The following is a 113,318-nucleotide window of genomic DNA, read 5'->3' as shown; positions in this document are numbered from 1 at the left end:
CTGCGACATAACCGGCGCGACGGGCAATTTCCGTATGACAGGCTTGTGGTCCGTCCCGCCTCGCCATCACCGGGAAGCCGAACCGAGACGTCCACGGTCATGCCCCCGATGGCGGGCACGACACCGGATTGCAGGCTCAAACCTTGCCGCGGCCGATAGGCCGGCGAACGACAACGCGGGTCGATGGTCAGCTCATGCGCCTTCGAACTTGAACGACACGTTGAGCTTGGCCCGATAGGCTTCGACTTTCCCCTTCGCATCGAGTTGCATGTCGAGCTTGACGACTTCTGCAACGCGCAGGTCCCGGAGTGTTTTCGCCGCCTGCTCGACGGCGTTGGTGGCTGCCCTTTCCCAAGATTCGCTGCTGGTACCGATCAGCTCGATGACTTTGTAGACGCTGTCAGACATGTCGGTCTCCTGTTCGGTATGGAGCAGGAAGCAGGTGCTCCCTGCTACAACTGAACGTAGCATCACAGCGCGGCGCCTGAAAGGACGCAGCCTGCCCATGGCAGCCGCAGGTCCGAAGCTACCACGAATGGCGCTAACGCCTTGCGCGTCTCACAAGCCCTTGCGCCCTACACGCCGCCCAGCTTGCAGATGTGCTTCCATTCCGCAGGCGTGACCGGCTGCACCGACAGCCGGGACTGCTTCACCAGCGCCATCTCGCTCAGCGTCTTGTCGGCCTTGATCGCGGCGAGCGTCACCGGGGTCTTGAACGCCTTGTGCGCCTTGATGTCGACGCAGACGAACTTGCCGGTCTTGTCGGTCGGATCGGGATAGGCTTCCTTGATGATCTCGGCGATGCCGATGATCTCCTTGCCCTCGTTGGAATGGTAGTAGAAGGCGAGGTCGCCCTTCTTCATCGCCACCAGATTCTGCCGCGCCGTGAAGTTGCGCACGCCGGTCCAGGCTTCGCCCTTGGCCCCCTTCGCCACCTGCTGGTCCCACGACCACACCGAGGGTTCGGATTTCACCAGCCAGTAGTTCATATGTGCAAGATCCTCAGATCACGTCGCGCCAGTCTCGAGCGGAATACGGCCTCGCTCGGCGGCCGGATCAAAGAAGACGACAACGGCCGGGTCAACACCTTAGAGCCGGGGCGCTGCGCTTTTGCCCAGCGATGACGCGGCGCCGGTCTCTGCGCTCAACCCTCATGCTGAGGAGCGCCGCAGGCGCGTTCAGGCGATGCTCTCGCATCGCCCCGAGAACCATGAGGCCGGATCAGGGCCTCCCCCTTCGAGACGCCCGCCTGCGGCGGGCTCCTCAGGGTGAGGGGTGAATGTGGTGCGCAGCCAGAACGCTCACTCCTCCGCCTTGAACGGGCGCATCATCAGCGCCTCGATCGCGGCGTCGATCGTCACCGCGCCCGCGAGGATCGCGGCAACGGCCTGCGCCACCGGCATCTCGACGCCGCGGGAGGCTGCGAGCTCGACCAGGACCGGCGCGGTGTATTGCCCCTCGGCAAGCTTGCCCGCGGGCAGCGGCTCGCCGCGGCCGAGCGCGAGGCCGGCGGCGAAGTTGCGCGATTGCGGGCCGGCGCAGGTCAGGATGAGGTCGCCGAGGCCGGACAGGCCGGTGAGCGTTTCGCTGCGGGCGCCATAGGCGCGGCCGAGCCGCACCAGCTCGGCGAAGCCGCGCGTGGTCAGCGCCGCCAGCGCCGAGGCGCCGAGCTTGCGGCCGGAAACGATGCCGGCAGCGATCGCCAGCACATTCTTGGCGGCGCCGCCGATTTCGACGCCACGCACGTCGGTGGAGTGATAGGGCCGGAAGGTCGGCGAGCCCAGCGCATGGACGAGATCGGCCGCAAGCGCCTCGTCGGGCGCGGCGAGCGTCACCGCGGTCGGCAGGCCGCGCGCGACGTCGTCGGCGAAGCTCGGACCCGAGAGGATCGCGGGGATGCCGTTGGGCGCGGCTTCGGCGATCACTTCCGTCATGAATTTATGGGTGCCGTGCTCGATGCCCTTGGCGCAGGCGACCAGCGGCGTGGCGGGTGCAAGCAGCGGGGCGAGATGCATGACGGCGCCGCGCAGATGCTGCGCGGGGACGACGATGAGGATGGCATCGGCACGCGCGGCCTCGGCGAGATCGGCGGTGACGGCGATGCGCGACGCGAGGGGAATGCCGGGAAGGCGCGGGTTCTCGCGGGCAGCAGAGATGCGCGCGGCGTGGTCGGCATCGCGGGCATAGAGCGTGACGTCACGCCCGGCGCGCGCCGCGACAGCGGCGAGCGCGGTGCCCCAAGCACCGGCGCCGATGACGGAGATCGTTTGGAAGCGAGTCATTCGCCGCGGATTCGGCTGCGCTCCCTCCCACCTTGCGGGGGAGGGTTGGGGAGGGGGGTGCCACGAGCGAGAATTTTTATGGAGCCACCCCCACCCCCGACCCCTCCCCGCAAGGGGGAGGGGAGCGCACCGCGTGTGGTGCAGGAGCTTGCCACATCACAGCCAAGGGCGATCCAGCCGCTTCGTGCGGAATGAAAAAGCAATTCCATCACCTTCAAAACCCCGCGCGCGTATTCGCGAACTTGCCGGGCACGCTGGCATTCGCATCCAGCAGCCAGCGCGCCCGCGGGGCGGCGTCCATGCCATCGACGAGGCCGAGCGCGAGCCGCTCCAGTCCGGCCCAGGCGATCATGGCGCCATTGTCGGTGCAGAGCTCGGGCGGCGGCATGATCAGCCGGGTGCCGGCCTGCTGCGCGACGTCGTCGAGCGCGCCACGAATGGCCTGGTTGGCGGCAACGCCGCCGGCGGCCACCAGCGCGGTCGGCGCGCCAAAACGCTGCTTGAACAGGTCGAGGCCGACGCGCAGGCGATCGGCCGTCGAGTCCAGCACCGCCGCCTGGAAGCTGGCGCAGAGGTCGGCGATGTCCTGCTCGCTCACCTTGTCGAACCGGCCGATCTCGTTGCGCACGGCCGTCTTCAGCCCGGACAGCGAGAAATTGGCATCGCTGCGGCCCAGCATCGGGCGCGGGAAGGCAAAGCGCGCGGGGTCGCCATTGCGCGCGGCCTGCTCGACCTGCGGTCCGCCCGGATAGGGCAGGCCCAGCATCTTCGCGACCTTGTCGAACGCCTCGCCCATCGCGTCGTCGACGGTGGTGCCGAGCCGGACGTAGTCGCCGACGCCGGCGACCGCGACGATCTGGGTATGGCCGCCGGAGGCCAGGAACAGGCAATAGGGGAAGTCGATTGCATCGGTGAGGCGCGGCGTCAGCGCATGCGCCTCGAGATGGTTGACCGCGATCAGCGGCGTGTCGTGCACCATCGCGATCGCCTTGGCGGTGGTGAGGCCGACGATGACGCCGCCGATCAGGCCCGGCCCGGCCGCCGCGGCGACGCCGCCGAGCGCAGCATAGTCGATGCCGGCTTCGCGCATCGCCGCGTCGATGAGATGATCGAGCATGTCGACATGGGCGCGCGCCGCGATCTCTGGAACCACACCGCCATAGATGGCGTGCTCGTCGGTCTGCGAGCGCACCACGTTGGAGAGGATCTGCCCCTTGCCGTCCGAATCACGCGCCACCACGGCCGCGGCGGTCTCGTCGCAGGTGGTCTCGATGCCGAGCACGAGCGTTTGCGATTCGTTACCCAATCTCAACCCTTTTGGTCATTATGAGTGCGCAGAACCGCCTAACACCACGAGGTCGCCAGGTGCAATCGTCCGTCCGTTGCAGCCCGGCCGATCCGTGTTCGACGGGAGCATAGCACATGGCCGTGCTGGTGACCCGTCCCGCCCCGGACAATGAACGCACCGCGAGCGCCCTGCGCGCGCGCGGCTTCGAGGTGCTGCTGGCGCCGATGCTGCGCTTCGAGCCGGTCGCGCTGCCGCCGGACGCGGGCCGCGACGCCGCCGGCGTCATCGTGACGTCATCGAACGCGCTGCGCGCGGCGGCGCCGCAGCTCAGAGGGTCCGCATTGCTTCGCCTGCCGCTGTTCGCGGTCGGCGACCGGACCGCCGCAGCCGCACGCGAGGCCGGCTTCATGCAGGTGATCTCGGCCGCGGCCGATGCGACGGCGTTGCGCGACCTGATCGCAGACAGCGGCGTCATCGACGCCAAGGCCACCCTGCTCTATCTCGCCGGCGCCGACATCTCGCGCGACCTCGCTTCCGAGCTCGCCGAGCGCGGCTTCGATGTGGTCACCCAGACCGTCTATCGGATGGCGCCGGTCGCGGCGCTGCCGCGCGACGTCTGCGCGGCCTTCGCAGCCAACCGGATCGAGGCGGTGCTGCATTATTCGCGGCGGAGTGCCGCGGCATTCGTGGCCGCCATCCGGGCCGATGGCGTCGAAATCTCGGCGCTGGCGGTGCCCCATGGCTGCCTGTCGGCCAATGTCGCCGAGGTGCTGCGCGAGGCCGGCGCCACCCAGGTCACAATCGCGGCGCATCCGGATGAAAACGACATGCTGGAGGGCCTGACCCGTGCGCTACGGTCGTGAATGGCGTAAGAGGGCCTGCTCAATCTTGCCTCAGCCAGGGAACTTCCACCATGGTCGATGAACCCGACACCGCTGCACCGGCCTCCGACACCGGGCGGCCGAAACGGCCACCGCCGACCATCGACCTGGAGCCGACCTCACGCGAGGAGCGCCCGTCGGCCAGCGAGAGCGCGGCCGAGCGGCCGACCGCCTCGCCATGGTCCGCTCCGGCGGCGGCGATGGCCGAAGGATCGTCGGAGACCGCCGCCGAATCGCACCCGCATATGGCGCCGGACGCCGAAGCGGCTGCTGCCGCCGATGACAGGGCCGAGGAGACCATTGCTGCGGCCGAGCCGCCGCGCATGACGCCGCCACCCCGCCCGATCTCGCCCTGGATCATCGCGCCGTTCTCCGGCGCGGCCGCGGCCGCGCTGGTCATCGGCGTCGGCTGGATGCTGGGCTGGCCGCAGGTCTCACCGCCCTCGGCGATCTCGCCGCAGGCCACGGCGGTCGACGAGCTCACCTCCCGCGTCGCCGGGCTGGAGCAGCGCATCGGCAAGCCGGATGGCGCCGTGACCGGCCGGCTCGATGCCGCCGACAAGGCGATGGCAGCGCTGCGTAACGACATCGCCGGCCTGCGCGCGCAGGCCGACAAGACCGTGGCCGCCCTCAACGACGTCCGGGCGCAGCCGCGCGACGGCTCCGCGCCGGCGCCCGCACCCGAGCCGGTCGATCTCTCCGGCCTGACCGCACGCATCGACGCGCTGGAGCGGGCGAGCAAGAGCCAGAGCGCGGCGCTGGCACAGGAGCGCGCCAGGATCTCCGAGGCGGCCAAGCCGGCCGACGACGCGCCGTTGCGCCGCGTGGTCGCCGCGACCCTGCTCGACGTCGCCGTCCGTCACGGCGATCCCTATGGAGCGGCGCTGACCACCGCCAAATCTCTGGCGCCCGACGCGGCCGCGCTGAAGCCGCTGGAGGCGTTCGCCACGACCGGCGTGCCGAGCCCCGCGGCACTGAGCCGCGAGCTGCTCACCATCGTGCCGAAGCTCTCGCCGCCGGCGCCCGAGAGCACCACGGGGACCTCGATCCTCAGCAAGCTCTCGGCCGGCGCCTCGAGCCTGGTCAAGGTCGAGCGCACCGACGGCGCCGGCACCGATCGCGGCGCGGTCGTGGCACGGATCACCGCGGCGGCGCTGCGGAACGATTTCGCCGAGGCCCGCCGCGAGCTGAGGGGTCTCTCGCCTGGTGATCGCGCCCCCGCCAATGACTGGCTCGCCCGCGCCGATGCCCGCGACGCCGCGCTGTCGACCGCCCGCAAATTCGCCGACGACGCGATGAACGCGCTCGCCAAACCCGCGCAATAGGACGCCCATGTTCCGGATCGTCATTTTCCTCATCCTGGTCGGGCTCGCCGCTGCGGGCTCGGCCTGGGTCGCCGAGCAGACGGGCGACGTCGTCTTGAATTGGGGCCCGTGGCGGATCGCCATGACCTTGCCGGTGTTCGTGCTGGCGCTCGGCCTCACCATCGCCGCCTGCGTCGCGCTGTGGAACCTGATCAGCGCGCTGCTGCGGGCACCCGGCCGTATCCGCAAGGCGCACCGCGCCCGCCGGCATCAGCGCGGCCGCCACGCCATCACCCACGGCCTGCTGGCGATTGGCCACGGCGATTCGACTGCGGCGCGGCAGCACGCCGACACCGCCAGGCGGCTGGCCGGCGACGATCCGCTGACGCTGCTCCTGCACGCCCAGGCGGCGCAGCTCGAAGGCGACCGCGACGGCGCCCGGCGTGCCTTCCGCGCCATGGCCGAGCGCCAGGACACCCGCCTGCTCGGCCTGCGCGGCCTGTTCATCGAGGCGCAGCGCGCCGACGACGCCTATGCCGCGGTGATGATTGCCGACGAGGCGCTCAGGCTGGCGCCCAACGCCACCTGGGCCTCGCATGCGGTGCTCGGCTTCCGCTGCGCCGAGGCCGACTGGGACGGTGCGCTTTCGATCCTCGACGGCAACTACACCGCCGGCATGATCGACAAGCCGACCTACCGCCGTCAGCGCGGCGTGCTGCTGACGGCGCGCGCGCTGGCGCTGGAGACCGGCGACCGCGACCAGTCGCGCTCGAGCGCGATGGACGCGGTGAAGCTGGCGCCGACCCTGGTGCCGGCCGCGGTGCTCGCGGCGAAGTTCGAGAGCGAGGCGCACCAGGTGCGGCGCGCGATGAAGATCATCGAGGCGGCCTGGGCGGCGTGTCCGCATCCGGATCTCGCCGACGCCTACGCCCATGTGCGGCTCGGCGATTCGGCCACGCAGCGGCTCGCGCGGGTGGAGAACCTGGCCGCGCGGACGCCCGGCCAGGTCGAGGGCGCGCTGGCGGTGGCGCGCGCGGCGATCGACGCCGCCGAATTCGGCCGCGCCCGCGAGGCGCTGGCGCCGTTCACGGAGGATCCGACCCAGCGCGTGGCGATGCTGATGGCCGAGCTGGAGCGCACCGAGCATGGCGACGCCGGCAAGGCGCGGGAATGGGCGCTGCGCGCGGTGCGCGCCCGCCACGACCCGGCCTGGACCGCGGACGGCTATGTCAGCGACCGCTGGCAGCCAATCTCGCCGGTCACCGGCCGGCTCGACGCCTTCCAATGGCAGACGCCGGTGGCGAGCCTGCCCTCGGAGCGCAGCAGCGTGATCGAAAGCTCGGCCTTCGCCGAAGCCGTGCTGGCCCCGCCGGCCCGGCCCGCCGTGGCCGAAGCCGCAGTCGCGCCGCCGCGCGAGCCCGCACCCGAGCCCGTGGTGATCACGCCGGCCGTGCAGGACAACGAGCCGCCGCGGCCGGCGGCGGCCGCCGAGCCCGAGCAGGCCGAAAAGCTGGTCGAGGCCGTGGACAAGCCTATCGACAAGCCGGTGGATATCCCTGTGGACACGGCTGAGGACGGCAGGCTGATCGAGGCTACCGCCATCGCCGCCGAGCCGGCGCCGCCGTTGCAGGCCGCAGGCCCCGCCGAGGCCGAATCGGAGCCGGAGACCGAGGCCGAGCCGGATGCCGTGGCCGCCAAGCCGGCCGAGACGGCGGCAGCCGCCCCCACGCCGCTGTTCCGCACCCGCAACGACCTCGCCCGGCCGGCGGAGACGCCGATCCAGGCGATCGTCCCGATCATGCGGCCGCCGGACGATCCCGGTGTCGATGACGACGACCAGCCCCGCGACGAGTTCGCCGAGCAGCTCGCACCCAAGGCCCAGGCCGGCGGCTGGCGCGGGTTCTGGTCACGGTTCGGCGGCTGAGGGCAACCAGCCCCGCCGTTCCGGGTCACACCGGTTCGTTTCCGCGCCGCGGCGGCGCGCGTTGTCCTTGCCAACGGGCCGTTCGCCCGATATCAGGAGCGCGATCGCGTCGTCCGTCCCCGTGCCGGGCGCTCGCCGCTATGGTTCGCCGCAATAGCTCAGCTGGTAGAGCACGTCATTCGTAATGACGGGGTCGGGGGTTCGAGTCCCTCTTGCGGCACCACGCTTCGCCCTTCGGGCTATGCGTGGCGCAGCCGCGCAGGTGCCCGAAGGGCGAGGCGTGCCCGGCGTAGCTTCTTGGCGAAGCCGGGCGTTTGAGCCCCCCGGTGCTCCGGCTAAAGCCCCGCGTTATGATCCGATCAACCCTGTCAAACAGCCCACCGCTCGTCGCAGCCTTGCTCGCGCCATGCCACCGCAACCTCGCGGCCGGTTCGGCCCGAGCTCTGCTGCAATCTGGCGTCCTCTTGAATGAGAGGGCGCAGGGAAGGCCGAGTGCCGACTGGCACCCGCGGCCCCCGTGCGAAAGAAGTGCACGGGGAAGGAACCACAGGCTCAGCCGGAAACAACCCGGCCTTCCCTGCGCAATGGTTTGAACGGCTGCTCCGTGCTCTCCCAGGGGACCGGGCTTGCTTGCCCCCGTCATCGACATCGTCGTCGACCAAGACACCAGCGTCGGGGTGTCGGGACCACACGGCTTGACCGTCCGCGCGGCGACGTTCGTCCGCACCTCCAAGGAGATGCTGCGTCGCCCCGCGGCCACCGCTCCCCGCCGCAACGTCCCGTGACGATCGCGATGCGCCCCTCTCAGTGCGGGCGGGATGGCCGGATCAAACCACTGATTTGGGGTCGGCGTCAACAGTATTTCTGGTATTCGGAATTATCGCCCTGCACTGCTCCAGTGCTGCGCACACCGTCAATCGTCCCGTGTTGGCCGCCATCAAACTCGATGCCGAGGCCGATCCGGCTCGCGAGCAGGACGACGAGAAACGTGCAGCGCACCGTAACCCCGGCGATCAGGTTGCTGGTCTGTGGTAGCATTCCGGTGGCGCCGCAATCGTGGAATTGAAGCATGTCAAGCGCAAAGCGGAGGAAGGTGGCGAAGAACAAGACGTGGACACCCGCGAGCCCGGAGGACGTCCAGAAGATGAAGGCACAATGGGAAGAACGCGAGAAAGCTCACACGAACTTCCTCGATAAAAACCCCGAAGTCATCGACCGTCTGCACGGGCGTTGCGATGACAGCTTCGACCCGCTGGAGCATGCGGTCTGGGAAAGACACGAACGCATTGCAGCCGCCTGCGCCATCGTTGAGCAGCTTCGAATTCTGCCGGTCGAGGAAGCGGCGCTAAAGCTGCTCGGCATGTTCGACGCCCTCCGTCCGCTGGGGAACGAAGAGCCCCAGAAAGCCGGACGTCCCAAACGCAGCATGTGGGACGATATCGATAAAGAAATCGGGCCCGCGGATAAGAGGGGGAGTCATTATCAGGCAGCTGACGAGAGGGCGGATCAGCGGCGCCGGAAAAAACTCGGACTGGAGCGTCCACCCGGCCGTCCGAAAACCCGACAAAAATAGCTCGCGCGAATAAGTCGCTAATAGCCGAATTTCGGACGCGGTAAAGGTTCGGTGAGGGCACACACAGCCGTTTACGCCCCTCAGCTCAACTACACGGAGATAATATGAGAAAGAAAGCAACAAGCGCTCGCCTTAGCAGTGAGTTGCTGCGGCGCGTGCGCGAGATCACGCCTGAGGCGGCTTCTATCACGGAAGCAATCGAACTTCTTTTGGAAGAGGCGGTTGATCACCGCGCGGCAGAGCTTGAAGCCCGCGGCCTGCCAAACCCGAGCGGGCCGGTAAGCGAGATGCCGGCAGCACTGCATATCGGTGCGTTGGGACCCGGGGCGCGGGCTCGCGCGCTGGCTGGCTGGCGCGACCGCTATCCGATGCAAACAGCGATAATGCTTTTCCAGCCCGGGGGCGATTGGCGCGGCATAGACCCGGCCGCGACCGAGCTCCATGACATGCTTGCGGCTTTGCCGGAGTGATAAGTTGGACTGCCGAATGGATGCACGCCGGGAGTTTTGAGAGCCGTCGCGCTGAGAGGTGCGCCGGCTCTTTCTTTCGGCTAACCGGTGCGGACCGCCTCGCTCAGGGCTCAAGAGGATAGGAAAGGAGACTGAGACGTGAAGAAGGCAACTTATTTCGCGCTCGATATCATCTGCGTTGCGGCCTGCTACTACTTCGCTGGCTGGCACGGGCTCATCGCCTACGCGGCTGTTTGGTTAGCGGGCTTTGCCGCGTTCGCGTGGTTCGCCGCAATGAGGTTCCGATACAGAGCCTCATTCAGCAAAATAGTTCTGTGGGGTGAGATGGCTGACGTGCTCGCCGCGGTCGGTGATTTCACCGCGGCGCGGCACAACGAGGAAATCTCAAGACTGCCGGACGACACCTTGGCGTTGGCTACGGCGTACTATGGCTCTATGCGCGACCCAGACAGATTCTCGCGGCCACTGCAAGACGTTGGGGACGCTAATTACGCTCTTGCTCTTGATGAGGTGCAACGGCGCGGCATAGATGCAAAGTTAAAAAGCGCTGCCGTCTCGGTCGCGACGGCGCGCCTGGAGGCAGATGAGCGGGCACAAGGATTCGTTCTTATCATCACCACATTCAAGCTACTGGCGGCTGTCGCAATCGCTTACTTGGTCTAGGAGCAGAGACTTTAGCCGTCTCCGTACAATATCCGGCGACCGCGAACGACAAAATGCAGGGCGTGCGGACACCGGCGGACGGGGCGCCGCAGCCGAACGCGTGGCATGAGCAAGGTCCGGGGGTCTCAACTAAGACACTATCTTATTGGCGGGGGCGGCGAGGGACGCGCTGGTCTAGACGGTGCTCGCCGCCCACTGAGAACGAGCGATGTCGCTTTCGGTCCCGCCACGCGCGCGCGCGTAGTCGCGCGTAGTGTCTGGAAAGTCTTCGCGGCGTTCGGGATCGTTCGCCCAAGGCCGCGAAAAATGTTGGCCTTTTCGTTGGCCTTCGCCGAAGTCGCGCAGAAATTCGCAAGGTAAGTCAATAAAGTGCGACTATAGTGAGGTGCCCTCTAGTGCACCAGCCTCTCTCCGTTGCTCCGCCTTCCTGTCTCTCTCGTCGCGTCCGCTCGCCGCGCACCATTGGCCGGTTAAGAATTGCTTAACCCAAATCGCGCCATCGTCCGGTGCGAGCGGCGGGATGAATGCCCGCACTGGCGGCTGGCGGCGATCCGGACGAGCGCGTCGTCGCGTTCGAATCCCGCAGGTGTCGGTTGCGCTCGGGCGTACGCCAGCGGCAGGGCCGGTGGCGATCAGTATCCAGAGGTCATGGTCGGGACGTCTCTCGCGGGGCCGCAGCGCCCGTGCGCGTGATCAGTCGGCCGCCGCTGGCGATGCACCGGCCGCTGGCAGCAGCGCCGGACCGACGGCCGAAGACGCAACGCGAGACAAAGGCGAACCCGCGACATGAGCACGACTGCCCTCGACAACCACACCCAGTTTCAATCCATCGTCGGCCAGATCCGGACGCTCGCCTACAAATACATCGAGGACAAGGACTTCGTCAGCGCCCAGCTCGCGTTCCAGAAGCTGCTCGAGCTCGACCCCAAGGACATCAACGCGCGCTTCATCTATGCGCAGCTGATCGACGACGGCTCGCACAAGAAGCGCGCCGAGGCGCGCGACATGATGCTGGCGATCCTCGACGAGCATCCGGAGATCTTCGACGAGCCGAGCGAGGGCAACCTGCACCTGATCCGCAGCGCGGCCGTGCGCTGCAGCCATGTCGGGCCGTTCACCCGCTCGATGGAGCTGTTCCGCAAGCTCGCCCACGCCTCCAACCAGGCGGCCGATTATTTCTCGCTCAGCGAGATCCTGACCCAGGGCAACGAATTCGAGGAAGCGGTCGCCGCGCTGGAGAAGGCGATCAAGCTCAACCCGGCCTATGACAACCCGATCAACCGCGAGACGCTGGAGCTCGCGCGGTCGAACGCCAAGAAGGGCAAGGCCAAGGAGGCCAAGGGCCGCGCCAAGGTCGGACGCTACCCGGAGACCAAGGACTTCCTCGGCGACCTGCAGACGCTGATCACCAACCACATCGCGGTGAACCTCGCCGCCGCGCCGAAATTCCTCGACAAGAGCACGCGCTTCTTCACCATGGGCTCGTGCTTCGCGCGCAACCTCTCCAAGAGCCTCACCGACAGCGGCTATTCCAGCCACCACATGGAGATCTCGGAGTACATCAACACGACCTTCGCCAACCGCGTGTTCGTCGACTGGCTGCGCGACGCCGAGATCGATCCGGAGATCCGCGAGCGCATCGTCGAGCTGCTGCCGCCGGGATCGAGCAAGGAGAACACGCTGGCCGTCATCAAGCAGGCCGATGTCTTCATCCTGACGCTCGGCGTCGCCGCGGCGTTCTTCGACCGCGAGACCGGCGCCTTCGTGCTGCCGCGGCCGACCGCGCTGAACTCGCGGGCGCTGGCGGAGAAGTACAAGTTCCGCACCGCCAGCGTGCAGGAGAACGTCGACAACGTGCTCTATCTGATCGAGTTCATCCGCAGCATCCGGCCAGGCATCAAGGTGATCGTCACCGTGTCGCCGGTGCCGCTGCTGACCTCGTTCGAATATGAATCGGTGGTGCAGGCCGACTGCCTGTCGAAGAGCACGATGCGGCTGGTCGCGCACGAGGTCGTCAACAACTCGAACCTCGAGGACATCTGGTACTGGCCGTCGTTCGAGGTGTTCCGCTGGGCCGGCTCCAACGCCTCCAGCTTCTTCGCCGCCGACGACGGCGCCGCCTGGCACGTCTCGGAGGACAAGGTGTCCGCGGCGGTGCGCGCCTTCGTGCAGACCTTCTCGCCGGCCTGAGCGCGCGAACGGCGGCCTCAGGGCAGCCGCTTCTTCCAGAGTCGGATGACCAGGATGCCGGCCTGGGCATAGCCCGGCGGCGAACTCTCAGGTCCGAACGGCGTCTTCGAATACAGCGAGCTCGAGACCAGGAAGCCGCCGACATAGGGCTCAGGCAGGCCCGACAGCGCCAGGAAGCAGCGGTGCGTGAGCAGGCCGTCCTCCGGCAGATTGCCGCGCACCAGCCGGCAATCGCCGATGCCGGTGAATGCGATGCCGTTGAGCTGGCCCTCGGCGTAGGTGCCGAGCAGGGTCGGATCCATCGCCTGACCGATGCAGACCCGCATCTCGCCGATGCTCTTGTCGCCGGTGTCGGTCATGCGGCCGTCAGCCGGCCGGACCCCGACGGAACGGATCGAGAGCTGATCCTCCAGCGCCGGCGCGAAGCCGGTCTTGGTCGGCGCGCAGAAATCCGACGGCACGACGCGGCCCTGGCGCACGCTCCGCGCGATATAGATCTCCTCGACGCTGTTGTCGCCGGACTGCGCCCGGCCCTGCCCGCTGGCGGCCAGCAACGTCACGGCCGCCATGAACATCGCAACGATCACCCGGCCCATGCGCGCATCCTTCCTCCGAATCGATCGCCCTGACTATCGGATTCGGCGAATCTTCTGAACCAGCACCAATGAACAGGACATATACATACAATCATACCTCAATCTTGAGATCGCCCTGGCCCCCATGAAGCACCGCGTCGTGACGGTCATTTGGTAGCAAAAGTCAGGTAAGCAGGACTGCCGCGGGCGCCACCGCGCAAATGCTGCAGTCGGTCGCTTGTCCGGCTGGGCTCGTCCCGAGTTCCCGCGTCCTGAACGGAAGTCGCCGCGGCGGCGAAAAGGGTTCGAGAAAAATGGTGCGCCGGTCCGCAATGACATGTGCCGAGATCCCGGCTCCATTCGCGCTTGCAGGGCCGAGCGTGACCGCGGTCACATCGGACGGTCGCGCCGGCGTCTAAACCTCCTCTCAGTCAACGAGGGGAGCCTTCACGATGCGCAAGATAATCCTGATCGGAGCCATGATGCTCGCGTCCGCCGCGGCCGCACAGGCCGAGGGAACGCGCAGCCTGTCGATGACGTCGAGCGATGCCGCCGCTCCGGCACCGCGCCCGAGCTATGTCCAGCAGGCCGGCGAGGTCACCGTCACGCCGGCGCCGGTGCCAGCAGCCGCGGTCCAGGTCCAGCCGATTGCGCAACCGGTTGCGCCTGCGGCTCCCGCGGCTCCGGTCGCCGCAACAACTCCACCACAGCCCGCCGTCGCCGCTGCGACGCCGGCGCCCGAGCCGACCCGCTCGGTGCAGAAATCATCGCGGCGGTCGAAATCGGCGCGCTCCGACCGGACGCGCCGCGAGAGCTGGACTGAAGCCCGGATCGTCCGCGAGCTGCATCGCCACGGCATCTATTGGTGAGCGGCCGGCGACAGGCGACAAACGAAGAAGGCCGGGCGAATGCCCGGCCTTTCGCGCGAGGAGACCCTGCAGCGGAGCATCACTGCGAGATGGTCTGGATCACGCTCGAGATCGGCCGCGCATTGGTCATTGTCGTCGGCAGCTTCGGATCCTGGCCGATCATCGCGTCATATTCCGGCAGCGTGTCGAGCGTGCCCTTCGGCTTCATCGCAACCACCTTGTAGCCGCCGGCCTTGAGCCGCCGCAGCAGGGTCGGCAGCGCCAGCGCAGTGTTCTTCTGGAAGTCGTGCATCAGGATGATGCCCTTGCCCTTCTTGTCGAGCCCGGTCATCACGGTGTTGACGACCTGGTCGGCATCCTTGGAGCGGAAGTCGAAGCTGTCGACGTCGCAGGAGAACATCGCGACATTGCGGCTTCCGAGATAGGCCACGGCAGAGGGCCGGTGCTGCAGTTGCGGGAAGCGGAAGAACGGCGCCGGGTTGGTGCCGAGCGCGAACTTGACCGCGCTGAAGCCCTTCTCGAGCTCCTCCTTCGCCGTCTCGTCGGTCATCTTCTTGCCGTTCAGATTGGCGTGCGACCAGGTATGAACGCCGACGACATGCCCGGCGGCCAGCACCTGGCGCAGGATCTCCGGATGATAGGTCGCATGCTTGCCGATCGTGAAGAAGATGCCGGTGGTGCATTCGTCGGCCAGCGCCTTCAGCACCGCCGGCGTGTTGACCGGCCACGGGCCGTCGTCGAAGGTCAGCACCACCTCGTGGTCGGCGAGGAAGTCGAACTGCTTGAAATGGTCGAGGCCGAAACCGGGGCCGCCGGTGGTGTCGACCATGACGGTGCGGGAGATGCCGAGCGCGTCCGGATTGGCGCAGGTCGATTTGGGCTGCACGGGCGCCGGCGCGCTTGCCGCCATGCGCGTGGAAATCGTGCCGGTCATCTCGACATCGTCCTTGGCGCCGGCCTTGGCGGCGACTCGCGCCGGAGGCGGCGGCGACGGCTCGGACGGCCTCGCCGCTGCGCTCTGCGCGGCGGCCTTGGCGGCGCTGGGCTTCGATACGTAGTACCAGACACCGGTGATCGCCAACGCCGCGACGACGGTGGCCAGCAGCAAGCCTAACGCATTACGCATGGTTACTCTTCCCGAAAGCGCGAGACACTCGATGGCGGACGCAACGCTGTCCGCCTCCTTCAATTAGCTTCCATTAGTGCCAACGATTCCTTAACGCGGTGCCAACACGACCAGGATCGGGCAAGATTTCCAGAATGATGCCGGCGCCGAAGCGGCAGTTCACCGGAGCGACGTGTCGCCGCGGCCATCGGCCTGCCGGAACTGCCGACCAGGTTTGGATCTGGCGTGACCCGCATCACGGTTGCTAGAGAGCGATCAGGCCATGATGGGCGCATTGAAACACGCGGCTCCGCAAACATGCGGCGCCAATGGGAGCCAGCCATGACGACGTCCACCAATGTTCTGCGAAAGGCCGTTCTGACCGCCATCAGCGTCGCCGCCGTCTCGGCCTTCACCTCGACTGCGAGCTTCGCCTTCAGCGCCGAAGCGCAGCAGATGTGCACCGGCGACGCCTTCCGCCTGTGCAGCAGCGAGATCCCGAACATCCCGGCGATCACCGCCTGCATGATCAAGAACCGCTCGTCGCTCAGCTCCGGCTGCCGCGCCGTGCTCGACAAGGAGGTCTCCCGGCGCAGCGGCAAGGTCGCCGAGGTCAACGACGCCAATTGAGGAACCGCTCTTGGCTCCCCTGCGCGCCCCGGCTGCGACCGCGGCGCTTGCGACGGCCGGTTGTGACCACTAAAAGCGCCGCCAACCTTTCAATGCCGGGAGCGAGGCGCCAGTCATGAACAAAATCCTAACGATCATTCCTCTGGTTCTGATGGCGGCGGCGGCCTCAGCCCAGCAGCAGCCCGGCCAGGATGCCTGCGCGCGCGACGTCTCGCGGCATTGCCGGGCGGTGATGAACAACGGCGATCAGGCGGTGCTGGCCTGTCTCAAGGAGCATCGGGCCAAGCTGTCGAAGGCTTGCGAAAAGGTGCTGACCGAGCACGGGCAGTAAGGTCCGTCCCGCAGCACGGACAGCAATTTTCGCGAACTGGTGCGGCCCGCCCGAAGGCGGTCGGAAGCGTCTGACTACGCGAGCCGGAACTGCTTGCGCAGGGTCTTGTCGAATAGTCCGGCGGTTGCGAATCGGCGCAGCAGACTGACCATGCGCGCCGCATTGCCTGCGGTGTAGCGCCGGCGCGGGACCCGATCGCTCGCCGCCTTGATGATCACCTTCACGACGACATCCGGCAGGTCGGCCTTGGGCATGACATCCCGCAGCAGCGCCGCGACAGCCATGCGCGCCTGATCGTATTCGGCTTTCTGCTGGTCGGGCTCCATGCCGTTCTGATCGAAAACGGTGCGGACATAGGCCGGTTCGATGACGGAAACGCGGACATTGAAGGCCCGGACCTCGTGGTCGAGCGATTCCGAATAGCCCTCGATCGCATGCTTGGCGGCCGAGTAATGCGCCGAGTACGGCGCCGGGATGACCCCGAGGATGGAGCCGATGTTGAGAATGCGGCCGCCGCCCTGGCGTTTCATCACCGGCAGCACCGCATTCGTCATCCGCATCACGCCGAAGACATTGACGTCGAAGAGCGCCTGCGATTGCGGGATCGAGGATTCCTCGGCGCCGCCGAACATGCCGATGCCGGCGTTGTTGACGAGGAGGTCGATCTTCCCCTCCCTCAAGACGACGTCTGCGATCAGCGCAGAAACCGACGCCTCGTCGGTGACGTCGCAGGCCAGCATCGTGACGCCCTGGGGGCCGTCATTGGCGATCTTCCGGCTTGTTCCGAACACCGTGAAACCCGCGCGGGCTAGACCTTCGGCGGCAGCGTAGCCGATGCCGGAGGATGCCCCGGTCACGATTGCAGTTCTTACGGCGGCCATGTGTTTTCCTCACGTAATCTCGGACTTCGCGTCAGAGACGGGTTGCATTATGATCGTTTAGTGATATTATGATCATAATGCAATAGAGATGCGGACGAAGGCGTCATGCGATACGAAAAGGGCCGAAAGGACACGTCGCGCCGCAGGATCATGGACGTCGCTGTCGAGCGCTTCCGCACGGATGGAATTGCGGGCTCAGGTCTGGCGACGATCATGAAGGATGCCGGCCTGACGAACGGCGCCTTCTATCCGCACTTCCCTTCGAAGGCCGATCTCGTCCGCGAGACGATCTCCGACTCCCTCGGCAGGCAGGCCGTATGGCTGCGCGAGGTGCTGGACGAAGGGGGACTCGATCGCTTGATCGACATCTATCTTTCCCCCGAACACCGGGACCATCCGGGGCAGGGCTGCGCCTCCGCGGCACTGTTACCGGAGCTTGCGCGGCAGCCGGAAGAGACGCGCGGCATGTATGCCCAACAGTCTCGCGCCCTTGTGCTGCTTCTCGCGGAAGCACTTCCGGCCCATGTCGAAGCGAGGGAAGATGTGGCATGCGCGATCTTTGCGACCCTGATCGGGACGCTCCAACTGGCACGCGCAGTCGACGAAGAGGCGTCGAGTGGCATCCTGCGGAGCGGAAAACTCGCGATCCGCACCTTGGCTGGCCTTCGCGCGCATCAGCTTCCTAAGCCTGAATGAACCCCCGATGCGCGCGTCGTGTGCGTTCGGATGACGTCACGCGCGGCGCCATCAGCCTCGACCACACCTGAATTTGTGCAGATCGCACGGCGGAAGCGACACATTGCCAGGCAAGGACCACAGACAGGAGAGTCCCAGTGAAAGCCTACGCCGTCGAGAAGTACCAGAAGAAGGGCCCGCTACGCCTCGTCGAGCGGCCCGATCCGCAGGTCCAGAGCGCCGACGTCCTCATTCGCGTTCATGCCTCGGCCGTGAACCTGATCGACTCGAAGGTCAGGGACGGCGAGTTCAAGATCTTCCTGCCCTACCGTCCGCCCTTCGTGCTCGGTCACGACGTCGCCGGGACCGTCGTCAAGGTCGGCGATGGGGTCAGCCGCTTCAGGGTCGGCGACGAGATCTATGCCCGGCCAAGAGATCACCGCATTGGCACCTTCGCGGAATTCATCGCCATCCACCAAGACGATGTCGCACTCAAGCCCCGCACACTGACGATGGAAGAGGCGTCGTCCGTGCCGCTGGTCGCGCTGACGGCGTGGCAGGCTCTGGTCGATGTCGCGAAGGTGAAGCCGGGCGAGAAGGTCTTCATCCAGGCTGGCTCCGGCGGCGTCGGTACGATCGCGATCCAGCTTGCCAAACATCTGGGGGCGACGGTCGCGACGACGACGAGTGCGAAGAACGCCGCCCTCGTCAACAGCCTCGGCGCCGATGTCGTGATCGACTACACGACCCAGGACTTCGAAAAAGTTCTCTCGGGCTACGACGTCGTGCTGCACAGCCAGGATCCGAAGACGCTTGCGAAATCGCTGAACGTCCTGAAGCAGGGCGGCCGCCTCGTCTCGATTTCGGGGCCGCCCGATCCGGCCTTTGCCACGGCTCTCGGGCTGAACGCCGTTCTGAAGCTTGTTATCCGGCTGTTGAGCCGCAGCGTGCGCAAGAGGGCAAAGAGCCTCGGCGTTGACTATTCCTTCCTGTTCATGCGCGCCGATGGCCGGCAACTCGCGCAGATCGCCGGGTTGATCGATGGCGGCGCGATTCGCCCCGTCGTCGACAAGATATTCCCCTTCACCCAGACGCCCGAGGCGCTCGCCTATGTCGAGACCGGCCGTGCAAAGGGCAAGGTCGTGATCAAGGTGCAGTAGCGGGTTTCTTGATTGCAGCTGACAGCGATCCTGAAGCGGACATAGCTCGCGAAGGCTACGCTTGCCCCCGCCGTTCTAGGGCCCGCTGCGGGCCGCTGACGCAACGGCCGGTGCCTGCTCGGCGGTGCGGTCGATATCCTCCTTGGCCCGGACCGAGCCGAACGGGCGTTCCAGCATGCGGCGGATGCGCACCGGGTCGGTGCCGATGTGGAAGTCGATCGCGCGCTTGTGCAGCTCGCGCTCGGCGCGGGTCGAGCGGTTGCGCTGACGCAGATAGTCGATCCAGGTCGGGCAGTGATAGCGCTCTGTCCATAATTCGGGATCGGCGATGTCGCGGGCGATCGACCAGCCATAGGCGCCGTTGCGCTGGCGGCTGAGCTGCACGTCCTGCATCAGGTCGTGGAAGGCGCGGGCATTGTCCTCGGCGACGCGGTACTCGATCTCGACCACCAGCGGCCCCGAGCGCGGCGTCAGCTCGAGCTGCACCTCCGGATCGGCCAAGGTCTCGCCGTCCTCGTTGCGGGCCCCGATCGGCGGCATCCGCAGCCACAGGCCGAGCAGCGGCGACACCATCATCAGCGCTCCCGACACCAGCAGCGCGACCTCGACGCCGGCGGCGTCGGTCAGGCGGCCCCAGCCCCAGCTGCCGATCGCGATGCCGCCGGAGATCGCCGCCTGAAAGGCCGCCAGCGCGCGGCCCGCGACCCAGCGGGGCGCCGAAAGCTGCACGCCGATGTTGAACAGCGCCACCGCCAGCATCCACACCGCACCGGCGATGACGAGCGCCGCCGCCGTCAGCACCGGCGTGGTGCTGAGTGCGACGGCGGCGGTGGCCGCACCCAAGGTCAGCGCGCAGGTGCGGATCGCGGCCTCACCGGACAGCCGTTTCCTGATCTCTCCGATGTTGAGCGCGCCGACCACCGCGCCCATGCCGAAGGCGCCGAGCATGATGCCGTAGGTCTGCGCGCCGCCATGCAGCAGGTCGCGCGCCACCAGCGGCATCAGCGCCGAGATCGAGCCGCCGATGATGCCGGTGACCAGCGTGCGGATCAGCACGATCCGGATCGACGGCGAATGCACGATGTAGCGGACGCCAGAGACGATGGCGCGGTTGAGCGGCTCGCGCGGCAGGCGGCTCGGTTCGACCACGCGCCGCCACAGGAACAGCGCGGCCAGCAGCGGCAGATACAGCAGCGCATTCGCCGCAAAGGCTGCGACCGCGCCGGCAGCGGCGACCACCACGCCGCCGATGGCCGGGCCGAAGCTGCGGGCGATGTTGTAGCTGATGCCGTTCAGCGCGACCGCCGCCGGCAGCGTCTCTGGCGGCACCTGCTCGCTGACCGAGGATTGCCACGCCGGCCCCATCAGCGCCATGCCGCTGCCGATCACGAAGCACAGCGCCAGCAGCCGCTCTGGGGTCTCACGAGGCCGAGCCAGGCCAGCACGGTCAGGGTGGCGGCGCCGCCCAGGGCCACCGCAAGCGCAACCAGCGCGACGATGCGCCGATCATACATGTCGGCGATGGCACCGGCCGGCATCGAGATGAACATGACCGGCAGCATCAAGGCGGTCTGCACCAGCGCCACCTTGTCGGCCGACGACGTCATCTGCGTCATCGCCCAGGCGGCGCCCACGGCCTGGATCAGGAGGCCCAGATTCGACAGCAGGCTCGCCAGCCAGATGCGGCGGAACACCGCGTGCCGGAGCGGCGCGGCGATGCCCTCGGCCGCAAACAGCTCACGTTTCTGCGGCGCATTCATGCTGTTCCGTCCACGTCGTCCGTCCGCATTGAACTATCGCTTGATTCCGCCCGGACGTATGTGATGCCTGCGAATGTCCGCCGCTGTCCAGTGCTCGCTATCCAGGCTCGCATCATGGACCGCGGCCAACGAACACAAAATGAATGAGACGAAAGGGAGACCGCCGATGAAGCTGACGCGCCGCACCATTCTGCAGACCATGGGAACCCTGCCCCTGCTCACCAGCGGTCTGACCTTACCTGCACATACGCAAACGGCGGCGGCGACCACATCGGCAGGCGAGATTCCCCCGATCCTGTTCGTGCATGGCAATGGCGACCACGCGGCGCTCTGGCTGACGACGCTGTGGCGGATGGAATCCAACGGCGTGCCGCGAACGCGCCTTGCCGCGCTCAACTTCACCGACCCGCTGGCGCGCAATGACGACGCCGTGGCGCAGCCGGGTCGCTCGTCGACCGACGACCAGCGGCGCGAACTTGCCGAAGCGATCAAGGCGCTCAAGGAGCGCACCGGTGCAGCACGGATCGCGCTAGTCGGCAGCTCGCGCGGCGGCAACGCGATCCGCAATGTGGTGAAGAACGGCGGCGGCGGCGATATCAGCCATGCCGTACTGTGCGGCACGCCCAATCATGGCGTGTTCGACTGGGAGGACAGTCCCGGCAGCGAGTTCAACGGCCGCGGCCCGTTCCTGCGCGGACTGAATGCCGGTGACAGCGAGGTGACCGAGGGCACCGCCTTCCTCACGCTGCGCAGCGACGGCCTCGACAAATATGCGCAGGCCGATGGCCGCCTGGTCGGCAAGCCTGGTGTGCCGACCGGGATCACGGCCGAAGGGCCGGCGTTGAAGGGCGCGACCAATCTCGTGATCGGCGCGCTCGACCATCGCGAGGTCGCATTCCACCCGCGCGCGTTCCGCGAGATCTACAAATTCATCGCCGGCCGTGAGCCGACGCAGATCGCGATCCAGCCCGAGCAGCAGGTGCGGATCAGCGGCCTGGTGACGGGAACGCCGGGCGGCGCGCCGACCAATCGCCCAGTCGCGGGCGCAAGCGTGGAGGTCTATCGCGTCTCGAGCGAGACCGGCGCACGCAACGGCGAGCCTGTCTATCGCGGCCAGACCGGCGCCGACGGACGCTGGGGTCCCGCGGAGGTCGATCCGACATCCTATCTCGAGATCGTGCTGACCTCGCCGGGCGCGCCGATCACGCACTTCTACCGTTCGCCGTTCCCGCGTTCGTCCGACGTCGTGCATCTGCGCGCGGCGCGGCCGCTCGGCCAGGCCGATGCCGGCGCCGGAGCGATTCTCATCATGATCAGGCCGCGCGGCTATTTCGGCCTGCCCCGCGACATCGTGCTGCTCGACGGCAAGGAACCCGGGGACGTACAGAAGGGAATACCGACCGATGCAGCGACGACATTGCGGCTGCCAGCGGGCGACGTCGGGCGCAGCGTCATCGGACTGTTCAACGAGGAACGCATCGCCGCCCGTCTTTGGCCAGCATCGGAGAGCAGGATTGCGATGATCGAGCTGACTAATTAGTTGCTGGAGTATGATGGTACATCACAGCCTCGGAGAGCGCTGAATCGCGCTCTCCCACGCATGTTGCAAGCGAGGTGACCGAATTACCTCTGGCAGGAAACCGCCGTTCCGCGGCCGGCCGGTTCGTCCTACAGCAGCCGGCGCTCGGCATGCCGCCGTGCAGCCGGTCCGCCGTCCCCCGCTCACGACAGCGTCGAGAGGCAGTGAATGAGTACCGCCGAAGTCCACTACCTGCCGCAGGCACGCCTGCCACTGGTTCCTCCAACGCCGCCGCGGGCGCCGGACAGCATGGGCGCGCTGCGCCGCGTGCTGATGATGGGCGACAACGCGATCGCGACCTGGAGCCAGCGCGCCTATGAGGACGACATCATCCGCGGCCGCTTCTTCGGCAGCTCCAGCTACATTCTCAATACGCCTGATACCATCAAGCATGTGCTGGTCGACAATTGGGAGAACTACGTCCGCACCGTCGGCGCCATCCGCGTGCTGCGTCCAGTGCTCGGCGAGGGGCTGCTGATCGCCGAAGGCAAGGCGTGGAAGCACCAGCGCCGCACCTTGGCGCCGGCTTTCACGCCGCGCGCCGTTTCCGGCCTCGTTCCGCACATGGTCGCGGTGACCGACGAGACCGTTGTCCGGCTGAGAGAGCAATGCGGTCAGCCGCTCGACCTGCGCGAGATCATGCAGCGCATGACGCTCGACATCGCCGGCCGCACGATGTTCTCGTTCGAGATGGGCCGGCACGGCGCCACCCTGCGCGATTTCGTCTACGAGTATGGCGCGCGGCTGGCCAGCCCGCATCTGCTCGACATCGTGTTGCCGCTGTCCTGGCCGACGCCGCGCGACTTCGCGCGCCGACGCTTCCGCAAGCGCTGGACCGCCTTCGTCGCCATGCTGATGGCCGAGCGGCGCGCGGCCGGCAAGCTGGAGGATGCGCCGCCGCGCGACCTGTTCGACCTGATGGGCGCGGCACGCGATCCGGAAACGGGCGCTGCGTTCACCGATGCGCAGCTCGCCGACGAGGTCGCGACCATGATCCTCGCCGGGCACGAGACGACCGCGACGGCGCTGTTCTGGGCGCTGTATCTCATCGCGCTCGACCCAGCCAATCAGGACAGGCTGGCGCAGGAGGCGCGCGCCGCGACGGATCTGAGCAATCCGGATCAGTTGCCATTCACACGCGCGGTGATCGACGAAACGCTGCGGCTTTATCCGCCCGCCTTCCTGATTGCGCGCGCCGCAAGCGGGCCGGACCGTATCGCCGAGTTCCAGGTGAAGCGCGGCGACGTCGTGCTGATCTCGCCCTGGCTGCTGCACCGGCACGAGAGGCTGTGGCAAACGCCCAACGCCTTCATACCGGATCGCTTCATGCCGGGCGCGCCGCCGCCGGAGCGCTTTGCCTATCTGCCGTTCGGAGCGGGCGCGCGGGTCTGCATCGGGGCTCATTTCGCCCTGACCGAGGCGGTGCTGGCGCTGGCACGGCTGGTGGCGGCCTTCGACATCGAAATGCTCGACGCCGCACCCGTGATGCCGGTCGGCGTGGTCACGACCCAGCCGGATCGCTCGCCGCTGTTCAAGCTCACGCCCAGGGCGGGCGTCTGATCCCGGCGGCGGCCGGGCCATCGCTTCGTCTCTTGCTTGTGGGTTTGCTAGGCACCATCTTAACACGCCATGAGCGACATCCAGGCCCAGCTTTCGGTTCTGAAGCAGACCGCCGATCCGGCCGTTGCGGACGCGATCACACGGTTGATTGAGGCGGGTGAAGATCACGAACTCAACCGTATCAATGCCCTGGAGTTCTCGGCGCGCGCCGGTCTCGATGAGGAACGGGTTATTTCCGGGTTCCTGCATGCTGCACGGATCGGCTTGTTCGATCTGACCTGGAACGTGCTCTGTCCTGGCTGCAGCGGCGTGCTGGATGCGCACGCCACGCTGAAATCTCTCCGCCATGACGATTACCATTGCGGACTATGCGCTTGCGGCTACGAGCCTTCCATCGACGAGCAGGTCGAAGTTGCTTTCACCGTGAGCTCCAAGGTCAGGAGCATCGCCGCTCACGATCCGAACACGCTGCCGCTCTGGGAGTATTACAAGCAGGTCTTCTGGAGTTCCGGGATCGACCTCGACCGGGAGTCTTTTGCCTCGCTCAGCGAAGAAGTGACGCTTGATGCGCTCGAGCTGCCAGCCGGTGAGAAGGCCGTGCTCTCACTGCAGCTCCCATCCGATTTCATCATCATCTTCGAACCGGTGACGCATTCTGCGCATTTCATCGACGTTCAGGGCGAGCCCACCAGGGAGCGCCAGCAGCTCGGACTGCTATTCAACAGGGCGCATCCTCCGACCGGATCGATCACGTTGCGTCCAGGCCCGCTGCGACTGGCGCTCGACAATCAGGCCGGCGTACGGACGCTGCCGACCGTCTTCGTTGCCGGCGATGCGCTCCACCGTCTCCTCGGCAAGCGCCGGCCTTTCCTGACCGCCAAGCGCATATTGTCCAACCAGACCTTTCGCGACGTGTTCAAGGCGGACAATCTCAACATCGACCAGCGGCTGAAGATCACCTCTCTCACCTTCCTGTTCACCGACCTCAAAAGCTCGACGGCGCTGTATGAGCGCGTCGGCGATCTCGCGGCCTTCGACCTGGTGCGCGCGCATTTCCGCGCGCTGCTGGAGATCATCAATGCCGAGAAGGGCGCGGTGGTGAAGACCATCGGCGATGCCGTGATGGCGACCTTCATCCAGCCCGAGCATGCGCTGTCCGCGGGCCTGCGCATGCGCGCGGCGATGCAGCGGCTCAATGCCGAGCGCGGAACCGAGGATCTCGTGGTCAAGATCGGCATCCACGAGGGGCCGTGCCTCGCGGTGATGTTGAACGACCGCCAGGACTATTTCGGCCAGACCGTCAACATCGCGTCGCGCGTGCAGAGCCTGTCGACCGCGCAGGAGATCCATCTCACCGCGCCCGTGATCGAGAGCCCCGGCGTTGCCGACATCCTGCGGAGCGCGAAGATCGCGCCCATCCAGAAGCACGCCGCGCTGCGCGGCATCGCCGACCGCATGATGGTGTACGAAATACCCTGAGGCTTACCGAAATGTCATGCAGTCCAAAGGTCGCAGCGGATTGTCGGCGCAGCGTGGCATTTGCATATAATGAGCATTCGCCGGCCGGTTTGCGATCCGCTACGTATCTTACAGCGAAGGATTCCATGCTCGAAGGACTGCGCCAATTCATCGCTGACGTCGTTTCGCCGCAGCAGACCCCGGCGTTCGACGACAATGGCTATCAGCTCGCGGCGACGGCCCTGCTGATCCACGTCATCTCGCTGGACGGCGAGCCGAGCCAGATCGAGCGTCGCAAGCTGCACGGCCTGATCGAGCGGCGCTTCGGGCTCGATCCCGGCAGCGCCGACCGGCTGATCGCGCAAGCCATGCTGGCGGAGGGCGACGCGGTCGATCTCTATCGCTTCACCAGCGTCATCATGCGCGAGGTCGACGAAGCCGGCCGCCTGCGCATCGTCGAGATGATGTGGGAGCTGGTCTACGCCGACGGCAAGGTGACCGAATTCGAGGACAATGTGGTCTGGCGCGCCTCGGAGCTGCTCGGCGTCTCCACGCATGACCGCCTCGACCTCAAGCACCGGGTGGCGGCGCGCAAGTCCGGCGCCCCGGCTTGAACCGCGTCGCTCCGGGTGGAACCGACTTCATGCGGAGATGAACAAACTTTAATTTTGTTCCGGACACCCCCGTTCATGTAAATCCATGTGAATCTGAGGCTATTGCCGCAATCCAGCGCAAGGCCATGCATCGCGGTGTCTTGCATGTTCCCGTCCCACTATGCTCTCGTCCGCCGCAATTGGATGATGTGCAAATTGTGATCGAAGAGCAGGGATCGTGGGTGAACGTGTCACGCTCGTAACGGGTGCCTCTGCCGGAATCGGCAGCGAATTGGCGCGCGTGTTTGCCGCGAACGGGCACCGGCTCGTATTGACGGCCCGGCGCGAAGACCGGCTCGAGGCGCTGGCGCAGGAGATCGCCGCCAAGGGCGGCCCGGCGCCGCTGGTGATCCCCTGTGACCTCACCTCCCCCGACGCCGGCGCGACCATCGAGGCTGCGCTGTCGGCTGCCGGCCTGGAGCTGCAATATCTCGTCAACAACGCCGGCTTCGGCCTGTTCGGCAAGGCGGTGCAGCTCGACCGCACCGAGCAGCTCGACATGATCTCGGTGAACGTCCGCGCCCTGACCGAGCTGTCGCTGCGCTTTTCCGACCAGTTGATCCGCAACAAGGGCGGCATCCTCAATCTGGGATCGGTGGCCGGGTTCCTGCCGGGGCCTGGCATGGCGGTCTATTACGCCTCGAAGGCCTATGTGATCTCGTTCACCGAGGCGCTGCGCAAGGAGCTGGCGCCGCATGGCGTCCGGGTCACGGTGCTGTGTCCCGGTCCGGTGCCGTCGGAATTCCAAGACCGCGCCGGCTTCAAGCCGGGCGTGGATTCGGTGATCCTCAACGTCTCGCCCAAGGCCGTGGCGGAAGCCGGCTATCGCGGCCTGATGGCCGACAAGCGCGTGGTGCTGCCCGGGCTCGGCATCAAGATCGTGCCGTTCATGCTGCGCTGGTTCCCGCGCGGCTTCATCCTCGCCGCGGTCGGCCGGCTGCAGCTGAAGCGGACCTGATCGCGCTGGCCCGGCGCTTGCTTTGCAATGTGCGCTCGCTCACGCGCCGTTAACCTTTGCTTAGCTATGATCGCCAGGTGATGCTCAGGCAAGACCCTTCGCTCCATCCGAACGGGACCCAGGCGGACGTTCGGCATCTCTACTCGAAGCTGGCCCCGGCGGCTGCGCCGCAGCGGCCCGTCCTCATCATCCTGCATCAGGAAACATCGAGCCCTGGCCGCGTGGGCAACGCCCTGCGCGCCCGCGGCTATCCGCTCGACCTCCGCCGGCCGCGGTTCGGTGATCCGCTGCCGGAGACGCTCGATGGGCATGCGGGTGCCGTTATTTTCGGCGGTCCGATGAGCGCGAACGATCCGGACGACTTCGTCCGCCGCGAGATCGACTGGATCGAGGTGCCGCTGCGGGAGCAGCGTCCCTTTCTCGGGATCTGCCTGGGCGCGCAGATGCTGGCGATCCAGCTCGGCGCGCCGGTTACGCCGCATCCAGAGGGGCGCGCCGAGATCGGCTATTATCCGATCCGCCCGACCCGGGCCGGGCGCAGGCTTTGCCCGCATTGGCCTGATCACGTCTATCACTGGCACCGCGAGGGCTTCGATCTGCCTGATGGCGCCGATCTGCTCGCCGAGGGCGGCGACTTTCCGGTGCAGGCCTATCAATACCAGAACGCCACCGGGCTGCAGTTCCACCCCGACGTGACCTACGCGATGATGTGCCGCTGGACCACCCGCGGTCATGCCCGGCTGGACACCCCCGGCGCCCGTCTGCGCCACCATCATTTCGAGGGTCGCGCCGTGCATGATGCCGCCGAGCGGGCCTGGCTGGCACATTTTCTGGATGGCTGGCTGGCGCGCGAGCCGGTGGCGGCGATGGCCGAGGCGGCGGAGTAGGACGGGCGTCCTGATCAATCGATTGGCTTGGAATGTTCAGACTTCAGCCCGGCTTCGCCAAGAGGCTACGCCGGGCACCACGCTTCGCCTTTCAGGCATTGCGTGGCTGCGCCACGCGTAGCCTGAAAGGCGAAGCGTGGTGGAGCCAGGCGGGATCGAACCGCCGACCTCGTCATTGCGAACGACGCGCTCTCCCAGCTGAGCTATGGCCCCGTAACACGACCGCTTTGATGTTGGGAACAGGCGGCCGGCAGATCGGGCGCCATTTACAGTCGGTGCCCTGGTCAAGTCAAGAACGGTCACATCGCCTGTTAGCCTTGACGGGCACCTTCCCTTGTTTGCGCGGGAGGGAACAGATATCTAACCGGGTGATATCTCGTTCCAGGAACCCCGGATGATACGCCTCTTAGACTTCGTTGACTGGCTTCTCGGCCTCTACGTGTTCATCCTGGTCGTTGCGGCAATCATGTCCTGGCTGGTCGCGTTCAGCGTCATCAACGTCCGGAACGACTTGGTCCGACAGGTGCTTTACACGCTTGATGCTCTGACAGAGCCCGCGCTCCGACAGATTCGGCGCTTCGTGCCTCCTGCCGGAGCGTTGGACCTTTCGTTTCTCGTTCTCTTCATCCTCATCCAGTTCATCCGGTTCGTGATCATCCCGGCGCTTCAGGGTCTGTTTGTCTAGCGCCTGCACGCACTGACGTAGACGCGCGGGATTCAAGGGTGCTGCTTGCGTCAACTCAGGTCTGCTGCTGATTCGGATCGAGGGTCCCTATCGATGGTCCCTTGGCGATGTTCGAAGGGCGGCGTCACCCTCGCATTGCGGGTGACCCCACGCGGCGGCCGGGACGCCGTCGATGGGGTCGAGACGCTGTCCGACGGCCGCAATGTGCTGAAGGTCCGGGTGCGCGCGATCGCCGATGGCGGCGAGGCGAATCGCGCCGTGACCGAGCTGCTGGCCAAGGCGATCGGCGTCACCAAGGCCTCGGTGCGAATCACCTCTGGCGCGACGTCACGGCTGAAACAGGTCGCCATCGACGGCGATCCGTCGGCGCTCGATCAGGCCTTGCGCGACCTCACCGCAGCCCATAAGCCGACCCGGAAACAACGAGAATAGACGCAAGAAGCGCGAGCCGAGGCCTTTCGGCTTCGCAAGCGGCGATCTTCACCCTCCCCTGGAGGGGGAGGGTCGCCTCACGGTGAGCGAAGCGAGCGTGAGGCGGGGTGGGGTGATCTCTCCACCGGCACCGGCATCCGTGGCTTCACCCCACCCCGCTCGCCCGCTTCGCGTGCGATCGACCCTCCCCCTCCAGGGGAGGGTGGGTGCACGCGGCCAGCATCTTGCTCGATGAACAGCCTTTGAACCGAGGATAGAGCAAAATGACCGCGCGCATCATCGACGGAAAGATCATTGCAGCCGACCTGCGCGCGCAGGTCGCCCGTGAGGTCGAGCGGGTCAAGCGCGACCATGGCCTGACACCCGGCCTCGCCGTCGTGCTGGTCGGCAACGATCCGGCGTCCGAGGTCTATGTCCGCAGCAAGCACACCCAGACCCAGGCCGCCGGCATGGCCTCGTTCGAGCACAAGCTGCCGGCCGACGTTTCGCAGGACGAGCTGCTGGCCTTGATCGGCAAGCTCAACCGCGATCCCGCCGTGCACGGCATCCTGGTGCAACTGCCGCTGCCGAAGGGGCTGGAGACCGAGGCCGTCATCAACGCCATCGATCCGGCCAAGGACGTCGACGGTCTGCATCCGCACAATGCCGGCCGTCTCGCCGGCGGCCAGCCGGCGCTGGCGCCGTGCACGCCGCTCGGCTGCATCATCCTCAGCAAGACCGTGCACGGCTCGCTGGAGGGCATGAACGCGATCGTGATCGGCCGCTCCAACCTGGTCGGCCGTCCGCTGGTGCAGCTGCTCCTCAACGAGAACGCCACGGTGACGATCGCGCATTCGCGCTCGCGCGACCTGCCGGCGCTCACTGCGCGCGCCGATCTGGTCTATGCCGCCGTCGGGCGCCCGGAGATGGTGAAACGCGACTGGATCAAGCCCGGCGCGACCGTGATCGACGTCGGCATCAACCGTATCCCAACAGCTGACGGCAAGACGAAGCTGGTCGGCGACGTCGCCTATGCAGAAGTGGCGGAGGTCGCCGGCGCGATCACGCCGGTGCCCGGCGGCGTCGGCCAGATGACGGTCGCGTGCCTCTTGGTCAACACACTGCGCGCCGCCTGCGCCATTGCCGGGCTGCCGAAGCCGGCGGTGTAACCACCTGCGTCATTCCGGGTTCAGCCGCTGCGCGGCTGCCCCGGAATGACGTCAATTGTTTTCACTTCTTCGCGGCCTTGGCGCGCGCGATGCCCTCGGCGATCAGCTGGTGGGCGTCGTCGGCATTGCCCCAACGTAGCACCTTCACCCACTTGCCGGGCTCGAGATCCTTGTAGTGCTCGTAGAAGTGCTGGATCTGCTGCAGCGTAATGTCCGGCAGGTCCGAATAGGTGCGGACCTTGTCGTAGCGCTGGGTCAGCTTCGAGGACGGCACCGCGATGATCTTCTCATCGCCGCCAGCCTCGTCCTCCATCAGCAGCACGCCGACCGGGCGCACGCTCATGACCGCGCCGGGCACGATCGCGCGGGTGTTGGCCACCAGCACGTCGCAGGGATCGCCGTCGTTGGACAGCGTGTGCGGGATGAAGCCGTAATTGCCGGGGTAGCGCATCGCCGTATAGAGGAAGCGGTCGACGAACAGCGTGCCGGCTTCCTTGTCGAGCTCGTACTTGATCGGCTCGCCGCCGACCGGCACTTCGATGACGACGTTGACCTCGCGCGGCGGATCTTTCCCGATCGGGATGGCGTCGATGCGCATGGATGCTCCGTAGAACTTGAACGTTTCAGGGTCGGACGCCCGTGGAATGAGCGCGGGCATTCGCAGTCGCAAAAAAATCGCGGCTGCGCAACAGCTACCTCAGGCCAACACTTTCAGTTCAATTCGAGGGCGCGTTAACGCCTAACGCGCACAGAGCACAGCCGGTCCAGGCTCAGTTGGTCCAGGCAAAGGCGACCTTGTCGAGCGACTTCGGCCCGAAGCGCTCCGACGACCGCGCGACCATGCGGCCGCCCAATGCGCGGTAGAACTCGGTGGCGGGATCGTTGTCGGACAACGCCCACACCACCATGCTCTTCAGGCCGCTCTGCGCGAGGTCGCGCTTGGCGGACTGAAAGAGCCGGCGACCGAACCCCAGCCCCTGAAATTCCGGTCGCAGATAAAGCTCGTAGACTTCTCCGTCAAAATGCAGGCTGCGGGCGCGATTGCGGCCGTAATTCGCATAGCCTGCGACCTTGTCGTTGAACACCAGCACGCTGACGCGGCTGCCTTTGCGGATCGCGCTGTCCCACCATTGGGGGCCGCGCCGGTTGATCAGCTTCTCCAGCTCTGCGCCAGGGATGATCCCCTGGTAGGCGGAACGCCAGGCTTCATCATGGGCTGACGCCACCGCAGCCGCATCTGCAGCCTTGGCCGGACGGACTTCGATCAGGGTTGTGCTCATGACGAGATCAAAGCAAGTCGGCGGTCCGCCTTCAAGGTGCCACGTTAAAGATCGGTTAACCTGTGGACTTTCGGCATCACCGTGGCGGAAAGCTGTGCCGAAAAGGGACAATTTCGCAACATTGTCGGGCGCCGGTGGTGTCCTGTCACCGCTGTTTCATACGTCGCGGGAAAAACTGCATCTGACCGGCCGCGGCGTGGGCTAGTGTGGCGCAAGCTCAACATCTTCTCGTTCGGCTGAATGGTGCTGCTTCGCTGCGTCTCATGGTTGCTCGCACTGCTCGTCCTGTCGGCAGCCGACGCAACGGCACAGCCGTTCGGTCCCGCGTCGCCCGAAGCCGAGCCGGCGCGCCGGCAGCAATGGCTGATACCGTCCATCAAGACCGAAATTCCCGCGCATGCGATCCTCTATCGGCCTGCCGGCCACGGGCCGTTTCCGCTGGCCGTGATCGCGCATGCCTCGACGCAGAATCCGCTGTGGCGGGCACAGCTGCCGCAGCCCACCTACACGGCGCTGGCGCGTCTCCTGGTGGGGCGGGGCTATGCCGTGCTGGTCCCGGAGCGGCTCGGGCACGGCCGCACGGGCGGTCCCTACGTCGAAGACCAGGGCGGCTGCGCCGACGCGGACTACGAGAGAGCAGGACGCGCGACGGCGGCGCAGATTTTGCGCGCGCTCGCGGACATGCGCGAGCAGCCGTTCGCCGCGAAGGGCGGCGCCGTCATCATCGGCCATTCGGCCGGCGGCTGGGGCGCGCTGGCACTCGCCGATCAGCCGCCGCAGATCGTCTCAGCAATCGTCGTGTTCGCGCCCGGCCGTGGCGGGCATGCCGACGACGTGCCCGGGCGTGTCTGTGCAGAGGCGCGCCTGCTTGATACGGCCCGCGCATTCGGACGCGGCGCGCGCGCGCCGGTCACGTGGCTGGTTGCGGCCAATGACAGCTACTTTCCACCACCGCTTTCGCGTCGGCTTGCGGATGCCTTCACGTCGGCTGGAGGCCAGGCGGGCTTCAACCTGTTGCCACCTTCCGGCGAGGAGGGGCATTGGATGATCGAGCACGACGACGGCGTGGCACTGGCGGCGGATTTGCTGTCGAGGGCGCTGACAACGACACGTCGATCGACGCATCCGGTGCCGCCGAACTAGCAGGACACGATGACGCTGTATTTCCTGGTCAAATATCTGCACGTGCTCGGCGCCATCGTCATTCTCGGCACCGGCACGGGGATCGCATTCTTCATGCTGATGGCGCATCTGAGTGGCGAGGCCGCGTTCATCGCTCGCACCGCCGGCGTGGTCGTGATCGCCGACATGCTCTTCACATTGTCCGCGGTGTTGCTGCAGCCGGTCACGGGCGGCACGCTGATGTGGCTGTCGTCGACCGCTGTGACTGACGGCTGGCTGCTCACCTCGCTCGCGCTCTACGCGGTCGCCGGGCTGTTCTGGGTGCCGGTGATCTTCATGCAGATCGAGCTGCGCGACCTGGCGCGCCTCGCGGACGTCGGCGCCGAGGAGCTGCCGCCGCGCTACTTCATCGTCTTCCGCCGCTGGTTCCTGTGTGGCATCCCCGGTTTCGGCGCGGTCATGGCCATTCTCTGGCTGATGATCGCAAAGCCGTTCTGACGAGACGCGCATGATCACGTCGACCAACCCCCGCATCCTTGTGCTTGGCGCTTCCGGCCTGATCGGGCGCTTCATCACCGACGATCTGCGCCAGCGTGGCTGTGCGACGGTCGGTGTGGCGCGCGCGTTCTCGCCATCACAACGCGTGTCACCGTTCGACATCGAGCTGCCGATCATGGCGCTCGATGCGCCGGCTCTGGCGAGTCTGATCCGCGCTCACGAGATCGATGTCGTCGTCAACTGCCTCGGCGTGCTGCAGGATGGCCCGGGCAGCGACACTACGGCCGTGCATCGTGAGTTCGTCGCGCGCGTGCTCGCAGCGATCACGGCCTGCGGCCGTCGCATGCGCTTCATCCACATCTCGATCCCCGGCACGGCCGATGAGGATCGCACCGCCTTCGCGACCACCAAGCGTGAGGCGGAGCAGTTGATTGCATCCTCAGACATTCCCTACGCCATCCTGCGCCCGGGCTTCGTGATCGCGCCATCGGCCTATGGCGGCAGCGCGATGGTCCGCGCGCTGGCAGCGCTTCCGGTCGACCTGCCGGCGAAGGTTGCGGCGACACCGTTCCAGCCGGTGGCGGTCGCGGACATCGCCGCGACCATCGCCTGGCTCGCGATGCGGCCGATCGATGACGAGGCGACGCGCGCGGTGAGCTGGGACCTGATGCAGCCCGAGGCGGCGACGCTTGGCGACGTGCTCGGTGCGTTTCGGCGCAGTTTCGGCACAATGGATTGGCCACGCGTTGCCGTGCCCGCGCCGCTGATCAATCTCGGCGCTTTCGCCGGTGACCTCTGCAGCCGGCTCGGCTGGATGCCGCCGATGCGCACCACGGCGATCGCCGAATTGCGCAGGGGCGTACGTGGCGATCCGGACCCGTGGATCGCGGCAACCGTCATTACCCCGACGACGCTGGACGACGCCGTGGGCACGCATGGCGCCACCATTCAGGACAAATGGTTCGCACGCCTGTTCCTGATCAAGGCGCTGATCATTGCCGGCTTGGTGTTGTTCTGGGTCGCGTCCGGCAGCATCGCACTGTTGGTCTCGTTCCCCGCGACCACGGCGATCCTGACCACGCGCGGCTGGCCCGACTGGTTCGCCGTCCCGTTTGCGGCGATCACCAGCATGGTGGACATCTCGGTCGGCGTATTGATCGCGTTCCGCAGAACCGCAGCATTCGGGCTCGCCGCCGGCATCCTCGTCTCGCTCGGCTACATGCTCGGCTGCGCGATCCTCACGCCCGACCTCTGGCTCGAGCCGCTCGGAGCGCTGGTGAAGACGGGACCAGCGATCGTGCTGATGCTGGTCGCGCTGCTCATGATGGACAATCGATGATGACCCACTGGCCCGACGACGACGTGATCCTCTACGACGGCGTCTGCGTGTTCTGCTCCCGCTGGGTGCAGTTCGTGATCGCGCGCGACACCGCAAAGCGCTTCCGCTTCACGCCGATCCAGTCGCCTTACGGCACCCGGTTGGCGCAGGCCTTCGGCATCGATCCCCAGGAGCCCGACACCAATGCGGTGGTGCATGGCGGCAAGGCGCATCTGAAATCCGATGCTGCGCTGACCGTATTGTCGAGCCTGCCGGGCTGGGGCTGGACGCGCGCGCTGCGCGCCATCCCGAAGCCGCTGCGCGATGCGGTCTACAGCCTGGTCGCGCGCAACCGCTACCGCATCTTCGGCAAATACGAATCCTGCTTCGTGCCCGATGCCGAGCTCCGGAGGCGGGTGCTGGAGTCGTGATCCGATCCGCGGGTGAGACGCGGGAGCGAGCCAGGAATTGATCGATTTGATCGAATGATATATACGATATAATCTGTTGGATCGATTGATAGCAGCATGAAATTCTCCTCTCCAGACCCTGTTTGGGAGAGTTTTCCATGGCTGCCCCGTCGCATGATCTGATCGCCGATGCGCCCGTTGCCATTCATCATCGACCTGCCCACGCGCCTGCGACGCCGGGGGCACCGACGCTGCTGCCCGGGCTCGCGCTGTCCGCGGCGCTCGCGGCCGGCGCCTTCGGGCTGCGCCTGGTGCCGGGCCTCGGCCTGTTCAGCCCGATGATCCTCGCGATCGTGGCAGGGATGGCACTGCATAACGTCATCGGCACGCCGGCGCGAGCCAAGCCCGGCGTCGCCTTCTCGATGCGCCGCGCGCTGCGGCTGGCGATCATCCTGCTCGGCCTGCAACTGACGGCCGCCCAGATCATCGAGGTCGGCGCGCGTGGTCTCGCCGTGATCGCGCTGAGCCTCACCGGCACCTTCGTGTTCACGGTGTGGATGGGACGGCTGCTCGGCATCGATCGCAAGCTGGCGGAGCTGATCGCCGCGGGCACCTCGATCTGCGGCGCATCGGCCGTGATCGCGACCAACACGGTCACGCGCGCCCATGACGAGGACGTCGCCTATGCGGTGGCCTGCGTCACGGTGTTCGGCTCGATCGCAATGTTCATCTATCCGCTGCTTCCGGCGCTGCTGCATCTCGACGCGCACGCCTTCGGCCTGTGGAGCGGCGCCTCCATTCACGAGATCGCCCAGGTGGTCGCGGCCGCGTTTCAGCAGGGCCAGCAGGCCGGCGAGTTCGGCACCATCGCCAAGCTGGCCCGCGTGATGCTGCTGGCGCCGGTCGTGCTCACGCTCGGCCTGCTGGCAACGCGGCGTGCGCGCCATGGCGGCGAGACCCGGAGCAATGCGCAGCCGCCGCTACCCTGGTTCGTATTCGGCTTCATTGCGCTGGTCGGCCTCAACAGCGTGATCAGCATACCCGCCGAGATGAAGACGGTGATCGTGACGGCGACCACGTTCCTGCTGTCGATGGCGCTGGCCGCGATGGGACTGGAAACGGATTTCGCCAAGCTCAAGGCAAAGGGCCTGCGGCCGCTGGCGCTGGGCCTGCTCGCCTTCCTGTTCATCGCAGGCTTGAGCCTGGCCCTGGTGAAGCTGACCACATAGGACGCACGTGACGCTCGAACAGCTCAGGATCTTCGTGGCGGTCGCGACCCGCGAGCACGTCACGCAGGCGGCCCACGACCTCAATTTGACCCAGTCGGCGACATCGGCGGCTGTGGCCGCGCTCGAAGCCCGCTACGAGACCAAGCTGTTCGATCGCGTCGGACGCCGCATCGTGCTCACGGCGACCGGGAAGGCGTTTCTCGTCGAAGCAAAGGCGGTGCTGGCGCGCGCGGCCGCCGCCGAGACCGTGCTGAACGATCTCGCCGGCCTGAAACGGGGGCAGCTGGCGCTGGCGGCCAGCCAGACCATCGCGGGCTATTGGCTGCCGGCCTTCATTCACCGCTTCAATGCCGCGCATCCAGCGATCAAGCTGCAGCTATCGATCGGCAATACCGAGCAGGTTGCGACCCAGGTCCGCGAGGGCTCTGCCGATCTCGGCTTCGTCGAGGGCGATGTCGACGATCCCGTGCTCACGGCCCAGCCGGTCGCGGAGGACGACATGGTGCTGGTCGGCCCGATCGATCATCCGCTGTGCCGCGGCAGGTCGGTGACAACCAGCGACCTGAGGACGGCACGCTGGGTGTTGCGCGAGCAGGGCTCCGGCACGCGCGCCGCGCTCGAAACAGCGCTGGGCCGCTTCGGAATCACCCCGGCCGAGCTCGATGTGGTGTTCGACCTGCCGTCCAACGAGGCCGTGCGCGGCGCCGTTGAAGCCGGCGCCGGCGTCACGGTGCTGTCGCGCCTGGTGGCAATGCGCGCCGTCAAGGCGGGGCTGCTCGCCGTCGCCAACATCGAGCTGCCCAAGCGGCACTTCTACAGCCTGCGCCACAAAGAGCATCATCAGACGCAGGCCGCACGGGAGTTTCTGCGGATGGTGGGGGAGACGCATTGATTGGGGCAGGTCATCCCGAGCGCAGCGAAAGCGATCCAGAAATCCCACCGCGGTGACAGTCTGGAGTGCCTCGCTGTGCTCGCAACGACGGTGGATGTGCTAGCGCCTGGTTACTGACGCCAGAGCTTCCCGCGCCGCGCGCTCGCCGCTGTCGCGCGCGCCATGGGCGGTCGAGAAGAAATCCACGGGCGTCGCCTCGCCGGCGAAGAACAGCCGATCATCAACCGGCGCGGCCAGCACGGCGCGCTTGTCGGCATGTCCGGGCAGTGCATGCGAATAGGCGCCGCGCGCGAACGGGTCGGCGCCCCAGCGGGACTCGGCGAGCGGACGGAGGCTCTTGCGGATGTCGTTGCCGAGCAGGGCCGCGATGTCGTCGATCGCCTGCGCCGCCAAGGCCCCCTCGCCCGCCACTTCGATCTCGCGAGCGAAGCTGCCGCCATAAAAACCTTCGATGCAGGGCTGGCCGAACGGGCGCAGCTGGAAGCTGCCGACCCGCGCGGTGTGGCTTCGGCCGCGCATGCCCGAATCCCTCGGCAGGTGCTCCCAGCCGTCGAGCGCCAGCGTCACCTTGTTGTCGAGACCGAGCGGCAGGCCAGCGGCGGCTTCGACCTTGCTCGGCAGGGCCGGCGAAAAGCGGAGCGCTTCGTCGACGATGAGACTGGTCGGCACGGTCACGATGACCTTGTCGGCCGTCACCGTGCCCCGCGAGGTCGTCAAGCGAATGCGCCTGTCGCCGTGATCGATCAGGGTCACGTTGCAGTTCAAGGCGATCGGCAGGCCCCCGCCATAGGCGGCGACCAGCGCGCCATAGCCGTGGCGAACGCGCCAGTTCAGCTCGGTGTCCTCATAGGCTTCGAAGTCGAGCAGCGACATCTGGTCGAGCTCGCAGCCGTTGAGATAGGTGCAGATCGCATCGATCATGCCGTTCCAGCGATTGCCGGGCTCCAGGCAGATGCTCGCCGGGGCATCGCGGCCACTCTTGGCGGCCTCTGCGGTGCGCGTGAAGAACGCCTCCAGCGCCCGCAAGAACTCCTCGCGCTCGTGGCGCGGAAATGCCGCGTCATAGGCCTGGTCGCGCCAGGGCGGCCGGCTGGTGTCGATCGTGAAAGCAAGCCGCTCGGCGATGCCGACGAAGGAGTTGCGATCAGCCGAATGCAGCCAGCCGCAGCCGAGATCGAAGGTGACATCAGGCGAAGCCATGATGGTGTGAGCACGGCCGCCGATGCGGTCGAGGGCCTCCAGGACGATGAACGAGACGCCCTTGTCCTGCAGCGCATGTGCGGCGCCGAGGCCCGCGGCACCCGCGCCGATGATGGCGATGTCGATGGAGGATGGGAAAGACATTGGCTCATCCAACTCCGTCGTCATGCCCGGCCTTGTGCCGGGCATCCACGTCGTCCTCGCAAGCCGCAAAACGTGGATGGCCGGGACAAGCCCGGCCATGACGCATTTGAGGATGGAGGGCGGAAATTACGCCACCGCTTCCTTCTGTTTCTCGGCGCGCTTGCGCTCGTTCGGATCGAGATGCTTCTTGCGCAGGCGGATCGACTTCGGCGTAACCTCGACCAGCTCGTCGTCCTCGATATAGGCCAGCGCCTTCTCCAGCGTCATCCGGATCGGCGGCGTCAAACGGACCGCCTCGTCCTTCGACGTGGTGCGGATGTTGGTGAGCTGCTTGCCCTTCAGCACGTTGATCTCGAGATCGTTGTCGCGGGTGTGCTCGCCGACGATCATGCCGCGATAGACCTTCCAGCCCGGCTCGATCATCATCGGGCCGCGGTCCTCCAGCTTGAACATCGCGTAGGCCACCGCCTCGCCCTGGTCGTTGGAGATCAGGACGCCGTTGCGGCGGCCGGCGATCTCGCCCTTGAACGGGGCATAACCGTGGAACAGGCGGTTCATGATCGCGGTACCGCGGGTGTCCGTCAGCAGCTCGCCCTGATAGCCGATCAGGCCGCGGGTCGGCGCGTAGAACACCAGCCGCAGGCGGTTGCCGCCGGACGGGCGCATCTCGATCATCTCGGACTTGCGCTCGCTCATCTTCTGCACGACGACGCCGGAATGCTCCTCGTCGACGTCGATCACGACCTCCTCGATCGGCTCCAGCCACGCGCCGGTGGCCTCGTCCTTCTGCAGCACCACGCGCGGACGCGACACCGACAGCTCGAAGCCTTCGCGGCGCATGGTCTCGATCAGGATCGCGAGCTGCAATTCGCCACGGCCCGACACTTCCATGGCGTCCTTGTCGGCGGATTCGACCACGCGCAGCGCGACATTGCCCTCGGCCTCGCGCAGCAGGCGGTCGCGAATCATGCGGCTCGTGACCTTGTCGCCTTCGGTGCCCGCCAGCGGCGAGTTGTTGACGATGAAGGACATCGACACGGTTGGCGGGTCTATCGGCTGCGCCGGGAGCGGAGTCTCGACCGAGGGATCGCAGAACGTGTCGGCGACGGTGCCCTTGGTCAGGCCTGCGATGGCGACGATGTCACCGGCCTCGGCCTCGTCGAGCGGCACGCGCTCGATGCCGCGGAACGCGAGAATTTTGGAAATACGGCCCTGCTCGACGACCTTGCCCTCGGCGTTCAGCACCTTCACGGCCTGGTTGGGCTTGATGCTGCCCGAGGTGATGCGGCCGGTGATGATGCGCCCCAGGAAGTTGTTGGCCTCCAAGATGGTGCCGATCATGCGGAACGGCCCCTCTTCGACCGACGGCGCCGGCACATGGCGCAGCACCAGGTCGAACAGCGGCTGCATCCCGGCGTCCTTCGGACCTTCCGGGCTCTCGGCCATCCAACCCTGCTTGGCCGACCCGTACAGGATCGGGAAGTCGAGCTGCTCCTCGGACGCGTCGAGTGCGGCGAACAGGTCGAACACCTCGTTGATGACCTCGGTCGGACGGGCGTCGGGACGGTCGACCTTGTTGATGACGACGATCGGCTTGAGGCCGACCTTGAGCGCCTTGGAGACCACGAACTTGGTCTGCGGCAGCGGGCCCTCGGCGGCGTCGACCAGCACCAGGGCGCCGTCCACCATGTTCAGGATGCGCTCGACCTCGCCGCCGAAATCGGCGTGGCCGGGGGTGTCGACGATGTTGATGCGGGTGTCCTTCCACTGCACCGAGGCGGCCTTGGCCAGGATGGTGATGCCGCGCTCGCGCTCCAGGTCATTCGAGTCCATGGCGCGCTCGGCAACCTTCTGGTTCTCGCGGAAGGTACCCGACTGCTGCAGGAGACGGTCAACCAGGGTGGTTTTGCCGTGGTCGACGTGGGCGATGATGGCGATGTTGCGAAGATTCATGGTCGGTGTCTTCTAAGCTTTCTCAAGAGCCCGTGCTCTGTCCCCGGCGGGGCGCGCGCTTTGTTATAGTCGAATCAAGCTGTTAGCTTTACGACGCGCGCTCGCGAAACTCGTTCGGCGGCAGGGGCCGGCAGCCCCAAATAGGAAGCCCGGCCAATCGACCGGGCAGACCTCACGCGTTGCGGCGCAATATAGGCAGAAAATGCCAAAAAACAATGACTGCTTTCAGGAACGAGGAGCGGTTTCCGAGCGGCTGGCTAACGCCTCCGCGACCGCACGCTTCCGGGCGGCGCGGTAGAAGACGAGACCAACCACTCCGACCGGCGATCCCACGAGGACCAGCGCTGACAGCCGTCGGCTGCGTCTATGCGCGGAAAGTAAAAAACGCCTGCGGGCTCAGCCCGTCGCGGCCTGCTCGGTCGGATAGACGCCGCGCAGGACCTCCTCGAAATGGGTCTTCACGGCTTCGTTGCACAGGCAGGAGCGGCGCTTCAGCGCGTCGAAGTCGCGCACCATGAAGGCGCCGCGGCGGGTTTCGAGAATGCCCTCGGCTCGGAAGGTCTGGACGACCCGGCTGACATAGCTGCGGCCGACGCCGAGCAGCGTCGCCAGCTGCTCATGCGTCAGCGGCACGATCGGCTCGCCGTCGGTGCGGTCCATCGCGGCCACGATCCACTTCGCCGTCCGCTGCTCGATCGAATGAATCGCGTTGCAGGCGGTCGACTGGAACATCTGTGCCAGCATGCAATCGGCGTAGCGCGCGAACACGTTGCGGAGCGTCTTGGATTGCAGCTTGGCGGCCGCTAGGCGGGACAGTGGCAGCCGTGCAAACGGGCCGCCGAACTTGACGACGATCCGCGTATAGGCCGGCAGGAAGCCCTCGCTGACGATGCCGCCGACGGCGCCCTCGCGGCCGACCAGGATGGTCTCGACGTCGCGGCCGTCCTCATTGGGGACGAGATAGGACGTGAGCGCCGGCCCACAGGGAAAATGCACGATCTGCACATCGTCCCCGGGATTGTAGAGCAGATCGTTCGGCGTTGCCTCGTCCTCCACCAGATACGGCGAGATCAGCGCGTAGTCGGCCGGACTCAGCCGCAGCAGCAGGTTGTTGTGGGGCCGTTCCCGGTTCAGCGTGGTCACACCCTGGCTCAGCATCGTCATCCCCCGCGCGCAACGCATGTGCGTGATTCGTGCTCCTTGTGTTCACAAGTGCACCGACACAGGAACTCTGATATGCTGCCTTGGTTCCAGGAACCCGCCAGCGCACTCAAGAGGAGACGCCGGCTGCGGCGCCCATCCCTCATCCTGGAACCCGCAGATCCCATGACCAGCTCGCAATCAAGCGTGCCCGAGCTTTATCAACATGTGCTGGTCGTCGAAGACGACCCTATCATTGCGCTCGGATTGGAAGACACGATCACCGACCTCGGCGTTCCCGACATCAGGATCGCAGCCGACGTCGCGACCGCGCTCGCCATGATCGCGGAGCGCGCCCCGCAATTCGCATTGCTCGATGTCGGCCTGGTCCGCGAAAAGAGCTTTGCGATTGCCGAGCGGCTAACGGCGCTCGGCATTCCCTTCGCCTTCTCCACCGGCTATGGCGCCGACCGCGTGCCGGCCGCGTTCGCCGACCGGCCACGGCTGCCGAAGCCTTGCCCGACCGACGCGCTGGAGGCGGTGCTGCGCCGACGCGACTAGTTGCCGTCGCAGCACGCGATCGTCTTGCCGCCGAACAACGAGACCTCAGCCGAGCTTCGGATCGAGCGTGGTCGACCACAGCGCGACGTCGGCGCGATCGCGCAGGGTCACGGTCATCTGGCCCGTGGCGCCCTCGATCTTGACGTGGCCGAAGAACTGCATGCCGGCCGATGGCGGCAGGTTCTGCTTATCGAGGCCCGGCGCCTTGATGAAGCGCACCTCGGGGCCGAAGGTGTTGTCGAGCTCGTTCGGACCGAACGTGCCGGCATGCAGCGGACCGGAGACGAACTCCCAGAACGGCTCGAAGTCCTGAAACTGCGCCTTGTTCGGATCGTAATAGTGCGCGGCCGCGTAGTGCACGTCCGCCGTCAGCCACACCGTGTTCTGGATCGGCGCCGTCTTGATGAAGCGCAGGATCTCGGCAATCTCGAGCTCGCGGCCGCGCGCCGGGCCGTCCCCTTGGGCAACCGCTTCCGAGCCCTTCTTGTTGGCCGCGTCGTCATAGACGATGATGCTGAGCGGCATGTCGGAGGCGATCACCTTCCAGGTCGCGCGCGAATTGAGCAGCGCCTGCTTCAGCCAGCGCATCTGCTCCGGCCCGATGAAGTAGGACGCCGGACCATATTTGTCCTCGAGATTGGGACCGTTGGCGCCGCGGTAGCTGCGCTCGTCGAGCACGAACACGTCGAGATGCGGGCCATAGTTGATGGTGCGATAGACTCGGCCCGGCTCGATGATGCTCTCGCGCATCGGATACATCTCGTGGAAGGCGCGCGCCGCGCGGGCCGCGAGCAGCTGGATGTTGCGCTCCTTGTAGCTGGCCGGCAGCTCCTTGGAGGCCGACCAGTTGTTGGTGACCTCATGATCGTCCCACTGCACGAAGATCGGCACCTCGGCATTGAAGGCGCGGACGTTCTCGTCGAGGAAATTGTATTTGTGAGCGGCACGGAACTCGTCGAGCGTTTCGGCGACCTTCGCCTTCTCTTCCACGGTGAGGTTCTTCCACACCTTGTTGTCCGGCAGCTTCACCTCGGACTTGATCGGGCCATCGGCATAGATGGTGTCGCCGGAATGCAGGAAGAAGTCCGGGCGGTGCTTCTTCATCGTCGAGAAGGTGAACATGCCGCCATCGTCGGGATTGATGCCCCAGCCCTGCCCCGCCACGTCGCCGCCCCAGACGAACGAGACGTCGCGCTTGTTGCCGGGCGCGGTGCGGAAGCGGCCAAGCGCGGCCTCGCTTTCGACCGCGACATGCGAAAGGTCGCGAAACTTGACGCGGTAGAAGATGTCCTGGCCGCTGGGCAGACCGTCGATCAGCATCTTGGCCGTGAAGTCGCTTTCCGGAAGTGCGGCGACCGGAGGCAGCGTACGCGCGTCCTTGAACGACTCGGTGGTCGCCACCTCGACCAGCATCTGCGACGGCCGGTCGGCACGCGCCCAGACCACGCCGCCATCCATGCCAACGTCGCCGGACTGCACGCCATGCGTGATCTGCGGCCGGTCGGCGGCGCGGCTCAGATAGGGCATCGCCAGCGTCGTGACGCCGGCTGCGGCGGCTGTCGACAGGAAGCGGCGGCGGGACAGGGCTGTGCGCGGTCGAGGAATGCGAAGCGTCATGCGGATCTCCTGGTCGGATCGCGCGCGGGAGCAGGCGCGAGCCACGGCCCGGCAGACCTAGAAAAGATTGATGACGCTGGAATTACACGCGGCGTCTTGGGCAGTGCGCGACACCGCCGCAAGGGGAGCGTGGCAGACCTCAGGTGCCGGCGGCACGCAACTGCGCGCCGGTGCGCTGCAGATTGGCGGGCATGCTCATCAGGATGAGCTTGCGATCGGCCACCGCGTTGTGGAACTGCTCGAGCGCGATGTTGAACGCGGTCAACGCCGCGTGCTCGATCGCGCCGTCCTCGAAGCAGGTCAGCGTGTTGCGCAGGATCTCGTCGGCCTCGGCCTGGAGCTGATCGAGCTCCTCGGTCGAATCGCACTTGCGCGCGATCGTGATCATCTCCAGCAGACGATCGCGCAGCGAGGTGTTGATGGTGCGTTCGTCGCGCTTGAGATAGCCGGCGAACCACGCGCCGGCCGAGCCCATCGCCGAAAGCGCCATCAGGCTCCACCAGATGTAGTCGCTGTAGCGGTCGAGGAAGGTCTTCTCCTCGCCGTCGACGAAGGCCGCCGCGCCGGGATGGACGGGGATCGCGGCGTCCTTGTCGGTGTCCGGCGTCTCGATCTTGGCGGCAAGCGGAAATTCCGACATCAGCTGCTGGCGCACCGAGAACAGCTGATGCGTGAACGTCGAGACCGTCGATTCGGCGAGGCCCTTGCGTGCCACGATGTGGTGATTGAAGCTGATCGTCTTCACTTCATCTTCAGGGCGATCGGGCGCCCCGCCGAACGCGCCGGCCGGAATCTCGGTGGCCTCGTATTCGGGATGGTTCTGTGCGATGGCTCCGGCGGAATCGATGGCCAGGAAGGTGGGGGGGCCGCCCTCCTTGGTAGCGGCGGCGATCGCATCCGCCGTGATTTTGCTGTTGATGGGACCGGCCGCCAGATAGACATCGGCCCTCTGGCTTCGGACCGCTTCGGCGGCCTCGGTGATCGGGAATTGGACGATCTCGACCTTGCCGGGGTCGACGCCATATTGGCGCAGGATGACCTTCAGCAGGTTCGCGTTCGCCGGCGTCCGGCCGATGATGCCGACTTTGTGGCCCGCGAGCTGCGAGATCTTCGTGATCTTGGCGCCACCCTTGCGGCTCTTGCCCTTGCCGGACGAGGGCACCCAGAGGACGACGACGTTCTTGCGCAGCGTCGCTACCGCCTGTGCGTTCTTTGGGACCTCGAGGTCACCCCGCACGATCGCAAGATCCACCTTGGCGGCGGCCAGCGCCTGCGCGCTCTCGGCGGCGCCCTCGGTCGGAACCGGCCGCAGCCTGACGGAGGCGTGCGACTGGGAAAAGGCCTGGGTCAGGGCCTGGACGACCTTGAGGTCGTCGCTGTTGGGCGGACCGACCGCGATCTTGAGCACCACGGGACGCATCGCAAAATAGTAGGCACCCGTCAAAGCGCCGACGACCGCGAGGATCCCGGCGATGACGATGAACACGGCAGGGCGCATCCGTGAGCGCTGCGCTGGCGTGGTCTGAGTATCTACCAGATTCCGTCCTCCGGTGGTCCCAGGGCCGGGCGACGCCACCGGCGGCTTCGTCTGGCCACGTCGTCCTTCGATAGAGCTGAACTGTAGCAAATTTCTTGTCCGCCCGGGGTGACATCTGCGTCATGGTTACCACCGCACCAGTCCACCGCAGGATCGGGGCAGTTCCGAGCCCCTCCGGCATGGCGCCTGTGACAAGGCTCTGATCGGGATGCGTTTTCGGCTAGTCTTGGCAACCGGACACCGGCGCGATCCAGCCGGAGGTAGCCCCGCAATCGCCCGGACGCTGCCACGTGTCCGGTCGATTGCACCACAAGAGGAGATCGAGATGCCGCAACGATTGTCGGCGGAGGCACGCGCCACCGCCCTGCGGGAGCTTCCCGACTGGTCCGAGCTGGAGGGCCGCGAGGCCATCGCCCGCACCTTCACGTTCAAGAACTTCAACGAAGCGTTCGGCTTCATGACCCGGGTCGCGCTGGTCGCCGAGAAGCACGACCATCATCCCGAGTGGCGCAACGTCTACCGCACCGTCGAGGTGGTCCTCACGACCCATGACGCAGGCGGCGTGACCATGCGCGACATCGAGCTCGCCAAGGCGATGAATGCGATCGCCGCGACGATGCGCGGCTGAGGCCTTGGCGACGACGGCACGCGCCTTGCGGCCGGCGTCGCCATCACCACATCCGAGGGCGAGGACCGCGCCTCCAGCGCCGTCTGGAACCGGAGATCGGACATCATGTCGGATGCGACCGACTACAACGTTGGCTTCGAGCCCGCGGAGCGGCTGGCCCGGGATCGCGAGACCCTTCGCCGCCGTTTCTGGATCAAGTTCAAGACGGTTGTCGCGCGGTTGCCGTTCGCCGAGGAGCTGCTTGCGGCGTATTACTGCGCCTTCGACAAGGAGACACCGCGGCACGTCCAGGTCGCCCTGCTCGGCGCCATCGCCTACTTCGTCGTGCCGTTCGACTTCATGCCTGACGTGTTGCCCATCCTCGGCTTCACCGACGACGCGGCGGTGCTCGCCACCGCCATCCGCATGGTCGCCTCGAACATCACGCCCGACCATCATGCCGCGGCCCGCGCCGTACTCGCGCGGCTGGCGGCAGACAAGAACGCTGACGTCGCGAAGGACGGCGAGAATATCGGCTGACGGCGGCTTGGGCCGGCAAGCCGGGTTCCCGCAGTCAGCGCCTCGGAAGGGCACAACGGCAAACGACAGCAAAAAGCCCCGCGTTCGCGGGGCTTTTCTCCTGATGGGACCTCGTTGAACGCTACGAGCTCAGCGCTGGCCGCGCGCCTGGGCGCGGGCGCTGCCGGTCTTCTCGGCCTCCCAGGCCTGGTACTGCTTGAACAGCGCCTCGCGGTCGGCCTCGCTCGGCATCGCCCTGCCGGCGCTGCTCTGCTTCAGGAAGTCATCGAAGCGGTCGCGCTGTGCGCCTTCCATGGCATGGCTCTCCAGCCATTTGCTCGCGGACGGCAGCCGCTGCCAGCCGGCCAGCGGCGCCGACAGCGAGACCTCCTTCCACTTCGGATGGAACGGCGGATTCTGGAATGCCGGGAATTTGGTGAAGAAGGCATCGACGAAGGTCGCGAGCTTGCGATAGCGGTCGGTGTTCGGCGCCCAATTATAGGCGGCGAGCACGGCCGGCACCGCGATCGTGTCGACCTTCTCGCCCTCGGCGATCAGGTTCGGATAGTCCTTCGCGGTCAGGGTCGCCGGCAGGTAGTCGGTCTGCAGCGGTCGATCGTAATCGACGTTGACGAGATGGAAGCGCCCGTCGTTGACGAAGGTGCTGACCGACTTGTAGGGCTTGCCGCCGACCACGATGACGGCATCGAGCTCGCCGCGCTTCAGCTTCTCCATCGCGATGCGCTGCTCGATATAGGCGAAGTTGGCGCGCAGGCCCAACCGCTCGAACACCGTCAGCGCCGTGACGAAGGTGCCGCCATTCGGCAGGTCGACGCTGACCCGGCGGCCTTCGAGGTCACGCAGCGTGCGCACCGCGCGTGGCGCGATGACCTGCATCTCCTCGTTGTAGAGCTTGGTGACGTAGGTGAACTGCCGCTTGATGTCCTTGGCGAAGCCCTTGCGCTCGAGATAGTCGAGCGTGTCGGCTCGGACGATGCCGAGATCGACACCCTGCAGGAACAGGATGTCGGCCACGCTCTGGACCGAGCCGCGGCCGACGATCGGCAAGACGCGCAGATTGTTGCCGTCATCGAGCAGCGAGGCCAGATCGGCGCCGAACTGCACATAGGTGCCGCCGATGGTGCCGGTGATGAGCGTCACCGTGTTGGCGTTCAGCGCCTGCTTGGTCTGCACCGAGCCGAACTGGAAGATCGCCTTGAGGCTGTCGCTCACCTTGGCGGGGTCGAACTCGCCTTCCTCGGCGTGGGCAGCAAAGCCGCACGCTATCATCATCATTGCGGCTACGGCCGCTCCAACAACACGTCGCATCTGTCCCCCTCGATGTAAGGTTGGCACATGTTTACGAGCCGGAACGCGGGCAGCACCAAGTCTCACCTGGCGTCGCCCATGAACGGACTCGAAAATCACGCGTGAAACAAAAAAATGAAACGGGGCGGCATCGCTGCCGTCACGAGCGTTCAGTTCTGCAACTGATCGAGCCTGCGCTGCGCTTCGGTCGAGCCGAGCTGGGCGGCGCGGCGGTACCAGTTGCGCGCCGCAGCCGGATCGGCATTGATGTTGCGGATGTCCTTCGTTCCCAGCACGTGCGGATCGTAGGTCTGCGCAAGCATCAGCGCCGCGGCCGGTTCTTGCGCCTCGGCGGCGCGCTCCAGCAGCAGTCGCGCCGGCGGGATGTCGCCCGCCGCCAGCAGGCTCTTGGCGCGTTTCATGATGCCCGCGAGCTCGTCGGGATCGAGCCGGCGGACCTGCGCGGGCGGCGGAGCAGCGGTCACGGCGCCGAGGCCGGGTGCAACGATTGCCGATCCCGCGCCAGGCGAATTGATCGAGGATGGCTCCATCGCGCTCGGGGCCGGCGCGGACGGTGCCGTGGCGAAGCTCGGTGGTGCTGCAACCGGCGCGGGCTGCGTCACGCTACGATTCTGCAGCGCTGTCTGGTAGGCGTTGGCGATGTCGTCACGCGTCGGGGCCACGGCTGCCGTCTGCACCGGCGCCGCAGCAGCCGGCGGCTCGGGCGGCAGTCGCGCCGGCTCGTTCAGCTGCATGTCGCGCGCGGTGAGCTGCGTGTTGGTGGCCTGCGGCGGGGCCGTAGGATCCGGCGTGGCGCCGATGATGGAAGCCTTGGCACTGGCGATCAGGTCGCGCGTCGCATCCGAGGTGACAAGCGCGAAGAGCACCGCGACGCCGGCCGCAGCCACCACGGCGAGAAGAATCCGGGACGAGACCGACACGCGGCGGGTCCGCACCGGCCACTGGTCCTCGAAATGCGTGCTGTCGATCTGATTGCCGCTCTCATACTCAGAGAGGAACATCGGCATCGATTCGTCGTTTGGATAGTTGTCCTGGGTCGACCGGCCGAAACGATAGTTCGGTGGGCGCTCCTGAGGGAGTTCATCGGGGAAAGGCCTGAAGTCAGGCTCCGAAGGAGTTCTGTTGTTGAAACGCCCGCGCGTCGTCCGCTCAGCCATGGCCTTCATCCCCATCTCAACTTCACGCAACATACTTTTGGTCCCAAGCCCGTCAGAAGCTCGAGACACGTCACGATTGCCAGAGGCACCCCACTGCCGACAACTAATTGACTAATTGAATCCGACTAAAAGTGGACGAGAGCCGGCATGATTCTGGAAATATTTTGATCTGATTGTGGCAACGCGAGTGCGACATCGCACCGCACCAAATCCAGAAACGTCGAAATAACAACAGCCAAGCCCTACAATTTACCATGCCACAATGTGGCTCGGTTGCGTTAACCAAGAAACGCTCGTTTTCGGATTTTCTGCTTCCGGTTGCGAATCCGTGACGCCGGCGCGGCAACCCGCAGAACAAATTTGCGGCGCCTCGCAGCGCGAGGACGTCACAGCGACCTCGGGCCGGCTCGAGCAATCCGTCCGCGGAGCAGGCAGGGCTCTGCTCGGTTTGGTTGCGCGGATCAGGGCGAGGCTACCCCGGGGATACGCACCCCGGGCGCCTTCATCGCACGTCCTCAAGGGTGCAGGATCACCTTGCCCATCGCCTGGCGGCCGGCGAGCACCTTCAAGGCATCGGCGGTCTGCGCCAGCGGGAAGGTGCGGTCGACATGCGACGACAGCTTGCCCTCTGCGGTCCACCGCACGAGCTTTTCAAGGTTGGCGCGGTTCTTGGCGGGGTTGAGTCGGGTCCAGGCGCCCCAGAACACGCCGCGGATATCACAGCCCTTTAGCAGCGCGAGGTTCAGCGGCATTTTCGGGATGTCGCCGGCGGCGAAGCCGATCACCAGGAAGCGGCCCTCCCAGGCGATCGAGCGCAGCGCGGCTTCGGCGTAGGTGCCACCGACGGGATCGAAGATGATGTCGGCGCCCTTGCCGTCGGTGAGCCGCCGCAGCCCCTCCTTGAGATCCTCCTTGGCGTAGTTCAGCGTCAGCGTCGCGCCGTGCTGCCTGGCGAATTCGAGCTTCTCGTCCGAAGATGCACAGGCGATGACCTTCAACCCCATCAGCTTGCCCAGCTCGCACGCCGCAAGGCCGGTGCCGCCGGCCGCGCCGAGCACGGCCAAGGTCTCGCCCGGCTTCGGACTGGCCCGATCCTCCAGCGCATGCAGCGCAGTGCCGTAGATGATGATGATGCCGGCGGCGCGGTCGAAATCGAGATTGTCCGGAATCTTGACGATCGACGCTGCTGGCAGCGCGATCTTCTCGCGCGCGCCGTTATGGCCGCAGGAGGCGACGACACGGTCGCCGACCTTCAGGTCGGTGACGCCATCGCCAACGCTTTCGATGATACCCGCGACCTCCGCACCCGGCGAGAACGGGAACGGCGGCTTGATCTGGTACTTGCCCTGGATCATCAGGATGTCGAAGAAGTTCAGCGCCGCCGCCTTGATCGCAATCACAGCCTCGCCGGGACCGGCCACCGGATCGGGCACCTCGGTGAGGACGAGATCGTCGGGCTGGCAGAATTGCGAGCAGAGAATGGCTTTCATTGGCGCTCCTTGGTCGTTGGTGCCGGATCGGAGGTCCGGCTTTGGGAACGTCATGCCGGATTTGCCGCCGCGCCACAATCATCATGAGGCCGCGGCATGTGCGCGGCGCCGGTTCGAGGACGCGGAGCGCCGGACAATCCAGGTCTGCGGCCTTTGCAAGCGAAGCGTTTAGCCGCTATCCATCGCGACCAAGGATCAGCGATTCCGAGCCATTTTCCAGTCACAATATTGGTGGAACGAAGTCGCGGGGGAACTCAACGTATCATGTTGTTCGGGCGATTGTTGACAACGCTGGTCGGCAGCGTGCTGCTGTTCGGAGCACCGAGCCTCGCTGCGGCACAGAGCGCTGCGCCGAGGGCCGCCGCTCCGCAATCGAAGGCGGCACCGAAATCGGAACCGAAGCCAGCCGTCCCGAATATCGGGGGGGCGGAACCGACGCTGATCGGACAGTTCGGCGGCTGGGGCGCCTATACCGCGATGCCCGGCGGCAAGAAGGTTTGCTTCGCGCTGGCCAAGCCGACATCTTCCAAGACCAATCCGCCCAACCGTCCGCGCGATCCTGCCTATGCCTTCGTGTCGACGCGGCCCTCCGAGAAGGTCTTCAACGAGGTCTCGATCATGATCGGCTATGCGCTGAAGCCCGGATCCGACGCCGCGGTGGAGGTCGGCGGCGCCTCCTACGCCATGTATACCCAGGGCGACGGGCTCTGGATCAAGAACGCCGCCGAGGAAGAGCGGATGGTCGATGCCATGCGCAAGGCGCCCGAGGCGGTGGTCAAGGGCGTCTCGGTCAAGGGCACGGAAACCACCGACGTGTTCTCAATGAAGGGCCTGGCCCAGGCGCTCGACCGCATCGCGCAGGATTGCCGCCGGTAGACGGCAGCCGCCGATACCGCTCGCCGGGCGGGTCGCATTTGCCGGCCGGATCGTTATATATGCGCGCTGAAAGCCTTCGGCCGCCGCGGCCGGGCAGCACTTTGGGCCCATCGACATGGCAACGACTGCCGGGCTGCGCGATTCCTCCGCGCCCCTCGAAAAGACTCCGCTCGAAACCTACGTCCCGCCGGCGAAACCTTCGCTGATCGGCCTGTCGCGCGCGGAGCTGGCGGCCAGGCTCGGCGACATCGGCGTGCCCGAGCGGCAGCAGAAGATGCGGGTACAGCAACTATGGCACTGGATCTATTTCCGCGGCGCCAGGTCGTTCGACGAGATGACATCCGTGTCGAAGGACACGCGCACCGCGCTTTCCGAACGTTTCACGGTCGACCGTCCCGAGGTCGTGGCCGAACAGATTTCCAACGACGGCACCCGCAAATGGCTGCTGCGGCTGCCGAGCGGCGACGATCTGCAGAAGGCCCACGAGGTCGAGTGCGTCTACATCCCCGAGACCGATCGCGGCACCTTGTGCGTCTCGTCGCAGGTCGGCTGCACGCTGAACTGCGCGTTCTGCCATACCGGTACGCAGCGGCTGGTCCGCAACCTCACGGCGGGCGAGATCGTGGGCCAGGTCATGGTGGCGCGCGACCGGTTGAACGACTGGGCCGACCGCGAGACCCCGCTCGGCAACCGGCTGATCACCAACATCGTCATGATGGGGATGGGCGAGCCGCTGTACAATTTCGATGCGGTGCGCGACGCGCTGCTGATCGTCTCGGACAACGAGGGCATCGGCATCTCCCGCCGCCGGATCACGCTGTCGACCTCGGGCGTGGTGCCGAACATCAAGCGCGCCGGCGAGGAGATCGGCGTGATGCTGGCGATCTCGCTGCACGCCGTGCGCGACGAGCTGCGCAACGAACTGGTGCCGCTGAATCGCAAATATCCGATCCAAGAGCTGCTGCAGGCCTGCCGCGACTACCCGGGCGCCTCCAACGCGCGGCGCATCACCTTCGAATATGTGATGCTCAAGGGCGTCAACGATTCGCTCGATGACGCCAGGCTGCTGGTCAAGCTGCTCAAGGGCATCCCGGCCAAGATCAATTTGATCCCGTTCAATCCCTGGCCCGGCTCGGCCTATGAGTGCTCGGACTGGGAGCAGATCGAGAAGTTCTCCGAATACGTCTTCAACGCCGGCTACTCCTCGCCGGTGCGCACGCCGCGCGGCCGCGACATCCTCGCCGCCTGCGGCCAGTTGAAGTCGGAGACGGAGAAGCTGTCCGCGCGGGAGCGTCAGGCACTGCGCGCGATGGCGATGACGGATTGATGATTGATCGCGGCTGCATCTCCGAACAAGATCGTCATGCCCGGGCTTGACCCGGCCACCCATCAATTCATCGACTGAATGATGGATGGCCGGCTCAAGCCGGGCCATGACGGGCGAAGAAAGCGGGGCCTCGCTTGGGTAACACGGGTCTAAAGCCATGGCGCTGATTGGCCGTCTCTTCGTGATCGCTTTCGCCTTTCTCGGCGCGTGCTTCCTCGCGGGGCTGATCGTCGTGACCGCGATCCTGTTTCCGGAGTTCGCCGATCTCGGCAACGGCCCGATCGATCAGGGCGCGTTCGAGGTCATCATCGGCTTCGGCTTCATCTTCGTGTCGGGCTTCGCGCTGATCCCGGCGCTGCTGATCTCACTGATCACCGAGGCGTTCTCGATCCGCAGCGTGGTTGCTTATGCGATCGGCGGCGGGGTGGTCGGCGCAGCCTGCTATCTCGGTCTCGTCCCGTTCGATCCCGAGACCTTCCGCTTCGAAGGCATCGTGCGCCGCCATCTCGAGATCCTGACCGGCGCCGGCATCGTCGGCGGACTAGTCTATTGGCTGATTGCCGGGCGCAACGCCGGCCGCTGGCGCGAGCCGCCGCCGCGTCTGCCGCCACCGCCACCATTGCCGTCGGGATCGCCACGTTGAGCCGCCGGCCTTTCCATCGCCACCTGCTTTCGCTAAACCGCGCGTCATGAACCGGACTGGCCTCTTCATCGCATTGTCGCTCGCGCTCGTCATCGGCGTGCTGTTCGGCGTCTATCCCGAGCTCGATCTCAAGCTGGCCGCGCTGTTCTACGATCCGCGCACGCGCAGCTTCCCCTTGAAGCTCGACGGCTATGCCGCGTTCGCGCGCGATGCCGCGATGTGGCTCGCCTGGGGCATCGCGCTGCCGTCCATCGTTGCGCTGGTGGTGAAGCTCATCCGTCCCGACCGGCCCCTGCTGGTGAAGGGCCGCACCATGGCGTTCCTGCTGCTGACCTTGTCGCTCTCGGCCGGCGTGCTCACCAATTTCACCTTCAAATCCTATTGGGGCCGGCCGCGCCCGGTTGTCGTGGCCGAGTTCGGCGGCGACATGCAGTTCGTGCCGTGGTGGGATCCGCGCGGCGGCTGCGGCCGCAACTGCTCGTTCTTCTCTGGTGAGGGTGCCACCGCATTCTGGACCCTGGCGCCGGCCGCGCTGACGCCGCCGGCGATCCGGCCCGTCGCCTACGGCGCCGCTGTCCTGTTCGGCCTCGCCACCTCGGTGTTGCGGATGGCCTTCGGCGGCCACTTCCTCACCGACATCGCCGCCGCCGGCCTCGTCACCTTCATCGTGATCTGGCTGCTGCACGGCTACATCTACCGCTGGCCGTCCACCCGCCTCACCGACGCCGGCATCGACGCCGCCCTGACCCGCTTCGCCTGGCCGGGCTTCCGCCTGATGCGCCGGCTGTTCGGCCGCCGTACGGCGGATACCAGCCCCGCGGCCTGAGCGCGGGCCGGTCACGCTCAGTCGCCATTAAAGGCGTGCCCAGCAACGCAAAATCTGTTATTCGCGCCCGAATTTCTGAACGGCGCAGCCACAAACACGGTTGGACTCTCCCATGACCACGATCCTGAAAAGCCTGCCCAAGGGCGAGAAAGTCGGCATCGCCTTTTCCGGCGGCCTCGACACCAGCGCCGCGCTGCTCTGGATGAAGCAGAAGGGCGCGCGCTGCTTTGCCTACACGGCCAATCTCGGGCAGCCCGATGAGTCCGACTACGACGAGATCCCGCGCAAGGCGGTGGGCTTCGGGGCCGAGAAGGCGCGCCTCGTGGATTGCCGCACTCAGCTGGTGCATGAGGGCATCGCCGCGATTCAGTCGGGCGCCTTCCACATCTCGACCGGCGGCATCACCTATTTCAACACCACGCCGCTCGGCCGCGCCGTCACCGGCACCATGCTGGTCGCCGCGATGAAGGAGGACGGCGTCAACATCTGGGGCGACGGCTCGACTTACAAGGGCAACGATATCGAGCGGTTCTACCGCTACGGCCTGCTCACCAATCCCAATCTCAAGATCTACAAGCCCTGGCTCGACCAGCAGTTTATCGACGAGCTCGGGGGCCGCGCCGAGATGTCGGCGTTCCTGACCGCCAACGGCTTCAATTACAAGATGAGCGCCGAGAAGGCGTATTCGACGGACAGCAATCTGCTCGGCGCCACCCACGAGGCCAAGGATCTCGAGAGCCTCAGCAGCGGCATCCGCATCGTCAATCCGATCATGGGCGTGCCGTTCTGGCGCGAGGATTGCGCCGTGAAGCCGGAGACGGTCGTGGTCCGCTTCGAGGAGGGGCAGCCGGTCGCGTTGAACGGGCAGACCTTCAGCGATCCCGTGGCGCTGTTCCTGGAGGCCAACGCGATCGGCGGCCGTCATGGTCTCGGCATGAGCGACCAGATCGAGAACCGCATCATCGAGGCCAAGAGCCGCGGCATCTACGAGGCGCCGGGCATGGCGCTGCTGCACATCGCCTATGAGCGGCTCGTCACCGGCATCCACAACGAGGATACGATCGAGCAGTACCGCATCAGCGGCATGCGCCTCGGTCGCCTGCTCTATCAGGGCCGCTGGTTCGATTCGCAGGCCCTGATGCTGCGCGAGACCGCGCAGCGCTGGGTAGCGCGCGCCGTCACCGGTGAGGTGACCCTGGAGCTGCGCCGCGGCAACGACTACTCGATCCTCAACACCGAGAGCCCCAACCTGACCTACCAGCCGGAGCGGCTGAGCATGGAGAAGGTCGAGGACGCCGCCTTCACGCCTGCCGACCGCATCGGCCAGCTGACGATGCGCAATCTCGACATCACCGACACCCGCACCAAGCTGAAGCTCTATTCGGATACGGGCCTGCTGTCGGGATCGGAAGGCGCGGAGATCTTCCAGCTCGGCCACGACAAGAGCTGAGTTGGAGCTGTCGAGCGCAATCCGCGCCGTCTCCACCGCTGTCGTCCCTGCGAACGCAGGGACCCATATCCACCGACTGACATGGTGAGAGCCGGCTGCGGCTCCAGCCGTCGCAAAACTGGATCCTGTGAGTATGGGTCCCCGCGTTCGCGGGGACGACACCGAACAGGACGAAACGGATTGCCACTTACAAAAATGGCCGGGATCGCTCCCGGCCATTTTCACTTTTAGATCTGGCGCAACCTCAGCGCGGCGGTGCCACGCCCGGAGGCGGCGGCGGCAGCGCGGCCTGGCCGCCATTGAGCAGCGGCGTGATGCGGCGGACCGTGACGCGCCGGTTGATGCGGCTCGGCCCCTGCGTCTGCTCCTTCAGATACTGCTCGCCATAGCCCTGCGAGGTCAGATTCTCCGCGGGGACGCCAAACTGCTGCGTCATCAGCGTGGCGACCGATTCGGCTCGGCGGTCCGAGAGCGACAAATTGTCGGTCTCGTTGCCGACCGCGTCGGTGTGGCCTTCGATCAGGAAGACCTCGCGCGGGTTGCGCTGGATCGCCTGGTTGAGGCCGTCGGCGATGACCTGCAGCTTCGCCACCTGGTCGGGACCGATCTCCCACGATCCGGTTTCGAAGGTGATCGTGTTGAGATCGATCGACGGCATCAGCTGGCGCACCGACGGGGAGTAGCGGACCTCGTCCAGCGAGTAGCGGCGCTGGACGCGCTCCACCGGTGGCGCGATCAGCGTGTCGTAGATGACATCCGGCGGCGCCTCCTCGGCGTCGACGATGTAGCGGTTGTAGGGGATGCGGATCTCCGGCGGCGGCAGGTCGACATAGAAGCCGCCGACCGCGGCGGGATCGCGATAGGCGTTGTCGATGATGATGATCTCGCGGCCGCCGATATCGCGGCGGATGCGGCGCAGCAGCCGGCCGTCGGCGGCCGTGACCGTGATGATCTGGCTACCGTCGGGGCGGATCACCACCGTGCGCATCTCGCCGCGATCCTCCCGCTGCACGCGGATGTCACGCGCGCCGTAGCGGAAGCGCTCGAGCTCGTCGTGACGCACGAAGGACTGGCCGCTCGGATCGCGCACGATGACGCGTCCCGGCTCGTAGATCAGCGTGCGACCGCCCTCCTGGACCTCGCGGCGCTGGCCGCGGAAATCGTCCAGCCGCTGCGGCCCAGCCATCGGCGCGCCCGGCGCGATCGGCGTGAGCTGCTGTGCCGTCGGCGGTGGCGGCGCCGGGATGGGCGCAGTGACCTGCGGCGGCGGCCGATTGGACATGGCCGGGGGTCCGGCGGGCGGCACAGCGCCCGGACCGGCCTGCGGCGCGCCGGCGGGTCCCGGCCCCGGTCCAGCAGCACCGGGACCTGCCGCTGGAGGCGGCGCACCCGGAGCGCCTGGAGGCGTCCCCGGACGTCCGCCGGGCGTCGGGCTGCCGGACGGCGTTCCTTGCTGCGACGGCGTCTGGGTGGCCGCAGGCGCGGGTGGCGCCGGCGGGGTTCCCGGAGCAGGCGCGACCGTCCCGGCCGGCGCGGTGGGAGCACCCCGCGGCGGGGGCCCGCCTTGCGGGGAGCCAGGCGGCGGGCCACCAGCGCCCGGCCGGCCTCCCGGCGCCGGTCCACCCGGAGCGGGAGTCGGCGCGGCGGAAGGCTGCGGCGACGGGCTTGCGGCCGGCGGCGAATGGGGCGGCGTCGCGCCAGCCGGGGGCGGCGGCGTTCCAGGCCGCTGAGTCGGCGCCGCACTTGGAGGCGGAGCTGGAGGCGGAGGCGGAGCAACCACGGGCGGCGAAGGCGGCGTCGGCCGTGATGGTGCCGCAGCGGGCGGCGGCGGAGCAGGCGGAGCCGCCGGACGCGGAGGCTCGCGCACCACGGGCGGCGGAGCCGGCGGATGCGCCGGAGGCGCAGCGGCCGGGGGCGGCGGCGGTGTCGGACGCGGCGGAGGAGCCGCAGGCGGCTCTGCGCGCGGCGGCGGCGGTGCGGGGCGCGGTGGCTCCGCACGCGGGGGCGGCGGGGGAGGTGGCGGAGGCGCGGGCCGCGGCGCCGCTGCCGGGGGAGGCGGCGGGGGAGCAGGACGAGGCGGAGCCGCCGCGGGTGGCGGCGGAGCTGCAGGCGGTGCCTGGTGGGGCGGTGCAGCGGCCGGCGGCGGGCCACCCGGCCGCTGCGGCGGGCCTGGCGGTTGACCCTGCGGCGGTTGCTTGGGCCGACCGTCCGGGCCGACCTCGCCGCCGGGGCCGCCTGGACCCTGCGCCATGATCATCGGCGCGCTCTGCGCGCGGGAGCCGGAGCTCATTAGTTGCATCGCCGACAGCGCAGTCGTCGCCAGCAGCAGGACGCGAAGTTTGCTCATGTGTCTTGTTTTCCCGGAACGATCTTTTTCAAGCACGGAGAGATCAACGAGTATGCGTTAGGCCGGATTGTGGCGCAGTTCAAATCCGCAGGCGGATTTATTTCGACGCGAAACCACCCCCGCAGGGCCGCCATTCAGGTTTCATTCAGTCTTGATTTTCAAGGGCTTGGCCCAATCGCCGAAATGCGGGACCGGCGCACGGCCAGCCCCTTCGCAGGCGATCATCATGACCACTCAATCGCGGTCAATCCGTGGCCGGATTGGGCGTGGTCGGGCCGAGCGGCCCTCGGCCGGGGATTTCGTCTGGCGTCTGCCCGGGCAGCTCGCGCGGCGGCGCCGGCGAATCGGGTTCGTAAACCGGCGGCGGAATGTCGGGCTGCGGATTGCCAACCGGATCCTCCGGCGGCGGTTCGGCCGGGCGGCCCGGCGTCGCCGGCGGAATCTCTGGCGGTTCGATCGGCATCACATCGCAACCTTTCGATGGTCGCCGAGGTCGGGACGCGTGCCGCTGACGGCGGCCGCCGCCATCTTGACGTAGCGCACGATGGTGCCGGGCGAGTCCCAGAACTCGGCGTCGTCGGGCGTGATCTTCAAAAGGCGGATGTTCGGATCCTCGGCGCTGTCCCACCAGGCCTTGGCCGGCGTCGAGAACAGCTCTCGGATCTTGCCGCGATCGTTGGAAATGGCCGCGGTGCCCGTCAGCGACACGTATTTCTGGCTGCCGACGTCTGCGAACGACAGGTTGACCTGGGGCGATCGCGCGATCTCCTCGTCCTTGTGATGCCGCGCGTCGGTGAGAAAGTAGATCATGTTCTCGTCGCGCGCGAGATAGGCGCTCATCGGCCGTGCCCGCAGCCTGTCACCGTCGCGGGTGACCAGCATCGCGAAGCCGATCTTCTTCATCAGGTCCCAAACGCGACCCTGGTCGCGCGCGTCGTCGTTGCTCATGGCCGGCTCCCTCAATGTCAGGAGCGACAACGCCGCGTGGGGCGCCGATGTTCCGGACGTATTGGGGACGGCGACAGAATGCCGATTCAGCCGCGCAGCAACAGCGTGTTGCTGCGCGTGCGGCCGCATTCGCGGTAGCCGCGACCGAGCATGTCGGCGAGACAATCGTTCTGCCATTCGTCGCGCGACAGGTGTTCGATGACAACGGCCCGCGGCCACAACGCGGCAGGCGCGTCACGGAAGAAGCAGGTCAGCACGCGGTCCTCGAAGCCTTCCACGTCGATCTTCAGCGCATCGACCCTGGTCGCTCCGGCCTGTTCGAGGATGGTCTGCAGCCGCAACGACGGGACCTTGAATGCTTCAGCACCCGCCTCTCCGGTCACGATGTGGCTGGCGCCGAGATTGTCGCCATCGGTCTCGATCATCACCTCGCCGTCGCTCTCGCCTGCCGCCGCCGCGACGAGCCTGACCTGGGACAGCGCGGACGCATCGCGATTGAAGCTCAGCCGCGCATGTGTGACCGGATGCGGCTCCACTGCGATCACGAGACCGCTCGGCCCGACGTGACGCGCGAGCGGCAAGGCAAACGTTCCGACATTGGCGCCGACATCCACCACCACGCCGCCCGGCGGAACGTGGCTGCGCAGGAAATCCAGCTCCTCACGATTGTAGTCGGGATTGAACAGCGCACCACGTTCGGTCGCACTGACCTGATGATAGAAGCGGAAATTGGCGCCCTGATAGCCGACATCCAGAGGACCTGCCCCCAGCACGTTGACGACGCGCGTCAACATCGGCCGGAACGCGCCGCGCTTCAGGCCGGAGCCGTGCGCCAGCCGGATCACCAGTGCCTGGGCGGCATTCGGAGCGAAGGCACCAAAGGAGGGCGGAGAAGGATCGTTGTCGGGCGTCAAGGTCGCGTCCTGGGCTGAGGGCGACGTGTGATAGCCGGTTTCGCCGCGATCTCCAATGCAGGCGGCGTGGCCGCATTGTGTCGTCACCAGGACCGCGCTGAGGCAACACCCGAGCCGCTCAGGCCGCCTTGCGCTGACGCAGGAAACGGCCGATCAGGCGACGCCGTCCCTTGCGCGGAATGAGATCAATGTCGCTGACGAGCTTGGCGCCGCCCTTGCGCCGCTCGAGCACGATCTTGCGGCTGTGGAAGGCCTCCAGCTCGGCACGATGCGCCACGCTGACGATGGTGGCCTTCGGCAGCTCGCTCGTCACGATCTCCATCATCCGGTCCTGGCTCTTCTCATCGAGCGCGGAGGTGGCTTCATCGAGCACGACGATGTCGGGGCTGTGCAGCAGCAGGCGCGCGAAGGCGAGACGCTGCTTCTCGCCGCCGGAGAGCGTCTGATCCCAGGGCGCGTCCTCCTCGATCTTGTCCTTGAGATGGTCGAGACCGACCTTGTGCAGGGCTTCGCCGACCTGCGCCACGCTCCAATCCTCGGCAGCCCCGGGATAGGCGACGGCCCGGCGCAGGGTGCCCGATGGCACGTAGGGCCGCTGCGGCAGCATGAACAGCTTGCGGTCGGGGTGGAAGTTGATGCTGCCGCCGCCCCACGGCCACAGCCCGGCGATGGCGCGCACGAGCGTGCTCTTGCCGGTGCCGGATTCGCCCGCGACGAGCAGGCGCTCGCCGGGATCGACCACGACCTCGGTCTCGCCGACCACGGCGGTACCGTCGTCGAGCGTCACCTGCAGATCATTCAGACTGAGCATCGCGTCGCCGGTGGTCTCGCCGCGCTTGATGCGGCCGACGCCGTCGCCTCTCTCGGCACGTTCCAGCGCATCGAGCGACATCATCAGCGAGGCGATGCGGCGGGCGCAGGCATTCCAATCCGCGAGCCGCGGATAGTTGTCGACCAGCCAGCCGAACGCGGTCTGCACGATCGTGAACGCGCTCGCCGCCTGCATCACCTGCCCGAGCGTCATGCTGCCGTCGAGAAATTTCGGCGCGCACAGCAGCAGCGGCACGACAGGGGCGATGAGGCTGGAGCCCTGCGACACCAGGGTGGTGCGCATGTGCTGGCCGGCGAGCCGCGCCCATTGCTGCAGCACGTTGCCGAACGTCCGGTCGATGCCGGCGCGCTCTTCGGTCTCGCCGCCGAGCAGGGCGATGCTCTCGCCGTTTTCGCGGACGCGGGTCAGGGTGTAGCGGAAATCGGCCTCCGCCTGGTTCTTGTCCTCGGAGACCTGCACGAAGCGGCGGCCGATCGTCATGATCGAGCCCGAGGCGATGGCGGCGTAGGCGATCGCGGCGATGACCAGAAAGCCGGGAATGGTGATCTCAGTTGCGCCGAGATGCAGCGTCAGCGCGCCGCCGATGGTCCAGAGCACGACGATGAAGGTCGCAGCCGACAGCAGCGCCGAGGTCACGCCGGCGATGAAGTCGACCGGCGAATCGGTCGCGATGCGTAGGTCCTCGGCGATCCGGTATTCCGGATTCTTGTGGTCGCCGCTGACGAGATTGAGCTGATAGTAGCGCCCGCTGGTCAGCCAGCGGGTGATGACGCTGTTGGTCAGCCAGGCGCGCCAGCGCCGCTGGATCGCCATGCGCGCATAGACCTGGGCGACGCCGAGCATGACGCTGCCGATCGCCAGCGGGAAGAAGATCGCGGTGAGATGAAAGACGGTCGCCGAATCGCGCTTCTCGATCGCATCGAAGATCGACCGATTCCAGACGTTGATGCCGTACTGAAATCCGACAGTCGCAACGATCAGGAACAGCAGCCCGAGCGTGAACGCCCACGCCAGACCGTCGCCGCTCTTGCCCCAATAGCCGCGGGCGCTGATCCAGAACCGGGTCAGCAGATAGCGCTTACGCAGTTGCTCGGCCTCTTCGGGCGACAGCTCCGGATCGGGCTCCACCAATTCGGGCGGCGGCGGCTCGACCTGGGTGCCATTCTCAGCGGCGATCTCGATGATCGGCGCCTTCTCCGACGCCTGTGCCCCCGGCCGCGCGATGTCCTGAACCTGTCCCATTCCGCGATAACAGCAACGCAACCAGAAGGTTCCCACCCGGGTTCCCGCGCAATTCGCGCCGCTTTCAGGGCACCTGCGTATTCGGCGCCATCGGTGGGGCGCGATACAGCGGCACGGGAACGACCTTGTGCAGCACGCGCGACAATTCTTCGATCGAATAGGGCTTGCGCAGCAGCTCGAAACCGTGCGTGCCCTGCTGCACCAGCACATGGCTGTAACCGCTCGCCAGCACGACCGGCACGTTGAGCTCGAGCCGCCTGATTTCCTCGGCAAGCTCCAGCCCGGTCATGCCGGGCATCACGACATCGGTGAAGACGACGTCGAACCGGCTGGTGCCGCCGATCAGCTCCTCCAGCGCGTCTCTGGCGTTGTCGACCAGCGTGGTGCGATAGCCGAGTTCGGCCAGCGCTTCGGTCGCCGATCTGCCGACGTCGATGTTGTCCTCGACCACCAGCACCGACATGCCTCGACCGCCGATCGGCTCCGCATGGCTGCCGTCCTCGCCACGCTGCACTTGGGCTGGAGCGACGCGCGGCAGATAGAGCGTGAACGTCGCGCCGCGCCCCTTTTCGCTCGTGACCCCGATTTCGCCGCCGGACTGCTTGGCGAAGCCAAACACTTGCGAGAGACCGAGGCCGGTGCCCCGGCCGATGGTCTTGGTCGTAAAGAATGGCTCGAAGATGCGTCCGAAATGCTCCGACGGGATGCCGACGCCGGTGTCCTGGACGGTGATGGCGACATAGCCCAGCGGCGGACGGTCGTGCGGCGCCGACGGCGTCGGCAGCGCCGCTGCTGGGGCGACGGTGATGCTGAGACGTCCCTGGCCGGCCATCGCATCGCGGGCATTGACGGCCAGGTTGATCAGTGCCGTCTCGAACTGGCCGGCGTCGGAATTAACGTAGCACGGCTCGTCGGGAACGGAGACCACGACCTCGACGCGCGACCCGACCAGGGTCTTGGTCATGTCGCGCAGGGCGACGACGCTGCGGCCGATGTCGAAGACCTCCGGCTTCAGCGTCTGGCGCCGGGCGAACGCGAGGAGCTGCGACGTGAGCTTCGATGCGCGCGCCACCGTATCCGAGATCGCGTCGATATAGCGCTGCCGCCGCTCATCAGCCAGATTCGGCCGGCGCAACAGATCGGCCGAGGCCCGGATCACGGTCAGCAGATTGTTGAAGTCGTGCGCGACGCCGCCGGTCAGTTGTCCCAGCGCCTCCATGCGCTGACCGTGCTTGAGCGCATCCTCGGCTTCGAGGCGGCGGGCGGCCTCGACATGCAGGCGCTCGGTCCGCCGCCGGGCAAGGGCCAGGAAGACGATGAGCAGCGCGGTTGCCGGGATGCCGAAGATGAGGTGCCGGCCGATCGTGCCGAGCCAGCGGTTGCGGATGGTCGACGTCGCCAGCCCTGCCGAGACGTAGACGGGATAGCCACCGAGCCGCTGATAGCCGACGAGACGCTCAACGCCATCGACCGGCGAGATATCGGTCACGAGCTGCTCCGTATCTGCGGCCCCGGCGGGGACGTCGCTGGGGTCCGCGGCCGTGCTTCTCCCGGCGGCCGGGAAGCGCGCCAGAATGAGGCCATCGAAGCGGCGCAGCGCGAAGTAGCTGCCGGGCGCCCGGCCGATCCGGGCATAGAAGTGCTCGAAATAATCCGGAAGCACCGAAGCCTGGATGATGCCGGTGAAGCTGCCGTCGTCGCTCTGGCGGCGGCGGCTGATGCTGAAAAACGGCGCGCCCTGATAGGGCGGCCGCGGCGTCAACTGCGCGCCGATGAAGGTGCCGATGCTGTCCTTGACGTGGGCACTAAAGTAGTCGCGGTCGAGGAACGTCATGTCCGGCGCCGGATAGATCATGCTGTTGACCAGCGGCCGGCCATTGGCGTCGAACACCCAGGCGGACTTCATCTGCGGCAGCGCATCCGATAATTGCCGCAACCGGGCATGCAGCACCTGCTCGCGCGCCTTGATATCGGCATCCGACAGGTCGCGGACGACCTCGTCGATCTCCGAGAGGCTGCGTTCGATGGTCTCGAACACCTTCAGCGCGTGCTCGTGGACGATTTCGAGCGAGCGGCGGATCTCGCGATCGGCCTCCTCATATGTCGTGCCGTGGGATACGTAGGCCGCGATCACGAACAGCGCGACGGGAAGCGCGAGGGACGCGACCATCATCCAGCGCAGCATCGTCAGCGATTTGCGTTGTGCGGTCTGCACGGTCGCTCCGGCTTCAAAGGGCCACGAGCTTAACGCAATCGACGGCAGCTACAAACTAGCCGCGCCCGGAACTTGCACCAGTTTCGGGCGCGGAAGGTCAGATCGAAAGTGGTCGGCCCGGCTAGATCTGCCGCTCGACCAGCTTGAGCTTCAGCTCCGCGATCGCCTCGGCCGGGTTGAGCCCCTTCGGGCAGGCCTTGGCGCAGTTCATGATGGTGTGGCAGCGATACAGCCGGAACGGATCCTCGAGGTTGTCGAGCCGCTCGCCGGTCGCCTCGTCGCGGCTGTCCTTGACCCAGCGGTTGGCCTGCAGCAGCGCCGCCGGACCGAGATAGCGCTCGCTGTTCCACCAGTAGCTCGGGCACGAGGTCGAGCAACAGGCGCACAGGATGCACTCGTAGAGGCCGTCGAGCTTCTCGCGATCCTCGTGGCTCTGCCGCCATTCCTTCTGCGGCGTCGGCGAGGTCGTCTTCAGCCAGGGCTCGATCGAGGCATATTGCGCGTAGAAGTTGGTGAGGTCCGGCACCAGGTCCTTCACGACAGGCTGATGCGGCAGCGGATTGATCTTGACCGCGCCGTCCTTCACGTCGTGCATCGACTTGGTGCAGGCCAGGGTGTTCTGGCCGTCGATGTTCATCGCGCAGGAGCCGCACACGCCCTCGCGGCAGGAGCGGCGGAAGGTCAGCGACGGATCGATGTGGTTCTTGATCCAGATCAGCCCGTCCAGCACCATCGGGCCGCAATCTTTGACGTCGACGTAATAGGTATCGACGCTCGGATTCTTGCCGTCGTCCGGATTCCAGCGATAGACCTTGAACTCGCGGACCTCGGCGGCGCCGGCCGGCTTGGGCCAGGTCTTGCCGCCGGTGATCTGAGAATTCTTCGGAAGTGCGAACTCAGCCATTTCGGAAGGCCTTCTTGGGTTTGACGGACGGGCTCAGGTCACACGCGATCAGTACACGCGCGCCTTCGGCTGAATGTACTGCACGTCGTTGGTCATGGTGTAGTTGTGCACCGGACGGTAATCGATCGTGGTCTTGCCATCCTTGCTGTCGATCCACGCCAGCGTGTGCTTCATCCAGTTCGTGTCGTCGCGATCCGGGAAGTCCTCGCGTGCATGGGCGCCGCGGCTCTCGGTCCGGTTCGCCGCCGAGTCCATCGTCACGACCGCCTGCGCGATCAGATTGTCGAACTCCAGCGTCTCGATCAGGTCGGAATTCCACACCAGCGAGCGGTCGGACACTGCGATGTCACCGATGCCGCCATACACCTTGTGGATCAGGTTGTGGCCTTCCTGCAGCACCTCGCCGGTGCGGAACACGGCACAGTTGGTCTGCATCACGTTCTGCATGCTCTCGCGAAGCTTCGCGGTCGGCGTGCCGCCGGAGGCGTGGCGATAATGATCGAGCCGGGTCAGCGCCTTATCGGCGGAGTCCTTGGGCAGGTCCGGCTGCTTGCCGTTCGGCGTCAGCTTCTCGGCCAGCCGCAGCGCCGCCGCGCGGCCGAACACCACGAGGTCGATCAGCGAGTTCGAGCCGAGCCGGTTGGCGCCGTGCACGGAGACGCAGGCCGCCTCGCCCACCGCCATCAGGCCGGGCACGATCGCGTTGTCGTCGCCGTCCTTCTTGGTCAGCACCTCGGCGCGATAGTTGGTCGGGATGCCGCCCATGTTGTAGTGCGCGGTCGGCACGATCGGGATCGGCTCGCGCGTGACGTCGACATTGGCGAAGATCTTGGCGGATTCGGAGATGCCGGGCAGGCGCTCCTGCAGCACCTTCGGATCGAGATGGTCGAGATGCAGGAAGATGTGGTCCTTCTTCCGGCCGACGCCGCGGCCTTCGCGGATCTCGACGGTCATCGCGCGGGAAACGACGTCGCGCGAGGCGAGGTCCTTTGCGGACGGCGCATAGCGCTCCATGAAGCGCTCGCCCTCGGCGTTGACGAGATAGCCGCCCTCGCCGCGTGCACCTTCGGTGACAAGACAGCCCGAGCCATAGATGCCGGTCGGGTGGAACTGCACGAACTCCATGTCCTGCAGCGGCAGGCCGGCGCGCAGCGCCATGCCGCCGCCGTCACCGGTGCAGGTGTGCGCCGAGGTGCAGGAGGCGTAGGCACGGCCGTAGCCGCCGGTCGCCAGGATCGTGGTCTGGGCGCGGAAGCGGTGCAACGTGCCGTCATCGAGCTTGAGCGCGATGACGCCACGGCAGACGCCCTGGTCGTCCATGATCAGGTCGATGGCGAAGAACTCGATGAAGAACTCCGCGGCGTGCCGCAGCGACTGGCCATACATAGTGTGCAGCATGGCGTGGCCGGTGCGGTCGGCGGCGGCGCAGGTGCGCTGCGCCTGGCCCTTGCCGTAGTCCAGGGTCATGCCGCCGAACGGCCGCTGGTAGATCTTGCCGTCCTCGGTGCGCGAGAACGGCACGCCCCAATGCTCGAGCTCGTAGACCGCCTCGGGCGCGTTGCGCACCATGTATTCGATCGCGTCCTGGTCGCCGAGCCAGTCCGACCCCTTGACGGTGTCGTACATGTGCCAGCGCCAGTCGTCCTGATGCATGTTGCCGAGCGAGGCCGAGATGCCGCCCTGTGCCGCCACCGTATGCGAGCGGGTCGGGAACACCTTGGTGATGCAGGCGGTGCGCAAGCCCGCCTCGCTGCAGCCGACGACCGCGCGCAGGCCGGCGCCGCCGGCGCCGACCACGACGACGTCATAGGTGTGGTCCTCGATCGGATATGCTTTTCCGTTCGTCGCGGGCGCGCCGTTCGCGCTGCCATTTGCTCCGCCGGCCATGGCCTAGACTCCAGTGGACAGTTTGATGAGGGCGTAGATCGAGGCGAGCGCCACGGTCACCGCGAAGAAGTTGTTGGCCATGATCGCGACGAGCTTGAGCGGCTCGCTGTGCACGTAGTCCTCGATCACGACCTGCATACCGATCTTCATGTGCCAGCAGCTCGCGATCACGAACAGCAGCATAATCACGGCAATCGGAATCGAGCCCAGGATCTGCGCCGCGCCGGCCTGGTTGCGGCCGAGCAGCATGATCACCACGATCACGACCGGCACGATCAACAGGGTCATCGCGACCGCGGTGATGCGCTGGCGCCAGAAATCACCGGTGCCCGAATGGGCCGCGCCGAGGTTGCGGACGCGGCCGAGCGGGGTGCGCATCGACTTCGCGCGTGCGTTGCTCATCGGCCGCCTCCCACTGCGTAAGCCACGATCCAGACCAGGACAGTCAACGTGATGCCCCCGATCAGGGCGCCCCAGGTGAGCGTCTCGCGCTCATTGGGCTTGAAGCCGTAGCCGAGGTCCCAGACGAAGTGGCGGATGCCGGACAAGAGATGGTGCAGCAGCGCCCAGGTGTAGCCGAACACGATCAGGCGGCCGAGGAAGCTGCCCATGAACCCCTGGACGTAGGAGTAGGCGCTGGGACCAGACGCGGCGGCGATCAACCACCAGGCCAGCAGCAGCGTCCCGAAATATAGTGCAACCCCGGTGGCTCGATGGACGATCGAGAGGATCATCGTCAGCGTCCAGCGGTAGGTTTGCAGATGCGGCGAAAGCGGTCGTTCGATCCTGGCTGTCATTGGTTGCTTTGATGATTTCTTGTGGGCCGTGAACGGAAGGGGCTTGCGGCCATGTGGATCGGCAAGGCGGGCTTTATTTACGGAGAAGGAACAGGCGTTGCAACGAACAAATCGCCCAAAACCGAACGACGATTCAGTACTAGGCGACCGGTGGGAAAAGGGCCAATGGCCGCCGTGGTATACCAGAAACCGTTCATGGCCGGATGCGGCGAACTATTGTTCATTCCTACCTCCTCAGCAAGGCCGCGCCCAACGCGGCAAGACTGTTGAATGGCACGGAATGTCGAGCATTGATTCACCGCTTAACCACGGTCCTGAGAGCGCCCGTTTCGCGACAAGAGCCAGCGCCATCTGATGATTCTGCAAACCTGCCCAGAGCGATTCGCGGAGCAACAACCCGCACCGCGACCGCCTGCGCTGGCGCAAATCCCCCTCGATCTCCCCCGTTCCTGGCAACGCCGCGCAGCCCTCCGCCGGTCGTTTTTGCCGCATATCGCCGCCGGGCGAAGCAGCTTAGTCTGAGCGAGGTACAACAGACGCGGTGCAGGGAGCCTCGATGCCGCTGCCGACGGTCCGACCGACAACCACCGAACGCCCGGCGGCACTGCCGGCGCGCAAGGTGTCGTCGCACGAGCCCGTCGAGGAGCCCCTGACCTGCGTGCTCGGCTTCACCGCCTCCGGCCTGTTCGCCGCCTGTCTCGCATTCGCCATCCAGCACGAGATCGCCTCGCTCGCCGTGCTCGAGTTCGTGCTGATCTGCGCCGCGCCGCCGCTGGCCGCGCTGGCCGGCCTCGCGATCGGACGACGGCGCTAGGCCGCCGTCACTTCGTATAGATGTCCTTGTACTGATCACGCAGCACGTTCTTCTGCACCTTGCTCATCGCATTGCGCGGCAGCTCGTCGACCACGAACACGCGCTTGGGCATCTTGAATTTCGCCAATCGGCCGTCGAGGCCCTTGAGCACCCCGGCCTCGCTGACATCAGCCCCCGGATGGCGCACCACGACCGCGGTGACACCTTCGCCGAAATCAGGATGCGGCACACCGATGACGGCGGACTCGACCACGCCCGGCATGGCGTCGATCTCGCTCTCGATCTCCTTCGGGTAGACGTTGAAGCCGCCGGAGATCACGAGATCCTTGCCGCGCCCGACGATGTGGACGTAGCCTTCCTTGTCGATCTTGCCGAGGTCGCCGGTGATGAAGAAACCATCGTCGCGGAATTCCGACTTGGTCTTCTCCGGCATCCGCCAATAGCCCTTGAACACGTTCGGGCCCTTGACCTCGATCATCCCGATCTCGTCGCGCGCGAGCTCCTTGGCCGTTTCCGGATCGGTGACGCGCACCGACACGCCGGGCAGCGGGAAGCCGACCGCGCCGGGCACGCGCTCGCCGTCATACGGGTTCGACGTATTCATGTTGGTCTCGGTCATGCCGTAGCGCTCGAGCACGGCATGGCCGGTGCGCGCGAACCACTCGCGATGGGTGTCGGCGAGCAGCGGCGCCGAGCCGGAGATGAAGAGCCGCATGTGGCTGGTCGTCTCCTTCGACAGCCGCGGGTTCTGCAACAGGCGCGTGTAGAACGTCGGCACACCCATCAGCACTGTGGCGCGCGCCATCAGGTTGATGATCAGGTCCGGATCGAGCTTGGGCAGGAAGATCATCGACGCCCGCGCGAACAGCGTGACGTTGCTGGCCACGAACAGGCCATGGGTGTGATAGATCGGCAGCGCGTGGATCAGCACGTCGTCCTTGGTGAAGCGCCAGTAGTCGATCAGGGTCAGCGAGTTCGAGGCGAGATTGTCGTGAGACAGCATCGCGCCCTTGGAGCGGCCGGTGGTGCCCGACGTATAGAGAATGGCGGCGAGATCGTCGGCGCCGCGCGGCACGGTGGTGAAGGCGGAGCCGGCCTTGTCGGCGGCTTCCGTCAGCGAGCCCGTGCCTGACGCATCGAGCGTTTCCACCTTGGCGCCGACCTTGGCCGCCAGCGCGCCGATGCCTTCGGCCTTCGCGGGATCGCACACCACGACGGTCGGCTCGGCGTCGCCGATGAAATAGTCGAGCTCGTTGAGCGTATAGGCGGTGTTGAGCGGCAGATAGACGCCGCCGGCGCGCACCGTGGCAAGATAGAGCACGAGGCCGGACACCGACTTCTCGGTCTGCGCCGCGACGCGATCACCCGGCTTCACACCGCGGGCCACCAGCACGTTCGCCATCTGGCCTGCCCGCGCGATCAAATCGCCATAGGTGATGCGCTGGCCGTCGTGGGTCTCGATCGCCAGGCGGTTGGGATCGTCGAGGCCATCGAACAGGCGGGAGAACAGATTGGCGTTGGCGGCTTGGTTCATGCAACATTCCCCTGGGAGCATCGGCAGGCCGGCAGTGCCAGCCGGCGGAACATCATGCTCGACGAAGACGAAAAGGGCCGGGACAGCGAACAAGACCGGTGACATCGCAGTCACCACGGTCGCCATCTCTGATCGAGGCTGCTCTAGCAAAAACGCCCTTTCGAAGGCAACCGGGAGACGCTGGGATATGGTCAAGGGAAAACGGATCGCGTGGATCACCGGCGGCGGCACCGGAATCGGCGAGGCCGGCGCACTGGCGCTCGCGGCCGAGGGCTGGACGGTGATCGCCTCGGGCCGGCGCACGGCCGCGCTCCAGGCCGTGGTGGCCCAGATTGCCGCGGCGGGCGGCACGGCCGAGGCCGTGCCGCTCGACGTCGCCAAGGCCGCCGACGTGCAGGCCGCGACCGATGCCATCCTGGCGCGGCACGGGCGCATCGATCTGCTGGTCAACTCCGCCGGCGTCAACGTGCCGAAGCGGCGCTGGGACGACATGACGATCGAGGGCTGGAACCAGCTGGTCGAGATCAACCTCAACGGTGTGCTCTACTGCATGAAGGCGGTGCTGCCGGCGATGCGGGCGCAGCAGGACGGCACCATCATCAACGTCTCGTCCTGGGCCGGCCGCCATGTCTCGAAGATGCCGGGACCGGCCTACACCTCGACCAAGCACGCGGTGCTGGCGCTGACGCACTCGTTCAACATGGAGGAATGCGTCAACGGCCTGCGCGCCTGCTGCCTGATGCCCGGCGAGGTCGCCACGCCGATCCTGGAGCAGCGCCCGGTCGTGCCGAGCGCCGCGGAGCAGGCGCGGATGCTGCAGCCTGAGGATCTCGGCCGCACCATCGCCTTCGTCGCGAACATGCCGCCGCGGGTGTGCGTCAACGAGATCCTGATCAGTCCGACGTGGAATCGCGGGTTCATTCAGACGCCGGGCAACAGGGATTGAGGAGCGCTTAATATCAAGCACGGCGAGCGCGCCTACAGCCCAGGACTTGGTCGTACGCGACCAGGTCCGCAACTTCGGTTCGGGCAAATACCCGGCAATGTCCTGACCGTTCAGGGGCCCCAGCGCAAGCTGGGGCCCCTCTCTTTATCATTGAGATCGTGAGGGCCAAGCGCGCGCCAAATAACCGGCGTCGTCCCTGCGAACGGGACCCATACCGCATGGTGTTTGTAAGGGGCAGGCTGCGAGTCCCGTGCAAGACAACTGAACCCTGTGGTTATGGATCCCGGGTCGGCGCGCTTCGCGCTTGCCCGGGACGACAGCTGTGGTTGGCGCGCCCGGCGTTGCCTCCGAGAAGCAGCTCGAAGGCGAACGATCTCGTTCTCGCGACACGATGCGCCCGAGCTGTGCTGAAACTCACCGCCCTCGAATCATGAGGGCGCGGGGAAGGCCGGGCGCTGGCCGCGCCCGTGGCCCGCCTGCGAAAGAAAATGCAGGCGGCAGGTACCACAGGTCTGGCCGAGAACACCCGGCCTTCCCCGCGCAACGGTTTTAACGGCTGCTTCGCGTTCTCCCTGGTGCGCCGGGCTTGTTGGCCACCATCACGAGCGCGACACGTTAGCATCAGCACCCGCTTGATATCAGCATCGGGATATCAGGACCGCGCGACTTGACCGTGCGCGTGTCGCTGTTCGTCCGCGTGGCGACCACGCTGCAGCAACACACGCCCATCGCATCCCACTGCCAACGGTTCGTGACGGTCGCGAAACGCCCCTCATGCGGCAGCAGGGACGTGCGGAAATGTGCAGGTGATTTGCCCGACGATGCAACGCCGGCAGCGTGCGACAAAGTAGCTCGACGGGCAATTTGCGCATGGGAGGAATGCTGACGGCGTCTTCTGCGCGATACGATCTCTTTCCCCTTGGACAGTCGGCTCCCCTCCCCCTTGCGGGGAGGGGTTGGGGGTGGGGGTCCGCGGGCGCTGACTTCAGTGGCGTGAACGCCGGGCGAACAGCAAGCGGCGCTATCGCCGATATCAGGGCATGGGCTTTGACTCTCATGTCGAGCATGATTCGTGGACCCCCACCCCCGACCCCTCCCCGCAAGGGGGAGGGGAGCGCACCGCCGCTGGCGTCAAGGCGAGATTCCAACGCTCGCAGATCAATCAAGCCTGCTTCATCCGCACTCAGAACGACGTGCCGCCGCCGAACCTGAACTCCTGGACGGTGTCGTATTTGCCCTTGGACAGCGGCACCGCGTAGTCGAAGCGGAGCGGGCCGAAGGGCGAGGCCCAGATCAGGCCGACGCCGACGGAGGAGCGCACCACCTTGCTGTCATCGTACAGCAGGCCGCATTTGCAGGTCGCGGTGTTGACCTCGCCGGTCGCCGCCCAGGAGGTCGGGCCCTGATAGCCCCACAGCGAACCGGCATCGGCATAGACGGCGCCCTTCAAGCCCACTTCCTTCGGCAGGAACCAGAACGGCATCTGCAGCTCCGCCGAGGCGCCCCAATATTTGGTGCCCCCGAGCGCGTCGCCAGTCGCGCCGAGGCTCGCATAAGTGATGTCGCGCGCCCCGATTCCGTTCGAGGCGAAGCCACGCACCAGGCTCGGTCCCATCTGGAAGTGGTCGAGCATCCGCAGATCCTTGTCGCCGATCTTGTTCAGCATGCCGCCCTGCAGGTGGATGATGCCGACGATATCGGCCACCAGCGGCGAGTAATACTTCGCATCGACCGCCGACTTGAGGTAGCTGACGTTGCCGCCGACGCCGGCGAAATCCTGCTTCCAGTCGATCAGCAGACCATCCGTCGGGTTCTTGTTGTTGTCGAGCGTGTTGTAGCTGAGCGTGTAGCCGAGCGCGGAGGTCAGCGCGGCGCCGTCGCTCAGCTCCTTGCGGACCGGCAGGCTCGATTCGCCATCGCCGTAGCAGCCCCAGCCATAATAGCCCGAGCTGGTCGAATTGGTCGGATCGACGCCGCCGAGCACGCTCTTGATGTACGCCGGGGTCGGGTTGAAGGCGAGCAGGCTGTTGGCGGTATTGTTGTTGCAGTTCTTATAGTAGGACGGCAGCGATATCTCCTGGCGATAGAGCGAGTATCGCAGCTGGAGCGAGAGGTCTTCGCGCAACTGGAAGCCGAGCCGCGGGCTGAAGCCGATCGTCGTCACGCCATAGCTCGTATAGCTGTTCGCCAGCTGCTGCTTGTAGTAGACATCCAGGCCGAGCGCGATCCGGTTGTCGAGCAGATAGGGCTCGACGAAGGACAGCGAGACGCCTCTGCTGTATTGGCCGTAGCTCACGGACGCCTTGGCGTACAGACCGCGGCCGAGGAAGTTGCGCTCCGAAATCGAGACCTCACCCAGCGCGCCATCGGTGGTCGAATAGCCGCCGGAAACGGAGAGGTCGCCGGTCGACTTCTCCTCCAGATTGACCACGAGGATGACGCGGTCGCTCGACGAGCCCGGCTCGGCCGTGATCTTCACCTCTTTGAAGAAGTCGAGGTTCTTCAGCCGGCGCTCGGCGCGGTCGACCAGCGCGCGGTTGTAGGCGTCGCCCTCGGACAGATCGAACTCGCGCCGGATCACGTAGTCGCGGGTGCGGGTGTTGCCGCGGATGGTGATGCGCTCGATATAGGTGCGCGGACCCTCGTCGACCTGGAACACGATCGCCACCGTGTGGGCTTCCAGATTGCGGTCGCCGCGCGGACGCACGACGGCGAAGGCAAAGCCGCGACGCGAGGCCTCGATCTGCATCTCCTCGACCGACTTCTCGAGCTGCTCGACGTTGTAGAGCGCGCCGACATTGACGCGCGAATAGCCGCGCAGCGTGTTGGCGTCGAGCGCCGCGACGCTCGACTGGAACTGCACCGAGCTGACGCGGTATTGCTGGCCCTCCTCGATCTGGAACGTGACCAGGAAGCCCTTCTGGTCCGGGTCATATTCGCTGAGCGCCGCGACGACCTGAACGTCGGCATAGCCGTTCTTCAGATAGAAGCGGCGGATGAGGTCGCGGTCGGCCTCGACGCGATCGGGGTCGTAGACGTCGTTGTTGCCGAGGAAGCTGAGCCAGTTCGTTGCGTGCGTCTTGATGACGTCGCGCAGGCGCGCGGCGGAATAGGTGTTGTTGCCGACGAAGCTGATCGACTTCACGCCCGTCTTGACGCCCTCTTCGATGGTGAAGACGAGGTCGACGCGGTTGTTGGGCTGCTCGATGATCTCCGGCGTGACGCGCACGTCGTAGCGGCCGGAGCGGCGATAGATCTCGGCGATGCGCTGCGCGTCCGACTGCACCATCGGACGGGACAGCGTGCCACGCGGCTTCGACTGCACTTCCGCCGTGAGCTGTTCGTCCTTGACCTTCTTGTTGCCCTCGAAGGCGACGCGGCCGATCACGGGATTCTCGACCACGCGCACGATCAGCCGGCCGCCCTGCCGGTCGATCTTCACGTCGGCGAACAGGCCGGTCTGGACCAGGGCCTTGAGGCCGTCGTCGACCTGGCCGGCATCGAGCGTGCCGGTGGGACCCGGCTTGAAATAGGAGCGGATGGTGTCGGATTCGACGCGCCTGTTACCCTCGACGGTGATCGCGCTGGCGACGGCGGGTGCCGCCGCGGCCATGCGGGGCAGCGAGGAAACGGGCATGGCCAGCAGCATCAGGGCAAGCACGCCCGGCAGTCTCAGACGCATCATCGACGCTCTTTCGAAAGTCAGAGTCCTCGGCGCGCAGACGTTCGTCGGCACGCCACCGGAATCGCTGATGCCCGTCAAAGATGGTCGCGATGCGCCGATCTCGTTTCGTGAAATGTCTGATGATGCTGGATGTGACTGAGTGTTTCCGGTCAGACAAGATTCTCGGGCCAACCGAGCGGCAGAGGGCATGAGCAGCTAATAAGTGCGTCGCCCGCGCTGCGACCGGAAAGCCACGGCCGAGACGGACATCTCCGTTAAGCAATCGGCCCGGCCGCGCCGCATTCGGTGGCTTCCGAAATCAAATTCTACAAATCTTCGGAAGTTGGCAATACGAGGGAAAACCGAGGGTGCTAATTGATCGTCATCCGAACTAAGCCCCCAAGTAGTTCGGCCAAGGCCCGGTGCGCGTAGATTCCCATTGATATTCCGGCGCACCGGGCCGCCCGTTTTCCCTCGCGCGCGAGCCGATGGCCCGTAGGATGGGCAGAAGCGCGGCGGTGCCGCGGCTCCATCCGAGGTCGCGGCAGCGCCATGCCCACGGTCTGACCGCGAATGCGCTGCTCGGCGGTCGCCTTGCCCTCCTACGGTTCCCGCCGCCCCACCCGAATCACCATAATGTCCGCCGCTGTTGCGAAATTGCCTCTGGATCGGGCCGGAAAAACCGATCAAAACGGGCGGCAGCGCCGATGGTTAATCGCGTCTTAACCTCGCCCCACCTATGGTGACCACAAAGGCACCGGTTCATGGGCGATCGGCGGCTTCCACTGGTTTGGCGCGCGTTTTACGTATGGCAATGACCGCTTCATCCCCCGCGCCCGCTGGCGCCAGCCATTCGGAGAGCGAACGCTCGCCGTTTGCGCGGCTGAACGAGCTGCTCGCCCCCTACAAGCCGGGCAAGCCGATGATCACGCTCGCCGTTGGCGAGCCGCAGCATCCGGTGCCGGACTTCGTCGGGCCTGTATTGGCCCAGCACGTCGCCGAGTTCGGCCGCTACCCGGCCGCCAAGGGCATCGAGCCGTTCCGCAAGGCGGCCGCCGGCTGGCTGGCGCGGCGATTCGCACTGCCGCGCGCGATCGATCCCGAGCACGAGGTTCTCGTCCTGAACGGCAGCCGCGAGGGCCTGTTCTTCGCCGCCCATGCCGCGCTCCGCCATGTCGGCCCGCGCCGCGGACGGCCCGCGATCCTGATGCCGAACCCGTTCTATCCGGTGTATGGCGTCGGCGCCCGCACCGCCGGCTGCGACTCCATCTATCTGCCGACCACGCGCGACAACGGCTTCCTGCCCGACCTCGATGCGATCGACGAGGCGACCTTGGCGCGCACCGTCGCCTTCTACATCGCCACGCCAGCCAACCCACAAGGCTCGGTGGCCAGCCCGGACTACATGCGCAAGCTGGTCCGGCTCGCCGACCGCTGGGGCTTTCTGATCTTCAGCGACGAGTGCTATTCGGAGATCTACACGCGACAGGCGCCCGGCAGCATGCTCGAGCATGCCGGGCCCGACTACACCAACGTCGTCGCGTTCCAATCGCTGTCGAAGCGCTCCAACGTGCCGGGCATGCGCATCGGCTTCGCCGCCGGCGACCGCAAATTCCTCGCCGCCTTCCACGAGCTGCGCAACGTCGCGGCGCCGCAGGTGCCGGTGCCGCTGCAGCATGTCGCGGTGGCCGCCTATGGCGACGAGGCACATGTCGAGGACAACCGGCGGCTGTACCGCGCCAAGTTCGACCTCGCCGACCAGATCATCGGCAACCGTTATGGCTACAGGCGGCCCGATGGCGGCTTCTGCGTCTGGCTCGACGTCGCCGATCGCGGCGGCGACGAGGAGGTGACGCTGCGGCTGTATCGCGACGCCGGCGTGCGGGTTGTGCCCGGCAGCTACCTGGCGCGGCCGCAAGCCGACGGCTTCAATCCAGGCGTCGGCTATATCCGGCTGGCGCTGGTGGCCGATGCCGACTCCACCGGTGAGGCGTTGCACCGGCTGGTCGAGGTCCTGGGATAATCGCGGGGCTGATGCAGATGCCGGCGATCGAACGAGTCATTCCCCTGGTCAACCACCTGCCGACGTCGCTGCGCGACGCACTGGTGCGGCGGCTGCGCGAGCTCGCGGGCCTCGCGCTGATCGGCCTGTCCGGCATCGCCGCGGCAGCGCTGATGACCTGGTCGGTGCAGGACCCGAGCCTGAGCCACGCCACCTCGCGCGCGATCCGCAACATCGTCGGCTATCCCGGCGCGATCGGCGCCGATCTCCTGATGCAGATCTTCGGCCTCGGCGCCATCATGGTCATCCTGCCGATCGCGATCCGCGGCTGGCGCATGATGACGCACCGGCCGTTCGATCGCGAGGCGCTGCGCTTCGGCGCCTGGGTGCTCGGCGCCGTCATCGCCGCCGGACTTGCCAGTTGCTGGCCGCGCTCGCACGCTTGGCCGCTGCCGACCGGTCTCGGCGGCGTGGTCGGCGACGCCCTGCTGCGCGCACCAGCCGTGGTGTTCGGTCCGCCCGGTATGATCTATCGGCTGGCGCTCGGCGCCCTTCTTCTGGTTGCGATGATCGGCTGCCTGCTGGTAGCCGGCGGCATGGGCGCGAAGGAAGCCGATCCGAGCCTGCTCGCGGATGAGGACGACGACACGCCGCTGGCCGACCCCGAGGACGACGACGACCGCAAGGCGATCCGGCTCGGCTGGGTGTTCCACGCCATCATGAGCGCGAAGGCGCAGGTCGTCTGGTTCCTGAGCACGGCCTACCGCGCGCTGGTGTCATCAGGCCCGCAGCCGCGCGCCGCCGCCGCAAGCCGGCAGGAGCCGAGCCTGGGCCGCGGCCAGGGCAAGCCGACGCTCGCGCCCGAGATGGACGAGCACGGCGGCGACGAGGACGAGGCCGACGAAGGCGAGGACGAAGAAGAGGAGGAGGAGCCCGCTCCCCGCGCCCGCAAGAAGCCCGCGGCCAAGACGCCGGCGCGCAAGTCCAACGACAAATACGACCTGCCCTCGGTCTCGATGCTGGCGGCGCCGAAATCCTCCGACCGCCAGCCGCTGTCGAAGAGCGAGCTGGAGGCCAATTCGCGCGCGCTGGAAGGCGTGCTGCAGGATTTCGGCGTGCGCGGCGAGATCGTCAAGGCGCATCCCGGTCCGGTCGTCACGCTGTACGAGCTGGAGCCGGCACCGGGCATCAAATCGTCGCGCGTCATCGGCCTCGCCGACGACATCGCCCGCTCGATGAGCGCGCTGTCGGCGCGCGTCGCCGTCGTGCCCGGCCGCAATGCCATCGGCATCGAGCTGCCCAACGCGCATCGCGAGAAGGTGTACCTGCGCGAGTTGCTCGTCGCCAAGGAGGCGACCGAGAGCGTCGCCAAACTGCCGCTGTGCCTCGGCAAGAACATCGGCGGCGAGTCCATCATCATCGACCTCGCCCGCACCCCGCACATGCTGATCGCCGGCACCACCGGCTCGGGCAAATCGGTCGCCATCAACACCATGATCCTGAGCCTGGTCTACCGGCTCCGGCCGGACCAGTGCCGGCTGATCATGGTCGACCCGAAGATGCTCGAACTGTCGGTCTATGACGGCATTCCGCATCTCCTCACGCCGGTCGTGACCGATCCGAAGAAGGCCGTCGTCGCGCTGAAATGGGCCGTGCGCGAGATGGAAGAGCGCTACAAGAAGATGGCCAAGCTCGGCGTGCGCAACATCGACGGCTACAATGCCCGTCTCGGCGAAGCGCGCGCCAAGGGCGAGGAGCTGACGCGCACCGTCCATACCGGATTCGACAAGGAGACCGGCAAGGCGATCTACGAGGAGGAGAAGCTCGACCTCGATCCCCTGCCCTACATCGTCATCATCGTCGACGAGATGGCCGACCTGATGATGGTCGCCGGCAAGGACATCGAGGGCACGGTGCAGCGCCTCGCCCAGATGGCGCGCGCCGCCGGCCTTCACGTCATCCTGGCGACGCAGCGCCCGTCGGTCGATGTCATCACCGGCACCATCAAGGCGAACTTCCCGACCCGCATCTCCTTCCAGGTCACGTCGAAGATCGACAGCCGCACCATCCTCGGCGAGATGGGCGCCGAGCAGCTGCTCGGCCAGGGCGACATGCTCTACATGGCCGGCGGCGGCCGCATCAGCCGCGTGCACGGCCCGTTCTGCTCCGACGAGGAGGTCGAGAAGGTCGTCAAGCATCTCAAGGCACAGGGCTCGCCGGAATATCTCGAGGCGGTCACCGCCGAGGAGCCGAGCGAGGAGGATGGCGCCGTGTTCGATGCCACCGGCATGGGCGGCGGCGGTGGCGACGACCTGTTCTCCCAGGCGGTCGCCGTGGTCAAGCGCGACCGCAAGGCCTCGACCAGCTACATTCAACGCCGGCTGCAGATCGGCTATAACAAGGCCGCTTCGCTGATGGAGCGGATGGAACAGGAAGGCATCGTCGGCCAGGCCAACCACGCCGGCAAGCGCGAGATCCTGGTGCCCGAGGAGGAAGGCGGATTCTGACGGCCCCGATGGCCGCAGAAACGCCGCTTCGGTGCCCGATCTTCACGCGATTACGATCACGCTGCCCGCCCGATCCGGGATAGAACGCGTAAAACTCAGGACGTCGTTTTGAAAAGCTCCTTGTTGAACAGCACGTTTTCGTATCACGCAGCTTCGCGCGGGCGCCGGATCTGCGCCTGGCTGGTCGCCTGCGCCGTGACGACATGCTCTGTCGCCGGTGCGTCCGGTCACGCCGCCGCGCAGGGCACGCCGGCTCCGAAATCAGGCCCGAAGAGCGGCTCCCAGCTCAGCGCCTCCGACCAGCAGCGCTCGGGCCAGAGTCCCTCGACCACCCAGACCGCCCCGCCCAACCCGATCATTCCCGATCCCCGGCGCAACGTGCCGGCCAGCATCTTCACCTCGTTCGACGCCAACCAGAAGGCGCAGGCGGCCAAGGTCAGCGCCTATCTGTCGTCGCTGCAGACGCTGGTCGGGAACTTCGTCCAGGTCGGCCCGGACGGCAGCAAGACCAAGGGCGATTTCTACATCCAGAAGCCGGGCAAGGTCCGCTTCGAATACGAGCCGCCGACGCCGATCGACATCATCGCCGACGGCTCCTCGCTGGTGGTGCGCGACCGCAAGCTCGCGACCCAGGACGTCTATCCGCTGTCGCAGACGCCGCTGCGCTATCTGCTGTCGGACCGCATCGACCTGCTCAAGGACACCAACGTGATCGCGGTCGCGGCCGACGACCTCTACGTCACGATCACGATCGAGGAGAAGCAGGCGCTGATCGGCACCAGCCGGCTGATGCTGATGCTCGGCACCAAGGACGGCCAGCTCAAGCAGTGGACCGTGACCGATCCGCAGGGCTACGACACCACGATCGCGGTCTACAATCTCGATACGACCAAGAAGCTCGATCCGGCGATGTTCAAGATCGACTTCACGGCCTATCCGAGCACGCCGCCGGGCTGACGCCGCCTCTCGCGCTCGCTCAGCGCGATTCGAGCCCGCGCACCTTCCATTGCGCTTCGGACAGTGCAAGCTTCTCGAAGCGCTTGCGCGCCTCCTCGAGGTCATCGGCCGGAAGCGCGTCGCAGCCGGGCCGGCCGCGCAGGATCATCGACGTCGTCGCCCAGCTCAGCCGCGCCGCCTTGCAGGCCAGCAGCAGATCCGTGAGACGATCCTCCTCCAGCAGCGCTTCGATCGTCTCGATGGTGACGACACAGAGCAGCGCCAGCGCTGCGATCACGGCAGGGAAATCGCCGGTGGCGCAGAAGCGGTTGACGGCGGAGTCGCCGAGCTTGCCGGTGCGGCTGAGGGCGGCAACCTCGGCCTTGACCTGCTGATAATCCCAGATCGCGCGCATTGCCGCGCCGGGCGATCGGGTCGGCGTTGCCTGCAGGGTGGCGCGGGTCGCCGGCGGTGCGGCCTTGATGAAGCGGGCGCGGGCGCCCTCGCTCGCCGCAGCGACGAAGGCCCGCGACAGCTTGGCCGGCAGATCTGTGCGCAGCGCCAGCTTCTCGGCGAGATCCTCGTCGCGCTCGGCGATCTTGAACAGGCTGCGATAGCCATCCTCGGACAGCCGGGCGGAGAGGTTCTGTACCAGCGCCATGCGCACCGCCGGAAAGCCGCGTGCGATCAGCTGCGTCGTGAGGCTCTCGCCAATGCCCCTGCGGCTGGCGAGCGCGACGAGATGCGCAGGGCTGCCGGTGCGGATGAACTCGGCGAGGTCGCGCTCGGTCAGCACCGCCGCCTTGGCCAGCATCGGTCCGGCGACGCGCAATTCGGGGTGAACGGCGAGCAGCCGCGCGGTGGCGTAAGGCGCACGCTCCACGCCGGCGAGCGCCATGCTCAGCTCGGCCAGCAGCTCGGTCGCGACCTGCGGCATCAGCCGGGCGAACATTTGATCGTAGAGATCGAGCTGCTCGGCCGACGCGGGCCGCGGACCGGCCAGGAACAGGCTGGTGGTCCGGCGCAGCATGTCGGTGGCGAGCTCGGACACCGTCCGCGCATCACCGGCGGGCGTCTTGGCGGTCGGAGCTGCCGCAGGCGCTGGAGGCATCGCACGTCCCTCGTTGGGCGCCTCCCTCGGCTTTTGACGGAGGCGCGGGTCGATCATCAATTGAGGAAGAATGCGAAGGCCGGACTAAAGGGGCGTTAAGCCCGGCGGACGGAGCTGAAACCCCACGCGGCTGTCGTTAATGGATTGCGGCAGAGCGCGGCAACGACAGTGTTCCCGTATTGTTCTTGCGAACAATGCCGGCATCCGCTAGCCTCCTTGCCCGGGAGGGGCATCATGGTCCAGCGCGTTTCCACCGTCGCCTTCGAGGGGATCGAGGCCCGCGCAGTCGACGTGCAGGTCCAGGTCGCGCCCGGACTGCCGGCGTTCGCGATCGTCGGCCTGCCGGACAAGGCGGTGTCGGAAGCGCGCGAGCGGGTGCGCTCGGCGCTGATCGCCTCGGGCCTGGCGCTGCCGGCGCGGCGCATCACCGTGAACCTCGCGCCGGCCGACGTGCCCAAGGAAGGCAGCCATTACGACCTGCCGATCGCGCTGGGGCTGATGGCCGCGATCGGCGCCATTCCGCCGGATGCCCTCGGCGGCTTCACGGTGCTCGGCGAGCTCGGGCTCGACGGCTCGATTGCGCCGGTCGCCGGCGTGCTGCCGGCAGCGATCGGCGCCAATGGCCGCGAGGAAGGGCTGATCTGCCCGGCCGCCTGCGGCGCCGAGGCGGCATGGGCGAGCCCGGACTTGCAGATCATCGCGGCGAGCTCGCTGATCCAGATCGCCAACCATTTCAAGGGCACGCAGGTGCTGTCGCGGCCGCAGCCGAAGATCCAGGAGGCACCCGCAAGCCTGCTCGACCTGCGCGACATCAAGGGCCAGGAGAGCGGCAAGCGCGCGCTCGAGATCGCCGCTGCCGGCGGGCATCATCTGCTGATGATCGGCTCGCCCGGCGCCGGCAAGTCGATGCTGGCGGCGCGGCTGCCCTCGATCCTGCCGCCGCTGTCGCCGGCGGAGCTGCTGGAAGTCTCGATGATCGCCTCGGTCGCCGGCGAGATCGAGGGCGGCGCGCTGACGTCGCGGCGACCGTTCCGCAGCCCGCACCATTCCGCCAGCATGGCGGCGCTGACCGGCGGCGGCCTGCGCGCCCGCCCCGGCGAGATCTCGCTGGCGCATCAGGGCGTGCTGTTCCTCGACGAGCTGCCGGAGTTCGATCCGCGCGTGCTGGATTCGCTGCGCCAGCCGCTGGAGAATGGCGAGGTCTCGATCTCCCGCGCCAACCATCGCGTCACCTACCCTGCCCGCTTCATGCTGGTCGCGGCGATGAATCCGTGCCGTTGCGGCAACGCCTTCGAGCCCGGCTATGCCTGCAAGCGCGGCCGCATCGACCGCTGCACCGCCGACTACCAGATGCGCATCTCCGGCCCGCTGATGGACCGCATCGACCTGCGCATCGAGGTGCCCGCGGTGACCGCCGCCGACCTGATCCTGCCGCCGTCCAAGGAAGGCTCGGCCGAGGTCGCGGCCCGCGTCGCGGCCGCGCGCGACCTGCAGCGCGCCCGCTACGCCAAAGCCGGCCTGCCGCACATCCGTACCAACGCCGAGGCGCCGGCCGCCGTGCTCGACGAGATCGCCAGGCTCGATGCGCCCGGCCAGAAGCTGCTGCGCGAAGCCGCCGAGACGATGCGGCTGTCCGCCCGCGGCTATCACCGCGTGCTGCGCGTGGCGCGGACGCTCGCCGATCTCGACCACGCCGAGGCGATCGGCCGGCTGCATCTGGCCGAGGCGCTGTCGTATCGCGCGCTGGCGGAGGACAATCGCCATGCGGCGTAAAGGCGCCCCTCCCCCTCAACACTCTGGTAACGACTTCTCTTTACGCTCCGACAACCATAGGGCCCGCGTTCCGTCATCAGGCCTTCCGCGTCGGTGCGTATCATGTTGCGTTTCAAGGTCCTCGTTTTGGCCGTGCCGCTGATCGCGGCGGCGGTCATCGCCAGACTCGAATTGGCGCCCTCCCCGCAGCCCTGCATTGCCGTCGGTGCCGACAGCGTCTCGCTCGGCTCCGCGCCCTTTCACGCCGATCTCCATGTCGACTTCACCGATGATCCCGCGCGCGCAACCACGCCTCATCACCGACCGATCCGGTTCTGTGAGCCGGGCTAACGCCCGGTTCACCATCTCTGCACGGCAGAATCGCGCGTGCACGACCTTTCAAAGTCTCAGCAATACCGACGCCGCATGGTGCGGGCCGGCCATGACATTGGGATCGAAATCGTCGGGGGTGATCGAGATGGGACCGATTTTTCGCTTCAGGCTGCGCCTGCGCCGGTTCATGCGCCGTCACCGCACCATCTTCGCGATCCTGCGCTCGCTGATGATCTTCTCCGCCGGCTTCGGCGGCGCGTACGGCTTCATCAAGGCCAGCATTTCCGACAACTCCGGCTATAACCCGCACACGTTCGCGATCGGCGCCAGCTTCCTGTTCGCGCTCGCCTGCGTCGGCCTGGCCACGCTCAGCATGCGGCTGCGCTTCGTCGCCAGGAAGATGCACAAGATTGCGCTCCACAACGAGGTGCTGGCGGACCGGAACTGGGAGCTGCAGGAAGCCGAGCAGCGCGCCCGCAATCTGTTCGAGCAGCAGGGCGACCTCATCGTCATGCGCGCGCGCGACGGCAGCATCATCTTCGTCAACGACGCCTATTGCCGGATGGCGGGCCTCGACCGCGACAACCTGCTCGGCAGCGCGTTCACCTTCGAGCTGATCGAGCAGGGCGACAGCGCGCTGGAGCCGAACGGCACGCGCGTCCACGACCAGCGCATCGAGAGCGCGATCGGTCCGCGCTGGATCGCGTGGCGCGAGGCACTGGTGCGTTCCGACGCCGGCCAGCCCGCCGTACTGCAATGTGTCGGCCGCGACGTCACCGACCGCACCGAGACCGAGCGCGCGCTGGCGGAGGCGCGCGACCAGGCCAATGCCGCGAACCGTGCCAAGTCGCGGTTCCTGGCAATGGCGAGCCACGAGATCCGCACGCCGCTGAACGGCATCCTCGGCATGAGCGGGCTGCTGCTCGAGACGCAGCTGACGCCGGAGCAGACCACCTACGCCAAGGCGGTTCGCACCTCGGGTGAAGCCTTGATGTCGCTGATCGACGAGCTGCTCGACTATTCCAAGATCGAGGCCGGCAAGCTCGCGCTGGAGGCGCAGCCCTTCTCGCTGGCGACGCTGATCGAGGAGATCACCGAGCTGCTGGCGCCGCGGGCGCAGGCCAAGCAATTGGAGATCGCGGCCTATCTCGACGAGCGGCTGCCGACCTGGGTGACCGGCGACGCCGCGCGGCTGCGCCAGGTGCTGCTCAACCTCGCCGGCAACGCCATCAAGTTCACGGCTTCGGGCGGCGTCGCGCTGATCGCCGAGCCCGGGATCTGGCCGAACGAGATCAGCTTCCAGGTGCGCGATACCGGCATCGGCATCGCAGCCGACGCCCAGGAGCGCATCTTCCGAGAATTCGAGCAGGCCGATGACAGCGTCGCGCGCAGCTTCGGCGGCACCGGCCTTGGCCTGGCGATCTCGGACCGGATCGTCAAGCGCATGGGCGGCCGCATCGCGCTGCAGAGCCGGCTCGGCGCCGGCTCGACCTTCGAGGTGTCGGTGCCGCTGCCGCCGGCGCTGGAGCGCGGCGAGCAGAACAGCTTCCGCGGCCCCGACCTCGCGGGACAGTCGGTCATGCTGGTCGCGCCGGCCGGGCTGCAGGCCGAGCTGATCGAACGGCGCCTGCAGAACTGGGGCGCGCAGACGTGCCTGGTCGCCGAGGCCGAGGTGGCGGAAGCCCTGCTGCCCGAACGCGCCTGGCACGCCGTGCTGGTCGACGACGCCATCGGCAGCGACGCGTCGCTCCGTCTGGGCGGGGCCGCGCAACATCACACGACACGGCTGATCGTGCTGGTCACGCCGGCGAGCCGCCACGAGCTGACACCAGCGGCGCCGTTCAACGGCTATCTGGTCAAGCCGCTGCGGGCCGCCTCGCTCGCCGCGCGCGTGAGCTTCGACACCGATGGCACGGTTCCGGCACTCGCTGACGATCCAATCCCGACGATCGCTCCGCCGATTGCGGTTCAGGCCGGCGGGAGCCTGTCCATCCTCGTCGCCGAGGACAACGACATCAACGCGCTGCTGATGCGCTCGCTGCTGACCAAGCTCGGCCACCACGCCGACATCGCCGTGCATGGCGAAGCCGCGCTGGACTCCTGGCTCGCGGCGCGCTCGGCCGGCGCGCCCTATGATCTGATCCTGATGGATGTGCAGATGCCGAAGCTCGACGGCATTGCCGCCGCCAAGCGCATCCGCGCCATCGAGGCCAGCGAGCCGGGCCGGCGCACGCCGATCCTGGCGCTCACGGCCAATGCCCTGGTCGAGGACCGCTACGCCTGCTTCGAGGCCGGCATGGATGGCTTCCTGGTCAAGCCGATCGATCGCGACAAGCTGGACGAGGCGCTGGCGAATCTGGCGGCGGCGCGACAGGTGGCGGCGTAAGTAATTAGTTGGAGCGGATCAGTTCAGCGCTACGCTCGCGGGCCACGCTCACAACCGCCTGAGCGCCACCGTCTCGACCTCGTGGTCCGCGCCCTTCTTCAGGATCAGCGTCGCGCGCGGCCTTGTCGGCAGGATGTTGTCCTCGAGATTGGCCAGGTTGGTGCGCTCCCAGATGGCGATCGCAGTGGCGATGGCCTCCTCGTCCGACAGCAGCGCGTAGCGGTTAAAGTAGGACCGGGGATCATGGAACGCCGTGTCGCGCAGCGACAGGAAGCGCTTGACGTACCATTTGCGCAGGATCGCCTCGTCGGCATCGATATAAACCGAGAAGTCGAAGAAGTCGGAGACGACCGGCACGGCCTTGCCGTCGCGCGGCAGCGGCCCGGTCTGCAGCACGTTGACGCCTTCGACGATGAGGATGTCCGGCTGGTCGATCTCGACCCACTGATGGGGGACGATGTCGTAGGTGAGATGCGAGTAGACCGGCGCGCGCACCTGATGCCGGCCGGCCTTGATGTCGGAGAGGAAGCCCAGCAGCCGCGGCAGGTCGTAGCTTTCCGGAAAGCCCTTCTTCTGCATCAGGCCCTGCCGCTCCAGGACCGCGTTCGGATAGAGGAAACCGTCGGTGGTGATGAGATCGACCTTCGGCCGCGGCGACCAGCGCGCCAGCAGGGCCTGCAGCACGCGCGCGGTGGTGGACTTGCCGACCGACACCGAGCCGGCAACGCCGATGATGTAGGGCATCTTGCGGTCGCGGATGCCGAGGAACTGGCGCTGCGCGTAGTACAGCCGCTGCGCCGCGTCGACATACATCGACAGCAGTCGCGACAACGGCAGATAGATGTCCTCGACCTCCTTGAGATCGAGGCGATCGTGCATCGACCGCAGCTTGGAGAACTCGCCGGGCTCCAAGGTCATCGGCGTGTCGTTGCGCAGCTCGGCCCATTGCTCGCGGGTGAAGACGCGGTACGGATTATATTGTTGTTCGGTGGTGCGCATATCCATGACGCTGCCCTTCGTTTCCCCGGCCGACGCGCCCTACTCCGTCTTGCGCGACGCCTTTTCTTCCAGCCCCGACTGACCGGTGCGCTTGCCGAGCGCCGCCTCGACCTCCTCGAGCCGGACGTCGCGCGACTTCAACAACACCAACAGATGAAACAGCAGATCGGCGCTTTCGGAGATCAGATGCTCGCGGTCGGTGCCAACAGCGGCGATGACCGTCTCGACCGCCTCCTCGCCCATCTTCTTGGCGCATTGCGCCGGGCCCTTGTCGAGCAGCTTGCGCGTATACGACGCCTCGCCGCCCGCCGCGGCGCGCGCGTCGATGATGGCAGCGAGATCGTGAAGCGTGAAACGGGACATCAGCCGGTACTCGGAACGCCTGCCCGAACCACGGCGGCCGGACCAGCGTTCATCTAACATTTTTGCGGCGCAATGTCGTCAGGGATCGAGCCGCATCGGCAGGCCCTGGCGCGCCATGTGCTCCTTGGCCTGCCGGATGGTAAATTCCCCGAAATGGAAGATCGAGGCGGCCAGAACCGCAGTCGCGCGGCCCTCGCGGATGCCGTCGACCAGATGGTCGAGATTGCCGACGCCGCCAGATGCGATCACCGGCACCGGGACGCTGTCGGCGACCGCCCGGGTCAGCGGCAGGTCAAAGCCCTGGCGCGTTCCGTCGCGGTCCATCGACGTCAGCAGGATCTCGCCGGCACCGAGCGCGACCACCTCCTGGGCGTATTCCAGCGCGTCGATCCCGGTCGATTTGCGTCCGCCATGGGTGAAGATCTCCCAGCGGCTGCCGCCGCCAGGCCGCGACACGGACTTGGCGTCGATCGCCACCACGATGCACTGCTCGCCGAACTTCTCGGCCGCCTCCTTGACGAATTCGCGCCTGCTCACCGCGGCCGAATTGATCGAGACCTTGTCGGCGCCGGAGCGCAGCAGGGTCTTGATGTCGTCGATGGTGCGCACGCCGCCGCCAACCGTGACCGGCATGAAGCAGGCCTCCGCCGTGCGCCGGACGACGTCCAGCATGATGCCGCGGTTCTCATGGGTGGCGGTGATGTCGAGGAAGCAGAGCTCGTCGGCGCCGGCGGCGTCATAGGCGATCGCGGCCTCGACCGGATCGCCGGCGTCGCGCAGATTGACGAAGTTGACACCCTTGACGACCCGTCCGTCCTTGACGTCGAGGCAGGGAATGACACGGACTTTGAACATCCTGTTCTCTCCTACGCGCGCGCGGCGCGGATCAGCGCCAGCGCCTCTGCCGGGTCGAGCCGGCCGTCATAGAGCGCGCGGCCAGCGATGGCGCCTTCGAGCTTTTTCGCACGCGGTGTCAGCATCGCCCTGACGTCCTCGATCGAGGCAAGGCCGCCGGAGGCGATCACGGGAATCGAGATGGCGTCGCCGAGCGCGATCGTGGCGTCGAGGTTGAGGCCCTTGAGCAGGCCGTCGCGGGCGATGTCGGTGAAGATGATCGCGGCGACGCCGGCGTCCTCGAAGCGTTTGGCGATGTCGAGCGCGGTGACCTCGGACGTCTCCGCCCAGCCTTCGACCGCGACCTTGCCGTCGCGGGCATCGAGGCCGACGGCGACGCGGCCGGGAAAGGCTTTGGCTGCGGTCTTCACCAGCTCGGGATCGCGCACCGCGGCGGTGCCGATGATGACGCGGGCGATGCCCTTGCCGAGCCAGGCCTCGACCGTCTTGAGATCGCGAATGCCGCCGCCGAGCTGCACCGGCATCTTGACGACCTCCAGCATCGCCTCGACGGCTTGCGCGTTCATCGGCTTGCCGGCGAAGGCGCCGTCGAGGTCGACGACGTGGAGATATTCAAAGCCCTGGTCGGCGAAGCTCTTGGCCTGCGCGGCGGGATCGAGGTTGAACACGGTGGCGCGCGCCATGTCGCCCTGCTCCAGGCGCACGCACTGGCCGTTCTTCAGATCGATGGCGGGAAACAGGATCATATCAGTTGTCTTTCAAGAGCGCGCCCTGTCCGCCTCTTGCGGCGAACAGGACGGAAGCGCTCACGGCTTCCATTTCAGGAAGTTGGAAATGAGGGCGAGACCGAAACGCTGGCTCTTCTCGGGATGGAATTGGGTGCCGATCGCGGTGTCCTTGCCGACGATCGCCGTGATCGGACCGCCGTAATCGGCGCGCGCCAGCACATCGTTCTCGTTGACCGCATTCAAGTGATAGGAGTGCACGAAATAGGCGTGCAAGCCCTTCGGCCCGAGCGGCAGCCGCTCCAGGACCGGATGCTCCTGCACCAGGTCGAGCGTGTTCCAGCCCATGTGCGGGATTTTCAGGCTCTCGTCACGAGGCGCGATCTTCTCGACGTCGCCGGCGATCCAGTCGAAGCCATCGGTGGTGACATGCTCCTTGCCGCGCGTTGCCATCAATTGCATGCCGACGCAGATGCCGAAGAACGGCCGCGCCTTGTGGCGGACGGCTTCGGTCATCGCCTCCAGCATGCCGTTGACGGAGTCGAGGCCGCGGCGGCAATCGGCGAAGGCGCCGACGCCGGGCAGCACGATGCGGTCGGCGCGATACACGGTGTCGGGATCGCGCGTGACGACGACCTTCTGCGGATCCGCCATGCCGCGCGCGGCGCGCTCGAACGCCTTGGCGGCGGAATGCAGATTGCCGGAGCCGTAATCGATGATTGCAACACTCATCGTCCACCTCCGGGTTCGGGAAACAAGCCAATGATGCTGGCGTGCGGCAGCGGCGGCGGGTGCAGCCCATTGCCGTTGTCGCGCGTCGGCGGCGCCGCGCCGCGATCGACGGTATGATTGTCGTAGCCGAGCGTGCTGCGCCGGGCGGCCCAGCGCTCGAAGAAGCGGCGCTCGGCGGCATCGAGATCATCGGCGACGACGACGTCGAGCTGGCGCCAATTGCCGCGCGAGTAGCTCCAGCGCTTCAGGCTGGAGGCTTCGAGCCCGAGCAGGATCGCGAACAACAGATCGATGCCGGCAATCGCACCGCCGTTGACGCCGACGCGCACCAGGATCACGTCGAGCGCGATCATCAGCACGGCCCAGACGAGCATCGCAAGCCAGAGGCGATGCCAGGCCAGCCAGACGGCGCCGAGCACCGCGGCCCAGAAATGGAAGCCGTCGCGGATGAAGACGAAGCGATCGGTCGAACGCAGATCGACCCCGGCGGCCAGGGGAGCGTGAACCGTATAGACGGGCATGTCGATAATCCCTTGGACGGGGAGGTCAGCCGCCGAGCTGACCCTTGGTGGATGGCACTTCGCCCTGATTGCGCGGATCGATCGAAAGCGCTGTCCGCAGCGCCCGCGCCAGACCCTTGAAGCAGGATTCGGCGATATGATGGGCGTTCTCGCCGTACAGCGTCTCGACGTGCAAGGTGATGCCGGCGTTCATGGCAAACGCATTGAACCACTCGCGCACCAGCTCTGTGTCGAACTCGCCGATCTTGTCGCGCGCGAAGGTCGTGCGGAACACCAGCATCGGCCGGCCCGACACGTCGATCACGACGCGCGTCAAGGTCTCGTCCATCGGCATGTGGATCGAGGCATAGCGGGTGATGCCGGCCATGTCGCCGAGCGCCTGCCGCACCGCTTGGCCGAGCGCGATGCCGACATCCTCGGTGGTGTGGTGAAAGTCGATATGCAGGTCGCCGACCGCCTTGACCGTCATGTCGATGCGGGAATGCCGGGCAAGCAGATCCAGCATGTGATCGAAGAAGCCGATACCGGTCGCGATGTTCACGACGCCGGTGCCGTCGAGGTTCACGGACACCTCGATGTCGGTCTCTTTGGTCTTGCGCTTGATGGTCGCGCTACGCATGGGGTCAGCTTTCCCTTGAAAACGCGGCTCTTTTATCAGGCGGATGTCGGCTTAGCTACTGCGGGATAGCGCCCCGTACGCCTGATCTCGGGCCATGGTGAGCGGATTTCAAGACCGGGTCGGGCAGGGCAGGGACCCGGTAATTGTATCCCGACGCCTGAGCGCCTAAATCAGGGCATGAACCAGGGATCCCCAATGCACGCATCCTCGAACGAGCCCACCGTCTGGCACGGCACCACGATTCTGACCGTCCGCAAGGGGGGCAGGGTGGTGATCGGTGGCGACGGCCAGGTCTCGATCGGCCAGACCGTGATCAAGTCCAATGCCAAGAAGGTGCGCAAGCTCGGCAAGGGCGACGTCATCGGCGGCTTCGCCGGGGCCACCGCCGACGCCTTCACCCTGTTCGAGCGGCTGGAGAGCAAGCTGGAGCAGTATCCGGGGCAGCTGACCCGGGCGGCGGTCGAACTCGCCAAGGACTGGCGCACCGACCGCTACCTGCGGCGGCTCGAAGCCATGATGATCGTCGCCGACAAGGACGTCTCGCTGGTGCTGACCGGGACGGGCGACGTGCTGGAACCGGAGTCCGGCGTGATGGCGATCGGCTCCGGCGGCAACTATGCGCTTGCGGCTGCGCGTGCGCTGATCGACACCGACAAGGACGCCGAGAGCATCGTCCGCCGCTCGCTCGACATCGCCGCCGACATCTGCGTCTACACCAACCGCAACATCACCATCGAAGCATTGTCGGCCGAGTAGACCATGACCGCGGACGAGATCGGCGCCCCGTCCCGGCAGTCGTCCGGACCCTGGCTCATCCCGGTGCTCTGTCTGCTTTCGCTGCAGGCCGCACTGTTGTTCGCGATGGGCCGGCTGCCGATCTGCGCCTGCGGCACCGTCAAGCTGTGGCATGGCGTGGTGCAGAGCTCGGAGAACTCCCAGCATCTCACCGACTGGTACACGTTCTCCCACATCATTCACGGCTTCTTGTTCTATGCGCTGACCACGCTGGTGGTGCCGCGGCTGCCCTGGCAGGGGCGGCTGATCCTGGCGATGCTGATCGAGGGCGCCTGGGAGCTGGTCGAGAACTCCAGCTTCATCATCGAGCGCTATCGTGCCGCCACGATCTCGCTGGACTATTTCGGCGACAGCATCGTGAACTCCGTCGGCGATACGCTGGCGATGATGACCGGCTTCCTGCTGGCGCGGGTGCTGCCGGTCTGGCTGACCGTCGTGATTGCAGTCGCGCTCGAGATCGGGGTGGGCCTGCACATCCGTGACAACCTGACCCTGAACATCTTGATGCTGATCTATCCAACCGAGGCGATCCGGCAGTGGCAGGCCGGACCGCCGCTCCTGTGACGGCGGAATCCGGCTTGCCCTCATCCCCGTCCGACCCTAGCTAGAGCCTCATGACAGACTTTTCACCCCGCGAAATCGTCTCCGAACTCGACCGCTACATCGTCGGCCAGGCCGACGCCAAGCGGGCGGTGTCCATTGCGTTGCGCAACCGCTGGCGCCGGTTGCAGCTCGATGCAGGCCTGCGCGAGGAGGTGCTGCCGAAGAACATCCTGATGATCGGGCCGACCGGCGTCGGCAAGACCGAGATCGCGCGGCGGCTGGCCAAGCTCGCGGGCGCGCCGTTCCTGAAGGTCGAGGCGACCAAGTTCACCGAGGTCGGCTATGTCGGCCGCGACGTCGAGCAGATCATCCGCGATCTCGTCGAGGTCGCGATCGTCCAGGTGCGCGAGCGCAAGCGCAAGGACGTCGCCGCCCGGGCCCAGCTTGCCGCCGAGGAGCGCGTGCTCGATGCGCTGGTCGGCGCCAGCTCCAGCGCCGCCACCCGCGACTCGTTCCGCCGCAAGCTGCGCGCCGGCGAGCTGAACGACAAGGAGATCGAGATCGAGACGCAGTCGTCCGGCGGCGGCCTTCCGATGTTCGAGATCCCGGGCATGCCGGGGGCGCAGATGGGCGCGATCTCCATCGGCGACATCTTCGGCAAACTCGGCGGCCGCACCAAGACGCGGCGCGTCACGGTCGAAGCCTCGCACGACATCCTGATCGCGGAAGAGTCCGACAAGCTGCTCGACAGCGACCAGCTGGTGCAGGAGGCGATCAGCGTGGTCGAGAACAACGGCATCGTGTTCCTCGACGAGATCGACAAGATCTGCGTGCGCGAGAACCGCGCAGGCGGCGACGTCTCCCGCGAGGGCGTGCAGCGCGACCTGCTGCCGCTGATCGAGGGCACCACGGTCTCGACCAAGCATGGCGCTGTGAAGACCGATCACATCCTGTTCATCGCGTCGGGCGCGTTCCACATCGCCAAGCCATCGGACCTCTTGCCGGAGTTGCAGGGCCGGCTGCCGATCCGCGTCGAGCTGCAGGCGCTGACGCGCGACGACATGCGCCGCATCCTGACCGAGCCGGAGGCGTCGCTGATCAAGCAATATGTCGCGCTGATGAAGACCGAGGGCGTGACGCTCGACATCACCGACGATGCGATCGACGCGCTCGCCGACATCGCGGTCGCGGTCAACTCCACGGTCGAGAACATCGGCGCGCGTCGGCTGCAGACCGTGATGGAGCGCGTCCTCGACGACATCTCCTTCACGGCCTCCGACCGCAGCGGCGAGACCATGCGGGTCGACGCCGCCTTCGTGCAGCAGCACATTGGCGATCTCGCCAAGAACACTGATCTCAGCCGGTTCATTTTGTAGCGGCTACCCGTATGGGTCGAGGCCGAGCTACAAATTCCGCCGTCGTCCCCGCGAAAGCGGGGACCCATGACCACCAAAGCCAATTGTGACTCTCGATGGCGGCTCCAGCCTTGCCTCAGCATGGACGGCGGTGGCTATGGGTCCCGGCTCAAGGCCGGGACGACAGTGGTGGATGTGGCGGCGACCTCGTCTCCGCCAGCCATCGCTCGGTCATGGCATGACCGGCGCCTACAACAAACACTGGCGGGCGATGCTCGCCGTCAACGCCGCCGTCATGCTTGGCGTCTTCCTGCACAAGCTCACGCTGCCGCCCTACATCCCCTACATCCACCTGCTGGTCGACTATCACCACGGCTTCATCAAGCGCGCGCTGGTCGGCGCCATCGTCGGACTGTTCACGGCGAAGGTGCCGGTGTGGCTGGTGTTCGCAATCGGCGGCAGCGTCTGGCTGATCACGCTCGCTCTGTACCTGAAGCTGTTCCGACGCACCTTTGGTCTTGATCGCGCGCAGCTGCCGCTGTTCGTCTTCACGGCGGGGTCGCCGTTCGTCTTCAAGAACTTCCTGTTCACGCTCGGTCATTTCGACATCTATGGCTGTCTCGGCGTCATCATCCTGTTGCTGGTCCCGGCGAGCTCACTCGGCTACGTCCTGCTCGCCACGCTCATCTCGGCGGTGCTGGTGCTGATCCATCACATCCATCTGCTGATGTATGTGCCCACCATCGTCGCCATCGTCGTGCTGCGCTGCTATCTGGCCCGCCCCATCGCCCGGCTCGATCTTGCCGTGGGCGCAAGCGCGCTGCTGGGCCTCGGCATCCTGTTCCTGGCCGCGCAATTCCTCGGAACCATGCCGCTGCCCGAAGCCGATTTCGTAAGTTACTTGCAGACACGAATGGCCGATCCATCGCGCACCGAGCTGCTTCAGTTCGCCTATGTCTGGTACCAGCCGCTGTCCAAGGAAGTGCAGGACACCTGGGCGCACATGGCGTCCAATCTGCTCGGCGTGCCCGTATATGCGCTGCTGCTCTGGCTGCATGCACCGCTATGGAGCTACTACAGAGATCTTGTCGGCGCATTGGAAGAGCGGCGCCATCGCCAGATCGTCATCGCCGCGCTGATCTTCATCAGCCTTGCCTACGTCGTGATGTTCGCGATGGTGTTCGACTATTCGCGCTGGATCTCGAGCTGGGTCGTTTGCATGGTGATGATGCTGCACGCGGTGAAGACGCTTCCCGCGACCAAGCCGATTGCACCGATTGATCCCGACGATCGCAGGACCACGATCCTGGGCTGGATCGTCACCGCCGTACCGCGCGTCGGCATCATCCGGCCGTTCTGAGCCTCAGCCTCTTGGGCGCCTGATACGGACGTAGAGCGCGCCGGCGCCGCCATGTCCGACATGGGCCTCCTCGAAGCCGACGATCAGCGAGCGGAATTCCGGCAGGCTCAGCCAATGTGGCACTTGGCGCCGGAGCACGCCGCGTTCAGGGTCCGCGCCGATGGTGCCCTTGCCGGTGATGACGAGCACGAAGGTCAGCCCATCATGCTGGGCGCGATGCAGGAAATGATGCAGCGCTTGGTGCGCCCGGCTCTGGGTCATGCCGTGCAAATCGAGCCGCGCATCGATCTCATTGCGGCCGCGCGACAGTTTCGAACGCTCCCTCCGGCCGAGCGAAACCAGCGGCGGAATCGCCGGCCGGACGGGTTTCGGCGCGGCAACCGGCGCGACCGGCCGCTGCGTCATCGCGGGTTTGTCCGGCTGCGGTTCGGACGTCGTCATCGGTGGATGCAGCCGCACCGGACGCTGTGTCTTGCGCAGCGGCTTGACCTGGCGCGCCACCGTCTCCCACAGCATGCGCTCGTCCTCGGAGAGGCCGCGCTTGCGACGGCCACGGGGCGGCTCGGGATCATGCGACATGGAAACGGCTTGTCATCGGCGGTTGCGGTGGCGTCTGCCATAGCGCAATCGGCGGATATTGCGATCACTTTCGAGTCGCGGTCGGGCCTCGGGCAGGGGCACTGGCTGCGGGGCCACCACGTTCTGCGCCACGGTGGTCGCGGATTTTGCGACGGCGATCGCGGAGCTAGCCGCGACGGGAGCAGCGGCCTTTGAATCCTTCGCCGCGGAGGGCGCCGCCGCCGTCGTGGCCTGGTCCTGCTCCTTCGCTTGATCTTTGGCAGCCTCCTTCGCTGCCTGCTTCGGCAGCACTTGCGGAAACAGCTTGGCGATCTTCTCCGACGGACGCGCATCCGGCAGCGGCATCTTGCGGCCACGCGCGACCGGATCGAGGCTCTTCGGCACCAGCATCACGAACTGGATGCTGTGCTTGAGGCGGCCGGAGACCTTGCCGGCGTCCTGTCCCGCGCCGAAGTAGAGATCGGCGCGCGCAGGTCCGACGATCGCCGAGCCCGTATCCTGGGCAATCATCAGCCGGTGGAAAGCCGTCTTCGACTTCTCGGATTCGATCGGCAACTCGCCGGTGATGAAGAACGGCGTGCCATAGACGTGCAGCGACTTGTCGACCGCGATCGAGCGGCCCGGAGTCAGCGGGATGCCCTGGGCGCCGACGGCCTCGTCCTTCTCCGACAGCTGCACCTCGCGGAAGAAGATGTAGGAGCGGTTGGTCCGCCGCAGTTCGTTGGCACCTTCCGGGTTCTGCTCCATCCAGTCGCGGATGCGCTGCATCGACATCTGCTCGCGCGGAATGATGCCGCGCTCGATCAGGACACGACCGACCGGCGTATAGGGATGACCATTATAGGCATCGTAGTTGATGCGGATGGTCGAGCCGTCGTCGAGACTGATGCGCGCGGATCCCTGGATCTGGGCAAACAGCAGGTCCGTCTGGTTCCTGAGCCACGCGATCTCCAGGCCGCGGCCCTCGATGGCGCCGTCCTCGATCTCCGCGCGGTCGTAATAGGGGACCAGCTTGCGCCGTCCGATCTTCCGGTAGACGGGACCCTTGTTGGGCAGACTCGTCGCGTCCTGCTTGAAGCCGCGAACGAACAGATTGGAGGGGCGGCGATAGACCGGAACGTTGTAGACCTCGTTCTGGGTCCGCGAGCCGTCGATCACGGGTTCGTAGTAGCCGGTGACGAAGCCGTCGGCATCGCCGAGCTTGGAGATCTTCAGCGGCTCGAAGTGCCGTTCGAAGAACGCCCTTGCCGCGGCATTGTCGGCGAGATCGGCGGCCCGGGCGTCGCGGCAAGGATCACGCAGGGAATCGCCTAGCGCCTTGGCGTCCGGCGTGACATCCGTCTTGGCGGCGATCGGCTTGCAACTGGCGCGGAACGTCCGGTACGCCGCGAGCTGATCATCGTCGTTCCAGCCGGGCACGTCGTTCCAGGCCAATGGCAGGTACTGGCTGTTGTTGATTTCGAGCGGCCAGTCGAGCTGGGGGTAGGGCAGGTGGCGCACCGATGCCGCCGGGATCCGGTGGCGCGAGCGCACCGCCTCGGCCGCGTAAGGGGCGAGCGCCACGGCAACGACGCTCAAGGCGAGCGCCGATGTCCAGTACTTCACGCGATGAGCGGCGAAACCCCGCTTCCAAATTTCGCGAACCATGCTTGCACCATCAAAGTACCACTCAACGCGAAATTCGGAAAAAACGGGATTCTAAAAAATCGACGTCACAATTCAAGAATGCGCCTCGTCGTCCTCCTGACGCAGCCGGCCGACACCGAGAGCGGTGCCCTCCAACGTAACGCCGGCGGCGGCAACCTATTCCATCAATGGCTGCCAGTGCCGACCAGCTTCCAGTTCGGATCGCGCGAGCCGGTGTCGCGGGCGAAAGTCCAGATGTCGGTGATGTCGGCCACCTTGTCCGGATTGCCGTCGACGATGTTGCCCATCTTGTCGCGTGTCACCGAGATCATCTGCGAGACGAAGCGGACCGTGACCTGCGCGGTGCGGTCGCGCAGCTCGGCACCGACCAGCTCGGCGGTATCGATGGAGACGAAGCGGGTTTCGGTCTTCTGCTCCTGCTTCTCGCGCTCCTTGATGACGGCGTCGAAGCTCTCATAGACCTCGGACGACAGCAGGTCGCGCAACGCGCGGCGATCGCCATTGGCAAACGCCAGCACGATCATCTCGTAGGCGCTGCGCGCACCGGTCAGGAAATGGCGCGGGTCAAACGATGAGTCATCGGCGACGATCGCGTCGAGGCCGCGCGCGAGCGGCGTGCCCGGCTCGGCCAAGCCGCGCCAGCGATCGCCCGCCGCCGGCATCTCGCCGCCGGGGACCGAAGCCGAGGGGTCGACGGGCTTGTTGGGAACCGGCATGACGTGGTTGTCCGGCGCACCCTGGACCGCGTTTCTGGCGGCGTGATCGAACGGCGTGCGCTCGCTTCCGGTGCGCTGCCCGAGCACGGCGCGCAGGCGCACGAAGATGAAGACCGCCAACGCCAGGAAGATGATGGTATAAATGTCCACGTCGTGTTCGCTTTCTGACCTGTCGAGCCGAACGCGGAGCCCGGCCACCGGACACCCGTTCTACAGGATCCAGGTAAAGACCCGTGAATCCCTCGGTCGACCCGGATGTAGTCATCGAATTGGGCCCGGCCAATGGCACATTGTGGCGTAGCGATCCTAACCCTTTTCCTTCTCAAGGGGAAATCCGATCGACCCCTGATTGGAACGGGGTAGGCCGGTCGCTGGTTCCGCCCGGGGGTCGATGCGACAAATAGAGGCATGCCGGCCGGATCAATCCTTTGTCTCGGCCTTTTGCGGCGTCCGTGGCTCGTCCTTGTGGAACAAGCCGGCCCTATGGTAGCCACGCGCCGCAACGACCCGCCCTTTTTGCCTGGAGAACACTGCGATGACCAACGGTAACGGCGCCACTCCCGAGGCGGCTGCTCCTCCTCAACTCAACGTGCTGGCCCAATACATCAAGGATCTCTCGTTCGAGAATCCGAACGCTCCGCAGTCCCTGGCACCGCAGGGCCAGCCGCCGCAGATCAATATCCAGATCAATGTCGGCGCCAACGCGCTGAATGACACGGAATACGAGGTGACGCTGACGATCGAGGGCAAGGCCGAGAGCGGCAGCCAGGTGATGTTCAGCTTCGAGCTGGTGTATGGCGGCGTGTTCCGGCTGGTCAACATTCCGCGCGAAAACCTGTCGCCGATGCTGCTCATCGAATGCCCGCGCCTCTTGTTCCCGTTCGCCCGCGAGATCGTCGCCAACTCGGTGCGCGACGGCGGCTTCCCGCCGCTGATGCTGGACCCGGTCGATTTCGTTGGCCTGTACCGCCAGAACATGGAGCGCCAGGCAGCGGCCCAGGGCGGCCAGGTGCTGTCGAGCTGATCTGGTTCAGCTTTACGATTGATGTTTGCAGGGCGTGATCCGCTGCCGATCCGGCGGATCACGTGCCGGCGAGAAACTCCATCCAGATCGGCTTGTCGCCGAGGGTGGCGATGAAGGCGCGATGCGCCTCTCGCTCCGCATCCGTGACCCGTGGCAGAAGCGGCTGCTCGCGCTGACGGCGCGGCGTATCGCCGGCCCCCCCGATGCGGATCTCCTGGCTGTCCTGGGTCAGGATCAGCTGCGACTGCCGCGCCCCGACGAGATCGACATAGACCTCCGCCAGCAGTTCGGCGTCGAGCAACGCGCCGTGCTTGGTGCGGCGTGAGTTGTCGATCGCATAGCGTGAGCAGAGGTCGTCGAGGCGGTTCGACACGCCAGGATGCTTGCGACGTGCGAGCAGCAGCGTATCGACCAGACGATCCCTGGGAATGGCCGCGCGCTTGATCCGGTCGAGCTCGGCATTGATGAAGCCGATGTCGAACGAGGCGTTGTGGATCACCAGCGGGGCATCGCCGATGAATTCCAGGAACTCCTCCACGATCTCGTGAAACAGCGGCTTGTCCGCCAGGAACTCGCTCGACAGTCCGTGAACCGCGAACGCCTCCGCCGGCATGTCGCGTTCGGGGTTGATGTAGCGGTGGTAGACTTGGCCGGTGGGCATACGGTTGATGATCTCGACACAGCCGATCTCGACCAGGCGGTCGCCGCGCAGGGCGTCGAGGCCGGTGGTTTCGGTATCGAGAACGATCTCACGCATCTGATCTGATCCGTCGAATTCCGCGCCGCCGGCGTTCGCGAATCAGCCCCGGCGCTGCGGCATTCTAACGACCTCCGCCAGGATGTCGCGGATGCGTGCCCGCACCGGATCGAGCCCGTGCGAGGTATCCACGACGAAATCGGCGCGCTTGCGCTTCTCGGCATCCGGCATCTGCCGTGCGAGCAGCGCATCGAGCGCTTCTTCCGTCATCGTGCCGCGCGCCAGGATGCGTTGGCGCTGGATCTCGGGCGCGGTCGACACCACCACCACGGCATCGACGCGCTTGTCGCCGCCGGTCTCGAACAGCAAGGGGACATCGACGACGGCAACGGGCACGCCGGACTGCTCGGCGTCGTCGAGAAACTTCTGATGATAGGAGCGCAGCATCGGATGCACGATCGCTTCGAGCCGGCGGATCGCGGCGGGATCGCCGACGACCTTGGCCGAGAGCCTGGCCCGATCCACCTTGCCGTCCACCGTGGTCCCAGGAAATTCGGCTTCGATCGCTGGCGCGGCTTCGCCTTCATAGACCTTATGAACGGTCGCGTCGGCGTCGTAGACCGGCACGCCGGCTTCCGCGAACAGCTTTGCGGTCGTCGACTTGCCCATGCCCATCGAGCCGGTCAGACCCAGCACTCTCATCCGCGGTCACTCCCCCTTACGCGTGGCTGCGGTCGGCATCAGATCCTGAGCAGCTTCGCTTCGCGAAAATAGGCGAGCAGCGGCAACAGCGGCAGGCCGAGTATGGTGAAGTGATCGCCGTCGATCCGGTCGAACAGGTGCACACCGAGCCCTTCCAGCTGATAGGCGCCGACGCTGGATGTGACGGCTTCGCCGGCGACATCGAGATAGGCTGCGATCTCGGTTTCGGTGAGGGCGCGCATCGTCATCCAGGCAATTGCGACATGCGAGAACAGCACCTCACCGTTGCGGACCACGGCAATGGCCGAGTGCAGCGCATGGGTGCGCCCGCCCAGCGCCAACAGTTGTTGCATGGCATGCTGGCGGCCGGCTGGCTTGTTGAACATGCGCTCACCCAATGCGAGCGTCTGATCCGCGCCCACCACATATGAATTGGGCCTGCTTGCCGAGACCGCAGCGGCCTTTGCGTTGGCAAGGTGTAACGCGATCTCGTAGGGCGCCACCAGGCCGGCTTCGGCCTGCACCGCGCGTTCGTCGATATCGGCCGGAAGGGCCTCGCACGCGAGGCCTGCGTTCGCGAGCAGCATCCGCCGCGCGCGGCTTTGCGATGCCAGAATGAGAGGCTCGTCACTGCACCAGATGGACATTGATCCGCTCACTAGTCCGGAAGCCGCTGCCGCTGCCGGTCGGTATAGAGTTTCAGGATCGCGGCGGCCGTCTCCTCGATCGAGCGCCGCGTCACGTCGAGCATGACCCAGTTGAACTTCGCACTCAGCTTGCGTGCATAGGCGACCTCGTCCGTCACCGACTGCTTGTCGACATAATTCTCATTGCCGGATTCCGCACCCATGCTGAGCAGGCGATTCTGCCGCACCTGGATCAGCCGCTCCGGGGTCGCATGCAGGCTGACGACCAGCGGCTTCTTCAATGTCTCGAGCTGATGCGGGATCGGAATGCCCGGGACCAGCGGCACGTTGGCGGTGCGCACGCCGCGGTTGGCGAGATAGATCGAGGTCGGAGTCTTCGACGTCCGGCTGACGCCCACCAGCACCACTTCGGCGTCTTCGAGGCCGTCGACCATCTGCCCGTCATCGTGGAGCATCGTGTAGTTCAGCGCATCGATGCGGGCGAAATATTCGGCATTGAGCACATGCTGCGCACCGACGCGGCCGGCGGTCGATGCGCCAAGATAGGCCTCAAACAGCTGCATCACCGGACCGATGATCGACAGGCTCGGGATGTTGATCTGCTGGCACTTGCCTTCGAGCCGGCTGACCAGGTCCTTCTCGAGCAGGGTGAACAGCACGATGCCGGGGGCTTCCTCGATCTCGTCGAGCACACGGTCGAGCTGCTTCTGGCTGCGAACCAGCGGGTACACGTGCTCGACGGGGGTCACGTTGGTGTACTGCGCGGCGACCGCTCGCGCGACCGTGATCAAGGTTTCGCCCGTCGAATCGGAAACCAGATGCAGGTGAAAGTAATTGCCGGTGGTGGGCATCAAATCCTTAACGATCTGTGAATCCCTGTGAAGGATGGGACCAAAAAGCGGCCTCGGACCGCTCCCTTTGTATAACCCCGATAGTTCTGCACATGGTCGCCGTCCGGGACGGCGCCAGGCAGCAGCGCGATGATATCGGGACGAGGTCGGTTTGTCTCTGGATAAGCTGTCGAAGGATTTCGGCAAGCGTTTGAATCACATTGAACTCTGCGGCGATCCGGCGTGTGCAGCTCACATGTTGAGGGATGTGAACAAGCTGCGGGCACACTGCGGATGACATTGCATGAGTCCAATCCACCGCTACCTAGACTCAAACCTTAAGATTCTAAAATTATTTGGTTTGGAGGGGACTGAGCGAGCGGATATGTCTCGGCACGCAAGCTGATCACCAGCCGAGAGGATCACGAGTCTCCGATGTATGAGTGGATCAAGGCCCTGCACGTCATCGCCGTCATCGCGTGGATGGCCGGCATGCTGTATCTGCCGCGGCTGTTCGTCTATCATTGCGACGCCGAGATCGGCTCGAAGCAGTCCGAGACGTTCAAGGTCATGGAGCGGCGCCTGCTCAAGGCGATCATCAATCCGGCGATGACCGTGACGTGGCTTGCCGGGCTCTATCTGGTCTGGGCCGGCCACTGGTATACCAGCGGTTGGTTTCATGCCAAATTTCTGCTGGTGCTGATCATGTCCGGAGTCCACGGACTGTTTACCCGCTGGGTCAGGGAATTCGGCGCCGACAAGAACACCCGCAGCCAGAAATTCTACCGCTATATCAATGAGGTACCAACGGTACTAATGATAGGCATCGTGATTCTCGTGATCGTCAAGCCGTTCTGACCGTTTCCCTCGGAATACCGCTGCGCTGCAGACGCCTTGCAGACGCCGGCGCGATTTTCTATATTGTAGATATCCCACCCCACGCAGGCGGATGTGGTTGCGTTCCGGCTTGACCGGCCGCCGCATCAGGTCTGGTGCCTCATCGGCGCCAACCTTGCTCAGACCTGCGGACCTCATTTTCGTCCGCCTTCCCACAGCCACCTCGCATCCCTCCCAAGTCGCTTCCACAGGACCACCCCAATGCGGGAAATCAAACTACAGGACCTCAAGTCAAAGACGCCGGCCGAGCTCGTCTCCTTCGCGGAGGAAAACGGGGTCGAGAACGCCAGCACGATGCGCAAGCAGGAGCTGATGTTCGCCATCCTCAAACAGCTTGCGATCCAGGAAATCGACATCATCGGCGAGGGCGTCGTCGAGGTGCTCTCCGATGGCTTCGGCTTCCTCCGCTCGCCCGATGCCAACTACCTGCCGGGTCCCGATGACATCTACGTCTCGCCCTCGCAGATCCGCCGCTTCGGGCTGCGCACCGGTGACACCATCGAGGGACACATCCGCAGCCCGAAAGAGGGCGAGCGCTATTTCGCGCTGCTCAAGGTCAACACGCTGAACTTCGAGGATCCCGAGAAGTCCAAGCACAAGGTCAATTTCGACAACCTCACGCCGCTGTTTCCGGACGAGCGCTTCCGGCTCGAGCTCGAGGATCCGACCCGCAAGGATCTGTCGCCACGCGTGATCGACATCGTCGCGCCAATCGGCAAGGGCCAGCGTGCGCTGATCGTCGCGCCGCCGCGCACCGGCAAGACGGTGCTGATGCAGAACATCGCGCACTCGATCACGGCCAATCATCCTGAGTGCTACCTGATCGTGCTGCTGATCGACGAGCGTCCGGAAGAAGTCACGGACATGCAGCGCTCGGTGAAGGGCGAGGTCGTGTCCTCGACCTTCGACGAGCCGGCGGCGCGTCACGTCCAGGTCGCGGAGATGGTGATCGAGAAGGCCAAGCGCCTGGTCGAGCACGGCCGCGACGTCGTCATTCTGCTGGACTCGATCACCCGCCTCGGCCGCGCCTACAACACGGTCGTGCCGTCCTCCGGCAAGGTGCTGACCGGCGGTGTCGACGCCAACGCGTTGCAGCGGCCGAAGCGCTTCTTCGGTGCCGCGCGCAACATCGAGGAAGGCGGCTCGTTGACCATCATCGCGACCGCTCTGGTCGATACCGGCAGCCGCATGGACGAGGTCATCTTCGAAGAGTTCAAGGGCACCGGCAACTCCGAGCTCATCCTCGACCGCAAGGTCGCGGACAAGCGGACCTTCCCGGCGATCGACATCGCCCGCTCCGGCACCCGCAAGGAAGAGCTCATCACCGAGCCGCAGAACCTCAAGAAGATGTACGTGCTCCGCCGCATCCTCAATCCGATGGGCACGATGGACGCGATCGACTTCCTGCTCGACAAGCTTCGCAGCACCAAGAGCAATGCCGAGTTCTTCGAATCCATGAACACCTGATCGGCCCACGGTCTCGATTTGGAAAGGGCGCTCTTTGGAGCGCCCTTTTTGTTTGACTTGTTTGTCGCTGCGCCCGGCGAGAAGTCCTCGATGCTTATCCGCCCGTTATGGTTCGTCGGCGTAAAGCATGCCGCTGCAAACCGATTGTCTTTCGCTGCCGGTGAGCCCAACTGAGGATCATGCATCCTCACGACCAGACCATCTTCGCGCTGTCCTCCGGACGCCTGCCGAGTGCGATTGCGATCGTCAGACTCTCCGGGCCTCACGCCGGCATCGCCCTTCAGATGCTTGCGGGGAAACTGCCGCTGCCGAGGATGGCGACGCGCGCCTTGCTGCGGGATGGCAATGGCGAACCGATCGACGATGCCGTCGTGCTGTGGTTTCCCGGCCCGGCCAGTGCCACCGGCGAAGATGTTGCCGAGCTGCATGTCCATGGCAGCCGTGCCGTCGTCGCGACAATGTTCTCGGTGCTGTCGACGATGCCGCAGATGCGCCCTGCTGAGCCGGGCGAGTTCACGCGGCGCGCGTTCGAGAATGGCAAGATCGATCTGACCGAAGCCGAAGGCCTCGACGATCTCATTCATGCCGACACGGATCGGCAGCGGCGCCAGGCGTTGCGCCAGCTGAAGGGCCTGCTCGGCGACAAGGCGCGGGGCTGGCGTGAGCAGATCATCGAAGCTACGGCGCTGATCGAGGCCGGGATCGACTTTGCCGATGAAGGTGACGTGCCAGCCGAGCTGATGGCGTCGGCGCTATCGCGGATTGAACAGCTCCTGGCAGAGATCGAGACCGTGTTGTCGGCGCAGGGCCGGGCCGAGCGGCTACGCGATGGTCTGACGGTCGTCATCGCCGGACCTCCAAACGCGGGCAAGTCGACCTTGATGAACCAGCTGGCCCGACGTGAGGTGGCGATCGTCTCGCCTCATGCCGGCACCACGCGCGACGTCATCGAGATCCAGCTCGATCTCCAGGGCTATCCCGTCACGGTGATCGATACCGCGGGTATCCGGGAGACGGACGACCCCGTGGAGCAGGAGGGTGTGCGCCGGGCCCGGGATCGGGCTGCGCAGGCCGATCTCGTGCTGTGGCTGTCCGAGGATAGTCAGCCGGAGGCAGAGTGTCGAAGCGGGGTGCCTGTCTGGCTGGTCCGGAACAAGATCGATCTGCCGAGACCGCAGGAGACAGCCACGGCGATGGTGCAGGGCGATGCTCCGGTCTTTGCGATCTCGGCCAGAACCGGAGCAGGGGTGGCCGGCCTGTTGGAGGCTCTGATAGGCTTTGCCCGTGACTTCTTCGGATCGACCGAGAATGGCCTGATCACCCGGGAGCGGCAACGAGCCCTGCTCAATGAGACCGTGGCGGCGCTTCGTCGGAGCGTTACGGCTGTTGATCTCGGTGAGGAGCTTGCCGCGGAGGAGCTGCGGATCGCCGCACTGGCGCTTGGGCGTCTGTTGGGGCGGGTCGATGTCGAGGATGTGCTGGACGTGATCTTCCGCGAGTTCTGTATCGGAAAGTAGCAGCGTCAAGAGCCTCGGCGCACGTAGATATGCTTAATGAAATGTTGCTTGGTTAACTGATCGTCAATCGTTTCACGTGAAACAGGGTAGAGCCCTCGTGGACGTTTCACGTGAAACAAGTCCGAGATGGCACCGATGCTGTTTCACGTGAAACATCTCCCTCCCTGCCCGACGGTGGCGAATGTTTCACGTGAAACGTCTTCCGAGCGTTGTCCGCACGCGCTAGATAAGCCTCATGAGCGAGCATCTGACATCCTACGACGTCATCGTCATCGGTGGCGGCCACGCTGGCTGTGAAGCTGCGGCGGGCGCGGCGCGCATGGGTGCCCGAACCGCCCTGATCACGCATCAGTTCGCGACCATCGGCGCCATGTCCTGCAATCCGGCCATAGGTGGGCTGGGGAAGGGACATCTGGTTCGCGAGGTTGATGCTCTCGACGGGCTGATGGGTCGCGTCGCCGATGCTGGCGGTATCCAGTTTCGGGTTCTGAATCGCCGGAAGGGGCCGGCCGTTCGAGGTCCACGCGCCCAAGCCGACCGTAAGCTCTACGCTGCCGCGATGCAGTCGGCGATCCGGGAGACCGCGAATCTCGCCGTCATTGAAGGCGAGGCGGACGAACTGATCGCTACCGGCGGGCGGGTGGCGGGGTTGCGGCTGACTGACGGCAGGACCTTCATCTGTGGCGCCGTCGTTATCACGACCGGCACGTTTCTGCGTGGTCTGATTCACCTGGGTGAGAGGACCTGGCCGGCCGGCCGGGTCGGCGAAGCGCCGGCGCTGGGGCTGTCCCGGTCTCTCGAAGCCATCGGATTTCGGCTTGGGCGGCTCAAGACCGGCACGCCGCCGCGTCTGGATGGATCGACGATCGACTGGACAGCGGTCGAGATGCAGCCCGGCGACGATCCGCCGGAGCCGTTCTCCGTCCTGACCGACAGGATCACCACCCCGCAGATCCAGTGCGGGATTACCCGAACGACGACCGCGACCCATAAGGTGATCCGCGCCAACGTCCATCGCTCGCCGATGTACTCCGGCCAGATCAAGTCGACCGGGCCGCGCTACTGTCCGTCGGTTGAGGACAAGATCGTACGCTTCGGTGATCGCGACGGTCACCAGATTTTCCTGGAGCCGGAAGGGCTCGACGACACCACCGTCTACCCGAACGGTATCTCGACCTCGTTGCCCGAGGAGGTCCAGCTCGCGCTGCTGCCGACCATCCCGGGCCTCGAGCGCGTCCGGATGATCCGACCGGGCTATGCGATCGAGTACGACCACGTCGATCCACGCGAGCTGGAGCCAACGCTCCAGACCAAGCGGATGAGGGGCCTGTTCCTGGCGGGTCAGATCAACGGCACGACCGGCTACGAAGAGGCTGCCGCCCAGGGTCTGGTAGCCGGGCTCAATGCGGCGCTCGCGGCGGGCGGCGGCGAGTCGATCGTGTTCGATCGTGCCGACGGCTATCTCGGCGTGATGATTGATGACCTCGTGACGCGCGGGATCACCGAGCCCTACCGCATGTTCACCTCGCGCGCCGAGTATCGTCTCACGCTGCGGGCGGACAACGCCGATCAGCGTCTCACCGATAAGGGCATCGCGCTCGGCTGCGTCGGTGGCGATCGCGCGCGTTTCCATCGAACCAAGATGGATGCGTTGGAGGCTGCCCGTTCGATGGCGATGTCGCTGACGATCACGCCCAACGAGGCGGCGAAGCATGGCCTCACGCTCAACAAGGATGGCCAGCGCCGCTCGGCCTTCGATCTGATGGCCTATCCGGAGATCGGCTTCTCCGAGGTGAGAGCGATCTGGCCGGAGCTCGGTGCGATCGATCCAGCCATCGCCTTCCACCTGGAGATCGATGCCAAGTATGATGTCTATGTCCGCCGCCAGAGCGAGGACGTCGATGCCTTCCGGCGCGATGAGGGCCTGGTGCTCGGTGGGGTCGATTATGCGCTCGTCCCGGGTCTTTCGAATGAGGCGCGGGCGAAGCTGACGGCAGCCAAGCCGTGGACGATCGGACAGGCGGGCCGGATCGATGGCATGACGCCGGCGGCGCTCGGGATCCTTGCGGCCTATCTCCGTCGGGAAGCGCGTCGCAGCAAGGCCACCGGCTGAGGCGTTTCACGTGAAACAGGCATCGCCAGCGGTGGCATCCAAGATGATCGAATCGGACAAGGCGGCAGCGCTCGCGCTGATTCCCGTTTCACGTGAAACGGAGCATCGCCTCGATCGCTATGTCGCGCTGCTGTTGGAATGGCAGGCGAAAACCAATCTGGTCGCGCCGTCGACCTTGCCCCATCTCTGGACGCGCCACATCGCCGACTCGTTGCAGCTTCTCGATCTCGCGCCCGACGCCAGGATCTGGGTTGATCTGGGCAGCGGCGGCGGCTTTCCCGGCGTCGTACTTGCCTGCGCTTTGGCCGATCGGCCGGATGCACAGATTCACTTGGTCGAGCGCAACGCCAAGAAGGCAGCGTTCCTGCGCGAGGCAATTCGCGTCACCGGCGCTCCGGGGATCGTGCATTTGTCAGAGATCGGGGATATCGTGGAGAAGTGGAGCGGGCGAGTCGATTGCGTGACCGCACGCGCGCTGGCTCCGCTACATCAGCTCATCGGCTTTGCGGAGCCCTTGGTGAAAAAAGGCGCGAAAGCGCTGTTTCTCAAGGGTCAAGATGTAGAAGCGGAATTGACCGAATCTACTAAGTATTGGAAAATTGAGTCGAAACTTCACTCCAGCCGGACGGGCGGGCAGGGCTGGATCGTCGCAATCGATTGCATCGAGCGACAGAGCTGAATTCCGTCAAGACGACAACCAATGGCGATCGCGCATGGCCGTAATTGATCAGATTTATCAAGAAGATAGAGCCCCGCACTCGGAGGGGCATCCGCGCATCCTGGCGCTCGCCAATCAGAAGGGCGGGGTCGGCAAGACCACGACCGCGATCAACCTCGGTACGGCGCTGGCAGCGATCGGCGAGCGGGTGCTGATCGTCGACCTCGATCCGCAGGGCAACGCCTCGACCGGGCTCGGCATTGACCGCGGCAGCCGTAACTGCTCGACCTATGACGTGCTGATCGGCGAGGCCTCGCTGCGCGACGCCATCGTTGCGACGGCCGTGCCGCGGCTGCACATCGCGTCCTCGACGATGGACTTGTCGGGTCTCGAGCTCGAGCTCGGCTCCACCGCCAACCGCGCCTTCCGTCTGCGCGATGCGATCGCCGGCCTCAACAACAACGTCTCGCCAGAGAACGACTACACCTACGTGCTGGTCGACTGTCCGCCGTCGCTGAACCTGCTGACGGTCAATGCAATGGCCGCGTCCGACGCGATCCTGGTGCCGCTGCAGTGCGAGTTCTTCGCGCTCGAAGGTCTGTCGCAGCTGCTGCAAACCGTGGAGCAGGTGCGCTCGACCCTGAACCCGAACCTCTCGATCCACGGCATCGTGCTGACGATGTTCGACTCGCGCAACAACCTGTCGAACCAGGTCGTCGCCGACGTCCGCCAGTTCATGGGATCGAAGGTCTACAACACGATGATCCCGCGCAACGTGCGCATCTCGGAAGCGCCGTCCTACGGCAAGCCGGTGCTGGTCTACGACTTGAAGTGCGTCGGCAGCGAGGCCTATCTCAAGCTCGCGACCGAAGTCATTCAGCGCGAGCGTGACCTGCGCACGAACTGACTTTGCCTCTGCTCCGGGGGACCTCGTCGCCCGGATCTCATTCGAGGACGGCAGCGGATTCCGAAATGAATCCGTTCCCTCGTTCATTGTGCCGACGGGACCGATCGGCAGCAGACGCAAGCGGAGCGTGACGTGAATCCAAAGGAGAAGGCGATGGCCGACGAGTCGCGATCGCGATTGGGCCGGGGTCTCGCAAGTCTGATCGGTGACGTCGGCCGCGAGGCCGGCGCGCCGCCGGAGCGGCCGCGCAACCAGCGCAAGGTGCCCATCGAGTTTCTGAAGCCCAACCCGCGCAATCCGCGCAAGACGTTTTCCGACGGCGAGCTCGCCGAGCTCTCGGCCTCGATCAAGCAGCACGGCGTGATCCAGCCGATCGTGGTGCGTCCGGTGAAGGGCCAGCACGACCGCTACGAGATCATCGCCGGCGAGCGGCGCTGGCGCGCCTCGCAGGCCGCCGGCCTGCACGAGGTGCCGATCGTTCCGGTCGATGTCAGCGACAGCGATGCGCTGGAGCTGGCGATCATCGAGAACGTGCAGCGCGAGGATCTCAATCCGATGGAGGAGGCGCAGGGCTATCACGCGCTCGCCAACGAGTTCAAACGCAACCAGGAAGACATCGCCAAGATCGTCGGCAAGAGCCGCAGCCACGTCGCCAACATGATGCGGCTGACCAAGCTGCCGGCCGAGGTGCAGGGCTTCATCGCGACGGGACAGATCTCGGCCGGTCATGCGCGTGCGCTGATCAACCTGCCGGATCCGATGTCGGCGGCGAAGAAGATCATCGCGGAAGGATTGAACGTCCGCCAGACCGAGGCGCTCGCGCACGAGGAGGGCGTGCCGGAACGCAAGCCGCAGAAGCCACGCAGCTCTGGGGGCAGTGCGCCGGCGGAGAAGAAGGACGCCGACACCATCGCGCTGGAGAAGCGTGTCGGCGATGCGCTCGGCCTTTCGGTGTCGATCAGCCACCGCGACCCCGGCGGCACGGTGCAGATCACCTACCGCAGCCTCGAGCAGCTCGACGAGGTGATGCGGCGGCTGGAGCAGGGTTAGGCTGTTAGGTCGTAATTGCTGTCCCGTTGTCGAGATACGTCCGACGAACTCCCGTCAGCTTTGTTGTGACGTCCTCACCACATCGTCATGGCCGGGCTTGACCCGGCCATCCATCTTTAAGGGTGCTCGCTCCAAGGGGATGGGTGCCCGGGTCAAGCCCGGGCACGACGAGTTACTCATTAGGCGACGGGTACGACCGGTGCTTCCTGGTCACGGTTGACTCTGCGATCTCGAAACACTCCTCCGTCATTCCGGGGAGTGCGCAGCACGAACCCGGAATCCATCTCTCGGCAGATCGCTTGGCCCGATGGATTCCGGGCTCGCCGCGCCGGCGCGCGTCGCCCCGGAATGACGTCGGAGATTGGAGCAAGGCCTCGGGCCCACTCACCCCTTGCGCCGCGCGTTCACCGCGATCGACAGCAGCGTTCGCTGCGCGATGGCTGCGGCGAGGCCCGGCTGCTTGCGCATGTCGAGGGCGGCGGTGGCGAGCTGGTCGATGATCGGCAGCAGCCGCGCCGGAGAGAAATTGCGCAGCGCCGTCTCGGCGCTCGGCTTTCGTGAGAAATGCAGCCGCGGAAAACCGCCTTCGAGAATGGCCGACACGGGCGTGCCGGATGCGACGGCAAGGGCCGATTTGTGCAGCCATGCTGCATGTCGCTGCGCAGCGGAGATGATGACACCGGGATAGGTGCCGGCGATCATCGCCTTGCCGAACTCGGTCTCGACCATTTCGGGCTTGCCGCCGAAGGCGCCGTCGACGATCGGGTCGAGCTTCATCTCCGAGGCGTCGGCGACCACCGCCATCACATGGTCGAGCGTCACCTCGCCCTCGCCATGGGCGAACAATGTCAGCTTGCGCAGCTCGTTGCGCGAGGCCTGGCGGTCGCCGCCCAGCAGGGCCATCAGCGAGGCGCGAGCGTCGGGCGCGATGCGCAGGGCGGCGATGCGCAATTCGTCGTCGATCAGCTTGGCGAGATCGCGCTCGGTGTCCGGGTAGCAGCCGATCGCGACCGCCGTTTTGGCCTTCTCGCAAATCTTGCGCAGTGGCGAATCGGGGCGGATGTCGCCGGCCTCGATGACGATGCGGCAGTCCCGGACATTCATCTCGCTGAGCGTCTCGACGCCGCTGGCGAAATTGCGCGAGCCGGCGCGCACCCGGATGGCCCGCCGGCCGCCGAACAGCGGCACCGTCATGGCTTCGTCGACGAGGCGCGACGGTTCCGCGGAGAGCTCGTCACCGTCGAGCCTGACCACGGAGAAGGGATCATCGGGGTTGTCGACGGCCGACGCGATAAGGGCCTCGGCGCGCTCGCGGACCAGGCCCGTATCCGGGCCGTACAACAGGATCAGCGGCCGGGCGGCGTCCGGTTTAGCCAGGAAGGCATCGATGTCTCGTCCGCGCAGCGCGACCACGGCGATGTCAGCCGAGCGTCAGGTGCCGGCGGTGAAATAGGCTGCGAGCCGCGTCTTGATCTTCTCGGCGACTTCCTCGGAGGCGCGATCCTCGGCATCACGGAAGGCGCGCTGGCGGGCGAAGCGCTGGTATGAGCCGGGGATGTCGTAGGAGGTACGCGCGAAGGTCGTACCGGTCATGACCGACTTGTTGGTCGCCAGCTCGACCAGATTGTACTGCACGTCGACGCCGACATTCTCGGTGGTCGGCAGGCCGGTCGTCTGCGAGACGATCAGCGAGGACCGGCTGGTCTGCAACCGCAGCACCAGCTTGTGGGTCGGGGCCGTGCCGGTCGCGGTGCCGTAGAGCTTGAATGCGAGCGCGTTGCGGATACCGACGCCAATGCGCGCCTCGGGGGAGGCGTTCGGCTTGTCGACCGGCGGCAGCTCGATGCCCATCAGCTTGTCGCGCAGGGCGGGCGTGCCGTCGGCATGCTCCGCGTACATCGGCTGGAAGCAGCCGGCCGTCAGCCCAGCCAAGGCGGCCACGGCAACCAGGCGTGCAGCGATCCGAAACCTAGCCGACGACATTCACGATCCTCTTGGGAACAATGATCACCTTGCGAACGGCCTTGCCGTCCAGCGCTAGTTTTACTGCATCGAGGGCCAAAACGGCAGACTCAATTTCCGGATTCTGCGCGTTGCTGGCGACTGTGACTTCTCCGCGCTTCTTGCCGTTGACCTGGACGACCAGGGTCATGCTGTCCTCAACCAGCAAATCGCGTTCGATTTGCGGCCAGGAGGCCTCCGAGATCAGGCCAGTCTGGCCCAGCACCTGCCAGCATTCCTCGGCCAGATGCGGCATCATCGGCGAGATCAGCTGCACCAGGATGCCAGCGGCCTCGCGAATCGCCCAGGCCAGGTCCGGCGCCGGCGTCGCCGGCCGGCCCAGCACCTCGGCCAGCGCGTTGGCGAATTCGCGGATGTGCGCCAGGCAGACGTTGAAATGCAGCCGCTCGATGCCGCCGGTCACCTTGTCGAGAGCGCCATGCGCGGCCTTGCGCAGCGCCAGCGCGTCTGCGCCGAAGTCGGAGGGACGGGAGGAGGGGGCCTCCTGGCTTGCTGCGACCGATTCGTTGACCAGCCGCCACAGCCGCTGGACGAAGCGCGCCGCGCCCTGCACCCGTTCGTCGCTCCAGATCACGTCGCGATCCGGCGGCGAGTCCGACAGCATGAACCAGCGCGCGACGTCGGCGCCGTAGCTCTCGATGATGTCGTCGGGGTCGACGGTGTTCTTCTTCGACTTCGACATCTTCTCGATCGGGCCGATCGTGATGTCCTCGCCGGTGGCGGCCAGCACCGCGCGGCGGCCGTTGCCGCCGACCTCGATCTTGACCTCGGCGGGATTGACGTAGGTGCCATCGGCCTTCTGGTAGGTCTCGTGGACCACCATGCCCTGCGTGAACATGCCGGCGAACGGCTCGTCCATGGCGACGTGGCCGGTGGCCTTCATCGCGCGGGTGAAGAACCGGCTGTAGAGCAAATGCAGGATCGCGTGCTCGACGCCGCCGATATACTGATCCACCGGCATCATCCGGTTGGCGACCGCAGGTGTCGTCGGCGAGGTCTCGTTCCACGGATCGGTGAAGCGCGCGAAGTACCACGACGAATCCACGAAGGTGTCCATCGTGTCGGTTTCGCGGGTCGCCTTGGCCCCGCATGTCGGGCAGGTGACGTGCCTCCAGCTCGGATGGTGGTCGAGCGCGTTGCCGGGCTTGTCGAAGGTGACGTCATCAGGCAGCACGACCGGCAGGTCCTGCGCCGGCACCGGCACGACATCGCATTTGGGGCAGTGGATCACCGGGATCGGGCAGCCCCAATAGCGCTGGCGCGAGATGCCCCAGTCGCGCAGGCGGAAATTGACCTGGCGCTCGCCGACCGGCGCGCCGCCGCGCGGCTCGCTCTCGAGCCGCCTGGCGACCTCGTCCTTGGCCTGCGCGATCGTCATGCCGTCGAGGAAGCGCGAATTGATCAGGCGGCCGTCGCCGTCGAACGCGGTGTCGGTGATGACGAAGCTCGCTGGGTCCTGGCCCTCGGGGCAGACCACCGGGACATTGCCGAGGCCGTATTTGTTGACGAAGTCGAGGTCGCGCTGGTCATGCGCCGGGCAGCCGAAGATGGCGCCGGTGCCGTACTCCATCAGCACGAAATTGGCGACATAGACCGGCAAGGTCCAGCTCGGATCGAACGGGTGCACGGCGCGGATGCCGGTGTCGAAGCCCTGCTTCTCCGCGGTGTCGATCGCCTCCTGCGCGGTGCCGATCCGCTTGATCTCGGCGATGAACGCGGCGAGCTCCGGGTTCTTCGCCGCCGCGGCCTGGGCCAGCGGGTGGTCGGCCGAGATCGCCATGAACTTGGCGCCGAACAGCGTGTCCGGCCGGGTCGTGAAGATCTTCAATTCGGTCTCGCCCGCAGGCGTCGTCGCCGGATC

104 protein-coding genes, 2 tRNA genes and 1 pseudogene (1 of these 107 cut by a window edge) are annotated in these 113,318 nt (G+C 66.2%); 57 read left to right on the top strand and 50 right to left on the bottom strand.

Annotated features, from left to right (window positions below; all coding sequences use genetic code 11):
• Positions 1-192: 192 nt before the first annotated feature.
• From QX070_RS28660 to tsaD, 4 genes are all read right to left on the bottom strand, one after another.
• A complete protein-coding gene (locus QX070_RS28660) occupies positions 193-408 on the bottom strand; it encodes a dodecin family protein (protein ID WP_315740500.1) in 216 nt (71 codons plus the stop codon).
• A gap of 167 nt (positions 409-575) precedes the next feature.
• A complete protein-coding gene (locus QX070_RS28655; protein WP_315740499.1) occupies positions 576-989 on the bottom strand; it encodes an EVE domain-containing protein in 414 nt (137 codons plus the stop codon).
• 312 nt (positions 990-1,301) lie between these two features.
• Positions 1,302-2,282 (bottom strand): NAD(P)H-dependent glycerol-3-phosphate dehydrogenase, encoded by a 981-nt coding sequence (locus tag QX070_RS28650; RefSeq protein WP_315740498.1) that lies wholly within the window; start codon positions 2,280-2,282, stop codon positions 1,302-1,304.
• 214 nt (positions 2,283-2,496) lie between these two features.
• Positions 2,497-3,564: a tRNA (adenosine(37)-N6)-threonylcarbamoyltransferase complex transferase subunit TsaD gene (gene tsaD, locus QX070_RS28645; protein WP_315740510.1), complete on the bottom strand. Its 1,068-nt coding sequence runs from the start codon at positions 3,562-3,564 to the stop codon at positions 2,497-2,499.
• Between the two features lie 140 nt (positions 3,565-3,704).
• On the opposite strand from tsaD, the gene QX070_RS28640 reads away from it, so the two are divergent.
• From QX070_RS28640 to QX070_RS28625, 4 genes are all read left to right on the top strand, one after another.
• Entirely contained in the window at positions 3,705-4,433 is a 729-nt protein-coding gene (locus QX070_RS28640; protein ID WP_315740497.1) for a uroporphyrinogen-III synthase, read from the top strand.
• Between the two features lie 50 nt (positions 4,434-4,483).
• Positions 4,484-5,776 (top strand): hypothetical protein, encoded by a 1,293-nt coding sequence (locus QX070_RS28635; RefSeq protein ID WP_315740496.1) that lies wholly within the window; start codon positions 4,484-4,486, stop codon positions 5,774-5,776.
• 7 nt (positions 5,777-5,783) lie between these two features.
• Entirely contained in the window at positions 5,784-7,679 is a 1,896-nt protein-coding gene (locus QX070_RS28630) for a heme biosynthesis protein HemY (RefSeq protein WP_315740495.1), read from the top strand.
• 147 nt (positions 7,680-7,826) lie between these two features.
• Positions 7,827-7,902: transfer RNA gene (locus QX070_RS28625), tRNA-Thr, on the top strand.
• A gap of 629 nt (positions 7,903-8,531) precedes the next feature.
• On the opposite strand, the gene QX070_RS28620 is transcribed toward QX070_RS28625, so the two are convergent.
• On the bottom strand, positions 8,532-8,786 hold the full coding sequence (locus QX070_RS28620) for a hypothetical protein (protein WP_315740494.1): 255 nt from the start codon (positions 8,784-8,786) through the stop codon (positions 8,532-8,534).
• On the opposite strand from QX070_RS28620, the gene QX070_RS28615 reads away from it, so the two are divergent.
• From QX070_RS28615 to QX070_RS28600, 4 genes are all read left to right on the top strand, one after another.
• The gene (locus tag QX070_RS28615; protein ID WP_315740493.1) at positions 8,773-9,252 is read left to right on the top strand and encodes a hypothetical protein; all 480 of its coding nucleotides are present in this window, start codon (positions 8,773-8,775) and stop codon (positions 9,250-9,252) included. The genes QX070_RS28620 and QX070_RS28615 overlap by 14 nt on opposite strands.
• Before the next feature lie 104 nt (positions 9,253-9,356).
• On the top strand, positions 9,357-9,722 hold the full coding sequence (locus QX070_RS28610) for a hypothetical protein (protein WP_315740492.1): 366 nt from the start codon (positions 9,357-9,359) through the stop codon (positions 9,720-9,722).
• Positions 9,723-9,860: 138 nt separating this feature from the next.
• Positions 9,861-10,385 (top strand): hypothetical protein, encoded by a 525-nt coding sequence (locus QX070_RS28605; RefSeq protein ID WP_315740491.1) that lies wholly within the window; start codon positions 9,861-9,863, stop codon positions 10,383-10,385.
• Positions 10,386-11,171: 786 nt separating this feature from the next.
• Positions 11,172-12,575: a GSCFA domain-containing protein gene (locus QX070_RS28600; protein WP_315740490.1), complete on the top strand. Its 1,404-nt coding sequence runs from the start codon at positions 11,172-11,174 to the stop codon at positions 12,573-12,575.
• 17 nt (positions 12,576-12,592) lie between these two features.
• Here the strand turns inward: QX070_RS28600 and QX070_RS28595 are convergent, their stop codons facing one another.
• Positions 12,593-13,171, bottom strand: coding sequence for a hypothetical protein (locus tag QX070_RS28595; RefSeq protein ID WP_315740489.1), 579 nt, complete (start codon positions 13,169-13,171; stop codon positions 12,593-12,595).
• A gap of 431 nt (positions 13,172-13,602) precedes the next feature.
• On the opposite strand from QX070_RS28595, the gene QX070_RS28590 reads away from it, so the two are divergent.
• Positions 13,603-14,019, top strand: coding sequence for a hypothetical protein (locus tag QX070_RS28590; protein WP_315740488.1), 417 nt, complete (start codon positions 13,603-13,605; stop codon positions 14,017-14,019).
• A 79-nt stretch (positions 14,020-14,098) separates the two neighbouring features.
• Here the strand turns inward: QX070_RS28590 and QX070_RS28585 are convergent, their stop codons facing one another.
• Positions 14,099-15,145, bottom strand: coding sequence for a polysaccharide deacetylase family protein (locus tag QX070_RS28585; RefSeq protein WP_315740487.1), 1,047 nt, complete (start codon positions 15,143-15,145; stop codon positions 14,099-14,101).
• Positions 15,146-15,466: 321 nt separating this feature from the next.
• On the opposite strand from QX070_RS28585, the gene QX070_RS28580 reads away from it, so the two are divergent.
• Together QX070_RS28580 and QX070_RS28575 are read left to right on the top strand one after the other, a co-directional pair.
• Entirely contained in the window at positions 15,467-15,754 is a 288-nt protein-coding gene (locus QX070_RS28580; protein WP_315740486.1) for a hypothetical protein, read from the top strand.
• A gap of 115 nt (positions 15,755-15,869) precedes the next feature.
• Complete coding sequence (locus tag QX070_RS28575) at positions 15,870-16,085, top strand: hypothetical protein (protein WP_315740485.1); 216 nt, start codon at positions 15,870-15,872, stop codon at positions 16,083-16,085.
• Positions 16,086-16,159: 74 nt separating this feature from the next.
• Here the strand turns inward: QX070_RS28575 and QX070_RS28570 are convergent, their stop codons facing one another.
• Positions 16,160-16,966: an oxidoreductase gene (locus QX070_RS28570; protein WP_315740484.1), complete on the bottom strand. Its 807-nt coding sequence runs from the start codon at positions 16,964-16,966 to the stop codon at positions 16,160-16,162.
• Positions 16,967-17,071: 105 nt separating this feature from the next.
• Between QX070_RS28570 and QX070_RS28565 the strand changes: the two genes are divergently transcribed.
• Positions 17,072-17,662 carry a TetR/AcrR family transcriptional regulator gene (locus tag QX070_RS28565; protein WP_315740483.1) on the top strand — a complete coding sequence of 197 codons (591 nt, stop codon included), beginning with the start codon at positions 17,072-17,074 and terminating at the stop codon, positions 17,660-17,662.
• 137 nt (positions 17,663-17,799) lie between these two features.
• The gene (locus tag QX070_RS28560; protein ID WP_315740482.1) at positions 17,800-18,801 is read left to right on the top strand and encodes an NADP-dependent oxidoreductase; all 1,002 of its coding nucleotides are present in this window, start codon (positions 17,800-17,802) and stop codon (positions 18,799-18,801) included.
• 75 nt (positions 18,802-18,876) lie between these two features.
• Here the strand turns inward: QX070_RS28560 and QX070_RS28555 are convergent.
• Positions 18,877-20,561: pseudogene (locus QX070_RS28555) on the bottom strand (MFS transporter).
• Positions 20,562-20,727: 166 nt separating this feature from the next.
• On the opposite strand from QX070_RS28555, the gene QX070_RS28550 reads away from it, so the two are divergent.
• The 6 genes from QX070_RS28550 to QX070_RS28525 all read left to right on the top strand — a co-directional run bounded on the left by QX070_RS28550 (position 20,728) and on the right by QX070_RS28525 (position 27,656).
• On the top strand, positions 20,728-22,101 hold the full coding sequence (locus QX070_RS28550) for a hydrolase (RefSeq protein WP_315740481.1): 1,374 nt from the start codon (positions 20,728-20,730) through the stop codon (positions 22,099-22,101).
• A 207-nt stretch (positions 22,102-22,308) separates the two neighbouring features.
• Positions 22,309-23,700 (top strand): cytochrome P450, encoded by a 1,392-nt coding sequence (locus QX070_RS28545; protein ID WP_315740480.1) that lies wholly within the window; start codon positions 22,309-22,311, stop codon positions 23,698-23,700.
• A 69-nt stretch (positions 23,701-23,769) separates the two neighbouring features.
• The gene (locus QX070_RS28540; RefSeq protein ID WP_315740479.1) at positions 23,770-25,179 is read left to right on the top strand and encodes an adenylate/guanylate cyclase domain-containing protein; all 1,410 of its coding nucleotides are present in this window, start codon (positions 23,770-23,772) and stop codon (positions 25,177-25,179) included.
• A gap of 125 nt (positions 25,180-25,304) precedes the next feature.
• A complete protein-coding gene (locus QX070_RS28535) occupies positions 25,305-25,772 on the top strand; it encodes a TerB family tellurite resistance protein (RefSeq protein ID WP_315740478.1) in 468 nt (155 codons plus the stop codon).
• 217 nt (positions 25,773-25,989) lie between these two features.
• Positions 25,990-26,769 (top strand): SDR family oxidoreductase, encoded by a 780-nt coding sequence (locus QX070_RS28530; protein WP_315740477.1) that lies wholly within the window; start codon positions 25,990-25,992, stop codon positions 26,767-26,769.
• Between the two features lie 80 nt (positions 26,770-26,849).
• Positions 26,850-27,656 carry a glutamine amidotransferase gene (locus tag QX070_RS28525; protein WP_315740476.1) on the top strand — a complete coding sequence of 269 codons (807 nt, stop codon included), beginning with the start codon at positions 26,850-26,852 and terminating at the stop codon, positions 27,654-27,656.
• Between the two features lie 137 nt (positions 27,657-27,793).
• Here QX070_RS28525 and QX070_RS28520 read toward each other — a convergent pair.
• Positions 27,794-27,869: transfer RNA gene (locus QX070_RS28520), tRNA-Ala, on the bottom strand.
• A gap of 181 nt (positions 27,870-28,050) precedes the next feature.
• Here QX070_RS28520 and QX070_RS28515 point away from each other — a divergent pair.
• The 3 genes from QX070_RS28515 to folD all read left to right on the top strand — a co-directional run bounded on the left by QX070_RS28515 (position 28,051) and on the right by folD (position 29,921).
• On the top strand, positions 28,051-28,341 hold the full coding sequence (locus tag QX070_RS28515; protein ID WP_315740475.1) for a YggT family protein: 291 nt from the start codon (positions 28,051-28,053) through the stop codon (positions 28,339-28,341).
• Positions 28,342-28,434: 93 nt separating this feature from the next.
• Positions 28,435-28,773, top strand: a complete 339-nt coding sequence (locus tag QX070_RS28510) for a DUF167 domain-containing protein (protein WP_315740474.1) — start codon at positions 28,435-28,437, stop codon at positions 28,771-28,773.
• Positions 28,774-29,036: 263 nt separating this feature from the next.
• Positions 29,037-29,921 (top strand): bifunctional methylenetetrahydrofolate dehydrogenase/methenyltetrahydrofolate cyclohydrolase FolD, encoded by an 885-nt coding sequence (folD, locus tag QX070_RS28505; RefSeq protein ID WP_315740473.1) that lies wholly within the window; start codon positions 29,037-29,039, stop codon positions 29,919-29,921.
• Positions 29,922-29,982: 61 nt separating this feature from the next.
• On the opposite strand, the gene ppa is transcribed toward folD, so the two are convergent.
• Together ppa and QX070_RS28495 are read right to left on the bottom strand one after the other, a co-directional pair.
• The gene (ppa, locus tag QX070_RS28500) at positions 29,983-30,519 is read right to left on the bottom strand and encodes an inorganic diphosphatase (protein WP_011923519.1); all 537 of its coding nucleotides are present in this window, start codon (positions 30,517-30,519) and stop codon (positions 29,983-29,985) included.
• 172 nt (positions 30,520-30,691) lie between these two features.
• On the bottom strand, positions 30,692-31,201 hold the full coding sequence (locus QX070_RS28495) for a GNAT family N-acetyltransferase (protein WP_006611902.1): 510 nt from the start codon (positions 31,199-31,201) through the stop codon (positions 30,692-30,694).
• 240 nt (positions 31,202-31,441) lie between these two features.
• On the opposite strand from QX070_RS28495, the gene QX070_RS28490 reads away from it, so the two are divergent.
• The 6 genes from QX070_RS28490 to QX070_RS28465 all read left to right on the top strand — a co-directional run bounded on the left by QX070_RS28490 (position 31,442) and on the right by QX070_RS28465 (position 36,670).
• Positions 31,442-32,344 carry an alpha/beta hydrolase family protein gene (locus tag QX070_RS28490; protein WP_315740472.1) on the top strand — a complete coding sequence of 301 codons (903 nt, stop codon included), beginning with the start codon at positions 31,442-31,444 and terminating at the stop codon, positions 32,342-32,344.
• 9 nt (positions 32,345-32,353) lie between these two features.
• Positions 32,354-32,821: a DUF2269 domain-containing protein gene (locus QX070_RS28485; RefSeq protein WP_315740471.1), complete on the top strand. Its 468-nt coding sequence runs from the start codon at positions 32,354-32,356 to the stop codon at positions 32,819-32,821.
• Between the two features lie 10 nt (positions 32,822-32,831).
• Positions 32,832-34,160 (top strand): SDR family oxidoreductase, encoded by a 1,329-nt coding sequence (locus QX070_RS28480; RefSeq protein WP_315740470.1) that lies wholly within the window; start codon positions 32,832-32,834, stop codon positions 34,158-34,160.
• Positions 34,160-34,570 (top strand): thiol-disulfide oxidoreductase DCC family protein, encoded by a 411-nt coding sequence (locus QX070_RS28475; protein ID WP_315740469.1) that lies wholly within the window; start codon positions 34,160-34,162, stop codon positions 34,568-34,570. The genes QX070_RS28480 and QX070_RS28475 overlap by 1 nt, the downstream gene beginning before the upstream one ends.
• Positions 34,571-34,707: 137 nt before the next feature.
• A complete protein-coding gene (locus tag QX070_RS28470; protein ID WP_409998829.1) occupies positions 34,708-35,778 on the top strand; it encodes a YeiH family protein in 1,071 nt (356 codons plus the stop codon).
• A 7-nt stretch (positions 35,779-35,785) separates the two neighbouring features.
• Positions 35,786-36,670, top strand: a complete 885-nt coding sequence (locus QX070_RS28465) for a LysR family transcriptional regulator (RefSeq protein WP_315740468.1) — start codon at positions 35,786-35,788, stop codon at positions 36,668-36,670.
• Positions 36,671-36,769: 99 nt separating this feature from the next.
• Here QX070_RS28465 and QX070_RS28460 read toward each other — a convergent pair whose 3' ends face one another.
• The 3 genes from QX070_RS28460 to QX070_RS28450 form a co-directional block, all read right to left on the bottom strand.
• Positions 36,770-38,014 carry an NAD(P)/FAD-dependent oxidoreductase gene (locus tag QX070_RS28460; RefSeq protein WP_315740467.1) on the bottom strand — a complete coding sequence of 415 codons (1,245 nt, stop codon included), beginning with the start codon at positions 38,012-38,014 and terminating at the stop codon, positions 36,770-36,772.
• A gap of 126 nt (positions 38,015-38,140) precedes the next feature.
• On the bottom strand, positions 38,141-39,967 hold the full coding sequence (typA, locus tag QX070_RS28455; protein WP_315740466.1) for a translational GTPase TypA: 1,827 nt from the start codon (positions 39,965-39,967) through the stop codon (positions 38,141-38,143).
• Between the two features lie 396 nt (positions 39,968-40,363).
• Positions 40,364-41,125: a Crp/Fnr family transcriptional regulator gene (locus QX070_RS28450; RefSeq protein ID WP_315740465.1), complete on the bottom strand. Its 762-nt coding sequence runs from the start codon at positions 41,123-41,125 to the stop codon at positions 40,364-40,366.
• 168 nt (positions 41,126-41,293) lie between these two features.
• Between QX070_RS28450 and QX070_RS28445 the strand changes: the two genes are divergently transcribed.
• Positions 41,294-41,668 (top strand): response regulator, encoded by a 375-nt coding sequence (locus QX070_RS28445; protein WP_315740464.1) that lies wholly within the window; start codon positions 41,294-41,296, stop codon positions 41,666-41,668.
• Positions 41,669-41,713: 45 nt separating this feature from the next.
• Here the strand turns inward: QX070_RS28445 and QX070_RS28440 are convergent, their stop codons facing one another.
• On the bottom strand, positions 41,714-43,285 hold the full coding sequence (locus QX070_RS28440) for an alkaline phosphatase D family protein (RefSeq protein ID WP_315740463.1): 1,572 nt from the start codon (positions 43,283-43,285) through the stop codon (positions 41,714-41,716).
• A 139-nt stretch (positions 43,286-43,424) separates the two neighbouring features.
• Complete coding sequence (locus QX070_RS28435) at positions 43,425-44,771, bottom strand: TAXI family TRAP transporter solute-binding subunit (protein WP_315740462.1); 1,347 nt, start codon at positions 44,769-44,771, stop codon at positions 43,425-43,427.
• Positions 44,772-45,030: 259 nt separating this feature from the next.
• On the opposite strand from QX070_RS28435, the gene QX070_RS28430 reads away from it, so the two are divergent.
• A complete protein-coding gene (locus tag QX070_RS28430; protein ID WP_315740461.1) occupies positions 45,031-45,450 on the top strand; it encodes a 4a-hydroxytetrahydrobiopterin dehydratase in 420 nt (139 codons plus the stop codon).
• A 105-nt stretch (positions 45,451-45,555) separates the two neighbouring features.
• Positions 45,556-45,969 carry a YkvA family protein gene (locus QX070_RS28425; RefSeq protein ID WP_315740460.1) on the top strand — a complete coding sequence of 138 codons (414 nt, stop codon included), beginning with the start codon at positions 45,556-45,558 and terminating at the stop codon, positions 45,967-45,969.
• A gap of 129 nt (positions 45,970-46,098) precedes the next feature.
• Here the strand turns inward: QX070_RS28425 and QX070_RS28420 are convergent, their stop codons facing one another.
• The 3 genes from QX070_RS28420 to QX070_RS28410 form a co-directional block, all read right to left on the bottom strand.
• Positions 46,099-47,277: a TAXI family TRAP transporter solute-binding subunit gene (locus QX070_RS28420; RefSeq protein ID WP_315740459.1), complete on the bottom strand. Its 1,179-nt coding sequence runs from the start codon at positions 47,275-47,277 to the stop codon at positions 46,099-46,101.
• 149 nt (positions 47,278-47,426) lie between these two features.
• Entirely contained in the window at positions 47,427-48,434 is a 1,008-nt protein-coding gene (locus QX070_RS28415) for a hypothetical protein (RefSeq protein ID WP_315740458.1), read from the bottom strand.
• 515 nt (positions 48,435-48,949) lie between these two features.
• The gene (locus QX070_RS28410; protein ID WP_315740457.1) at positions 48,950-49,924 is read right to left on the bottom strand and encodes an NADPH:quinone oxidoreductase family protein; all 975 of its coding nucleotides are present in this window, start codon (positions 49,922-49,924) and stop codon (positions 48,950-48,952) included.
• Positions 49,925-50,188: 264 nt separating this feature from the next.
• Here QX070_RS28410 and QX070_RS28405 point away from each other — a divergent pair, with 264 nt between their 5' ends.
• The 5 genes from QX070_RS28405 (at position 50,189) to argG (ending at position 55,046) form a co-directional block, all read left to right on the top strand.
• A complete protein-coding gene (locus QX070_RS28405) occupies positions 50,189-50,800 on the top strand; it encodes an invasion associated locus B family protein (RefSeq protein WP_315740456.1) in 612 nt (203 codons plus the stop codon).
• Positions 50,801-50,915: 115 nt separating this feature from the next.
• Positions 50,916-52,127: a 23S rRNA (adenine(2503)-C(2))-methyltransferase RlmN gene (gene rlmN / locus QX070_RS28400; protein ID WP_315740455.1), complete on the top strand. Its 1,212-nt coding sequence runs from the start codon at positions 50,916-50,918 to the stop codon at positions 52,125-52,127.
• A 157-nt stretch (positions 52,128-52,284) separates the two neighbouring features.
• Entirely contained in the window at positions 52,285-52,770 is a 486-nt protein-coding gene (locus tag QX070_RS28395; protein ID WP_315740454.1) for a hypothetical protein, read from the top strand.
• 46 nt (positions 52,771-52,816) lie between these two features.
• Positions 52,817-53,596: a phosphatase PAP2 family protein gene (locus QX070_RS28390; RefSeq protein WP_315740453.1), complete on the top strand. Its 780-nt coding sequence runs from the start codon at positions 52,817-52,819 to the stop codon at positions 53,594-53,596.
• Between the two features lie 112 nt (positions 53,597-53,708).
• A complete protein-coding gene (argG, locus tag QX070_RS28385) occupies positions 53,709-55,046 on the top strand; it encodes an argininosuccinate synthase (RefSeq protein ID WP_315740452.1) in 1,338 nt (445 codons plus the stop codon).
• A gap of 244 nt (positions 55,047-55,290) precedes the next feature.
• Here the strand turns inward: argG and QX070_RS28380 are convergent, their stop codons facing one another.
• From QX070_RS28380 to sdhC, 10 genes are all read right to left on the bottom strand, one after another.
• Positions 55,291-57,393 (bottom strand): OmpA family protein, encoded by a 2,103-nt coding sequence (locus QX070_RS28380; RefSeq protein WP_315740451.1) that lies wholly within the window; start codon positions 57,391-57,393, stop codon positions 55,291-55,293.
• Between the two features lie 244 nt (positions 57,394-57,637).
• Entirely contained in the window at positions 57,638-57,856 is a 219-nt protein-coding gene (locus QX070_RS28375) for a hypothetical protein (protein WP_315740450.1), read from the bottom strand.
• On the bottom strand, positions 57,856-58,341 hold the full coding sequence (locus QX070_RS28370) for a pyridoxamine 5'-phosphate oxidase family protein (protein WP_315740449.1): 486 nt from the start codon (positions 58,339-58,341) through the stop codon (positions 57,856-57,858). Before QX070_RS28370 ends, QX070_RS28375 begins: the two co-directional genes overlap by 1 nt.
• An 86-nt stretch (positions 58,342-58,427) precedes the next feature.
• Complete coding sequence (locus QX070_RS28365; RefSeq protein WP_315740448.1) at positions 58,428-59,255, bottom strand: FkbM family methyltransferase; 828 nt, start codon at positions 59,253-59,255, stop codon at positions 58,428-58,430.
• Positions 59,256-59,373: 118 nt separating this feature from the next.
• On the bottom strand, positions 59,374-61,329 hold the full coding sequence (locus QX070_RS28360) for an ABC transporter ATP-binding protein/permease (RefSeq protein WP_315740447.1): 1,956 nt from the start codon (positions 61,327-61,329) through the stop codon (positions 59,374-59,376).
• A 64-nt stretch (positions 61,330-61,393) separates the two neighbouring features.
• Positions 61,394-63,544, bottom strand: a complete 2,151-nt coding sequence (locus QX070_RS28355; protein WP_315740446.1) for an ATP-binding protein — start codon at positions 63,542-63,544, stop codon at positions 61,394-61,396.
• Between the two features lie 121 nt (positions 63,545-63,665).
• Positions 63,666-64,448: a succinate dehydrogenase iron-sulfur subunit gene (locus QX070_RS28350; RefSeq protein ID WP_315740445.1), complete on the bottom strand. Its 783-nt coding sequence runs from the start codon at positions 64,446-64,448 to the stop codon at positions 63,666-63,668.
• Between the two features lie 48 nt (positions 64,449-64,496).
• Positions 64,497-66,335 (bottom strand): succinate dehydrogenase flavoprotein subunit, encoded by a 1,839-nt coding sequence (sdhA, locus tag QX070_RS28345; protein ID WP_315740444.1) that lies wholly within the window; start codon positions 66,333-66,335, stop codon positions 64,497-64,499.
• Between the two features lie 3 nt (positions 66,336-66,338).
• A complete protein-coding gene (gene sdhD, locus QX070_RS28340; protein WP_315740508.1) occupies positions 66,339-66,713 on the bottom strand; it encodes a succinate dehydrogenase, hydrophobic membrane anchor protein in 375 nt (124 codons plus the stop codon).
• Positions 66,714-66,733: 20 nt separating this feature from the next.
• Entirely contained in the window at positions 66,734-67,132 is a 399-nt protein-coding gene (gene sdhC / locus QX070_RS28335) for a succinate dehydrogenase, cytochrome b556 subunit (protein WP_008965547.1), read from the bottom strand.
• A gap of 556 nt (positions 67,133-67,688) precedes the next feature.
• Between sdhC and QX070_RS28330 the strand changes: the two genes are divergently transcribed.
• On the top strand, positions 67,689-67,946 hold the full coding sequence (locus QX070_RS28330; RefSeq protein ID WP_315740443.1) for a hypothetical protein: 258 nt from the start codon (positions 67,689-67,691) through the stop codon (positions 67,944-67,946).
• Positions 67,947-67,953: 7 nt separating this feature from the next.
• Here QX070_RS28330 and QX070_RS28325 read toward each other — a convergent pair whose 3' ends face one another.
• Complete coding sequence (locus QX070_RS28325) at positions 67,954-69,480, bottom strand: malonyl-CoA synthase (protein ID WP_315740442.1); 1,527 nt, start codon at positions 69,478-69,480, stop codon at positions 67,954-67,956.
• A gap of 187 nt (positions 69,481-69,667) precedes the next feature.
• Between QX070_RS28325 and QX070_RS28320 the strand changes: the two genes are divergently transcribed.
• Positions 69,668-70,426 (top strand): SDR family oxidoreductase, encoded by a 759-nt coding sequence (locus tag QX070_RS28320; RefSeq protein WP_315740441.1) that lies wholly within the window; start codon positions 69,668-69,670, stop codon positions 70,424-70,426.
• A gap of 1,183 nt (positions 70,427-71,609) precedes the next feature.
• On the opposite strand, the gene bamA is transcribed toward QX070_RS28320, so the two are convergent.
• Positions 71,610-74,111 carry an outer membrane protein assembly factor BamA gene (bamA, locus tag QX070_RS28315; protein WP_315740440.1) on the bottom strand — a complete coding sequence of 834 codons (2,502 nt, stop codon included), beginning with the start codon at positions 74,109-74,111 and terminating at the stop codon, positions 71,610-71,612.
• Here bamA and QX070_RS28310 point away from each other — a divergent pair.
• The 4 genes from QX070_RS28310 to QX070_RS28295 all read left to right on the top strand — a co-directional run bounded on the left by QX070_RS28310 (position 74,062) and on the right by QX070_RS28295 (position 79,556).
• The gene (locus tag QX070_RS28310; RefSeq protein ID WP_315716967.1) at positions 74,062-74,250 is read left to right on the top strand and encodes a hypothetical protein; all 189 of its coding nucleotides are present in this window, start codon (positions 74,062-74,064) and stop codon (positions 74,248-74,250) included. The two genes, bamA and QX070_RS28310, sit on opposite strands and share 50 nt — an antisense overlap.
• Before the next feature lie 648 nt (positions 74,251-74,898).
• Positions 74,899-76,113, top strand: a complete 1,215-nt coding sequence (locus QX070_RS28305; protein WP_315740439.1) for an aminotransferase class I/II-fold pyridoxal phosphate-dependent enzyme — start codon at positions 74,899-74,901, stop codon at positions 76,111-76,113.
• Between the two features lie 11 nt (positions 76,114-76,124).
• Positions 76,125-78,599: a DNA translocase FtsK gene (locus QX070_RS28300; RefSeq protein ID WP_315740438.1), complete on the top strand. Its 2,475-nt coding sequence runs from the start codon at positions 76,125-76,127 to the stop codon at positions 78,597-78,599.
• Positions 78,600-78,722: 123 nt separating this feature from the next.
• Positions 78,723-79,556 carry an outer membrane lipoprotein carrier protein LolA gene (locus tag QX070_RS28295; RefSeq protein ID WP_409998830.1) on the top strand — a complete coding sequence of 278 codons (834 nt, stop codon included), beginning with the start codon at positions 78,723-78,725 and terminating at the stop codon, positions 79,554-79,556.
• Positions 79,557-79,575: 19 nt separating this feature from the next.
• Here QX070_RS28295 and QX070_RS28290 read toward each other — a convergent pair whose 3' ends face one another.
• On the bottom strand, positions 79,576-80,646 hold the full coding sequence (locus QX070_RS28290; RefSeq protein WP_315740437.1) for a DUF2336 domain-containing protein: 1,071 nt from the start codon (positions 80,644-80,646) through the stop codon (positions 79,576-79,578).
• A 234-nt stretch (positions 80,647-80,880) separates the two neighbouring features.
• On the opposite strand from QX070_RS28290, the gene QX070_RS28285 reads away from it, so the two are divergent.
• The 3 genes from QX070_RS28285 (at position 80,881) to QX070_RS28275 (ending at position 85,117) form a co-directional block, all read left to right on the top strand.
• Entirely contained in the window at positions 80,881-82,419 is a 1,539-nt protein-coding gene (locus tag QX070_RS28285; protein ID WP_315740436.1) for a YifB family Mg chelatase-like AAA ATPase, read from the top strand.
• Positions 82,420-82,521: 102 nt separating this feature from the next.
• Positions 82,522-82,749: a hypothetical protein gene (locus QX070_RS28280; protein ID WP_315740435.1), complete on the top strand. Its 228-nt coding sequence runs from the start codon at positions 82,522-82,524 to the stop codon at positions 82,747-82,749.
• A gap of 127 nt (positions 82,750-82,876) precedes the next feature.
• Positions 82,877-85,117: a PAS domain-containing hybrid sensor histidine kinase/response regulator gene (locus QX070_RS28275; protein WP_315740434.1), complete on the top strand. Its 2,241-nt coding sequence runs from the start codon at positions 82,877-82,879 to the stop codon at positions 85,115-85,117.
• A gap of 48 nt (positions 85,118-85,165) precedes the next feature.
• Here QX070_RS28275 and coaA read toward each other — a convergent pair whose 3' ends face one another.
• The 7 genes from coaA to hisB all read right to left on the bottom strand — a co-directional run bounded on the left by coaA (position 85,166) and on the right by hisB (position 89,931).
• Positions 85,166-86,122: a type I pantothenate kinase gene (coaA, locus tag QX070_RS28270; protein WP_315740433.1), complete on the bottom strand. Its 957-nt coding sequence runs from the start codon at positions 86,120-86,122 to the stop codon at positions 85,166-85,168.
• A 33-nt stretch (positions 86,123-86,155) separates the two neighbouring features.
• Positions 86,156-86,479: a phosphoribosyl-ATP diphosphatase gene (locus tag QX070_RS28265; protein ID WP_257167618.1), complete on the bottom strand. Its 324-nt coding sequence runs from the start codon at positions 86,477-86,479 to the stop codon at positions 86,156-86,158.
• A 78-nt stretch (positions 86,480-86,557) separates the two neighbouring features.
• A complete protein-coding gene (hisF, locus tag QX070_RS28260) occupies positions 86,558-87,334 on the bottom strand; it encodes an imidazole glycerol phosphate synthase subunit HisF (RefSeq protein WP_315740432.1) in 777 nt (258 codons plus the stop codon).
• An 11-nt stretch (positions 87,335-87,345) separates the two neighbouring features.
• A complete protein-coding gene (gene hisA, locus QX070_RS28255) occupies positions 87,346-88,080 on the bottom strand; it encodes a 1-(5-phosphoribosyl)-5-[(5-phosphoribosylamino)methylideneamino]imidazole-4-carboxamide isomerase (protein WP_315740431.1) in 735 nt (244 codons plus the stop codon).
• Between the two features lie 60 nt (positions 88,081-88,140).
• Positions 88,141-88,791 (bottom strand): imidazole glycerol phosphate synthase subunit HisH, encoded by a 651-nt coding sequence (gene hisH / locus QX070_RS28250; protein WP_315740430.1) that lies wholly within the window; start codon positions 88,789-88,791, stop codon positions 88,141-88,143.
• Positions 88,788-89,312 (bottom strand): DUF2628 domain-containing protein, encoded by a 525-nt coding sequence (locus QX070_RS28245; RefSeq protein ID WP_315740429.1) that lies wholly within the window; start codon positions 89,310-89,312, stop codon positions 88,788-88,790. Before QX070_RS28245 ends, hisH begins: the two co-directional genes overlap by 4 nt.
• Before the next feature lie 25 nt (positions 89,313-89,337).
• On the bottom strand, positions 89,338-89,931 hold the full coding sequence (gene hisB / locus QX070_RS28240) for an imidazoleglycerol-phosphate dehydratase HisB (RefSeq protein ID WP_315740428.1): 594 nt from the start codon (positions 89,929-89,931) through the stop codon (positions 89,338-89,340).
• 195 nt (positions 89,932-90,126) lie between these two features.
• On the opposite strand from hisB, the gene hslV reads away from it, so the two are divergent.
• From hslV to QX070_RS28220, 4 genes are all read left to right on the top strand, one after another.
• Positions 90,127-90,687, top strand: a complete 561-nt coding sequence (gene hslV / locus QX070_RS28235; RefSeq protein WP_315740427.1) for an ATP-dependent protease subunit HslV — start codon at positions 90,127-90,129, stop codon at positions 90,685-90,687.
• Between the two features lie 3 nt (positions 90,688-90,690).
• Positions 90,691-91,290, top strand: coding sequence for a DUF2585 domain-containing protein (locus tag QX070_RS28230; RefSeq protein WP_315740426.1), 600 nt, complete (start codon positions 90,691-90,693; stop codon positions 91,288-91,290).
• Positions 91,291-91,340: 50 nt separating this feature from the next.
• On the top strand, positions 91,341-92,645 hold the full coding sequence (hslU, locus tag QX070_RS28225; protein ID WP_315740425.1) for an ATP-dependent protease ATPase subunit HslU: 1,305 nt from the start codon (positions 91,341-91,343) through the stop codon (positions 92,643-92,645).
• A gap of 217 nt (positions 92,646-92,862) precedes the next feature.
• Positions 92,863-93,984, top strand: a complete 1,122-nt coding sequence (locus tag QX070_RS28220) for a hypothetical protein (protein WP_315740424.1) — start codon at positions 92,863-92,865, stop codon at positions 93,982-93,984.
• 3 nt (positions 93,985-93,987) lie between these two features.
• On the opposite strand, the gene QX070_RS28215 is transcribed toward QX070_RS28220, so the two are convergent.
• The 3 genes from QX070_RS28215 to QX070_RS28205 form a co-directional block, all read right to left on the bottom strand.
• Entirely contained in the window at positions 93,988-94,563 is a 576-nt protein-coding gene (locus QX070_RS28215) for a Smr/MutS family protein (protein WP_315740423.1), read from the bottom strand.
• Between the two features lie 12 nt (positions 94,564-94,575).
• A complete protein-coding gene (locus tag QX070_RS28210) occupies positions 94,576-96,210 on the bottom strand; it encodes a murein transglycosylase A (protein ID WP_315740422.1) in 1,635 nt (544 codons plus the stop codon).
• A 164-nt stretch (positions 96,211-96,374) separates the two neighbouring features.
• Positions 96,375-97,076, bottom strand: coding sequence for a Tim44/TimA family putative adaptor protein (locus QX070_RS28205; protein ID WP_315740421.1), 702 nt, complete (start codon positions 97,074-97,076; stop codon positions 96,375-96,377).
• 385 nt (positions 97,077-97,461) lie between these two features.
• Here QX070_RS28205 and secB point away from each other — a divergent pair, with 385 nt between their 5' ends.
• Positions 97,462-97,950, top strand: a complete 489-nt coding sequence (secB, locus tag QX070_RS28200; RefSeq protein WP_315740420.1) for a protein-export chaperone SecB — start codon at positions 97,462-97,464, stop codon at positions 97,948-97,950.
• Between the two features lie 58 nt (positions 97,951-98,008).
• On the opposite strand, the gene dnaQ is transcribed toward secB, so the two are convergent.
• The 4 genes from dnaQ to QX070_RS28180 are packed head-to-tail and all read right to left on the bottom strand — an operon-like array spanning position 98,009 to position 100,847.
• Positions 98,009-98,707: a DNA polymerase III subunit epsilon gene (dnaQ, locus tag QX070_RS28195; RefSeq protein WP_315740419.1), complete on the bottom strand. Its 699-nt coding sequence runs from the start codon at positions 98,705-98,707 to the stop codon at positions 98,009-98,011.
• Positions 98,708-98,749: 42 nt separating this feature from the next.
• A complete protein-coding gene (coaE, locus tag QX070_RS28190) occupies positions 98,750-99,349 on the bottom strand; it encodes a dephospho-CoA kinase (protein WP_315740418.1) in 600 nt (199 codons plus the stop codon).
• A gap of 38 nt (positions 99,350-99,387) precedes the next feature.
• A complete protein-coding gene (locus QX070_RS28185) occupies positions 99,388-99,996 on the bottom strand; it encodes a Maf family protein (RefSeq protein ID WP_315740417.1) in 609 nt (202 codons plus the stop codon).
• A gap of 11 nt (positions 99,997-100,007) precedes the next feature.
• Complete coding sequence (locus tag QX070_RS28180) at positions 100,008-100,847, bottom strand: pyruvate, water dikinase regulatory protein (RefSeq protein WP_315740416.1); 840 nt, start codon at positions 100,845-100,847, stop codon at positions 100,008-100,010.
• 414 nt (positions 100,848-101,261) lie between these two features.
• Between QX070_RS28180 and hemJ the strand changes: the two genes are divergently transcribed.
• From hemJ to QX070_RS28145, 7 genes are all read left to right on the top strand, one after another.
• Positions 101,262-101,684: a protoporphyrinogen oxidase HemJ gene (gene hemJ / locus QX070_RS28175; protein WP_315740415.1), complete on the top strand. Its 423-nt coding sequence runs from the start codon at positions 101,262-101,264 to the stop codon at positions 101,682-101,684.
• A gap of 240 nt (positions 101,685-101,924) precedes the next feature.
• Positions 101,925-103,190 (top strand): transcription termination factor Rho, encoded by a 1,266-nt coding sequence (rho, locus tag QX070_RS28170; protein WP_315740414.1) that lies wholly within the window; start codon positions 101,925-101,927, stop codon positions 103,188-103,190.
• 179 nt (positions 103,191-103,369) lie between these two features.
• Positions 103,370-104,707, top strand: coding sequence for a tRNA uridine-5-carboxymethylaminomethyl(34) synthesis GTPase MnmE (gene mnmE, locus QX070_RS28165; protein ID WP_315740413.1), 1,338 nt, complete (start codon positions 103,370-103,372; stop codon positions 104,705-104,707).
• 235 nt (positions 104,708-104,942) lie between these two features.
• A complete protein-coding gene (gene mnmG / locus QX070_RS28160) occupies positions 104,943-106,820 on the top strand; it encodes a tRNA uridine-5-carboxymethylaminomethyl(34) synthesis enzyme MnmG (protein WP_315740412.1) in 1,878 nt (625 codons plus the stop codon).
• Positions 106,821-106,830: 10 nt separating this feature from the next.
• On the top strand, positions 106,831-107,499 hold the full coding sequence (rsmG, locus tag QX070_RS28155) for a 16S rRNA (guanine(527)-N(7))-methyltransferase RsmG (RefSeq protein WP_409998831.1): 669 nt from the start codon (positions 106,831-106,833) through the stop codon (positions 107,497-107,499).
• Between the two features lie 34 nt (positions 107,500-107,533).
• Positions 107,534-108,385: a ParA family protein gene (locus tag QX070_RS28150; RefSeq protein WP_315740411.1), complete on the top strand. Its 852-nt coding sequence runs from the start codon at positions 107,534-107,536 to the stop codon at positions 108,383-108,385.
• Positions 108,386-108,538: 153 nt separating this feature from the next.
• Positions 108,539-109,435 carry a ParB/RepB/Spo0J family partition protein gene (locus QX070_RS28145; RefSeq protein ID WP_315740410.1) on the top strand — a complete coding sequence of 299 codons (897 nt, stop codon included), beginning with the start codon at positions 108,539-108,541 and terminating at the stop codon, positions 109,433-109,435.
• 384 nt (positions 109,436-109,819) lie between these two features.
• On the opposite strand, the gene holA is transcribed toward QX070_RS28145, so the two are convergent.
• The 3 genes in view from holA to leuS are tightly spaced (at most 18 nt apart) and all read right to left on the bottom strand, a layout consistent with a single transcriptional unit that may run on beyond the window.
• The gene (holA, locus tag QX070_RS28140; protein ID WP_315740409.1) at positions 109,820-110,848 is read right to left on the bottom strand and encodes a DNA polymerase III subunit delta; all 1,029 of its coding nucleotides are present in this window, start codon (positions 110,846-110,848) and stop codon (positions 109,820-109,822) included.
• A gap of 18 nt (positions 110,849-110,866) precedes the next feature.
• Positions 110,867-111,418, bottom strand: coding sequence for an LPS assembly lipoprotein LptE (gene lptE, locus QX070_RS28135; protein ID WP_315740408.1), 552 nt, complete (start codon positions 111,416-111,418; stop codon positions 110,867-110,869).
• Positions 111,405-113,318 carry the 3' portion of a leucine--tRNA ligase gene (gene leuS, locus QX070_RS28130; protein ID WP_315740407.1) on the bottom strand. 711 nt of this gene lie beyond the right edge of the window, so only the last 1,914 of its 2,625 coding nucleotides appear in the window; its start codon lies off the right edge, out of view — the gene reads right to left on this strand; its stop codon occupies positions 111,405-111,407. Before leuS ends, lptE begins: the two co-directional genes overlap by 14 nt.

It is taken from the genome of Bradyrhizobium sp. SZCCHNR1093, assembly GCF_032381175.1.
GTDB lineage: Bacteria > Pseudomonadota > Alphaproteobacteria > Rhizobiales > Xanthobacteraceae > Bradyrhizobium.
The sequence above is the reverse complement of the archived record's forward strand: the minus strand, read 5'-3'. Positions and strand labels throughout refer to the sequence as shown.

Bases quoted from the DNA above. Each gene is read 5' to 3' on its own strand.
- QX070_RS28630 (WP_315740495.1), top strand. From the start codon at position 5,784: ATGTTCCGGATCGTCATTTTCCTCATCCTGGTCGGGCTCGCCGCTGCG.
- QX070_RS28310 (WP_315716967.1), top strand. From the start codon at position 74,062: ATGGCCAGCAGCATCAGGGCAAGCACGCCCGGCAGTCTCAGACGCATC.
- QX070_RS28425 (WP_315740460.1), top strand. From the start codon at position 45,556: ATGTCGGATGCGACCGACTACAACGTTGGCTTCGAGCCCGCGGAGCGG.
- QX070_RS28145 (WP_315740410.1), top strand. From the start codon at position 108,539: ATGGCCGACGAGTCGCGATCGCGATTGGGCCGGGGTCTCGCAAGTCTG.
- QX070_RS28475 (WP_315740469.1), top strand. From the start codon at position 34,160: ATGACCCACTGGCCCGACGACGACGTGATCCTCTACGACGGCGTCTGC.
- QX070_RS28450 (WP_315740465.1), bottom strand. From the start codon at position 41,125: ATGCTGAGCCAGGGTGTGACCACGCTGAACCGGGAACGGCCCCACAAC.
- folD (WP_315740473.1), top strand. From the start codon at position 29,037: ATGACCGCGCGCATCATCGACGGAAAGATCATTGCAGCCGACCTGCGC.
- sdhA (WP_315740444.1), bottom strand. From the start codon at position 66,335: ATGGCCGGCGGAGCAAATGGCAGCGCGAACGGCGCGCCCGCGACGAAC.
- rho (WP_315740414.1), top strand. From the start codon at position 101,925: ATGCGGGAAATCAAACTACAGGACCTCAAGTCAAAGACGCCGGCCGAG.
- secB (WP_315740420.1), top strand. From the start codon at position 97,462: ATGACCAACGGTAACGGCGCCACTCCCGAGGCGGCTGCTCCTCCTCAA.
- hisF (WP_315740432.1), bottom strand. From the start codon at position 87,334: ATGTTCAAAGTCCGTGTCATTCCCTGCCTCGACGTCAAGGACGGACGG.
- QX070_RS28485 (WP_315740471.1), top strand. From the start codon at position 32,354: ATGACGCTGTATTTCCTGGTCAAATATCTGCACGTGCTCGGCGCCATC.
- hslU (WP_315740425.1), top strand. From the start codon at position 91,341: ATGACAGACTTTTCACCCCGCGAAATCGTCTCCGAACTCGACCGCTAC.
- mnmG (WP_315740412.1), top strand. From the start codon at position 104,943: ATGAGCGAGCATCTGACATCCTACGACGTCATCGTCATCGGTGGCGGC.
- QX070_RS28535 (WP_315740478.1), top strand. From the start codon at position 25,305: ATGCTCGAAGGACTGCGCCAATTCATCGCTGACGTCGTTTCGCCGCAG.
- QX070_RS28440 (WP_315740463.1), bottom strand. From the start codon at position 43,285: ATGACGCTTCGCATTCCTCGACCGCGCACAGCCCTGTCCCGCCGCCGC.
- QX070_RS28275 (WP_315740434.1), top strand. From the start codon at position 82,877: ATGGGACCGATTTTTCGCTTCAGGCTGCGCCTGCGCCGGTTCATGCGC.
- sdhD (WP_315740508.1), bottom strand. From the start codon at position 66,713: ATGCGCACCCCGCTCGGCCGCGTCCGCAACCTCGGCGCGGCCCATTCG.
- coaE (WP_315740418.1), bottom strand. From the start codon at position 99,349: ATGAGAGTGCTGGGTCTGACCGGCTCGATGGGCATGGGCAAGTCGACG.
- QX070_RS28565 (WP_315740483.1), top strand. From the start codon at position 17,072: ATGCGATACGAAAAGGGCCGAAAGGACACGTCGCGCCGCAGGATCATG.
- bamA (WP_315740440.1), bottom strand. From the start codon at position 74,111: ATGATGCGTCTGAGACTGCCGGGCGTGCTTGCCCTGATGCTGCTGGCC.
- QX070_RS28635 (WP_315740496.1), top strand. From the start codon at position 4,484: ATGGTCGATGAACCCGACACCGCTGCACCGGCCTCCGACACCGGGCGG.
- coaA (WP_315740433.1), bottom strand. From the start codon at position 86,122: ATGGATATGCGCACCACCGAACAACAATATAATCCGTACCGCGTCTTC.
- QX070_RS28470 (WP_409998829.1), top strand. From the start codon at position 34,708: ATGGCTGCCCCGTCGCATGATCTGATCGCCGATGCGCCCGTTGCCATT.
- mnmE (WP_315740413.1), top strand. From the start codon at position 103,370: ATGCATCCTCACGACCAGACCATCTTCGCGCTGTCCTCCGGACGCCTG.
- QX070_RS28395 (WP_315740454.1), top strand. From the start codon at position 52,285: ATGGCGCTGATTGGCCGTCTCTTCGTGATCGCTTTCGCCTTTCTCGGC.
- hisB (WP_315740428.1), bottom strand. From the start codon at position 89,931: ATGCGTAGCGCGACCATCAAGCGCAAGACCAAAGAGACCGACATCGAG.
- QX070_RS28595 (WP_315740489.1), bottom strand. From the start codon at position 13,171: ATGGGCCGGGTGATCGTTGCGATGTTCATGGCGGCCGTGACGTTGCTG.
- QX070_RS28590 (WP_315740488.1), top strand. From the start codon at position 13,603: ATGCGCAAGATAATCCTGATCGGAGCCATGATGCTCGCGTCCGCCGCG.
- QX070_RS28265 (WP_257167618.1), bottom strand. From the start codon at position 86,479: ATGTCCCGTTTCACGCTTCACGATCTCGCTGCCATCATCGACGCGCGC.
- QX070_RS28290 (WP_315740437.1), bottom strand. From the start codon at position 80,646: ATGCCTCCAGCGCCTGCGGCAGCTCCGACCGCCAAGACGCCCGCCGGT.
- hslV (WP_315740427.1), top strand. From the start codon at position 90,127: ATGCACGCATCCTCGAACGAGCCCACCGTCTGGCACGGCACCACGATT.
- QX070_RS28525 (WP_315740476.1), top strand. From the start codon at position 26,850: ATGCTCAGGCAAGACCCTTCGCTCCATCCGAACGGGACCCAGGCGGAC.
- QX070_RS28540 (WP_315740479.1), top strand. From the start codon at position 23,770: ATGAGCGACATCCAGGCCCAGCTTTCGGTTCTGAAGCAGACCGCCGAT.
- QX070_RS28420 (WP_315740459.1), bottom strand. From the start codon at position 47,277: ATGCGACGTGTTGTTGGAGCGGCCGTAGCCGCAATGATGATGATAGCG.
- QX070_RS28585 (WP_315740487.1), bottom strand. From the start codon at position 15,145: ATGCGTAATGCGTTAGGCTTGCTGCTGGCCACCGTCGTCGCGGCGTTG.
- QX070_RS28330 (WP_315740443.1), top strand. From the start codon at position 67,689: ATGCCGCTGCCGACGGTCCGACCGACAACCACCGAACGCCCGGCGGCA.
- QX070_RS28580 (WP_315740486.1), top strand. From the start codon at position 15,467: ATGACGACGTCCACCAATGTTCTGCGAAAGGCCGTTCTGACCGCCATC.
- hisH (WP_315740430.1), bottom strand. From the start codon at position 88,791: ATGAGTGTTGCAATCATCGATTACGGCTCCGGCAATCTGCATTCCGCC.
- hemJ (WP_315740415.1), top strand. From the start codon at position 101,262: ATGTATGAGTGGATCAAGGCCCTGCACGTCATCGCCGTCATCGCGTGG.
- QX070_RS28380 (WP_315740451.1), bottom strand. From the start codon at position 57,393: ATGAGCAAACTTCGCGTCCTGCTGCTGGCGACGACTGCGCTGTCGGCG.
- QX070_RS28460 (WP_315740467.1), bottom strand. From the start codon at position 38,014: ATGTCTTTCCCATCCTCCATCGACATCGCCATCATCGGCGCGGGTGCC.
- argG (WP_315740452.1), top strand. From the start codon at position 53,709: ATGACCACGATCCTGAAAAGCCTGCCCAAGGGCGAGAAAGTCGGCATC.
- QX070_RS28215 (WP_315740423.1), bottom strand. From the start codon at position 94,563: ATGTCGCATGATCCCGAGCCGCCCCGTGGCCGTCGCAAGCGCGGCCTC.
- dnaQ (WP_315740419.1), bottom strand. From the start codon at position 98,707: ATGCGTGAGATCGTTCTCGATACCGAAACCACCGGCCTCGACGCCCTG.
- QX070_RS28510 (WP_315740474.1), top strand. From the start codon at position 28,435: ATGGTCCCTTGGCGATGTTCGAAGGGCGGCGTCACCCTCGCATTGCGG.
- QX070_RS28305 (WP_315740439.1), top strand. From the start codon at position 74,899: ATGGCAATGACCGCTTCATCCCCCGCGCCCGCTGGCGCCAGCCATTCG.
- QX070_RS28220 (WP_315740424.1), top strand. From the start codon at position 92,863: ATGACCGGCGCCTACAACAAACACTGGCGGGCGATGCTCGCCGTCAAC.
- QX070_RS28570 (WP_315740484.1), bottom strand. From the start codon at position 16,966: ATGGCCGCCGTAAGAACTGCAATCGTGACCGGGGCATCCTCCGGCATC.
- QX070_RS28515 (WP_315740475.1), top strand. From the start codon at position 28,051: ATGATACGCCTCTTAGACTTCGTTGACTGGCTTCTCGGCCTCTACGTG.
- QX070_RS28180 (WP_315740416.1), bottom strand. From the start codon at position 100,847: ATGCCCACCACCGGCAATTACTTTCACCTGCATCTGGTTTCCGATTCG.
- QX070_RS28350 (WP_315740445.1), bottom strand. From the start codon at position 64,448: ATGGCTGAGTTCGCACTTCCGAAGAATTCTCAGATCACCGGCGGCAAG.
- sdhC (WP_008965547.1), bottom strand. From the start codon at position 67,132: ATGACAGCCAGGATCGAACGACCGCTTTCGCCGCATCTGCAAACCTAC.
- QX070_RS28430 (WP_315740461.1), top strand. From the start codon at position 45,031: ATGCGTTTTCGGCTAGTCTTGGCAACCGGACACCGGCGCGATCCAGCC.
- rlmN (WP_315740455.1), top strand. From the start codon at position 50,916: ATGGCAACGACTGCCGGGCTGCGCGATTCCTCCGCGCCCCTCGAAAAG.
- QX070_RS28480 (WP_315740470.1), top strand. From the start codon at position 32,832: ATGATCACGTCGACCAACCCCCGCATCCTTGTGCTTGGCGCTTCCGGC.
- QX070_RS28325 (WP_315740442.1), bottom strand. From the start codon at position 69,480: ATGAACCAAGCCGCCAACGCCAATCTGTTCTCCCGCCTGTTCGATGGC.
- typA (WP_315740466.1), bottom strand. From the start codon at position 39,967: ATGAATCTTCGCAACATCGCCATCATCGCCCACGTCGACCACGGCAAA.
- QX070_RS28390 (WP_315740453.1), top strand. From the start codon at position 52,817: ATGAACCGGACTGGCCTCTTCATCGCATTGTCGCTCGCGCTCGTCATC.
- hisA (WP_315740431.1), bottom strand. From the start codon at position 88,080: ATGATCCTGTTTCCCGCCATCGATCTGAAGAACGGCCAGTGCGTGCGC.
- QX070_RS28360 (WP_315740447.1), bottom strand. From the start codon at position 61,329: ATGGGACAGGTTCAGGACATCGCGCGGCCGGGGGCACAGGCGTCGGAG.
- QX070_RS28610 (WP_315740492.1), top strand. From the start codon at position 9,357: ATGAGAAAGAAAGCAACAAGCGCTCGCCTTAGCAGTGAGTTGCTGCGG.
- QX070_RS28150 (WP_315740411.1), top strand. From the start codon at position 107,534: ATGGCCGTAATTGATCAGATTTATCAAGAAGATAGAGCCCCGCACTCG.
- QX070_RS28320 (WP_315740441.1), top strand. From the start codon at position 69,668: ATGGTCAAGGGAAAACGGATCGCGTGGATCACCGGCGGCGGCACCGGA.
- QX070_RS28445 (WP_315740464.1), top strand. From the start codon at position 41,294: ATGACCAGCTCGCAATCAAGCGTGCCCGAGCTTTATCAACATGTGCTG.
- QX070_RS28375 (WP_315740450.1), bottom strand. From the start codon at position 57,856: ATGCCGATCGAACCGCCAGAGATTCCGCCGGCGACGCCGGGCCGCCCG.
- lptE (WP_315740408.1), bottom strand. From the start codon at position 111,418: ATGTCGTCGGCTAGGTTTCGGATCGCTGCACGCCTGGTTGCCGTGGCC.
- QX070_RS28410 (WP_315740457.1), bottom strand. From the start codon at position 49,924: ATGAAAGCCATTCTCTGCTCGCAATTCTGCCAGCCCGACGATCTCGTC.
- QX070_RS28415 (WP_315740458.1), bottom strand. From the start codon at position 48,434: ATGGCTGAGCGGACGACGCGCGGGCGTTTCAACAACAGAACTCCTTCG.
- QX070_RS28210 (WP_315740422.1), bottom strand. From the start codon at position 96,210: ATGGTTCGCGAAATTTGGAAGCGGGGTTTCGCCGCTCATCGCGTGAAG.
- QX070_RS28545 (WP_315740480.1), top strand. From the start codon at position 22,309: ATGAGTACCGCCGAAGTCCACTACCTGCCGCAGGCACGCCTGCCACTG.
- QX070_RS28490 (WP_315740472.1), top strand. From the start codon at position 31,442: ATGGTGCTGCTTCGCTGCGTCTCATGGTTGCTCGCACTGCTCGTCCTG.
- QX070_RS28370 (WP_315740449.1), bottom strand. From the start codon at position 58,341: ATGAGCAACGACGACGCGCGCGACCAGGGTCGCGTTTGGGACCTGATG.
- ppa (WP_011923519.1), bottom strand. From the start codon at position 30,519: ATGCGCATCGACGCCATCCCGATCGGGAAAGATCCGCCGCGCGAGGTC.
- QX070_RS28650 (WP_315740498.1), bottom strand. From the start codon at position 2,282: ATGACTCGCTTCCAAACGATCTCCGTCATCGGCGCCGGTGCTTGGGGC.
- QX070_RS28655 (WP_315740499.1), bottom strand. From the start codon at position 989: ATGAACTACTGGCTGGTGAAATCCGAACCCTCGGTGTGGTCGTGGGAC.
- QX070_RS28660 (WP_315740500.1), bottom strand. From the start codon at position 408: ATGTCTGACAGCGTCTACAAAGTCATCGAGCTGATCGGTACCAGCAGC.
- QX070_RS28405 (WP_315740456.1), top strand. From the start codon at position 50,189: ATGTTGTTCGGGCGATTGTTGACAACGCTGGTCGGCAGCGTGCTGCTG.
- QX070_RS28600 (WP_315740490.1), top strand. From the start codon at position 11,172: ATGAGCACGACTGCCCTCGACAACCACACCCAGTTTCAATCCATCGTC.
- QX070_RS28300 (WP_315740438.1), top strand. From the start codon at position 76,125: ATGCAGATGCCGGCGATCGAACGAGTCATTCCCCTGGTCAACCACCTG.
- QX070_RS28280 (WP_315740435.1), top strand. From the start codon at position 82,522: ATGTTGCGTTTCAAGGTCCTCGTTTTGGCCGTGCCGCTGATCGCGGCG.
- QX070_RS28495 (WP_006611902.1), bottom strand. From the start codon at position 31,201: ATGAGCACAACCCTGATCGAAGTCCGTCCGGCCAAGGCTGCAGATGCG.
- QX070_RS28185 (WP_315740417.1), bottom strand. From the start codon at position 99,996: ATGTCCATCTGGTGCAGTGACGAGCCTCTCATTCTGGCATCGCAAAGC.
- QX070_RS28550 (WP_315740481.1), top strand. From the start codon at position 20,728: ATGAAGCTGACGCGCCGCACCATTCTGCAGACCATGGGAACCCTGCCC.
- QX070_RS28230 (WP_315740426.1), top strand. From the start codon at position 90,691: ATGACCGCGGACGAGATCGGCGCCCCGTCCCGGCAGTCGTCCGGACCC.
- QX070_RS28640 (WP_315740497.1), top strand. From the start codon at position 3,705: ATGGCCGTGCTGGTGACCCGTCCCGCCCCGGACAATGAACGCACCGCG.
- QX070_RS28245 (WP_315740429.1), bottom strand. From the start codon at position 89,312: ATGCCCGTCTATACGGTTCACGCTCCCCTGGCCGCCGGGGTCGATCTG.
- QX070_RS28575 (WP_315740485.1), top strand. From the start codon at position 15,870: ATGAACAAAATCCTAACGATCATTCCTCTGGTTCTGATGGCGGCGGCG.
- QX070_RS28285 (WP_315740436.1), top strand. From the start codon at position 80,881: ATGGTCCAGCGCGTTTCCACCGTCGCCTTCGAGGGGATCGAGGCCCGC.